This window comes from Micromonospora narathiwatensis, from assembly GCF_900089605.1.
Taxonomy (GTDB): Bacteria; Actinomycetota; Actinomycetes; order Mycobacteriales; family Micromonosporaceae; genus Micromonospora; species Micromonospora narathiwatensis.
Window position 1 is genome coordinate 4,785,593 of the sequence record NZ_LT594324.1, and the last position, 112,155, is coordinate 4,897,747.

Here is a 112,155-nt window from a genome sequence, read left to right on the forward strand (position 1 = left end):
GGTCCGCGAGTTCGTCGAGACCGCGATGATGGACGCGGTCAGCCGGTACGACATCGACGGCGTGCACTTCGACGACTACTTCTACCCGTACCCGAGCGGCACCTACCAGGTGCCGGACGACGCCACGTTCGCCCGGTACAACCGGGGTTTCACCGATCGGGCCGACTGGCGGCGGGACAACATCAACCTGCTGGTCCAGGAGATGAACGCCAAGATCAAGGCGGTCAAGCCGTGGGTGAAGTTCGGGGTCAGCCCGTTCGGCATCTGGCGTAACAAGTCGGCCGACCCGGCCGGCTCGGACACCACCGGCTCGCAGTCGTACGACATCATCTCCGCCGACACCCGCAAGTGGATCAAGGAAGAGTGGATCGACTACGTGGTGCCGCAGCTCTACTGGTACATCGGCCAGTACCCGGCGGCCGACTACGCCCGGCTGGTGCCCTGGTGGGCCGAGCAGGTGCGCGGCACCGACGTCCAGCTCTACATCGGCCAGGCCGACTACAAGAGCGGTGACCCGGCGTACGGGTCGTTCTGGATGAACCCGAACGAGCTGTCGAACCACCTGACCCTCAACCGGTCCTACCCGGAGGTGCTCGGCAACGTGCACTTCTCCGCCGTGCAGGTACGGGAGAACCGGCTCGGCGCCACCGACATCTACGCCGCCGAGCACTACTCCCGCCCGGCGCTGGTGCCGGCCATGTCCCAGCTCCCGGCGCGGCGGCTGCTCGCCCCGGTGGTGACCGGCGTCGAGCGGCGGGCCGACGGGGTACGGCTGACCTGGCGGCAGCCGGCCAACGGCAAGGGCCCGTTCGGCACCGCCACCTCGTACGCGATCTACCGGTTCGACGGTGCCGGCCAGGTCGACGGGTGTGCCCTCGCCGACGCGTCCCATCTGGTCGCCAACGTGCGCGGCACCGACGGCGACGTGCAGTCCTGGGTGGACACCGACGCCCAGGCCGGGAAGGCGTACACCTACCAGGTGACCGCCCTCGACCGGGTCTGGAACGAGAGCCCGGCCAGCCCGGCGCGCTTCGTACGCTGATCCGGGTGCGGGCCGCGACGCCCGGGGCTCACCGCGAGCCCCGGGCGTCGCGGTCGTTCAGGCGGTGGCGGCCTTGCTGAGCCGCACCTCCAGCCCGACCAGGCCCTCCGGCTCGATCTCGGCGCCGCCGAAGGCGCTCTCGGCGGCGAGCCGGGCGAACACGTCGGCGGTGACCGCCCGGCGGCGCAGCCACCCCAGCGCCGACCGGGTCCAGAAGGCGTCCAGGCCGCGGATGCCCATCCGGGCCACCTCCCGCTCGATGTCCGCCCGGGAGGCGTCGGCCCGCAGATCCTGGATCACGGCCCGGCCGCCGGGGCGCAGCACCCGGTGCATCTCGTCCAGCGCCCGGACCGGGCGGGTGAAATTCTTGAACGCCGCCTGGCAAATCACCAGGTCGAACGAGTCCGCCCCGAAGGGCAACTCGTGCACGTCGCCCTGCCGGAAGGCCACCGTCACGCCGGCCCGCCGGGCCGCCTCGCCCGCCAGCTCCACGAAGGTGTGGCTGACGTCGAGCCCGGTGACCTGGTACGCCCCGAGCCGGGCCAGTTCGATGGCCTGGTAGCCCGGGCCGGGCGCCACCTCCAGCACCGCCGCGTCGGCGGTCAGCCCCTCGGCCAGCCGGGCGGCCTGGCGGCGGTACTCGGCCAACTGGTTGGCCGAGGCACGGTTGCGGGCGTACCAGCGAGCGGTCGCCCCCTCCATCTCGGGCACCAGCTTCCGCTTGGGCGCCCGCAGATCCTTGGTGGTCATTTCTCCTCCAGTCTCGGATCGGTCGCACGAACCGGCCCGGGACCGGGAGCCCAGCTATCGTTGCGGTTGCCACCTTGCGGCCGGGTACCCGTTCCCGCGGTCTCGGTTCGAGGTCAGGGCCCCGGCGGCGGTGTTCCCGCACCCCCGCCGGGGTCCGTCGTCACTGCTGCTCGGTCCCCCTCTCCGCCAGCTCCGCCCAGTCGGGCGGCACCGCACCGGTCTCGTGCCAGGCCCGCCACTCGGCCAGGCCGGGCAGCGAGCCGGTGGTCAGCTCGTCGAGCAGGCCACGGACCCAGTCCACCTCGGCCGTCCGGACGGCCAGGTCGTACTCGACCTCGATGAGGAAGATCCGGGGCACCTCGCGGGCGAACCGCGCCAGGTCGGCGCGTTCCTCGGCGAGCTGGGCCTCCAGCCGGTCGAGGCGCTGCCGCAGCAACTCCGTCACCTCGTCGGGCGGGAGCACCCCCAGCACCGACAGACCGGCCCTGAACCGGGGGTGTTCCCGCTCCGGCACCGCGACCAGCTCTCGGGTCCAGTCCGCCAGCTCCTCCCGGCCCGCGTCGGTGATCCGGTAGACGGTCCGTTCCGGCCGTCGCCCCTGCCGGCCGCTCTCCACCGCCGCCAGCAGGCCGTGCCGGGTCAGGTTCGCCACCACCGTGTAGAGCGAACCCCACTTGATCGGCATGTCCTGTTCCTTGCCACGTTCCCGGAGCACGGCGGCCATCTCGTACGGGTGCATGGGCCGCTCCACGAGCGTCGAGAGCACGGCGAGGGCCAGCAGGTTGCCGACCCGGCGTCGCTTGGCCACCGCCATCCTCCTCGCACCCGATTACTCGTAGGCGAGTATATGGCCGGCACGCCACCGCCCACCAGGGGTTGGAACCCGGACAACTCGCTCGGCTCCGCGTGGACCTCTCGGCTCAACTCGCGCCGGAGCGGCGGGAACCGGGGCTGAAGAAGCGCGGCGAGCCGACGGCCAGGTCCGGATGCTCGACACCGAGGGCCAGCGCCGTCGCGTCCTCCAGGGCCAGCTCGCCGCCCTCGCCGTACGCGGCGTCGAACGCCGCGTCGCCGAGCGCCCGGCGCAGCTCCGCCTGCCGCTCCTGCCAGTACGGGCCGTAGATGCCGGGGGTGGCCCGCAGGCTCGCCCGGGTGGCCTGCGCCGCGCCGAACAGCCGGGCCGCGGTCGCCCCGTCCCCGCCGAGCGCGCAGCGGACCGCGATCGCGTTCACCGTGTCGCAGGCCCGGCCCAGGTAGCCGTGGTTCATCCGGGAACGCAGCGCCACCAGCAGGTGCTCGTGCGCGGCCACCAGGTCGCCCCGGGCCAGCGCCACCATGCCGAGCAGCATGTCCACCGAGCGGCGGCCCCGCTCCACCGGCCGGGCCGCCTCGACCGGGCGGGCCGCGCCGAGCAGCTCGGCCGCCTCGTCCAGGGCGCCCCGGCGCCACAGCAGCTCGGCAAGCTTGTAGACGGCCAGCAGCGCGTCAGAGGTCACGTCCTCCGTGTGCGCCCAGTCGATCACCTCGCGGCAGACCCGTTCCGCCTCGGCGAACTGTCCCATGTCGACCAGCGGCGCGGCCCGGCCGGCCAGCACCCGGGCGAGCAGGCCCCGGTCCCCGGCCTGCCGGGCAGCCGCCTCGGCCCGCTGCGAGTACCGCAGCTCCTCACCGAACTCGCCGTCCGCACCGGCGTGCAACGAATGCATGTGGTACGCCGCCGCCAGTTCCGCCTCCGGGATCGTCTCGCCGGTCTCGGCGATCCGGCCGTACAGCCGGAACAGCCAGAGCCGGCCTTCCCGGGCCAGTCCCCGCTCCCGCCACCACTGGTCCAGCCCGCCGGCCAGGCGCAGCCCCGAGCCGGCGCTCCCGCCGGTCGCGCACCAGCGCAGGGCGGCGCGCAGCTCCCCGGCCAGCGGATCGAGCGCGTACAGGGACAGGGTGACCGGGCGGCCGTCCGGGCCCAGATGGGCACGGTCCAGGGCGTGCCGGGACCAGGCGACATGCCGGTCCCGGGCGATCCGCTCCTCGCCGGCATCGTTCAGCCGGCGGGCCGCGTACGCCCGGATCGGGTCGAGCATCCGGTAGGTGCTGCCCGAGGCGTGCGGCTCGGCCAGCACCATGGACTTGTCGACCAGCACGGAGAGCGGGTCGAGCGGGTCGTCGTCGAGCAGCCACTGCACCGTGGGCAGGTCCACCGGGCCGGCGAAGACCGCCAGCCAGCGCAGCAGCCGGGCCGAACGCGGCCCGAGCGTCCGGTACGACCAGGTGACCGTGGCCTGCATGGTCAGGTGCCGCTCGTGGGCCGACCGGTGCACCGCGCGGGCCGCCGCCGGACGCGGGCTGGCCCCGGTCGCGGCGGCCACCAGGTCGACGGTGTCCTGCTGGTTGCCGCTCCACCCGGCGTCCGGCAGCGGTGGCTCGGGCTCCTCCCGCCCGGCGTCCAGCGTGCCCAGCATGTCGTCGAGCCGTTCGGCGAGCTGCCCCGCCGAGAGCACCCGCAGCCGGGCCGCGGCCAGCTCGATGGCCAGCGGCAGGCCGTCCAGCCGGCGGATCACCCGGCGCAGGTCGGCCTGCTCGGCGGGGTCCGGCGCCCGGCCGCCCCGGGCCACCGTGGTCCGCTCCAGCAGCAACGCCACCGCGTCACTCCTCCCGCCGTCCGGCCCTGGGTCGTCCGAGAGCGGCGGGATCCGCCACACCACCTCCCCCGGCAGGCCGAACGACTCGCGGCTGGTGGCGACCACCCGGACGCCCCGGGCGCCGGCCAGCAGCCGGGAGATCACCTCGGCCGAGGCCGCCGGCTGGGCGTCGCAGGTGTCCAGCACGATCAGCATGCGGCGGGCCGCCGCGTACTCGACCAGGGTGTCCGTCATCGGCCGGCCGGGCTCCGGGCGGAGCCCGAGCACCGCGGCGATCTCGAACGCGACCAGGCCCGGGTCGGTCACCGCCGCGATGTCGACGAACCACACCCCGTCCGGGTACGCCTCGACGATCCCGGAGGCCAGCTCCACCGCCAGCCGCGTCTTGCCGGCGCCGCCCGCGCCCAGCACGGTCACCAGGCGGTACGTCTCGATCAGCCGTCTCAGCTCGGCCCGTTCCACCTCCCGCCCGACGAACGAGGTGACCTGGGTGGGCAGGTTGTGCGCCACCGCGTCGGCGGTACGCGGTCGCGGGAAGCGCCGCTCCAGGCCCGGGGCCAGCAGCTGGAACAGCCGTTCCCGGTCGTCGAAGCCGCGCAGCCGGTGCAGCCCGAGGTCCAACAGGGACGCCCCGTCCGGCAGCGAGTCGGCGTGCCGGGCGGTCGCCGCCGAGCAGAGCACCTGTCCACCGTGGGCGGCGGCGGCCACCCGGGCCGCCCGGTGCACCTCGGGGCTGGCGTACTCGCCGTCCCGGGGTTCGGCGTAGCCGGTGTGCAGGCCCATCCGGACCCGGGGCGTGGCCTCGGGCGTGGGCCAGTCGTGGTTGGACAACGCACGCTGAGCGCTCAGGCAGGCGGCGAGCGCCCCGGCCGCGTCGGGGAAGGCGAGGAAGAACGAGTCGCCCTCGGTCAGCAGCTCCGCCCCGTCGGTGCCGGCCAGCGTGTCGCGCAGCAGGCGGCGGTGCTCCCGCAACACCGGGCGGTAACCCGGACCGAGCAGCTGGGCCAGCCGCGTGGAGCCCTCGATGTCGGTGAAGACGAAGGTCACCCATCCGCTCGGGAGGTGGATCCGTGGCGACATGCGTGGAACCTCCGCCCTGACGTCGGCTTCATGCTGCCCTATGGTCACGCCGTCACGCATCGTGAGAACGGCCGGGCGGATCCCGACTCAAGGTGCCAAAGGATCACACCTGCGGCAAGGCCGGACGACCCGGGGACCGGAGGCCGCCGGAGACGTCAGCAGCCGCAGGAGCCACCGCAGCAGCCGCCGGCCGGGCCGGACGCCGCGCCGGTCGGGCCGGCGCCACCCCGACCGGTGACGGCGACGGTGGAGAGCAGCTTCACGGTGTCGACGTGCCCCTGCGGGCAGGACGCGGGCTGGCCGGCCTCGGCCATCGGCCGGTTGACCTCGAAGGTGTCGCCGCAGGCGCGGCAGCGGAACTCGTACCGGGGCATGTCACAAGCGTACGGCCGGGCCGGACGCCACGACAGGCATGGGTGATACTCGACGGGTGGTGGACGGCGAGGAGCGATCGATGATTCGGCCCCTGCGACGGGCTGTGCCACCCGACGGCGTCGCCGGACCGGTGCCGGTGCCCCGGCCCAGGCCGGCCAGCGAGCCCACCCCGGCCGCCACCGCCTCCGAGCCGGCCACGGTCGCCTCCGAGCCGACAGCGACCACTTCGGAACCCACCACGGCCGCCTCCGCCGTGCAGTCGACGAAGGCCACGACCACCCCGGAGCCGACGGAGGCCACCGCCGGGGCGGAGCCGAAGGCGGCCACCGCCACCCCGGAGGCGAAGGACGCCGCCACCACCCCGGAGGCGAAGGACGCCGCCACCACCCCGGAGGCGAAGGCGGCCGGCAACGGGGCGGAACCGAAGGAGAGCGGCTCGCCGGCCGGTCGGCGGCGGCGGGTGCCGTTCGCGCACGCGGTCCGGATGCCGCCCCGGCAGCTCGCCGTCGCCGTGGCCCGGGCCACCCGGGCCTGGTCCCGCCGCCCGGGCGGGCGAACCACCCTCGGCGGGCTCTTCCTGCTCGCCCTGGTCGCGGCCACCGCGGCGACCGGCGCGCTGGTGGTGCCGGCGACCGTCGGCAAACCCCGGCCGGCGGCCGACGACACCACAGCGACCGGGCCGGCCAGCGGCGTACCCGGGAACGGCGCACTGCCCGCGGAGACCGGCAGCCCCAGCGGTCTGCCCGGGCCGACCGGCCTGGAGACCTGGTCGCCGCCGCCGGACGCCGGGCAGCCGACCGGGCCGGTCGTGGGGCCGATCGGCCGGCCGGCCGACGCGCTGGCCGGATGGGCCGCCGGGATCAGCAGCAAGACCGACATCCCGCTGGTCGCCGCCCAGGCGTACGGCTACGCCGAGCTGGTGCTCCGCCAGACCCACCAGAGCTGCCAGCTCAGCTGGACCACGCTGGCCGCGATCGGGTACGTCGAGTCCCGGCACGGCTTCGCCAACGGCGCCACCCTGCGGCCGGACGGCGTCGCCTCGCCGGAGATCCGCGGCGATCCGCTGGACGGGCAGGGCGGCCGCTCCCGGATCCTCGACACCGACAAGGGCCAGCTCGACGGCGACACCGTCTACGACCGGGCGATCGGGCCGATGCAGTTCATCCCGAGCACCTGGCAGGAGATCGGCGCGGACGCCGACAACGACGGGGTCAAGGATCCCCACAACATCAATGACGCGGCCCTGGCCGCCGGCCAGTACCTCTGCAAGAACGGCCGGAACATGACCGTCCCCGGCGACTGGTGGGGCGCCATCCTCTCCTACAACGACGTACGCCGGTACGCCCAGGCGGTCTTCGACAAGGCCGACGAGTACGGGCGGCTCAGCGGTACGTGACGTGACCGGACGCGTACATTCGAGAGCTGAACCCTTCCCCCGGGCAGCCGTTGACGGCAAGCTAGACGGGTGATGGTGCGCGAGTGGGACCCTCGGAACGCGTCGTCCGCCGAGATCGCGTCGCTGCTGGACACGCTGAACGCCGTGTTGGCAGCCGACCTGCCGCAGGATCCGCCCTGGCGGGAGAGGTCGCTGCGGGAATACCTCTCCGAGGTGATGCCCGGTGAGCGACGGATCTCCTGGATCGCCCAGGCCGAGCCGGCCGCGGACGACGACGGCCCTAGGCCGATCCTGGGGCACGTCAACGTGCTGCTCCTCGGCGGGATCGGGGTGCTGGAGGTGCTGGTGCACCCGACGGCCCGGCGCACCGGCCTCGGCCGGGAGCTGATCCGGGTGGCCGCCCGCCGGGTCTGGGACGAGGGCTTCCAGTCGATCGGCGTGGAGGTGGTCGGCGACACCCCGGCCGTGGCGTTCTACGAGTCGCTCGGCTTCACCCGCGAATATGTCGAGACGCGCAGCGTGCTCGACCTCAACGCGGTGGGCTGGCCGGCACTGGCCGAGATGGCCACCGGCGTCAGCGCCGGATACCACCTCGAGTTCTGCCCCGGCGGCCCGCCCGACGACCTGATCGAGGCGTACGCGCGGGCCAAGGCCGAGGTGCGCGACGTCGACGACGGCGAGCTGCGGCCCAGCTCGTACGATCCGGAGCGGCTGCGGGCCAGCCTGGACACGCTGCACCGGCGGGGGATGAAGCCGTACATCGTGCTGGCCCTGCACGAGCAGACTGGTGAGGTGGCCGGGCTGACCGAGGTGGTGGTGCCGGCCCAGCACCCGACCCGCGCCGACCAGTACGACACCATCGTCGTGCGTGACCACCGTGGCTACGGCATCGACCGGGCCATCAAGGCGCGGATGCTGCTGGAGCTGCGCTCGGCCGAGCCGGAGCTGGTCGAGGTGCAGACCTGGAACGCCCAGGCCAACGAGGCGATGCTGAAGGTCAACGCGGAGCTGGGCTACCGCCCCGACCGGGAGTGGTGCGAATACAGCGTCGACGTCGCCGAGCTGGTCCACCGCCTTGACGCGCACCGGTGAGCGGACGCCGCCAGCCGGCCGCCCTGGGGGTGGACGGCGGACCGGGCCGACCCTTAACGTGCGTTAGTTCCCGCCCGCTGATCGTGGAGGCCTGATGCGACCGCGCCGCAGGTTCGCCGTGTTCGCGGCCACCACAGCCGTCTCGGTCGCGACCGTCGGCGTCGCGCCGCCCGCCGCCGACGCCGCGCCCACCAACCTGCTCACCTTCGCGCAGCCCGCCGCGCTGGTCTGTGGCGGCACGCTGACCGTCGAGGCGGGCGGCACCGCGACCCGCCAGGTCACCGTCACCGACGCCGACGTCGCCGACCTCGCGGTGACCGAGGTCAGCCCGGCACCGGAGAGCGGCTCGATCAGCCGTACCTCGGTCGAGCCGGACGCCGGGGAAGGCGGCACGGCCACCGCGACGCTGACCGCGACGGGCCTTCCGGCCGGCTCGTACGCGGTCACCGTGACCGCGACGGACGCCGACGGCGACACCGCGACCTGCACCCTCACCGTGCAGGCCGTCGCCCTGCTCTCGGTGGGCGAGGTGCAGGGCCGCGCCGGCCGGTCGCCGCTCGCCCCGCCCAGCGGCAACGGCGCCAGCATCGCGCTGTACGACGTGCGCGGCGTGATCACCCAGCTGTCGCTCACCCGTGGCTCCGGCGGCGACCAGCAGTACGGCTTCTATCTCCAGAGTCGCAAGGGCACCGAGGACGGCGACGCGCTCACCTCGGACGGCATCTTCGTGTCCATGGGCTCGTCCACCACGCTCACCGACGGCTACACCCCCACCGTCGGCGACGAGGTGGTGCTGCGCGCCCGGGTGCAGGAGCATTTCCACCAGACCCAGCTCTCCGGCGCGTCGCTGGTGCGCGAGCTCGACTCCGGGCTCGACGTGGACACCGTCGTGCAGGTCGACGACGCCGTGCCGCCGGCCGACGCGAGCGCCGCCGAACGGTTCTGGGAGCGGCACGAGGGCGCCCGGATGCGGGTCCGCTCGGGCAGCGGGGTCTCCGCCCCGCGGCGCGTCTACGCCGCCACCGCCGACTCCGAGATCTACCTGGTCGACCGCGAGGACCCGATCATGAAGCGGACCGACCCGTACGCCCGCCGGGTGTACCGGGACGCGCATCCGCTGGACGACGTCCCGGGCACTCTCTTCGACAACGGCAACGGCCAGCGGATCCTGCTCGGCGGGGCCGGGGTGAAGGCGACCGCCGGAGACTCCACCGCGCTGCTGCCGGAGGCCCGCACCTACGACACGCTCACCGAGGACGCCTTCGGCGCCGTCTCGTCCGCGTTCGGCCGGTACAGCGTGCAACCGGAGCAGCTCACCCTCACCGCCGGCGTCGACCCGGCGGCGAACCACCCGCCGCAGCCGGCGGACCGGTCCAACGAGATCGCGGTCGCCACCTACAACCTCGAAAATCTCTACGACTACCGGGACGACCCGTTCGACGGCTGCGACTTCGTCGGCAACCCGGGCTGCCCCGGGGTCGACCCGCCGTTCGACTACCTGCCGGGCAGCGAGGCGGCGTACACCGACCGGCTCGGCGTGGCGGCCCGGCAGATCGTGCACAGCCTGCGCAGCCCGGACCTGCTGCTCGTGCAGGAGGTCGAGGACCAGGACATCTGCTCGGTGGCCGGCGGCCGGCTGATCTGCGGGGACACCGACGACGCCGACGGCGCGCCGGACACCCTCCAGGAGCTGGCGCTGGCCATCGCGGCCAACGGCGGCCCGGAATACGCGGCGGCGTACGACCGGGCCGGCTCGGACGCCCGGGGCGTCTCCTCGGCGTTCCTCTACCGCACCGACCGGCTGACGCTGGCCGAGGCGACCGCCGCCGACCCGCTGCTGGGCGCCGCGCCGACCGTGAAGTACCGCTCGACCGGGCCGCCGTCCAACGCGGACGTACGGAACCCGAAGGCGTTCAACGCGGTGCTGCCCGCCGGCGTGGACCGTTCCACCGGTGTGGACGGCGTCAACGTCTACCCCCGGGCCGCGCAGGTGGCCCGCTTCACCGTGGCGGCGGAACCGGGATCGTCCGAGCACCTCACCCTCTGGGCGGTCGCCAACCACTACTCGTCCGGCCCGGACACCCGGGTCGGGCAGCGGCGGGAGCAGGCGGCGTACGGGGCCGCCCTGGTGCGGGCCGTCCAGGCCGCCGACCCCGACGCCCGGATCGTCTACGGCGGCGACCTGAACGTCTTCCCGCGCCCGGACGATCCGATCGCCACCGCGGCGCACCCGACCCCCTCCGACCAGCTCGGGCCGCTGTACCAGGCCGGGCTGCGCAGCCTCTGGGACGACCTGGTGACGGAGGCGCCGGCCGGGGCCTACTCGTACGCCTTCGACGGGCAGGCGCAGACTCTGGACAACCTCTTCGTCAACGACAAGCTGCACGGCGATCTGGTGCAGGCCCGCGCGGCGCACATCAACGCCGACTACCCGACCGACACCCGGGGGCTCGGCGACCGGGGGGCCAGCGACCACGACCCGCAGGTGGCCCGGTTCCGCTCCCGCGCGTCGCTGAGCGTGGCGGACGCCTCGGTGGTCGAGGGCGACAGTGGCAGCACCACCCTGAGGTTCAAGGCCAGCGTGTCCCGGCCGCTCTCCGAGCCGGCCCTGATCTGCGCCAGCACCTACGGCACCACCGCCCGGGCCGGCCGGGACTACGACCCGTACGTGGGCTGCCGAACGCTGGCCGCCGGCCGAACGTCGCTCGCCTTCCCGGTGACCGTGCACGGTGACCGGACGGTCGAGGCGGACAAGCAGCTCAAGCTGTACGTGTCGGGCGGGCCGGGGCTCCGGGTCGCCGACCCGGTCGCCGTGGGCACCATCCGCAACGACGACTGACGGGCTCGACCGGGATCGTCGCGGCGCTACGTCGGGTCCGGCGGATCGGCCGGCGCGTCCGTACCCGGCCGGCTGCCCATCACCGCGCCCAGTTCGGCCCGGCTGGAGATGCCGAGCTTGCGGTAGGCCCGGGCGAGGTTGGCCTCGACCGTCTTCGGGCTGATGAAGAGCGTGTCGGCGATGACCCGGTTGGTGCTCCCCTGCGCGGCCAGCCGGGCCACCCGTTCCTCGGTCGCGGTGAGCACGGTCGACGCCGTCGACGGTCGGCCGATCCGGGTCAGCTCCGCCCGCGCCTGAACGGCGAACGCGGCCGCCCCGAGCGTGGTGAACTCGGCGTCGGCCGCGTCGAGCGCCGCGCGGGCCTCGCGCCGGCGTCGGGCCCGGCGCAGCGCCCGCCCGGCGACCAGCAGGCACCGGGCGCGGTCCAGCGGCAGCACGTCCGCCGGCACCGCCGCCCGCGCGGCGGACAGCGCGGCGAGCGCCTGCGACGGGTCGGCCCCGGTGGCGCTGTCCAGCAGCACCCGGCTCCGGGCCAGACCGAGGGAGGTCCACGGCCGGGCCAGCCGGGTGTGCCGCTCGGCGAGGCGGGCCAGCGCCTTCTCGGCGGTGGCGAGGTCACCGGCCCCGACGCACGCCTCGATCCAGTCCGGTTCGAAGCGCTGCGCGATCGGTTCGGCGATCCCGGAACCGTCCAGCGCCTGCGCCAGCTCGCCGTACGCGGCGGCGGCCTCGCCCATCCGGCCGGCGGACAACGCGACGAAGCCGGCGAGTTGCAGGTGGATCCGCCGGCACCAGGCGTCGTCGAGGTCACGGGCCCGGCGCAGGCCGGCCTCGACGACCCGGGTCGCCTCGGCGAGTCGCCCCCGGTACGCGTCCAGCGTCCCGGCCAACCAGGTCTCGCCGACCAGGCCGCTGCCGATCTGCTCGCCGAGTTCCCGGGCCGCGGCGATGTGCTCGCCGGCGGCGGCGAACCGGCCGGCGAGCAGCTCCGTCTCGCCGAGGTGGGTGAGCAGCTCGTGCTGCCACGGCTCGTCGCCCTGCGCCACCGCCCGGCCGAGCATGTCGTGCAGCCGCGCTCGTGCCCGGTCGTGGCCGTCGGTCGCCTTCCACCAGATCGCCGGGATCGTGCCGGCCAGCCAGGACGGCTCACCGTCCTCCAGCGCCAGGGCCCGCCCGAGCAGCTCCATCCGGGCCGGCAGCCCGGCGCGTACCTCGTGGAAGAACAGCAGCAACAGCGCGGCGGTCACCAGGGACCGGTCCTCGTCGCTGTCGGGCAGCAGTTCGATCGCGGCCTCGGCGTGCCGCCTGGCGGCCTCCGGCGCGTCCTCGAACAGGGTCAGGTGCGCGTGGATCCGCCCGGCCAGGCGGGTGCCGGCCGGCGCCGCGGCCAGCGCCTGCCCGGCCGCGGACACCGCGGCGGGGAGGTCGTCGGCGCACCAGGCGACCATCGCGCGCAGCAGCAGCGCCTCCGCCCGCGACTCGCCGGCCAGTTGCCCGGCCGCCGCGTCGGCCGCCGCACCGGCCGCCGCGTAGTCGCCGCTGTCGATCCGGCACCGCAGCGCGGTCAGGCGACGCCGGTCCCGGCCGTCCGCCTCCTCGGACGGCGTGAGTTCGGCGGCCCGCTCGTACAGCTCGGCGGCGACCGCGGGGGCACCGCGCGCCCGCTGGCGTTCGGCGGCCTCGGCGAGCAGGGCGGCGACCGCGCTCTCCGGCGCCGTGGTGCACGCGGCGAGCTGCCGGGCTCGTTCGTCGGGATCGGACACCGCGTCGGCCAGCGTCCGGTGCAGGCGACGCCGGACACCCGGCGGGATGCCGCCGCGTACGGCGGCGGCGTAGCGGGGGTGGGCGAAGCTGATCCGGCTCGGCGTGACGGTCAGCAGGCCGGCCTCCTCCGCCGCGTCGAACACCTCCGCCGACACACCGGCCGCCGCCAGATCGGCCACGGCGGGTACGGTCAGCAGCGCGGCCAGGCGTACCGCGTCCCGGCTGCCCGCCGGCAGCGCCCGCAGCGCGTCGGCGAGCAGCTGCCGCATCGACGACGGCACGGGCAGGTCCTCGCCGGGCCACGGCGGGCGGGGCAGCCGCAGCACCGCCCGGGCCATCTCGATGGCCAGCAGCGGGTTGCCGCCGGCGTCCCGGGCGATCCGGGCGAGCAGTGGGCGGCTGAGCGTGCCGCCCAGCCGGGCCCGGACGATGTGGTGCAGGGCTCCCGCGCCCAGCGGTGCCAGGCCGATACGGGTCACCGGCGGGACGTCCGGCCGGCCGTCGTCGAGGCCCAGCGGCGCGGCGGCGGGTTCCGCGCCCTCCGTACGCCGGGTGACCAGGACGGTGGGCCGGGGAGCGAGCCGGCGCAGCGCGAACCGCAACGCCCGCTCGCTCTCCGGGTCGAGCCACGGCGCGTCGTCGACGGCGAGCAGCACCGGCGTGGCGTCGGTCATCGCGGCCTCGATCAGGGACCGGGTCGCCGCGCCGACGGCGCGTTCGTCGATCACCTCGTCACGGTGGGCGGAGAGCAGCACCACCTCGGCCGCGACACGTTGCGGCGGCGGCAGGGTCGGCACCCGGCCGGCCAGCGGCCGGAGCAGGTCGGCGAGCGCGGCGAACGGCAGGGCCGCCTCGGTCTCGGTCGGGGCGCAGGTCAGCGGCAGCCGGCCGGCCCCTTCGGCCGTGGCCACCAGGGCCCGCCAGAGGGCCGTCTTGCCGATCCCGCTCGGGCCCTCCACGAGCACCGTCGCTCCCGTGTCGAGCGCCCGCCAGGCCCGGCCGAGGACCGCGTCCCGGCCGACCAGGGCGACATCCATGGCGGGATGATGGCACGCTCACGCCAGCGGACGCCGTACCCGGGGGCGTGGTGGGTCACCGCGGCGGGTGTCCGCAGACCGCCACGTCCGGGATCACCTCCTCGTTGCGGTAGACGTCGGCGCTCCAGCGGGGTCCGCTCTCCGCCCCGATGGGTTTGATCGCCGGTGCGCTGCTCGGTTTCAGCAGGCTCAGGAACTTGTTGATCACCTCGACAACCGGTTCCAGGATGCGGTAGCCGATGCCGAAGACGGCCTGGACCCCGATCGCCACGCCCCGGCACTCGGCGAGGGCGGCCCCGAGGGCCGAGCCGAGGGTCGACCCGTACGAGGTGGTCAGCTCGAAGTAGATGCCGGCCTTGAACAGGAAGGCGCTGATCCCCACCGTGAACCGGACGCCGTGCCGGATGACCAGGCCCATCACCCCGACGGGCACCCCGGTGAGCGAGTTGATCAGGCTCGACTTCCGCTGGAAGTTCTTGGCGATCCGCGGGCCGACGGTGCCGTTGGCGTACCCGAAGCCGAGCGATCCGGCGAGGGCGAACTCGCCCGCGCCCTTGACGGTGCCCACCTTCGCGCCGAACGCGGTGGCGACCGAGAGCGTCTGGCTGATCGTGAACGAGATCGGGATCCCGACCAGCTGGCCGATCGGGAACGAGATGTCCGCCGCGATGGGGAACGACTTCTTGTGGTTCTGGCCGTCCCTGATGCCGCCCTCGAACTCGACCTTGATCCCGAAGCCGCCGCCGATCTCCAACTCGGCCCGGTTCACCCGGCCGGCGCCGATGGCGAGGTGGAAGGCGGCGTTCGGCCGGTTGAACGTGAGCGTGACGGTACCGACGAGCCGGACGCCCCCGTCGTCGTAGGTGAAGTGCGCGCCGACCCCGTCGGTGCAGCAGGTGGACCAGACCTGGTAGCCGTGCGCCCTGGTGTTGGCCGTGCCGCCCCGCTCGGGTCCCGGCTGCACCGGCTGGTCGGCCGACGCGCGGGCCGGGAGTTGGCGCATCGGCCGGCTCCGGCCGTAGGTGCTCGGCGGCGGGGGCGAGTCCTCGGCCCACGACGGTTCGCCCGCCGGGTAGATGACCGGGTCGTCGAGGGTGAGGCCGCGCTTCTCGAACGTGCCGTCGCGGATGACCTCGGTGATGTCCACCGGGCCGATGGTCACGAGCAGGTCGTCGCCGTCCGCCGCGAGGTCCAGCACCCGGCCCACGCCCCGCCCGGTGACGAACATGACCTTGCCGGGGGCGAGGTCATCGGCGTTCCGGGCGTGCCGGTCGAGGCGCCAGGTCAGGCCGTCGGCGGTGACCGACCGGACCGACCGGCCACCGCCGCCGACGAGCACCACGTCGGGCTGGAGGGTGACCTCGGGACCGGGTACGGGGGCGGCCCCGTACCGGAGGTCCTCCCCGCTCGACGCGGCGTCGCCGGAGCGGGCGGCCGGCCGGAGGCTGCCGCAGCCGGTCAGCACCAGCAGGACCGCGAGGGCGACGGCGGTCAGCGCCCGCCCTCGGTGCCCTCGCATGACCGACTCACATCCGGGTGCCGACGGTACGGGCGAGCGCCTCCAGCGCCTGGCGGTTCTCCGCGGGGTCGTTGAGCCGCACCAGCCGTACGGCCACCCAGACCCCGCCCTTGTTGATGAAGAACCCCTCCAGGGTGGCGTACGCCTCGTCGCCCACCCCGGACAGCGGTCGCACCTCATGCCCGAGGTCACGCTCGATGTCGAGGTACTTCTTCGCGCCGTCGCCGACGTAGACCTCGACCTGCCCGGTGGGCCCGGTGACCGGCGCGGTGTAGGTGCAGGTGTCCTGGACGGCCTGCGCGTCGTCCAACCCGGTGCCGGCCAGTTTCTCGGCCTCGGGCTTGCGCACCAGCGAGCAGGCGTCGGGCAGGGCCGCCGGCCCGCTCGGGGTGGGCTCCTCGGTCACCGCCTCCGCCGACGTCGCCGGGCCCGGAGCCGGCTGGCCGCCGGCCGATGGCTTGTCGTCGGACCCGCCGCACCCGACCGGTACGGTGAGCGCGAGAACAGTCAGGCCGAGCACCGCCAGGCGATTCTTCCGCATTCCGGTCTCCCGTCAGGCCAGGATCGCGTCGAGCAGCGCGCGCAGCTTCTGCTCGTACGTCCCGACGTCCATGCCGAAGCTGCTCATGGTCAACGTGTAGCTGCCCTTGGGCGACACGACGACGGCCTGGCCCTCGATGTCCTTGGCGGCCACGTACGACCGGTCACCGTGGTCGAGGTCGACGACCTTGTCGTAGATCTTCCCGGCCTGGTCGTGCTGGTAGTCGTAGGTCGTCGCGCCGGCGGTCTGGGACGCCATCGTGATGGTGAGACTGGCGACGCCCTTCCCGTCGCCGAACAGGCAGTTGCCCTCGTCGGTCATCGGCTGCCCGAGCAGGTCGGACACCTGCGCCGCGGTGAGCGGGCAGGACGGGACCGAGTCGTTGCCCGTGCCCGAACGGGGGTCCGTTCCCGAGCCGGCGTCGGCGCCGGCCTGGTCGGCCGGTCCGGACGAGCCGTCGCAGGCGGCCGGCGCGAGCAGGGCGAGCATCAGCAGCAGCGGCACCGCCCGCCGGGTCCTCGCCCCGGAACCACGGTGGGGTCCCGGGTCGGGCAACCGGTCGGGACGATCCACGACAGACGGGTGACGAGCCATACGGTCCACGGTAGGGCCGCGCCGGGTGGCGGTAATCGGGTGTTTCCCTATGCCGCGACGTGCCCGGGCATGCCCGCGTACCCGGCCCCGACTACTCGTCGAGCCGGGTACGCGGGAGCATGTCGGGCGACCAGCGCAGGTCGTACCGACGGGCGGCGACCGACTGGGCGAAGGCCGCCGCCACCGCGGGTGAACTCACGATGCGCCAGTCCAGTTCCTTGTTCACCTCGAACCAGATGAGGCCGATGATGTCCTTGTGACCGGGCAGCCCCCGCAGGGTCTGCCGGATCCACTCGGCCTTGCGCCCGTTGCCGTCGGAGGCACCGGTCTCGGTGACGACCAGCGGTCGGTCGGTGAAGGTCCGGATCTCCCTGATGGTGGGGCCGAAGATCTCGTCGAAGGTCCAATACGTCGAGAAGGCGCCGGTGCCGTAGTAGCCGCTGACCCCCACCCAGTCGACGTACTCGTCGCCGGGGTAGAGCTCGGCGAGCCGCGGGGTCGTCTTGCTCCAGCGGGCGTTCGGGCTCCACACCCAGATGGCGTTGGTGACCCCGGCGTTCCGGAACACGTCGTGCACGTGGCGCCACGCCTTGACGTAGTCGCCCGGCCGGTTGTCGTTGGCCTTCTCGCACCACGGGTACCAGTCGCCGTTCATCTCGTGCGCGAACCGGATGGCCACCGGGTAGCCGAGGGACTTGACCCCCTCGGCCCAGGACGTCAGGTAGCTGTCGAAGTCGCCGCGCGCTATGCGGGACAGCCGGTAACGCGGTTGGGTCGACCGGGTCCGGTCGATCTCGCGAGCGGGCAGCTTCTGCTTCCGGGCCGCCTTGTCCACCTCGTAGTCCCATGGTTCCCAGCCCAGCATCGGCATCATCCCGCGCTCGCTGACCCGGTCGAAGAGCGTCCGGTCGAACCGGTCGGACGCCCAGCCCGCGCTGAAGAGCATGACCTGCGGCTGGTACTTCGCGGCCTTCGTGAACGTGTCCAACGCCGTGAAGTCGTGCGGGCCCTTGTCGGTCATGACGCCGATGAACGTTCTGCCGGACGGCGGAAAGACCTCCGGCGCCGGGCGGGGCGAGGCGCTCGACCCGGCCGGCGCCACCGCCTCCGCCGTCACCATCGCGTTCGGTTCGGGCACCATCAGCCGGCCCGGCGGGGGGTCCTGCCGGTTCCCGGACAGGGCGGCCGGCGCCACGGCGAAGGCGTACGCCAGCAGCAGCGCGCCGACCAGCACCATCCCGACGCGCGGCAGAGTCAGCCTCACCATCGCGCACCTCCGTGCGCCGCCACCCGGGCCGTCGGCGCGGGGCGTTCCTCCGTCGCGGCGCGAGCGGGCAGCTCGGCCGGATCGTCGCGCTGCTGCCGGCGGGCCCGGACGTTCGACACGAGCGCGATCAGCGGCGGACCGAGGCCGGTCAGGATCGTCAGGACCGGCCACACCCGCAGCAGGGTGAAGTCGTTGCCCAGCACGACGCTCGCGCCGAGCAGGCCGGCGGCGACGGCCGCCCAGCAGAAGTGCAGCCGGAAGGTGCCGAGCGACTCGATGGTGCGCAGCTTCCCTTTGGCCGTCACCACGAACCCGAGCTTCCGGCGCAGCAGCGCGCCGACCCCGGCGGCCACGTAGACGGGCCCGGCGAAGAGCGCCAGCGCCATCCCGACCATGCCGATCTCCTCCCGCTCGTGGGGCGCGATGTTGAAGCGGCGGAGCCAGAGCCACAGCACGAACCAGGTGCCGAGGGTCGAGCCCCACAGCATCGACCACACGGTGACGTCGAGCTGCGCGGTGCTCACCCCGGTGAGCAGGTACATCGCCGTGGCGACGTTGCCGAGCAGCAGACTGACCGCCACGCTCGGGTAGTAGAACTGCAGCAGGCGGTACTGCCAGCGTCGCCGGGACGGCAGGGTCCGCGGCGCGCGCAGCTCGGGGCGTACGAGGATCTCGCAGATGCCGGCCGCCCACCGCTTCTGCTGGTTGAAGTAGTCGGCCCACGACGTCGGGCCCTCGCCGATGGCGACCACGTCCGGGGTGTAGACGCCCTTCCACCGGTTGCCCGTCTCCGGGTTGGTGGCGGCGTGGACGCGGATGCTGGTCAGGTGGTCCTCGATGATCGAATCCTGGTAGCCGCCGATGCTCCGCCACGCCGCCGGCCGGTAGAGGTGCCCGGTGCCGGTGAGCAGCGGCGCGTCCAGGCCGTTGCCGCCCCGCGCGATCAGTCCGTTGTAGAGGTACTGCTGGACGGACGCGCCGTGCGCGACGAAGTTCTGGTGCATGTTGCCGTAGACCTGCGGCGTCACCACGAAGGCGACGTCCGGGTCGCGGAAGTAGCCGAGCGTCCGTTCGAGGAAGTTGGGCAGCGGCACGTGATCCGGGTCGACGTTGGCGACCACGTCGTACCGGTGCTCGTGCTCGGCCCGCCAGGCGTTGTGGTTGCCCGACTTGGTCCGGGCGCGGAACTCGCCGGTGGGCTGGTTGTACTCCGGCCGGCCCCGGCGGCTGAAGTGGCGTACCCCGAGTCGCGCGGCCATGGCCTTCACCGCCGGGTCGTCCCCCTCGTCGAGGATCCAGACGTCGACCTGGCCGCAGTACACGAGCTGCCGCAGCCGGCGCAGGGTCCGCTCGGCGACGTCGAGCGGCTCCTTGCTGGGCACGATCGTGGTGAGCAGGGCCACCCGCAGACCGACCGGCGGATCGACCGGGACCGGGTCCTTGGCGTTGAACGCGAACACCCAGACGACCACGTTCTGCGCGAGCCGGATCAGCTCGACACCGACGACCACGCAGAAGCCGAGCCGGGCCGCCATCGTCCGCCAGTCCCCGAGCCCGATCACGCCCGATCCGGGTACGTGCTCGGGAAGCAGCAGCCAGCCGATGAACAGCAGCCCGGCCGCGCTGTTGACCAGGACGAGCAGGGTCAGGATCACCCGGGCCGTGGGCGAGGCGACGCGCCGGAACTCGACCGCCGCCCGTGGGTGCCGGGGCGCGACCAGCGGTCCGGCGGTCGCCCCGCACCTCGCGTACGCGAGTCGGGCCCCGATGTTCAGCTGCCGGCGGTCCGGTCGCCGGTCGGGTGCCGGTCGGCTGGAGTGGGTGGTCGGTGGACCGGCGCGGGACGGCCCCTTCTTCCTGGCTGGAGACACTCGTGTTTCGGCGGCGACAGCCACGTTTCCCCCATGAGTCTGGATGTTGCTCGCCACGGACCCGGCGGTGGTGCGGCCCAGTGGGCAGTCGGGATGAGTAGTGCGGATCTCTCGGGCACGGCGACCGTCAGCCGTCCGTACGCGCGCCGAGCCGGATCGCCCGTCCACCGCCGAGCCGGGCCAGGGCGACCGCGCCGAGCGTCGCCCAGGCCGGCAGCGTGAAGAGCAGGTACCGCGGCTCCCAGATCGGCGTTGCCTGGGCGGTGAGCAGCAGCGCGAGCGGCGGCACCGCCGCCCACGCCGAGTAGACGGCGGCGGAGTAGCGCAGCGGGAGGCTGAACAGCGCCAGCCCGAGCAGCACGGCCCCGAGCGCGGTGAGGCCGAACAGTTGCCCGGGCAGCTCGGCCAGCGCCCGGAGGTTCGGGTGTGCGACCGACCCGATCCAGTTCGCGGGTCGCCGGGCGGTCCAGAGCAGCACGGCCGCGGGCAGCACGCCCGCCGCGACGGCCGCCAGCCATCGGGCGGCCACCCCACGCCGGAAGGCGAACACGATCCAGCCGTGGCCGACGAGGAGCAGGAGCGCGACGACGTGGCACAGGCCGAGCGCCACCACCGAGCCGGCGTAGACGGCGAGGCGGCGCGGCGTCGGCCGGTCGAGGGCCGGCAGGAGGAGTGCCGTGGCGAGCACCGCGGCGAGGAGCGCCAGCGCGTACGGCTGGGCCTGCTGCGCGTACCGCGCCGAGGTCGGCAGCAGCGCGAAGATCGCACCGGCCAGCAGGCCGGTGCCCGGCCCGAACATTCTGGTCGCGGTCGCCGCGACGAGCGCGGCGGCGGCGGTCATGGCCAGCACGGACGGTACGCGCAGCGCGGGTTCGGAGGTGCCGAACAGCGCTGCCCACGCCCGGATCAGCAGGTGGTAGGGCGCGACGGCGGCATCGCCCGCGTACAGGATGTCCCGCCAGGACGACGTGGCCGCGCGCCACGCCGCGGCCTCCTCGACCCGCGGGCCGGGTCCGCCGGCCCTGGCCACGCTGATTGCGGCCATCATCAGCGCCGGTACCAGCCACGCCGCCACCCGCCAGGCCGGGGCGACGGCCGGCGGTCGACCGGGTACGGCGCCACGGCCTTCCCCCCAGGGGTCCTCCACGCTGGCCCCCGCCGGCCCGAGCCGGGGCAGGACCATGGTTTCCGCGTCGTTCATCGTGACTCACGCATCTCCGTGGTTCTGGCGGTCCAGGCCCGGAGGCGCCCTGGGGCGACGCCATGGTCGGCGTCCTGGTGGCGTGCCAACCCGAGCGGCACGAACCACGTCAGGAGTCCGGGTCGAGTGACTGACTGTCACCTCGGAGCATAGTGAGCCAAGCTCGACACTGAGCTTGATATGCGGCATAACCGACTAAAAGCCGCAAGACGGTCAGCGAGACGCCGCGGCCCGCCGGCGGGAGCGCAGCAGTTGGACGCCGATCGGCAGCACGGAGACCACCACGATGCCGATGAGGATGACCTCGATGTTGGACCGGACGACGCCGATCTGGCCGAGGAAGTAGCCGAGGACGGTGACCCCGGCGCCCCACAGCACCCCGCCGAGAATGTTGAAGACCAGGAAGGTGCGGTAGTGCATGCGGGACACGCCGGCGATGATCGGGGTGAAGGTCCGCACCACCGGCACGAAACGGGCCAGCACGATCGAACGGGCGCCGTACCGGGCGAAGAACAGGTTGGCCCGCTCGACGTACTCCCGCTTGAACAGGCGCGAGTCGGGGCGGCGGAACAGGCCGGGGCCGACCCGCCGGCCGAAGGCGTACCCCACCTGATCACCGGCGACGGCGGCGACGGCCACCAACAGGCACAGCAGCCAGAGCGGCTGGTGCAGATAACGGCCGTCGGCGACGAGCAGCCCGGCGGTGAACAGCAGCGAGTCACCCGGCAGGAAGAAGCCGATCAGCAGGCCGGACTCCGCGAAGACGACGGCCAGAATGCCGATCAAACCGAACGTGGAGATCAGCCACTCCGGAGCGAGGAAACCGGGACCGGCGGCGAGGAGTGCCTGCGGCGTTGACAACGGGGGACCTCCGGGGAAGCTGGGCGGACGCGGTTCAGTGGCCGGTGGCGGCGCTCGGCGGACGGCGCCGCGCCCACCGGTCGTACGCCCGCCCGCCGGCGTCCACGACGCTGACCGCGCCGGCGGCGACGAGCGCGCCCACGAGCACGTCCGCCGGGTAGTGCACGCCCGTCCAGATCCGGGCGAACCCGATGACGACGGCCAGCACCGACAGCGCCACCCCCCAACGCCAGGACAGGAACGCACCGACCGCGAAGGCCACCGCGAACGCCGCCGTGGCGTGATCGCTGGGCAGTGACGGCCCCGGGTCGTGCGGGATCAACTGGTGTACGGAATGGGTCTGGAACGGCCGCACCTCGGTGCTGACGGCCGCCAGCAACTGCCCGGTCACGAAGGCCACGCCGAGCACCGCCGCGACGCGTACCACCGCCGGCCGTGCTCGCCGCAGGCCACCCAGCAGGGGCACCGCGGCGGCCACCCCGAGCACGTAGATCAACCAGACGGCCGCCCATTCGAAGACGTCGTCGACCTGGTCGTTCTGTCCCGCTGCGGCGTTGATGAGCTCGAACAGGTGATAGTTCATCGCGTCTTCGGCTCCACGGCTGCGCCCCGGCTCCCCCACCCGGCCGGCTGCCTCCAGCCTGCCGCGCGGCGCCTGAGAGGAGGCTGAAACGCCTCGCGTACCCGGGCCGGTCAGTCGGGTCGGGCCCCACCGAGCGGCAGAAGGATCCGGACGGTCATGCCCGGACCGGGCAGCACCCGCACGCTGCCACCATGCGCGGCGACGATCTCCTTGGTGATCGGCAGGCCCAGGCCGCTGCCCCCGTCGGTGCGGGCCCGACTGTCGTCGAGTCGGACAAAACGATCGAATATCCGCTCACGTTGCCCCTCCGGAACCCCTGGGCCGTCGTCGGTGACGTCGACGCAACCCCACCCGTCGTCGGTGGCCACCCGCAGGACCACCTCGGAGCGCGCGTGCCGGGCGGCGTTGTCCACCAGGTTGCGCAGCGCCCGGCCGAGGTCGTGCGCGTCACCGCTGACCCGTACGGGGGCGAGCTGGGCGCGGACGGTCAGGTCCGGGCGACGGGTGGCGATCCGGTCCCGCTCCGTGTAGGCCAGGTCGTCCAGGTCGACGTCGTCGTGGCGGCGGGCGGGGCCGCGCTCGTCGATCCGGGCCAGCAGGAGGAGGTCCGCGACGAGGCGACCGAGGCGCTCGGACTCCTGACGCAGCAGCCCGACCAGTTCGGCGTTGGCGGCGGGCAGCGGCGCGACGGCCAGCCGGTCCAGGCCCGCCTGCACGGTGGCCAACGGGCTGCGCAGTTCGTGGCTGGCGTCGGCGACGAACCGCCGTTGGCTCGCCGCCGCCGTCTCCAGGCGGTCGAGCATGCCGTTCATCGTCTCGGCCAGCGCCCGCACCTCGTCGTACGCCTCGGGCACCGGCACCCGGGCGTGCAGGTCGCGGGCGGTGATGCCGGCGACCCGGCGGCGGATCGCCTCGACCGCGTGCAGCGACCGGCCGACGAACAGGAACACCGCCGCGCCGACCACCAGCAGCATCGGCGGCAGTCCGACGGCCAGGACCGCGGCGACCGCCTCCGTGCTCTCGTTGACGGGCCGCAGGGACTGCGCCACCAGCACCGTCCGGGTGCCGCTGCCGGTGGCGACCCCCTCGGCGATCACCCGGTACGGGTCCTCGTCGGCGAACGGCAGCAACCGCTGCTCCCGCAACTCCTGGCCGGGCGCGGGGCGCAGGGGGGACAGCGGCGCGCTGCCGGCGAGCGCGGCCGAGGCGGCCTCGACCCGTCCGGACGGGTCGAGCACCTGCACCAGGGTCTGCTCCGCGGGGCTGGGTTTCAACGTCTGGGCGAGCGCGCCCTGGTCGTCGGCGGCGACCGCCGAGGCCACCTCCGCGGCCCGCTGCCTCGCCGTCGCGTCCACGTTTCCGACCAGGTCCGCGCGGGCCAGGTAGACGAACGCCGCCGCCCCGACGGCGAAGGCGAACGCCACCGCCAGCGCGGCGGCCAGCGCCGACCGTAGCCGTACCCCCAGCCGCCGGCGCACCCGTCGGACCAGTTCCCGGAGGAACTCGCGCGTGCCCGCCATGACGGCAGCGTAGGCACCCCGCCGCCGGGAGGGTGCTGAGGCGACCGGCGGCGGGCCCTCGCCGGTCGGGCGGTCAGCCACCGTCGGCGGCCAGCCGGTAGCCCATGCCGCGCTCGGTCTGGATCGCGGAGCGGCCGAACGGCTGGTCGATCTTGCGACGCAGGTAGCCGACGTACACCTCGACGATGTTCGGATCGCCGTCGAAGTGGGCGTCCCAGACGTTCTCGATGATCTGGGTCTTGGACAACACGTCGCCACGGTGCCGGATGAGGAACTCCAGGAGCGCGAACTCGCGCGCGGTCACCCGGACCGGCTGCCCGGCCCGGGTGACCAGCCGCCGCGCGGGATCCACCGCCAGGTCGCCCGCGGTCATCACCACCGGTCGGGCGGGAGCGCCCCGGCGGACCAGCGCCCGCAGCCGGGCCACCAGCACCACGAACGAGAAGGGCTTGGTCAGGTAGTCGTCGGCGCCGAGGTCCAGGGCGTCGGCCTGGTCGTACTCGCCCTCCTTCGCGGTGAGCATCAGCACCGGCGTCCAGACCCCCCGCGAGCGCAGCCGCCGGCACACCTCGTAGCCGCTGAGGCCGGGCAGCATGATGTCGAGCACGACCACGTCGTAGGCGTGCTCGCTGGCCGCCCACAGCCCGTCCGGGCCGGTGTGCTGCACGTCGACGGCGAACCCCTCGTCGGTCAGGCCGGCACGGATCACCTCCGCGAGCGCCGTTTCGTCCTCGACAACGAGCACCCGCACCGGTTTCGCCCCTCTCGCGCCGTTCCCGGGGCCCGCACCGTCCGGGGCGGGCCGACTTCGCCTCCGATCATCCCTCGGGACGGCCCCGGCGACACCGGTCCGGGGCGTCGTGGCCGGCGCGGCGCTCACCGCCGTGACACGACGGCGTTCCGGTCCGGCGTGGCCACCGGCACCTGGGCGTCCCGCTTCGTCACGCCCAGGTAGAGGATCAGGACCACGATCGTCGCCAGGAACGCTCCGCTGGTGATCACCGTGCCGAGGCCGAGACCGCCGTCGTCGCGGGCCTGGGAGAGATAGTCGCCCAGCGACGCGCCGAGCGGGCGGGTCAGCACGTACGCGATCCAGAAGGCCAGGATCGCGTTCATCCACGACCAGGCGTACGCGGAGGCCACCACGGCGATCAGCGCGGCGAAGATCAGCCCCGAGCGCCAGTACCCGAGATCGAGACCCTCGGCCAGCAGATCGCCGGCGGCGGTGCCGAGCGCGAAGGTGAACAGGATCGCCGCCCAGTAGAAGCCCTCCCGCCGCGAGGTGACGATCGAGTGGATCGAGAGCGTTCCCTCGCTGCGGTACCAGACGACGAAGGTGGCCACGAGCGCCACGGCGAACACCGCGGTGCTCACCGGCAGCGGCACGCCGAGGCTGTCGGTGAGGTTGTCCGTGATCAGCGTGCCGACGATGCTGATCAACACGACCGCCAGCCAGTAGATCCCCGCCACGTACCGGTCCGTCCGGAACTGCCAGACGAGTACGGCGGCCAGCGCCACCGCCATGATCACCGTGGTGCCGGTCAGGCCGAGGTGGAGGTTGACGTTGAGGAAGTCCGCCGCGGTCTCACCCACGGTCGTCGAGAGGACCTTGATGATCCAGAAGTAGGCGGTCACCTCGGGAACCTTGTTCAGCATCTGCCGCAGCCGCGGCCGTTCGCTTTGCGTGTTCAGCGTCATACGCGGCAAACTTCCACCCGCCTGCTGAGAGCAGGCTGAAGCGCGCCCACCACGTGCGGTCAGGCGATGGGTGCCCGGCGACGGTGGCCTCCCCGCGTCCGGACTCGTTGAGCCCTGTGCCGGCCGGGGCACCGCGTCCCGGCCCGATCCGACGATCACCACCCGTACGCGCCCGAGGAGAGAAGATGTCGCACGGCCTGACCTATCCGGAGGCGCTCGTCATCGGCGCCCTGCAGGGGGTGACCGAGCTGTTCCCGGTGTCCAGCCTCGGGCACAGCGTCATCCTGCCGGCGCTGCTCGGGGGCCGCTGGGCACGCGACCTGGACGTGTCCGCCCCGGAGTCGCCGTACCTGGCGTTCGTCGTCGGGCTGCACGTGGCGACGGCCCTGGCCCTGCTGGTCTTCTTCTGGCGCGACTGGGTACGGATCATCCGCGGTTTCTTCACCTCCGTACGCCGCCGCAGAATCACCGGCCCGGACGAACGGCTGGCCTGGATGATCATCTTGGCGACCATTCCGGTCGGGTTGGCCGGGCTGGCGCTGGAGCACACCTTCCGTACCGTGCTCGGCCGGCCGACGCCGGCCGCGGTCTTCCTGACCCTCAACGGGCTGTTGCTGTTCGGCGCCGAACGGCTGCGCCGGCGGGCCGCCAGCGCGGAGCCGGTGGGCGCCCGGGCCGGTGACCCGGTGCCGGTGCTGGTGGGCCCCGACGGCGACGCCACCACGTACGCCTCGGCGGCGGTCGGCGGACCCGCCGGGTCGCAGGCCGCCGTCGACCTGGCGTCGGACCACCGGCTGGCGGCCGGCAGCATCCGCGGGGCGGTGCTGGTCGGCAGCGCCCAGATCCTCGCCCTGCTGCCCGGGATCAGCCGCTCCGGCGCGACGATGGCCGCCGGCCTGCTGCGCGGGCTGACCCACGAGGACGCGGCCCGGTTCTCCTTCCTGCTGGCCACCCCGGTGATCCTGGCCGCCGGGTTGCTCAAGCTGCCCGACCTGTTCGGGGACCTCGGCGCCGGCATCCACGGGCAGGTGCTGGCCGGCAGCGTCGCGGCCGGGCTCACCGCGTACGCCGCGGTCAGGTTCCTGACCCGCTACTTCGAGACCCGCACCCTCACCCCGTTCGGCGTCTACTGCCTGATCGCCGGGCTGGGCAGCCTCGGCTGGCTGAGCCTGGCCTGAGCCGTACGCCGGCTCAGGTGCCGTCCGGCGCGGCCCGGCCGTCGGCGTAGACGAGATCCATCGTGTCGGTACGCCCGGACCACCGCAGGTCCAGATGCCAGCAGCCGGCCCGCGGCAGGTCGACGATCGACGGGCCCGGCCCGCCGTCGACCTCCCGGGTCACCCGGGTGTCGGTCCCGTCCAGGGTCGCGGTGATCACCAGGTCGGCCGCCGCCGTCGGATCGGACGGCGTCGGGGCGGGGCGGGAGACCCAGAGGATCTTGTTGTTGCCCCCGTCCTGTCGGTCCACCGCCAGCGGGTGAGCGAACAGCACCGCGACGATCTCGCCCTGCGCGCCGAAGACGTGCGGGACGCGAGTGTCCCCGCTGAACCCGGCGGCCGCCCAGCCGGGCAGGGACCCCGTCTCGATCCGCGACCCGCATCCGGTCGCGGCACTCCCCCCGCCCGAGGTGGCCGGCGTCGCGGACGGAACCGTTGCCGTGCACCCCGCCGTCAGGGCCACCACCGCCCCGAGCGTCAGCCTGCGCCATGCACCCATCTCGTACCTCCCTGACCAGCGTGCCGCCGGCCCGCGACCGAAGTCGTGGGTCGTCCACTGTCAGGACACCGGCCAGGCGCTCGGGGATCCGGTGGGCCGCCGGTCAGTAACGCTGGCGGAGCAACTGGGCGGCCTCGACCGCCCAGTAGGTGAGGATGATCTGTGCGCCGGCCCGACGGATCGAGGTGAGCGTCTCCAGCATCACCCGCTCCCGGTCGATCCAGCCGTTCGCGGCGGCCGCCTCGACCATCGCGTACTCGCCGGAGACCTGGTAGGCGGCGACCGGGACGTCCACCGCGGCCCGGACCGCCGACACCACGTCGAGGTACGGCAGGGCCGGCTTCACCATCACCAGGTCGGCGCCCTCGGCGACGTCCAGCTCGACCTCCCGCAGCGACTCCCGCAGGTTCGCCGGGTCCTGCTGGTAGGTGCGCCGGTCGCCCTCCAGCGCCGACTCAATGACGTCCCGGAACGGGCCGTAGAAGGCGGAGGCGTACTTGACCGCGTACGCGAGCACCGCCACCTCCTGGTGACCGGCGGCATCCAGGGCCCGGCGGACCACGCCGACCTGGCCGTCCATCATCCCGGACGGGCCGACCACATGGACCCCGGCGTCGGCCTGGGCGACCGCCATCCGGGCGTACGCCTCCAGCGTGGCGTCGTTGTCCACCGCGCCGTCCGGGGTGAGCAGGCCACAGTGCCCGTGCGAGGTGAACTCGTCCAGGCAGAGGTCGCTCATCACCACGGTGGCGTCGCCCACCTCGGCGACAACGTCCCGGATCGCCACGTTGAGGATGCCGTCCGGGTCGAGGCCCCCCGACCCGGACTCGTCCCGCGTCGCCGGCACCCCGAAGAGCATGATGCCGCCCACCCCGGCCTGGACCGCCTCGACGGCGGCCTTGCGCAACGAGTCCCGGGAGTGCTGGAGCACTCCTGGCAGCGAGGCGACCGCCCGTGGCTCGGTCAGCCCCTCCTTGACGAACATCGGCACGACCAGCTCGGCCGGGTCGAGGCGGGTCTCGGAGACCAGCCGCCGCACGGCCGCGTTTCGGCGCAGCCGGCGGGGCCGGATCTCGGGGTACGACATGGGAATCTCCCTACGACTACCGGAACCTCAGCGCGGTGGGCCCCTGCACCTTCGAGCCACGGCGCTGCTTGGCCGGCATGGCGGCCAGCTTCTCGCGCAGCTCGACGGCGTAGGCGGCGAGCGCCTCCACCAGGTCGGGCACCGAGGCGTGCTGAGGCTGCACGTCGACCCGCAGGCCGAACTCCGTCGCGGTCTCCGCCGTCTTGGGCCCGATGACGGCGACAACGGTACGCGCGTGCGGCTTCCCGGCGATACCGACCAGGTTCCGGACCGTGGAGGACGAGGTGAAGAGCACCGCGTCGAACCCGCCCGACTTGATCGCGTCACGGATCTCGGCCGGCGGCGGGGCGGCCCGCACGGTCCGGTACGCGGTCACGTCGTCGACCTCCCAGCCCCGCTCGGTCAGCCCGGCGGCCAGGGTCTCGGTGGCGATGTCGGCGCGCGGCAGCAGCACCCGGCCGACCGGGTCGAGGATCTCGTCGTGCGGCGAGAACTCGGCCAGCAGGCCCTCCGAGGTCTGCTCGCCCGAGGGCACCAGCTCCGGCTGGATGCCGAACGCCCGGACCGCGTCCGCGGTGGCCTCGCCGATACAGGCGATCTTGACGCCGCCGAAGTGGCGGGCGTCGAGGCCGTGCTCGCCGAACTTCTCCCAGACGGCCCGTACCGCGTTGACCGAGGTGAAGATCACCCAGGCGTACCGGCCGTCGACCAGGCCCTTGATCGCCCGCTCCATCTGGGCCGGGGTACGCGGCGGCTCGACCGCGATGGTCGGCACCTCGCACGGGATCGCCCCGTACGCCCGCAGCCGGGCGCTCATCGCGCCGGCCTGCTCCTTGGTCCGGGGTACGAGCACTTTCCAGCCGTACAGCGGCCGGTTCTCCCACCAGCTCAGCTTGTCGCGTTCGGAGACGCCCGCACCGACGGTGAGCACGACCCGGCCGGTGAAGCCGAGCGCCGCCGCGACGAAGGAGTCCACGGTCGACGTGGTGGTGTACTGCGTCTCGCCGGTGCCGTCGCCGGTCACCCCGACACCCGTGGTGCCGTCCACCCCGGCGGCCAGCAGGCCGTCCCGGATCGCGGCCAGGTCGCCGGCGTCCACGGCCAGCGCCAGCGAGCCCCGGCCGACGGCCGCGGCGAGCGCCTCGAAGTCCAGCGCGGTGACGTCCTCGACGTCGGCGGCGGTCCGCACCCCCGGCAGCGGCACGCCCGCGTAGGTGGCCACCCCCTCGGCCTGGCCGACGCCCGGGACCACCTCGAAGTGCGCGGCGGTACGCGCCACCGCCTGCACCTCCTTGACCACCGAGTCGTGGCCGAACGGGTCACCGGCGACCAGGTGCACCGCGTTCAGCCCGGAGCGGGCCGCGGAGATCAGCACCTTCGCCACGTCCCCCGGTACGCCCTCGGCCGGGCTGAACTGGGTGTCGGGCTTGGCCTGTGCACGGACGTGGTCGAGCAGCGACTCGGGGATTCCCCGGTCGTACACCACCTGGTCGGCGTCGACCAGGGCGTCGTGCGCCCGGCGGGTCAGCAGGCCCGGGTCGCCGGGACCGGCCCCGACGAACGCGATACGGCCTACGGGCTTACGGGTGCGGGTCATTCTGTGCTCCCAAATTGCTGGGTCCCCGGGCCGGCGTGTCCTTCTTGGCCGAGGATCGAGTCGGCGCCGAGTTCGAGGAGTTCGGCGGCGAGTGCCTTACCGATCTCCGCCGCGTCGGCGGGCGTTCCGGTGCGGGACAGTCGGAGGTCGCGGGTACCGTCCGGGCTGATCACCGCCCCGCGCAGGTAGATCTCCTCACCGGTCTCACCCTCTGCGAGTTCGCCGTAGGCGGCGACGGGTGCGCTGCACCCGGCCTCCAGGGTGGCCAGCAGTGCCCGTTCCGCGATCACCGCGGCGCGGGACGGCGCGTGGTCGAGCACCGCGAGCAGCTCGACCAGGTCCTGATCGTCGATCCGGCACTCCACCGCCAGCGCACCCTGGGCGGGCGCGGGCAGCATCAGCATCGGATCGAGCGTCTCGGTGATCACGTCGGTCCGGCCGAGCCGGGCGAGCCCGGCCCGGGCCAGGACGACGGCGTCGAGGTCGGCGTCCGGGCCGAGTACCCGACCGAGCCGGGTGTCCACGTTGCCCCGGATCGGGCTGACCTCCAGCTGCATCCCGAGCGCGTGCAGCTGGGCGATGCGGCGCAGCGCGCCGGTGCCGACCCGGGCGCCGGGCGGCAGCTCGGCGAGCGTACGGCCGTCCCGGGCGACCAGCGCGTCACGCGGGTCCTGCCGGGGCGGCACCGCCGCGATGTGCAGGCCGGGGGCCTCCGCCGTGGGCAGGTCCTTGTACGAGTGCACGGCGAAGTCGATCGTGCCGGCGGTCAGCGCGTCCCGCAGCGCGGAGACGAAGACGCCGACGCCGAGCCGGTGCACCGGGGCCGAGGAGCGGTCCCCGGCGGTCACCACCTCGACCAGCTCGACCTCGCGACCGGTGGCCGCGGTGAGGGCCTCGGCCACGTGGCCCGACTGGGCCATCGCCAGGGCGCTGCCCCGGGTGCCGAGGCGCAGGGGGGCGGTCATCGCACACCTCCGGTGGGCGGGGTGGTGTCAGCCGGCATGATGATCTCTGCTTCCACCACGTCGGGCACGGTGCCGACCGGGGTGGTCTGCGGCACCTCCAGGTCGAACAGCTCGCGCAGCAGGGCCGCGTACTGGTCGCCGCCGGGTTCGGCGGCGAGCTGGCGGACCCGTACGGTCGGCTGGTGCAGCAGCCGCTGCACCACCCGGTGCACGGTGCGGGCCACCTCGGCGCGCTGGTCGTCGGTGAAGTCGGGGCGGCGCTGGGCGAGCCGGCGCAGTTCGGCGGTGACCACGTCGTCGGCCCGCCCGCGCAGGGCGGCCACGGTGGGCGCCACGTCGGCGCCGCGCAGCCAGCTGAGGAACGCCTCCACCTCGCCGGCGACGATCCGGGTCACCTCGGCGGCGTCGGCGGCGGCGGAGCCGTCGGCGAGGGTCGCGGCCATCCGGTCGATGTCGATCACCTCGACGCCGGGCAGCTCGGCGACCCCTTCTTCGACGTCGCGCGGGACGGCCAGGTCGAGCAGGACCAGCGGGCCCCGGTCGGCGTCCCGCCGGGCCAGCGCCCGGGTCACCACGTCGTGGGTGAGGACCGGTTCCGTGGCGGCGGTGGCGGCCACTACGATGTCCACTGTGGAGAGCGCGTCGACCAGTTCGGCCATCGGCACGGCGTTCGCGCCGTACGATTCGGCCAACCGGAGGGCCCGGTCCGCACCACGGTTGGTGACGGTGAGCGGCCCGGCGCCCAGCCGGGAGAGGGTGGCCACGCCGAGCGAGCCCATCGCGCCGGCGCCCACCACCATGGCGGGCCGGCCGGCCAGGTCGCCGTCGAGCAGGTCGGCGGCCAGGTCGAGGGCGGCGGTGACCACGCTCTGACCGGCCCGGTCGATGTTGGTCTCGGCGTGCGCGCGCTTGCCCACCCGCAGCGCCTGCTGCATCAGCTCGTGCAGCAGGCGGCCGGCGGAGTCGGCGCCGCTGGCCGAGTGGTAGGCGTAGCGGAGCTGGCCGAGGATCTGCGCCTCGCCGACCACCATCGAGTCCAGCCCGGCGGCGACCCGGAAGGCGTGGTCGACGGCGGCGGCGTCGTAGTGCACGTAGAGGTGGTTGGCGAGGGCCGCCGGCGGGCAGCCGGCCTGCTCGGCCAGGACCGCGCAGATGTCGCCGAGGCCACCGTGGAAGCCGGAGACGGCCGCGTAAACCTCCACCCGGTTGCAGGTGGAGACGAGCACGGCCTCGGCGACGTACGGCTGGGCGACCAGCCGGTCCAGGGTGCGGGTGAGGTCGGCGGGCGGGACGGCCAGCCGCTCCAGCGTGGCGACCGGGGCGGTGCGGTAGGACGCGCCGACGGCGAGCAGTTTCACGTGCCGATCGCCTCCTGGGTGTCGGTGGCCGCGAGCCCGCCGGGCAGAGCGGTGAGGGCGGACCCGCCGGTGGCGGGGAGCGCGGTCAGCGACGCCTTGCGGTGCTCGTGGAAGGACAGGATCTGCAGCTCGATCGCGAGATCGACCTTGCGCACGTCGACCCCCTCCGGAACCGAGAGTACGCAGGGAGCGAAGTTCAGGATGCTCGTCACGCCGACGGCGACGAGCTGGTCGGCCACCGCCTGGGCGGCCGGCGCCGGGGTGGCGATCACGCCGATCGAGATCGACTCCTCGGCCGCCACCCGGGGCAGCTCGTCGATGTGCCGGACGACCAGCCCGTTGATCTGCTCGCCGATCCGGGCGCGATCGGCATCAAAAAGGGCGGCGATCCGGAAGCCGCGGCTGGCGAAGCCGTCGTAGCCGGCCAGGGCGTGACCGAGGTTACCCACGCCGACCAGGGCGACCGACCGGCACTGGGTGAGCCCGAGCACCGACTCGATCTGGTCGATCAGCAGGGCCACGTCGTAGCCGACGCCCCGGGTCCCGTACGAGCCGAGGTGGGAGAGGTCCTTGCGGAGCTTCGCCGAGTTGACTCCGGCCGCGTTGGCCAGCGCCTCGCTGGAGACCGTCTCGTCGCCGGCGTCGGCGAGGGCGTGCAGGGCACGGAGGTATTCCGGGAGCCGCGCGACGGTCGCCTCGGGCAGGTCCGGGAGCGCCGGTACGGCACCGGCGCGGCCGGGCGCGCCAGGGTGACGGTGCTGACTCATGAGACTCCGTGCGGTGCGATCCTCGACCAGCGTCGGCGGCCGGTCGTTTCGGGACTCCCGCTGGCGACCGAGGTTGCCGGCTGTGCTAGCAGGGCGCGTCGGAACTACAGAGTAGGCGCTTGTGAAGAGGTGCACAAATCGCGATCTTGCTGGCCCGCGACGCGCCTTCACCTGCCCCTCCGTCCCACAAGATCGATAAACCGCGCGCCACCCGCGCCGTTCGGCATTATTGCTCAATCCAGACTTCTCTGACCAATCGCGCGCCGCCCGGTCGCGTCGTGTCACCGCGGACGGCGCGCCGGTCCGACCCGGGGTAGGGAGAACCCCACCCCGGAGAGGCCAGGCCACGGGATGGGCCGGACGCGCCGCGGCCCATAGCCTCGGAGCATGACCGCCACACCGCTGGCCACCGCGCCCGCTCCCACCACACCGGCACCCGGTCTCGGCCGCCAGCTCCTGCGCGACTCCGGCTACGTGCTGGCCGGCATGCCGCTGGCGGTGGTCAGCTTCGTGGTGGCTGTGACGGGAATCGCTCTCAGCGCCGCGCTACTGGTCACCACGCTCGGCCTGCCCGTCCTCGCCGGCACCGTGTACGCGGCCCGCCTGCTGGCCGATCTCGAACGGTTCCGGCTGCCCGGGGTGCTCCGCCAGCCCCGGGTCCGCCCCGCCTACCTGGCGCCCGAGCCCGGGTCGGGCTACTGGCGCCGGATCCTGGTGCCGCTGCGCGACTCGCAGTCCTGGCTCGACCTGCTGCACGCCTTCCTCAAGCTGCTGGTGACGGTGCCCACGTTCGCGGTGCTGCTGGTCTGGTGGGTGCTGGCCATCGGCGGCACCCTCTACTTCACCTACGACTGGGCGATCCCGCGCGGCCCGGGCGACCAGGACCTGAGCCAGCTCCTCGGGATGGGCGACGGCGCCGAGGCACGAATCGTCCTGAACACGGCGATCGGCCTGTTCTGCCTGCTCAGCCTGCCGCTGCTGGCCCGCGGCTGCGCCCGGCTCCAGGCCGGCCTGGCCCGTTCGCTGCTGACCGGGGTGGCCGAGATGCGCCAGCGGATCACCACGCTGGAGGAGCAGAAGCGGGCCGCCGCCTCCGCCGAGGCGTCCGCGCTGCGCCGGCTGGAGCGGGACATCCACGACGGCCCGCAGCAGCGCCTGGTCCGCCTCGCCATGGACCTCAGCCGGGCCCGCCAGCAGCTCGCCGCCGACCCGGAGGCGGCCCGGCGGACCCTGGACGAGGCGGTCACCCAGACCCGGGAGACGCTCGACGAACTGCGCGCCCTGTCCCGGGGGATCGCGCCGCCGATCCTGGTCGACCGGGGACTGCCCAGCGCCCTGGCCGCCCTCGCCGCCCGCGCCCTGGTCCCCACCGAGCTGCTGGTCGACGACGACCTGGGTACGCCCGAGGGACGACTGGACCCGGCGGTGGAGAGCACCGCGTACTTCGTGGTGGCCGAGGCGTTGACCAACGTCGCCAAACACAGCTCGGCCCGCGCCTGCCGGGTGCTGGTGGCCCGCCGGGTCGGCCGGCTGGACATCACCGTGTGGGACGACGGGGTGGGCGGCGCGCACGTCGCCAAGGGGCACGGGCTCAGCGGCATCGCCGACCGGGTACGCGCCGGCGGCGGCTCCCTGGAGGTGACCAGCCCGACCGGCGGTCCCACGGCGGTCCACGCCGAACTGCCCCGGTAAGCCGGCCGGCGCACCGGCTCCGGACGGCCGGCGCACCCGGCCGGGCCGGCCGGAAGGGCCGGGACGTGATAGACACCGGAGCCATGCGGGTGGTGATCGCGGACGACGCCGTACTGCTCCGGGAGGGGCTGGTCCGGCTGCTGACCGAGTCGGGACACGAGGTGGTGGCGGCCGTCGGGGACGGGAACGCCCTGGTCGAGGCGGTGGTGACGCACCGGCCGGACGTGTCGGTGGTGGACGTCCGGATGCCACCGTCGCACACCGACGAGGGGTTGCGCGCCGCCGTGGAGGCACGCCGGCGGGTGCCCCGTACGCCGGTCCTGGTGCTCTCCCAGTACGTCGAGGTGTCGTACGCGGACGACCTGCTCGCCACCACCGGCGGGGCCGGCGGCGGCGGGATCGGCTACCTGCTGAAGGACCGGGTGGCCGCGATCGACGAGTTCCTGGACGCGCTGGACCGGGTGGCCGCCGGCGGAACGGTGCTCGACCCGGAGGTGATCGGCCAGCTGCTGGTCCGGCGCCGGCGCGACGACCCGCTGGCCGGGCTGACCCCGCGCGAGCGGGAGGTACTGGCCCTGATGGCCGAGGGCCGTTCGAACACCGCGATCGCGCGAGCGCTCGTGGTCAGCGACGGCGCGGTCGAGAAGCACGTCCGCAACATCTTCACCAAGCTCGACCTCCCCGCCGACGCCACCACCCACCACCGCCGCGTCCTGGCCGTCCTCGCCCACCTCCGCGCCCCGGCCTAGCGAGTCGATCAAGAAGTTTGCGTCTGGCCCACGCGAATCCCCGACACAAGCTTCTTGATCAGCAAGGGCGACGGGTCAGGGGAGGGCGCGGGCCAGGGTGACCGCGTCGGTGAGGGTGTCGGCGACGGGGTGGCCGCTGGCGCGGAGGCGGGCCGGGTCGGAGAGGCCACCGGTGTAGAGGACGCAGGGGGCGCCGACCGACCCGGCGGCGTCGGCGTCGTCCAGCGAGTCGCCGATCAGCACCACCTCGTGGCCGCCGAGTCCCAGCTCGGCCAGGTGCTTGGCCAGCCATTCGGCCTTGTGCCCGCCGCCCACCACGGCCCGCAGCCCGTCCACCCGGGTGAAGTGCGGGGTCAGCCCGTACGTGCGGACCGTCGGGACCAGCTCGTCGTGGAACCACATGGACAGCAGCGACTGGCTGCCCGGCCAGGCGGCGATCGCGGCGGTCGCGTCGGCCGCGAGGGCGCAGCTGGTCAGCCCGGCCCGGTACGCGTCGTGGAAGATCCGGTCGAGCCGGCCGAACGCCTCCTCGTCGATCGCCCGGCCGAGCATCTCGGCGTAGTAGGCGGCGATCGGCCGACGGAACCGCACCCGGTGCTCGTCGGCGCTGACCACCGGGCCGCCGGCGGTGGCGAAGGCCGCGTTGGTGGCCCGGACCACCAGGTCGAGGTCGTCGAGCAGGGTGCCGTTCCAGTCCCACACCAGGTGGCGCCGCGCAGTGGTCATCGCTGCACTGTAAGGGCCGTTCAGAGCTGCGGGGTGGTCAGGTCCCGCAGCAGCCGCTGCTCCTCCACCCGCCAGTAGCCGTGTTCCTTGCCGTCGAGCAGGACGACCGGCAGCCGGTCGCCGTACTCGCGTTCCAGCCCGATGTCCTCGGTGACGTCCTTCTCGATCCAGCGGTCGCCGGTGACCGCCACCACCCGGTCGAGCGCCGCCTTCGCGTCCTCGCACAGGTGGCAGCCGGGTCGGGTGATCAGGATGAGCCGGGGGTCACTGGACATCGGGTACCTCCGTGCGGATCTGGGTCGGCGGCGCCGGGGACACCGCCGGGCGGAGCTCGGTCTTGCGTACCTTGCCGATCGCCGAGTACGGCAGGCTGTCGACGAACTCGACGGCGGTCGGGCACTTGAACCGGGCCAGGTTACGCGCACAGTGCCCGAGCAGCTCCTCCGCCGTCACCGGCGGGCCGGCCGCCCGCACCACGTACGCCCGCACAGTCTCGCCGGTCCGCGGGTGCGGCACCCCGAGGACGGCGGACTCGGCCACTCCCGGATGCGCCTGGAGCACCAGCTCCACCTCGTGCGGATAGACGTTGAAGCCGTTGACCAGGATCAGCTCGCCGAGCCGGTCGACCAGGAAGAGGTCGCCGTCCTCGTCGGCGTACGCCACGTCGCCGGTGGCCCACCAGCCGTCCGCGTCCGGCCCGCCCCGCCCGTCCGGCCAGTAGCCGGCGAACAGGTTGGCGCCCCGCACCACGATCTGCCCCGGGTCGGTGCCCGACGCCTCGTCGGCGAGATCCAGCTCGTCGGCCTCCTCCTCGGCCACGGGCGCGCCGTCGCGCCACAGCTCCGTGCCGTCCGAGCCGACCAGGCGCAGCTCGACGCCGGGCAGCGGGCGGCCGATCGAGCCCGGCCTGGGCTCGCCGCCGACCAGGGTGGAGGTGAGCACCGGGGCGGTCTCGGTGAGCCCGTACCCGACGTGCACCGGACGCCCGGTGACCTCGGTGAAGCGCGCCGCGACCGCCGGCGGCAGCGGCGCCGCCCCGCACACCGCCACCCGTACCGAGGCCAGCGCCGCCGGGCCGGCACCGCCCGCCTCGGCCCAGCTCAGGAACATCGACGGTACGCCGACCAGCACGCTGACCCGGTGCCGGGCGACCTCGGCGAGCGCCCCGGTCGGACCCGGCTCGTCGACGAGCACCCCGGTCGCGCCGTGGTGCACCACGGCGCCCAGCCCGGCGTTCAGGCCGTACGCGTGGAACAGCGGCAGGGCGAGCAGCACGATGTCGGCGGGGCCGACCACCGGCGGGTCGATCCGGTCGACCTGCTCGTGGTTGGCGGCCAGCGCGCGGTGCGACAGCATGGCGCCCTTGGGCCGCCCCTCGGTGCCGGAGGTGTAGAGCAGAACGGCGAGGTCGTCCCCGCCCCGGGCGGGGAAACCGGCCGGGGCGTCACCATCGGTGACCGGCGGGGCGGTGTGTACGGCGGTCAGCGCGGGCAGCTCGCCGGCCGCGACGCGCTCGACCACCTCCGCCGCGCCGACCAGCACGGCGGCCCCGGAGTCGGCGAGCACGTGCCGCAGCTCACGGGCGGTGAGGCCGGGGTTGACCGGCACCGCCACCAGTCCGGCGCGCAGCGCCGCGAGGTAGGTGACCACGAAGTCCGGGGTGTTGCCGAAGGCGATCGCGACCCGGGGCGGGTGGGCGTCCCCGGCGGACGGTGGTGCCGCGACGGAGAGCGCGCGGGCGGTCGCGGTGACCGCCGAGTCCAGTTCGGACCAGGTCAGGGTCCGATCGCGCCAGTGCAGCGCGGCGCGGTCCCCGTGGGCGGTGGCCGCCCGGCGGAGCCGGTCGGCGAGGTTCGGCGCGGAGCGGTCGGCGGCGTCCTGCACGATGGCTGAGTCTGGCACAACCGGGGTCGACCGGCCACGCCCCGAACCGCACCGGCCGGTCGCCGCGACACGCCGAAGGCGCTGCGAGAATCGCTCCGATCAGGAGTTTCCGCTCGGGATCCCACTCCGACGCGAAAGTCAACCGCACACGACGGACAACCGGTCCGCCATGGGTGCGACGGGACGGGAAATACTTCCGCTCTGTGTAACGGACTTGCCACGCGTGGGTGACGTTGGCCCCTATCATCACTCGGGTCGGCTCACCCCATTTGCCGTGAGTCGACACCCCTCAGCCCGAGGAGGCCCCCGTGCCCGTGAGCGCATTGGACCAGCACCTCAAGGGGATCTGCCGCCCGCCGGCACGTCCCGGAAGTGCCCTGCCCGGCCGGGGCTTACGCGGCCCCGCCGCGACGCCGCGACGGTCGTGCCCCGCGTGGATCGGGGAGGCGCGGTGACCACGTTCGGTTACGCGGAACGGCCGGCCGGGGTGACCGGCCCGACCCAGCGGACGCCGGTCAACGAGCGACTGGAGCCGCGCACCTCCACCGAGGAGATGCGGAGCCTCGCCGTACGGGGTGACGGGACGGCGCGACGGGTCCGCAACCGTACGCACCACAATGAGGCGCCGCCGCGTCCGGTGGTGCCGGGCGGCAACGCGAAGCCCGCCAGCAGCCGGCTCAACGCCCCGACCCGGCCGGCGATGCCGGCGCAGGGCCGGCGGGTGGCCGACGGCCCGACGAACGCCGACCCGTCGGCCGGCGAGACCGCCGTGCTGCCGGCGGTGCCGGCCGCCGACACCGCGATCCTGCCGGTGGTGCCCGCCGCCGCGACGCCGTCCACCGGCTACCCGAGCCGCCCCGATCCGTCCGACCCGGCGACCGAGGTGTGGGCGCTGGTCGAGCGGGCGCAGGCCGGCGAGGCCGAGGCGTTCGGCCTGATCTACGACCGGTACGTCGACACGGTCTTCCGCTTCGTCTACTTCCGGGTCGGCAACCGCCAGCTCGCCGAGGATCTCACCTCGGACACCTTCCTCCGGGCGCTCAAGCGGATCGGCAGCTTCACCTGGCAGGGGCGGGACCTGGGGGCCTGGCTGGTCACCATCGCCCGCAACCTGGTCGCCGACCACTTCAAGTCGGGGCGGTACCGGCTGGAGGTCACCACCGGCGACGTGCTCGACGCCGATCGGGAGGACAGGGGGCCGGAGGGCAGCCCGGAGGCGGCGGTGGTCGAGCACATCACCAACGTCGCGCTGCTCACGGCGGTCAAGCAGCTCAACCCGGAGCAGCAGGAGTGCATCGTGCTCCGCTTCCTCCAGGGCTTCTCGGTCGCCGAGACGGCCCGCGCGATGGGCAAGAACGAGGGCGCCATCAAGGCGTTGCAGTACCGGGCGGTCCGGGCGCTGGCCCGGTTGCTGCCCGACGGTTTCCAGCCCTGATCCCACTCCCCTTCGGCATCCGCCCGTCGACCGCCGGGTGTGGATCTCGCGCGCCCCTCCACACCAGTGACGACGGTCACTCTTTGTGATTCGCGGCCGCCGGCCCCGTAACCGCCGACCGGCGCGGTCCGTTTCTCCGGGTGCGACCAGTGGTTGTCCCGGCGTCCCCCGGGCCACCCGGTCCGGCGGGCACGGTCGATCGTTCCGGTCGGCCGTCGGCGTCACGCTGCCACCGGTCGCTGGTGACGACGACGGCCGAGGAGGCCGTGACCAGCGAGAGGGGGTGCCTGCGGTGGACAGTGACCTCTTCTCCCGTCGGCGTGCCGAGCGCTTCGCACAGCTCCTCGACGAGGCTAACGGCGGCCGGCGGCACCATGTCCGTTCCAAGGCCGACGACGAACTCGCCGCGCTCGTCGCGGTGGGCCAGCGACTCGCCGCCGACCGGCCGACCGTCGAGGTCGACGCGGAATTCCGCACCGGGCTGCGCGCGATGCTGGTCGCCACCGCCGAGCGGGAGGGCGTCGGAGCCCCGGCGCAGGCGGGGGCCGCCTCGACGGGCACCGGCGTACGCGGTTCGTTGCTGCCGGCCGTGACCGGCCGGCGGGTCCGCGCCCGGGGTGCGATCCTGGTCGGGGTGGCCGCCGGCGCGATCGCCCTCTCCGGCATCTCCGCCGCCAGCGAGAACGCGCTGCCCGGCGACGCCCTCTACGGCATGAAGCGCTCCACCGAACGGGCCCAGCTCGCCCTGGCCAGCTCGGACCTGAGTCGCGGTCAGCTCTTCCTGGACTTCGCCCGGACCCGACTCGACGAGGCGGCCACGGTCCGTGGCGACCGGGTCGGGTTCAGCGCCGTGCTGGACGACATGGACGCCGACACCCGGCAGGGCGTACGCCTGCTGACCACGGTGGCCGTGCAGCGCGCCGACGAGACGGGCCTGAACGCGATCGACGCGTTCCTCACCGGCCAGCGGCGCGCGGTCAGCGGGCTGCTCGACCGGGTGGACCACGTCGAGCGGGACCGTACGCACCGGTCGCTGGACCTGCTCGACAGCGTCGGCAGGCGCGCCGACGGGCTCCGGGCCGCGATCGCCTGCGGGCTGCCGGCACCGGTGGCCAGCGACGCGCTCGGCCCGACTCCGGGCACCTGCCCCGCCGACCGCTGACCGTCCGCCGGGTCCGGTCGGCGTGGGAGCCGGCCGTCCACGCCACACTGCCCACTGCGGCCATCCGCCCGCCACACCCGCCCGGATAGGCTCGACAGGCGGGGAGGTCGAGGGGAGGGGGTTGCCATGGCCCGGAGCCGGAAGGTGACGGTCAGCACCGACGCCCACGGCCGCACCGTCGCCTGGTCCGAGAGCCCTGGGGCGGCCCCGGAGGTCCCGACGCCCGCCCCCTCCACCGCCGCTGCCTTCTTCGACGTGGACAACACGATGATGCAGGGCGCCTCGATCTACTGGTTCGCCCGCGGGCTGGCGGCGCGGAAATACTTCACGACCGGTGACCTGGCCCGGTTCGCCTGGCAGCAGGCGAGGTTCCGGCTCTTCGCCACCGAACGCGCCGGGGACATGTCGCAGGCCAAGGAGGCTGCGCTCGCCTTCATCCACGGCTGGCGGGTCGACGACGTGGAACGGCTCGCCGAGGAGATCTTCGACGAGCTGATGGCACCCCGGATCTGGGCGGGCACCCGACGGCTGGCACAGCGGCACCTGGACGCGGGTGAGCGGGTGTGGCTCGTCAGCGCCGCCCCGGTCGAGATCGGCCGGGTCATCGCGGCCCGGCTCGGGCTGACCGGGGCGATCGGCACCGTGGCCGAGGTGGTCGACGGGACGTACACCGGCCGGCTGGTCGGCGACCTCATGCACGGGCCGGCCAAGGCCGAGGCGGTGACCCGGCTCGCCGCGGTCGAGGGGCTGGACCTGGACCGCTGCGCGGCCTACAGCGACTCCGCCAACGACCTGCCGATGCTCTCGGTCGTGGGTCACCCGGTGGCGATCAATCCCGATCCGGAGCTGCTGCGGCAGGCCCGCCGGCGTGGCTGGGACGTCCGCGACTTCCGCACCGGACGCCGGGCGTTCAAGATCGCGGTACCGTCGACGGCCGCCGCCGGGCTGCTCGCCGGCGCGGTCACCGCCGGCCTGGCGCTGCACCGCCGTCGCCACCGCGCCGACTGAACCCGCCCCCGCGCCCGACCGCAGGCCGACAACTTCGGGGAAACTGCCGCTTCCCGCTCCCCGGCAGGCAGCGGCCCCGGCGAAGTTGCGCGGATCTTGAGATGCCCGGCCAGGTCAGGGACCGAACGGGTCGGGGCGGCGTTCGAGCAGCTGGTGAAGGGTCTGCTGGATGGTCTCCCGCACCTGGTCGGCGAGGTTGAACACGACCAGCGGGTCGTCCGCCGAGTCACGCAGGTGCGCGGTGGGGATCGGTGGACAGAACTCGATCAGCCACTTGCTCGGCAGCGGCAGCATGCCCAGCGGCCCCAACCAGGGGAACGTCGGTGTGATCGGGAAGTAGGGCAGCTTGAGCAGCCGGGCGAGCGGCTTGATGTCGGCGAGAATCGGATAGATCTCCTCGCCCCCGACGATCGCCACCGGCACGATCGGCGTGCCCGTACGCAGCGCCGCCGAGACGAATCCACCCCGGCCGAACCGCTGGAGCTTGTAGCGGTCGGCGTAGAGCTTGCCGACCCCCTTGAACCCCTCCGGGAAGACGCCGACCAGCTCGCCGTTGCCGAGCAGCCGCTCCGCGTCCGGGTTGCAGGCCACCGTCCCGCCGGTCTTGCGGGCGATCTCGGAGACCACCGGCATCCGGAAGACCAGGTCGGCGCCGAGCAGCCGCAGGTAGCGGTGTGCCGGGTGCCGGTCGTGCAGCGCGGTGGCCAGCACCAGCGCGTCCAGTGCCACCGTGCCGGCGTGGTTGCCGACCACCAGGCCGGCCCCGGACTCCGGCACGTGCTCCACGCCGCTGACCTCGGTGCGGAACCAGTCCCGGTAGAGCAGCCGGACCAGCGGGTGGAAGACCGCGTCGGTCAGCTCCGGATCGAAGCCGAACTCGTCCACCTCGTAGTCGCCGGAGAGCCGCCGCCGCAGGAAGGCGAGACCCTTGGCGACCTTGTGGTCCCAGTGGTCGCCGGGCTGGTCCGCCACCGCCGGTCCGGGCGGCGCGACCGGGGCGCCGGCCCGCGGCTCGGCCTCCGCCACCGCCGCCGGCTCGTCGGTGGAGGTGTCCGGCTCGTCGGTCGGTGTCGGCTCGGCGGCGGCCGCCGTCGCGCGCCGGTGCCCGTTGCGCCGCGCCGGGTCCGCGTCCGGCCCGCGCACGGTCAGCGGTACGTCGTAGCGGGCCTCGCCCCGCTCCTCGGCCCCGCTCACGGCCGTTCCCGAACGGCGGCCCGGGCCTGCCGGATGCCTTCCAGCACCAACTGCTCGGCCGCGGCGAGCTGGTCCCGGGTGACCACCACACCGCCGTGGTGCGCCCGGATGAAGTCCTCGAAGGCGGCGGCGGTCGAGCGGGGCGTGAAGCCGAACTCGCGTTCCAGTCTCGTGGTGTCCACCACCCGGCCGTGCACGAAAAGGTCGACCTGGTCCAGCCCGTACCGGCCGAAGCCCAGGGTGCGGGCGATCGCGGCGGCCCCGGACATGCCCGGTTCCAGCACCGGCACGGCCACCCGGCCCGCCCGGCGGATCGCCTGCGACAGGGAGAGCACCCCCGGCCCGGCGACGTTGTACGTCCCCGGATGGTCCTCGGCGACCGCGCGGTGCAGCACCTCCAGGGCGTCGTCGAAGTGGACGAACTGGAGCCGGGGATCCCGGCCGAAGACGGTGGGCACCACCGGCTGGGAGAAGTAGCGGGTGAGCGTGGTGTCGGCGGTGGAGCCGATGAACGGCGCGAAGCGCAGCACGGTCCCGGTGACGTCGGGGCGGCGGCGGCGGAACCCGCGGACGTACCCCTCGATGTCGAGGATGTCGCGGCCGAATCCGCCGCGCGGCACCTCGCGCGGTTCGGTCTCCTCGGTGAAGACGGCGGGGTCGCGGAACGACACCCCGTACGCGGCGGTCGAGGAGCGGACCACCAGCTTGCGCAGCCGGGGCGCCCGCTGGCAGGCGGCGAGCAGCTGCATGGTGCCGATGACGTTCTGTTCCTTCATCGCGGCCCGGCCGCCGTGCTGCGGATCGGGCGCGCTGACCAGCGCAAGATGCACCACCGCGTCGACGTCGAGGTCGATGAGCAGGGCACTGAGCGAGTCGAGGTCGAGGCGGATCCGTTCGACGCCGTCGAGCAGGTCGGTGAGCTCGGCGGCGGGGGGCGCCGGGTCGACCCCGATGACGCGCTCGATGCGCGGGTCGGCGGCGAGCCGGGCGGCGACGTGCGCGGCGAGGTAGCGCCCGACCCCGGTCACGACGACGACCCCCGGAGCACCGGGGGTGCCACCGGGGGTCATGTCGCGCGCCTTGCCCGGCAGGCGGGATCGAGCCGGGACGTCCACGGCCTGATCACCTGAGCCTCCGACGGTCGACTGTTGGCAGGTGTTGCCGGGTGCCGGGCCGGAGCCCGGCCCCGGTCACTTGCCGAGACGGCGACGCTGGACGCGGGTCTTGCGCAGCAGCTTGCGGTGCTTCTTCTTAGCCATGCGCTTGCGGCGCTTCTTGACCACCGAGCCCATACGACAGCCTTTCGATGCAACGTGCGGGGCGGACCGGGCGACACCACCGCGGGTGGCATCGGTGACCGCTTGCGGACAACGGATCGGACCAGCGTGGTGGGCAGGGCGCACCGGCGTGCGGTCACGATCGGGGTCCAGGGTAGCCGGAGCGCGTCAGCAGGACCAACGCGCCCCCGTCGATGCCCGTTACGTCGCACTCGACGGCCTGGCCGGCGGTGCGTCAGGCCGTCTCCTGAAACGCACCCCGAAGGTACTCGTGCACGGCGTGCTCGGGCACCCGGAACGATCGGCCGACCCGTACCGCGGTCAGCTCACCGCTGTGCACGAGGCGATAGACCGTCATCTTGGACACCCGCATGACCGTCGCCACCTCGGCGACGGTCAGGAACCTGACATCCGACAGTCGAGCGTCGGACTGCGACCCGGCCATGGCTCACCGACCCATTCCCATGCCCGGCGCGTGCCGCCGGGCGGCTTGCTCCCGCCACGACGAGCGACGCGCGTGTTACCAGTACGGTAGCGGGACGGCTGTGACCGGCGCGATCCCTTCCTGCGATTGATCATGGAACGCTCGCCGCTTCCCCGCTCCTGACCTGGCGTTTTCCACCCGGAAGTACGCCACGTCCGGTCCCGTGAGCGGGTCACGCGGCGTGCTCGGGGCGTCACTCGGCACGCAGCGCCACCACCGGGTCGAGCCGACCTGCCCGCTGGGCCGGGACCACCCCGAAGACGATGCCGACCGCGGCCGAGACGCCGAAGGCGAGCGCCAGCGACCACCAGGTGATCGCGGCGGGGATCGGCGAGACCGCGTCCACCAGCAGCGCGGTGCCCACGCCGAGCGCCATCCCGGTCAACCCGCCGAGCGAGGTGAGCAGCACCGCCTCCAGCAGGAACTGCACCCCGATGTCCCGGGGTCGGGCGCCGACCGCCTTGCGCAGGCCGATCTCGCGGGTCCGCTCGCGTACCGAGACGAGCATGATGTTGGAGACACCCACCCCGCCGACCAGCAGCGAGATGCCGGCGATCGCGGCCAGTACGCCGGTGAGCACCCCGAGGATGTCGCCGAGCACCCCGAGAATCTGCTGCTGGGTCACAGCGCTGAACTCGGTGTCCGGATGCCGGCGGGACAGCTCCGCGACGATCCGGTCGCCGAGTTCGTCGATCTGCTCCCGGTCCGGGGCCTTGACCGCGATGCCGTCGATCCGCTGGGTGCCCCAGAGCCGCTGCGCGGCGGTCACCGGGATGTGCACCTCGTCGTCCCGGTCCACCCCGAGGCTCTGGCCGAGCGGGGCGAACACGCCGATCACCCGGAACCGGACGCCGGCCAGCGCGAGCTGCTGGCCGAGCGGGTCCCGATCGGGGAAGAGCGCCCGGGCCACCGACGCTCCGAGCACCGCGACCCGCCGGCTGGTGTCCACGTCGGCGCCGGTGAGGTAGCGGCCCCGGGCCAGCGAGCGGGTGAAGACCGCCGGGGTGGTCTCCAGAACGCCCTGCACCGTGGTGAAGTCGGAACGGGTGCCGGCCCGGACGGTCGCGCCGGAGGCGATGGTGACGGCCACCCGTCCCGGGTCGCCCACCACCCGGGAGACCGCGTCCACGTCCCTGAGGTCCAGCGGCGAGACCACCGGGGCGGTGCCGACCTCGATCCGGCCGGGGACCACCAGCAACAGGTTGGAGCCGAGCCCCTCGACCTGCTGCTCGACCTTCTGCTTGGTGCCGGTGCCGATGGCCACCAGCAGCACCACCGAGGCGACCCCGATGATCACCCCGAGCATGGTCAGCGCGCTGCGCAGCCGGTTCGCCCGCAGCGCGTCCAGCGCCACCCGCCAGGCTTCGGTGATCCTCACGCGACACCCCCGGGCGCCTGGCGCGGAAGTCGCCCGGTGGCTCCGGCGGCGCCACCGGAGCCACCGGACGGGTGCCCCGGGCCGCTTCCGGACACGGACCGGGGCTCCGCGCTGGGAGCGCCGTCCAGTGTCGCAGGTCCACCGGAACCGTCGGACAGCGGTCGATCATGAGCCGTGTCGGACCGGATCAGGCCGTCGCGTACGGCGATCCGCCGGCGGGCCCGGGCGGCCACCTCCTGGTCGTGGGTCACCATCACCAGGGCCACCCCGGACTCGGCGTTCAGCCGTTCCAGCAGCTCCAGCACGGCCTCGCCGGTGGCGGTGTCCAGGTTGCCGGTGGGCTCGTCGGCGAGCAGCACCGCCGGGTCGGTGACCAGGGCGCGGGCGATGGCCACCCGCTGCTGCTCGCCGCCGGAGAGCTGGTTGGGCCGGTGGTCCAGCCGGTGCCCGAGCCCGACCCGGCCGAGCATCGCCGCCGCGCGTTCCCGCCGCTGCCGCGCCCCGATCCCCCGGTAGACCAGCGGCAGCGCGACGTTGTCCACCGCCGACGTACGGGGCAGCAGGTGGAACGCCTGGAAGACGAAGCCGATGGTCTCGTTGCGCAACGCCGCCAGCTCGGGCGCGCCGAGGGTGGCCACGTCCCGGCCGCCGATCACCAACCGGCCGCCGGTTGGCCGGTCCAGCCCGCCGAGCAGGTGCATCAGGGTGGACTTGCCGGAGCCGGACGGCCCGATCACCGCCGCGTACTCGCCGGGGGCGATGGTGAGCGACACCCCGCGCAGTGCGGAGACGGACACCCCGTCCAGCTCGTACGTCCGGGACACGTCGACCGCCTCGATCGCCGGCACCCCGGCGGGCAGGGCGCGCACCGGCCGGCCCTGGGTCGGGATCGCGGCGCTCACCTCAGTTCCTGGCCGTCGTGGACCCGATCGGTGCCCCGCACCACGATCCGGTCGCCGGCCTGCACCCCGTTGACGATCTGCACCAGGTCCTGCCCCTGCACGCCGACGGTCACCGGCACCCGGTCGGCCTTGCCGTCCCGGAGCACCCAGACCGCGTCCCGCCCGTCGGCGGAGAAGACCGCCGAGGCGGGTACGGCCACCGCGTCGGTCGCCTCGCGTACCCGGAGGTGGACCACGGCGTTCATGCCGGGGCGCGGGGTCGGGGCGGGCTCCCCCTCGCCGAGTCGCCCGGCGCCGAGGCCGAGGCGGACCCGGTAGGTGACGCCGCCCCGCGCGGAACTGGTGGGCAGCACGTCCACCGAGCGGACCGTGGCGTCGTACGTCGCGCCGGTCACCGCGTCCAGCTCCACCGAGGCGGACAGGCCCGCCCGGACCAGCAGCACGTCGGTCTCGTCCACCTCGGCGAGCAGGCCGAGCTGACCGGTGTCCACGATGGTGAGCACGGGAGTGCCGGCGGTGACCCGGCCGCCCGGTGGCACCGCGTCGTCCACCCCGGGCGGGGGGCCGGCCTGAGCGCCGGACCCGAGGGCCGACGGGTCGATTCCCGCCGTGCCGCCGGCCGCGCCGAGCAGGCTGGTGAGGTCGGTCGAGGCGGCCCGGGTGCCGCCCGGCTGCACCACCCCGGCGATCGGGGCGCGCAGGGTCAGCGCGTCGACGGTCGCCTTCGCCAGGTCGTACGCCTGCTGGGCCTGGAGGCGCTGCGCGGCGGAGAGCGCGCCGACGGCGCTGTTCAGCCCGGCCACCCCACGCTGCACGGCGGCGACCGCCTGGTCGGCGGCGCGGGCGGCCGACTCGTACTGCCGCTGCGCGGAATCGACCTGGAGCAGCAGCGCGGACCGCAACTGCGGGTCGCCGATCTTGCCGGCGGCCTGGCGCGCGGCGTCGAACGCCTCGGCGGCGGCCTTGTCCGTGCCGCGCTTGCGCCCGCCCAGGTCGCCGACGCCGACCCCCCGGCCGGCCCGCTTGGCCGCGCGCAGCGCCTCGCGGGCCTGCCCCAGCCGCTCCTGGGCGGACGGCGAGTCGATCACCGCGAGCACCTGGCCACGGGCGACCCGCTGCCCGGGCTGGACCCGCAGGCTGGCCACGGTGCCGTCGGCGGGCGCGGTGAGGGTGGCGGCGGCCCGGGCGGTCACCGTGGCCGGCGCGTCGATCACCTCGGCGACCTCGGAGTGGCCCACCTGGGCCACCGTGACGCCGGACTGGTCGTCGCCGCAGGAGGCGGCCGTGCTGCCGGTCAGCGCGACGACGGCGAGGAGGGCGGTGAGCAGGCGGGGGCGGGTGGCCACGGGCAACCGCGGCGAGTGGGGGCGGCGCACCCGTCGATCGTACGAGGGGCGGGGAAGGCGAGTCAGCCGCCGGCGACCGTACGGAGGTAGTCGACGCAGTCGTCGTGCAGGGCGGACCAGGGGTCGCCGAACACCCGCTCCGCGGCCTCGTCCACGGACCGGTGTTCGTGCACCACCGCCCGGAAGAAGTCGAGCATCCGCTGCTCGCCGTACCGGTCGACCAGGTGCCGTACGGCCAGGTAGCTGACGCCGTAGGCGCCGCCGACCCGGTCGTCGGCCGCGTCGTCGGCGGGTGCGAGCGAGTCGAGCCGGCCGTCCCAGCCGCCCCGGACCAACTTCCGCACCTCGGCGAGGCCGTCGTAGCGGTCCACCGGCTGGCCGTCCGCGCCCGCGTACTCCGCCAGCCCTTCCACGAGCCACCAGGTGGACCGGTCGGAGTAGCCCCGGTCGGGCAACGACGCGGCGTGGGTCAGCTCGTGCCGGAGCAGGTCGTCGATCCCGGCCGGGGTGATGCTCTGCGCGTTCAGCACGACGTCGTGGTGTCCGCCGCCGACGCCGACCGCGTACCCGGCCGTCCACTTCGGCCGGCCGCCGCCGTACCAGCGCTGCCACTCGGTGTGTCCGGCGTAGAAGACCAGGTAGCGGTCCGGCGGGGTGCCGGCGACCACGTAGAGGTCGGCGACCTCGGCGGCGGCCTCGGCCTGGGCGAGCAGCCCGGGAAGCTTGGCCCGCAGCGCGGGCGTGGTGGCCACCATGGTCCGCTTCCCCACCGCCACGGCCAGGTCGCTCACCTCCCAGGGCCGGGCCCCGGCCGGCGCCGCCCGGGACTCCTCGACGGTGACCAGCCGGGGTTCGTCCCCGACGATCCGCCACCGGGTGCCGATCGTCACGGTGCTCGGGGTGCAGTCGACCACCACGAAGCAGTAACCGACCCGCACCGTCAGCCGCCACTCCCCCGCCCGCCCGTCGACCTCCGCCGGCACGCCGTTCGCCTCGGGGCGCCACACCGTGACACGCAGTGCGCGCAGGGCGGCGTACCGGCGGGTGAGGGCGGGACGGGCGGGCGGCTCGGCGACGGCGAGGAAGCCGGGCCGGTCGCCGGCGAGCAGTGCGGCGGCCTGGCGGTCGAGCTGCGCGGTCATCCGCTCCCCGAGGCGGCGTGCCGCCGGGTCGTCGGCCGATCCCGCCGCCGGCCGCCCCGCCACGCCGGGCACCAGGCCGAGCAGGAGTACGCCGGGCGCGCCGCACGCCAGCAGGACGAGCACCAGGGCGAGCGCCGTCCACAGCGGCCACCGCCGGCGGGACGATCGTGCCGGGCCGCTCGCCCCGGCCGGCGCATCCGGCTGCTCGTCACCGTCGGTCACCGGCGAAGGGTACGACCAATCGGGCGATCCGGCCAGCGCCCGGCGCGCGTGGCGGGACGACGACCGTCGGCGGGTGACGGCCCCACGTCGACGGCTCAGACCGGGTCGTGGGCGAGGGTGAGCAGGGCCTTGTTCACCGCCCAGAGCCCCACCAACAGTGCGCCGGGTACGGGTCGCCCGGCCAGCGCGAGCAGCAGCCCGCCGGTGACGAAGCAGGCGGCCTGCACGCTGAGCTTGGCCGGCGCGGGCAGCGGCACGCTGGCCTTCGGCGAGCAGAACAGGCCCCACACGACCGCGATCAGCAGCGGCACGCCGAGGCCGGCGAGCAGGCGTACCGGCCAGCCGACGTCGCGGGTGAACCCCCACCATCCGGCGGCCACGAGCAGCGCCAGCTCCAGCAGGAAGGCGAGCGCAAGCAGTACGGCCTTCATCTGGCGGACCTCCAGTCCCGGTAGGCGGTGTCCAGCGCGGCGACCAGCTGGTCGAAGGAACGGTCGATGTCCCGGGGCAGGCCGAACCCGCCGGCCGCCTCAAGGGTGATGAAGCCGTGGACCGCGGCCCGGAACATCCTGGTCGCGTCGACGGCCGCGTCGCCGGTGAGGTCGTACCCGCGCAGGATCGCGTAGACGGCGCCGACGGCCCGCTCGGCGGCGGCGACGTGCTCGGGGTCGGCGGGATCCGGTGCCCGCTGGGTGGCCGGGTAGCGGCCGGGGTGCCGGCGGGCGTACTCCCGGAACGCGGTGGCCACCGCGCGGAGCGCGTCGCCGCCGGCCCGGCCCGCGGCGGCGGCGGTCAGCTCGGTGGCGACCTCGGCGGTGGCCAGCACGGACAGCTTCTGGTGCAGGTCGTCCACGCCCTTGACGTGCTTGTAGAGGCTGGGCAGCGCCACACCGAGCCGGCTCGCGAGCGCGGCCAGGGTGAGCCGGTCGTAGCCGACCTCGTCGGCGAGCACGGCCGCCTCCCGGACCACGGCCGTCGGGGTGAGGCCGGCCCTAGGCACGGGAGGTCACCGCCAGGAACTCGACCAGGTCGGCGGCGGTGGCGTCGGGCTGGTCGGCGTGCGGGTAGTGGCCCGACTCGGCGATCATGCGCGCCTCGGCGGTGGCGAAGAGCCGCCGGGCGGCCCGCGCCTCGGCGCCCGGGTCCGGAAAGTCCGGGTCCTTCGTACCCATCAGCACCAGCACCGGCTGGCGCACGTCCCCGGCCCGGGCGGCCCAGTGCGGCTCAACCAGCGCGATCACGCCGCGGACCGCGACCATCCGGCCGCGCAGCCTGGCGACCAGTTCCTTCCGGTACGCGGCGTCGTCGTCCGGTCGCCCGCACGGGAACAGCGTGCGGTGGAACATCCCGAAGAGTCGGGGGCTGCGCAGCACGATCACCTGCGCCAGCCGCAGCGCCGGGCTCGGGTTCGGCGGGGTGACGAACGGGCTGACCTGCACGATCCCGTTGACCAGCTCGACACCGTCGGCGGCGGCGAAGACCACGGCCGCCGCGCTGGACGAGCTGCCGACCAGGGTGGCCGGGCCACCGCCGAGCGCCCGGACCACGGCGAGCAGGTCGCCGCCCACCGCCGCCGGGGCGTACGTGGGCCACCGGACGCTGGAGTCGCCGTGCCCCCGGACGTCGACCGAGGCCACCCGGTAGCCGGCCGCCACCAGCCGGGGCACCAGATGCCGGAAGGTCGCCCGGTTCTCGCCCATGCCGTGCGAGAGGACCACCAGCGGGCCCTCTCCGTGCACCTCGTAGGCGATGGTTCCGCCGTCCCGCGACACTCGGCTAATCGTCATAGCTGTAAAGCTAATGCCATTAGCTTTTGCCGTCAAGTCCGTCCCGCGAACACGGAACGGGCCGGCGGGACACCCGTCCCACCGGCCCGTTCGCCGTTCGGCGAGCCAGTCAGGTCACTTCTTGGAGGTCAGTGCGCGCCCGAAGAACATCAGGTTGGCCGGGCGCTCGGCCAGGCGGCGCATCAGGTAGCCGTACCACTGGTCGCCGTAGGGGACGTAGGTGCGCACGGTGTAGCCCTCACCGATCAACCGCTTCTGCTCCTCCGGACGGATGCCGTACAGCATCTGGAACTCGAAGCGGTCCGGGTCGCGGTCGAACCAGCGGGCCCGGTCCTCACCGATGGCGATCAGGCGCGGGTCGTGGGTGGCCAGCATCGGATAGCCGGCGCCGGACATCAGCACGTTCATGCAGCGCACGTACGACTTGTCCACCTCCCGGGCGGACTGGTACGCGACCGACTCCGGCTCCTTGTACGCGCCCTTGCAGAGCCGCACCCGGGACCCGGCGCCGGACAACTCCCGGCAGTCCGACTCGGTACGCCGCAGGTACGCCTGGAGCACCGCACCGGTCGACGGGTAGTCCTTACGCAGCTTGGCGAGGACGTCCAGCGTCGAGTCGGTGGTGGTGTGGTCCTCCATGTCCAGGGTGACCGTGGTGCCCGCCGCGTCCGCCGCCGCGCAGATCGCCCGCGCGTTGTCGTACGCGAGCTGCTCGTCGAACATCTGCCCGAGCGCGGACAGCTTCACGCTGACCTCGGCGGCCGGGGTCAGCTCGGCGGCGGCGAGCAGCCGCAGCAGCTTCAGGTATTCGTCCCGGGTGGCGTTCGCCTGCTCCGGGGTGACGGTGTCCTCACCGAGGTTGTCGAGGGTGACCGCGAGGCCGTCGGCGACGAGCGCGCGGGTCACGCGCAGTGCGTCGTCGGTGCCGGCGCCGGCGACGAACCGGCGGACGACGTCCCGGGTGAACGGGGCCGTCGCGACGAGCCGCTCGACCTGGGATGACCGGGCCGCGGCGAGGATGACGGAACGGAGCATGAGCCGAGGGTAACGCCCGGCCGCCGACCCCCGCCGGGGGGCAGCGGCGCTGGCCCGGGTCGGCTACAAACGATCTCGTGGAACGACGCCCCCGACGCCGGCTCCGGTCGGCCACCGTGCACCTCGGCGCGCTGACCGCGCTGGCGCTCACCCTCTCCGGCTGCAACAACGACGACGACAACTGCGCCCGCAACCCGAGCGGGGGCAGCGGCGGTGGTGGCGGCACGGTCGCGCTGGCCCTGCGGGAGCCGGGTCCGGCCGCCGCCCGGGACACGCCCGCGCCGGTCGCCGCCGCACCGCCCGCCCGGGGCGGCTTCGGCACCCACCTCGCCTCCTGCGGCGGCTGACGTGCGGCGCGAGGCGAGCACCCCGCGCCCCGGCTGGGACGCCACCATCCGCGCCCAGGGCCTGGTGTACGTCGACACCGAACTGCCCGACGGCGGGGTCATGTCGTACTGGGACGAGACGGCCGCGTACGCCTTCGAGCTGGACGAGGTGCTCCGGCTGGAGGAGGCGACCGAGGAGCTGCACCGGATGGCGGTGGCCGCCGCCGAGCACGTGGTGACCCGCGACCGGTACGCGGAGTTCGGCATCCCGGCCTGGGCGGCGGAGGCGGTCGCCCGGTCGCTGCGGGAGTCCCCGCCGACCCTCTACGGCCGCTTCGACCTCTGGTACGACGGCACCTGGCCGCCCAAGCTGCTGGAATACAACGCCGACACCCCGACCGCGCTGGTCGAGGCGAGCATCGTGCAGTGGTACTGGCTGGAACACACCCGCCCCGAGGCGGACCAGTGGAACAGCCTGCACGAGCGGCTGGTCGGAGCCTGGGCCAAGATCGGCACGGGGTTGCACGACCCACGGGTGCACGTGGTCTGGTCCGACGAGGAGGAGTCGGGCGAGGACCAGATCACCGCCGGCTACCTGGCCGAGACGGCCCGCCAGGCCGGGTTGGACGTCACGCTCACGCCGATCCAGCGGATCGGCTGGGACGGGCGGCGCTTCGTCGACGCGGACGACCGGCCGATCACCACCTGCTTCAAGCTCTATCCCTGGGAGTGGATGCTGGCCGAGCCGTACGGGCCGCCGGCGCTGGAACCGGGCACCCCGACCACCTGGATCGAGCCGGCCTGGAAACTGCTGCTGTCGAACAAGGCGCTGCTGGCGGTGCTCTGGGAGCTGTACCCGGGGCACGAGTACCTGCTGCCGGCATACCTCGACTCGCCGCGCGGGATGACCGGGTACGTGGCGAAGCCGCTGCTCGGCCGGGAGGGCGCGTCGGTGCGGATCGTCACCGAAGGGACCGAGATCACCAGTCCGGGGATCTACGGCGACGAGGGATTCTGTTACCAGGAGTTCCGGGCGTTGCCCGAATTCGCCGGGAACCGCATGGTTCTGGGGAGCTGGATCGTCGACGGCGAGTCCGCCGGCGTGGGCGTACGGGAGAGCGAAAGCCTCATCACGGACGGTTACGCGCGGTTTCTGCCCCACTACATCGACGCGCCGCGGGCCCCGTGAGTCGTCTACCGTTGGTGTCGTGAACTTCGACGCGTACGCCCGGACCGGTGTTGATCTCGTCAATGCCCGCCTGGACGACCTCGACGACCTTCGGGCCATCTTCCCCGACGAAAACGCGTGGATGCGCGACGAGGTCGCGGAACGAGACCTGACGATCTTCCGGCGGGCCCAGAAGCGCCTGCGCGACGTCTTCGAGTACGGCACCTCGGGCCGGGACGCCGACGCGGTGACGGAGCTGAACGCGCTGCTGGAGGCGTTCCCGGTGCAGCCGCGCATCTCCGGCCACGACTCCAGCGACTGGCACATGCACGTGACCAGCCGGGGCGCCTCGGTCAGCTCCGAATACCTCGCCGGCGCGGTGTGGGGCCTCTCCGTCTGGCTCTGCGAATACGGCAGCGCCCGGTTCGGCGTCTGCGCGGACGAGCGCTGCGGCAACGTCTACCTGGACACGTCCTCGAACTGCTGCCGGCGGTTCTGCTCGGAGCGCTGCGCCACCCGCTCCCACGTGGCCGCGCACCGGGCCCGCAAGCGCGCCGCCATCGGCGACCAGGTCACTGTCCCCGCCCAGCCCGAACCTCTCACGCCGGTCAGCTGACCCGGGACGCCACCCGGGTCAGGCGTCGACCGGGGAGGGGGCGGTGAGGTTGGCGCGGGCGAACTCCAGCGCCTCGCGGAGGTCGGCCTCGCGGACCGCTCGGCTCTTCGCGCCCCGGGTGGTCACCTCCACCGCGACCGAGCCGGTGAAACCCCGGCCGGCCAGCGAGCGGAGCAGCTCCGCGCAGGGCTGGCCGCCCCGCCCGGGCACCAGATGCTCGTCGCGCCCCTCGCCGGTGCCGTCGCCCAGGTGCACGTGCGCCAGACCGGACCCCATCCGGTCGGCCATCGCCAGCGCGTCGCTGTGCGACGCCGCGCAGTGCGACAGGTCCAGAGTGTACGAGGCGTAGCCGGCGTCGGTCGGATCCCAGCCCGGGACGTACGGGACGAACTGGCGGCCGGCCATCCGCACCGGGTACATGTTCTCCACCGCGAAGCGCAGCCCGCCGAACTGGCCGGCGATCCGGTCGAGCCCGTCGGCGAAGCTGCGGGCGTAGTCCCGCTGCCAGGTGAACGGCGGGTGCACCACCACCGTCGGCGCCTCCAGCGTCTCGGCCAGCTCGGCGGCCCTGCGCAGCCGCTCCCACGGGTCGGGGCTCCACACCCGCTGGGTGACCAGCAGGCAGGGCGCGTGCACCGAGAGGACGGGCACGTCGTAGTGGCTGGCCAGGCCGCGCAGCGCGCCCGGGTCCTGGCTCACCACATCGGTCCAGACCATCACCTCGACGCCGTCGTACCCGAGCGCCGAGGCCAGCTGGAACGCCGCCGCGGTCCGCTCAGGGAAGACCGAGGAACTGGACAGGAGCACCGGGACTCGGGAAGTCACACCTCTCAGGGTAGCCGCCCACGTCGCGCGGCATCGGGACGAGCATCCGCAAAGCGCACAGACCGCCCGGCTCGATCAGCCCGGCGCGAGCTGATCGAGCCGGCAGAGGATGACCCCCTCCCGCAGCGCCCACGGACAGATGTCCACGTGGTCCACGTCGAGCCGGCGCATCACCGCCTCGGCCACCACCGCACCGGCCAGGAGCTGGTGGGCCCGCCCGGCGCTCACCCCCTCCAGCTCGTGCAACTGGCCGGGCGGGATGTGCCGGATGAAGCCGAGCACCTGCCGCAGCCCGGTACGGGTCAGCCTGCGCCGCGCCCACAGCCCCGCACCGGAGGGCGCCGCGCCGGCCAGCCGGGCCAGCATCCGGAACGTCTTCGAGGTGGCCACCGGGCGCTCCCAGCCCACCTCGGTGAGCTGCTTCGCCACCGGGTCGAGCAACGCGTCGACGTACTCCCGCAACTCGTCGACGGCCTCGGCGGAGGGCGGCGCGGTGTCGGCCGGGTCGATCCGCAGCCGCTCGCGGCTCAGCCGCCCGGCACCCAACGGCAGCGAGACCGCCACGGCCGGGTCCTCGTCGATGCCGGCGGCCAGCTCCAGCGAGCCACCGCCGATGTCCATCACCAGCAGCCGGCCGGCGGACCAACCGAACCACCGCCGCACCGCGAGGAAGGTCATCCGCGCCTCGTCCGCGCCGGAGAGCACCGCCAGGCGTACGCCGGTCTCGTCGCGGACCCGGGCCAGCACCTCGCCGGCGTTGGTGGCGTCGCGGACCGCGCTGGTGGCGAACGCGAGCAGGTCGTCGACGTCCAGCCCGTCCGCCGCCGTGCTGGCCATGCTGACCGCCTTGATCAGGCTGTCCGCACCCGCCCCGGTGAGCGCACCGTCGGGACCAATCTGCTCGGCGAGCCGGAGCACCACCTTCTCGGAGTGCGCCGGCCAGGGGTGCGCCCCGTGGTGGCCGTCGACCACCAGCAGGTGCACCGTGTTGGAACCGACGTCGAGGACACCCAGTCGCATGCTGGCGAGCCTAGGGCCAACATGTTTCGCCGGCTCACCGGCCGGCACGGCGCACCGCGCGTACGCTGGTCCGGGTGACAGGCCAGATCGAGCTGCATGTGCTGGTGGACGACCCCGAGGACCCGCGCAGCCGGGAGGTGGAGCTGGACTTCCCTCGGGAGTGGATCGAGTTCGTCGACCCGGCGGACGAGAAGCACGTGATCAGGGCCGACCTGACCTGGCTGCTCTCCCGGTGGACCTGCGTCTTCGGCAAGGGCTGCCACGGCATCATCGCCGGCCGGGCCGCGGACGGCTGCTGCTCGCACGGGGCGTTCTTCACCGACTCGGACGACGAGAAGCGGGTCCGCGCCGCGGTCAAGCGGCTCACGCCGGAGACCTGGCAGCACTTCCGCAAGGGCTTCAAGAACTGGACCGAGAACGACACCATCGACGGCAAGAACCCGGCCCGGCGTACGGCCACCCGGGCCGCCGACTCGCCGTGCGTCTTCCTCAACGACGCCGACTTTCCCGGCGGCGGCGGCTGCGCGCTGCACGCCCAGGCGCTGCGCGACGGGGTGCACCCGCTGGACTACAAGCCGGACGTCTGCTGGCAGCTGCCGATCCGCCGGGACCAGGACTGGCACAAGCGGCCGGACAACACCAAGGTGCTGATCTCCACGCTCGCCGAGTTCGACCGGCGGGGCTGGGGCGCGGGCGGGCACGACCTCGACTGGTGGTGCACCTCCTCGACCGACGCGCACGTCGGCACCGAGCCGATGTACGTCTCGTACGCCCCGGAGCTGACCGCGCTGGTCGGCGCGTCCGCGTACGCGAAGCTGGCGGAGCTGTGCGCCGCCCGCCTCCGCCAGGGCCAGATCGCCCCCCACCCCGCCACCGAGAGCTGACCGGCGCCCTACCGCGCCCGGCCCGGTCGGGTCGTGCCGCCGGTCAGGCCAGTCCGAGCTGCTTGAGCAGGTCCGCCACCGACCTGTCCTGCTCGGTGAGGAAGGCGCCGAACTCGTCACCGGTCACGAACGCGTCGGTCCAGCCCCGCTTGGCCAGTTCGGCCCGCCACTCGGCCGAGTCGTGCATCCTCGTCAGCACGTCGACCCACATCCTCCTGTCCGCGTCGCTGATCCCGGGGGGTGCCACGATGCCACGCCAGTTGGTGAAGACCAGGTCGATGCCGGAGGACTTCAGGGTCGGCACGTCCCGCAGCGCCTCGATCGACGCCTCGCTGGTCACCGCGAGGACCCGGAGCTGACCGGCCTCGACCTGGTCGAGGAACTCGCCGAAACCGCTGGCGCCGAAGGTCACCTTGCCGCCGAGCACGGCCGGCAGCAGTTCGCCGCCGCCGTCGTACGAGACGTAGTCGACCTGGCGTGGGTCGATGCCGACGGTCCTGGCGAGCCGCATGGGCAGCAGGTGGTCCGGGCCTCCGGGCGACGAGCCGCCGCCGACCGCGATGCCCCTCGGGTCGGCCATCCAGGCCGCCACCAGGTCGTCGATCGTCCGGTACGGGGAGTTCTTCGGCACCACGATGGCGCCGGCCTCCTCGATCAGCTTGGCCAGCGGGGTGGTCCGGGCCAGCGTCGCCGCCGACTTCGAGGTGTACGAGGCGCCCACCACGCCCAGCCCCATCTGCATGGCGAGCCTGCCGTTGCCCCTCTCGTCAACGGTCCGCTGGAGGCCGACCGTGCCGGCCGCGCCGGGCAGGTTGAACACCTGAACCCCGGTGGCGATCCTGGCGTCCTCCATCACCTTCACGGCGGTGCGGGCGGTCGTGTCGTACCCGCCGCCGGGGCTGTTCGGCACCATGATCCGTAGTCCGGCGACCGGTTCGCCGTCGCCGGAGCCGGACCCGACCCCGACCCTTCCGGCGACGGCACCGCAGGCCCCCAGGGCGGACGCCGTCGCGGCTGCCATGCCCATGACCAGCAGGTTCCTCCTAGTTGCCATCCTGTTTCTCTTCCGTTTCGAGTGAGTCCGGCGGCAAGATGATGGCCTCCGGGCGGGTCGGTCGTCTGCCTTCTGTCACCAGCGGAAGTTGAGGTCCTTGTGGTCGCGGTCACGTCCCGGCGCCGTACGCTCGCCGGGCAACTGCTGGTCCTCCAGCTCGCGATCATCGTCGTGGTGCTGGTGGCCGTCGCCGCCGTGTCGCTGGCCCAGTCGGCGGCCACCTTCAACCGCGTCGAGGGCCGTCGGGTCGCCGCCCTCGGCGAGGAGCTCGCCGGCAGCCCGCTGCTCCGCGACCAGCTCTCCCGGCCGGCACCCGCCGAGACGATCGCACCGCTGCTGCAGACCACGCTGATCCGGTCCGGGGTGACCACCGTGACCGTGGCGAACGACCGGGGTCGGGTGGTCAGCTCGACGGATCCGACCCTGGTCGGCAGCCCCGTAGTGCTGGGCGACCCACGGGTGGCGCATGGCCGGAGCTGGTTCGGCGAGCTGGAGGTCGACGGTACCCGACAGCTGGTGGCCCAGGTGCCGGTGCTCGGCGACGACCCGGACACCAACCTCGGCCGGCACCTGGGCGTGGTGATGATCGGGGAGTCCTCGCCGACCTGGTCGGAGCGGCTGGTGGGGGCCTCGTCGTACCTCTTCACCTACCTGGGCATCGCCAGCGCGCTCGGGGTGCTCGGATCGTGGCTGCTGGCCCGACGGATCAAGCGGCAGACCCTCGGCCTGGAGCCGCGGGAGATCGCCGGGCTGGCCGAGCACCGGGAGGCGCTGCTGCACGGCATCGCCGAGGGGGTGATCGCGCTGGACCCGCTACACCGGGTCACCCTGGTCAACGCGGTCGGCCGTCGCCTGCTCGACCTGCCCGAGAACTGCCTCGGCCGCAGCCTCCGCGAGCTGCGGATCAACGGGCGGCTGCGGGACGTACTGGCCGGCAGCGGCCCGGAGGCCCGGGATCAGGTGGTGGTCCGGGGCGGTCGGGTGCTGGTGATGAACCGGATGACGGTCAGCAAGGACGGCCGGCGGCTCGGCTCGGTCACCACGTTGCGGGACCGCACCGAGCTGGCCCGGCTGGAGCAGGAACTCGGCTCGTTCCGCAGCACCACGGAGCTGCTCCGGGCGCAGACCCACGAGTTCGCCAACCAGCTGCACACCATCTCCGGGCTGATCCAGATCGGCGAGCACGACGAGGTGGTCCGCTACGTCGACGCGCTGAGCCGGCACCGCGCCTCGCTCGACCTCACGGTCACCAGCCGCATCCACGACACCGCGCTGGCCGCGCTGCTCATGGCGAAGTCGGCGCTGGCCGCGGAACGCCGGGTGGAACTGCGGCTCTCCGAACGGACCGGGCTGGACCGATTGCCGCCGGAGCTGTCGGCGGACGTGGCCACCGTGCTCGGCAACCTGGTGGACAACGCGGTCGAGGCGGTTGCCGGTGGCCGGGACGCGGTGGACGACGGCCCCGCCTGGGTGGAGGTCGAACTGCGCCGGGACGCCACGTCGGTGGAGATCGTCGTCCGCGACTCCGGGCCGGGCGTCGCGCCGGAGCTGGCGCAGGAGGTCTTCACCCACGGCTTCACCACCAAGGCGGCCCAGGGCGGCGAACGAGGCATCGGCCTGGCGCTCACCCGGCTGGTCTGCCACCGCCGCGGCGGTGAGATCGCGGTGACGAACACCGACGAGGGCGCGATGTTCACCGCCCGGATGTCCGTGCTGCCCGTGTTCGAGGAGGCGCGATGATCGACGTACTGGTGGTCGACGACGACTTCATGGTGGCCCGGATCCACCGGGGCTTCGTCGAGCGGATCGACGGCTTCCGGGTGATCGGCACCGCCAGCACCGGCGAGCAGGCGATCGCCGCCGTCGACGAGCACCGTCCCGACCTCGTTCTCCTCGACCTCTACCTGCCCGACATGTTCGGCCTGGACGTGGTGGCCCGGATCCGGGCCGCCCAGCACGACTGCGACGTCCTGGTGATCAGCGCCGCCCGCGAGGCCGAGGCGGTACGCCGGGCGGTCCGCTACGGCGCGGTCAACTACCTGCTCAAGCCGTTCGGCTTCGACGAGCTGCGCAACCGGCTGAAGCAGTACGCCGCCCGCCGTACCGCGCCCCGTACGGAGGTGGTCTCCGACCAGGCCGACGTCGACCGGGTGCTCTCCCGCAGCGGCTCGCCGGCCACCGCCCCGGCCCTGCCGCGTGGGCTCAGCTCCGAGACGGCGGAGTTGGTGGAGCGCGCCCTGCGTACGCACGACGGCACCCTGTCGGCCAGCGAATGCGCCGACCGGGTGGGCATCTCCCGGGTCAGCGCCCGCCGCTACCTGGAGCACTTCTCCGGTACGGGCCGGGTCGAGGTGAGCCTCCGCTACGGCGCGGCAGGCCGACCCGAGCGCCGCTACTCCTGGCTGACCTGAACAACACCGCTGGCCGGCACCCCGTGCTCGGGTGCCGGCCAGCGGTGTTGTTCATGTTCGGTTGTGTCAGCTGTTCCAGTTCTGGGCGACCAGGTCAGCGGCCTGCTGCTCCCACTGGGCGTAGGCGTCCGGGTACGCCGACACCTGCACCGTCTGCGCGGCCTTGGTCAACGGCATGTCCTGCCACCCGTCGACCTGCTTCAGACCCTTCAGGAACGCGGTCGTCGCGTACTCGGGGTCGGTGATCTGCTCCGGGCTACCCCAACCAGAGGACGGGCGCTGCTGGAACAGACCCAGCGAGTCGTGGTCGTTCTGGTCACCGAGGTGGCCCAGGTTCTCCAGCTTCGACTCCTGAAGCGACGTGGCGATCGAGATGACCGCGGCCCGTTCGGGCATGCCGGCCTTCTTCGTCGCCGCGATGATCGCCTTCGCGTTCGCGGTCTGCTCACCGTTCAGGTCGATCTTCGACTGGGCGCCCTGGACAGCAGCAACCGGAGTGGCGTGTACGGGGGCGGCGGCGTGCGCGGCGATCGGACCGGCGAACACACCACCGGCGAAAGCCAGACCAGCAACACCCAGAACGCTCTTACGCAGCATCGTATTCATGACCAAAGCTCCATTCGGGGGTTTGGCACACACGCCGACAGGGGGGTCGGGGCATGCGCAAGCACCGTCAGGCGCCCAAACAAGGGGAAAGTCTTCGACCGGCTGGCTCGCGGGGCGGGGGATCGCCTCTTCGTGGCGCCGGGACCATGTACAACGACCGACGACCCACCAACATTCCGGGCCCGGGCCACCCCGATCGCAGCGGGCGGCCATCAGCCCCCAGGTTCGGGGCCTTCCTCGGCCGTGCAGCCCGGTACAACGCCCGCCGACCGCCGACCATTCCACCCCCGGGACGCCCCCGGCCACCCCCCGAAACCAGACACTTCGCCGCACACCACCCACGCGGTCCAGGCAAGCACCCGCCAAGATCCGCACAACATCCCCGCAATGGGCCCATCCCCGCACGGCGAAACCGCAACTTGACCGAAAGCACCGCCTCGGGAACGCGATGCCGCAACATCTCCGAAAGTGGCCCATCCAGGCACGACCAAGCCGCAGCATCCCGAAAGTGACCCTCAGGGAGCAACGCCGCACCGTCTCCGAAGATGGGGCATCCAAGCACGACGAAACCGCAACTGCCCCGAAATCGGCCCCTCAGGGGCGCACTTCCCAAAGAGCGGCCCCTCCGGCACATGACGAGGCCGCAACTTCCGCGAATCCGGCCCCTCGCCCGAACGCGAAAGCCGACGCGACGGCGTACCCCGGACGCGGGGACGCGGGGGCGGCGAATGCGGACGGCGCGGGCGCGCGACGTGGGATGCGGCCCGGGCGAGGGCCGACGTGGGTCAGGCCGGACCGACCCCGGCCGGGCACGGACGTGGCAAGGTCGCGTGCCCGCCCCGGGGGCCGGTCACGGCTCGAACTTGTAGCCCAGGCCGCGGACGGTGACGATGTAGCGCGGCGCCGACGGCTCCGGCTCGATCTTGGAGCGCAGCCGCTTGACGTGCACGTCCAGCGTCTTGGTGTCGCCCACGTAGTCGGCGCCCCAGACCCGGTCGATGAGCTGCCCCCGGGTGAGTACCCGTCCCGCGTTGCGCAGCAGCAGTTCCAGCAGCTCGAACTCCTTGAGCGGCAGCTGTACGACGCCGCCGTCGACGGTCACCACGTGCCGCTCGATGTCCATCCGGACCGGGCCGGCGGCCAGCGTCGGCGCACCCGACTCGGTCGCCTCCGCGCTCTGCCGGCGCAGCACCGCCCGGATGCGGGCGACCAGCTCACGCGGCGAGTACGGCTTGGTCACGTAGTCGTCGGCCCCGATCTCCAGGCCGACCACCTTGTCGATCTCACTGTCCCGGGCGGTGACCATGATGATCGGCACGTGTGACCGCTGACGGAGCTGGCGACACACCTCGGTACCCGACATTTCCGGCAACATCAGGTCGAGCAGCACGATGTCGGCGCCGGTCCGGTCGAACTCGGTGAGGGCGGACGTGCCCGTCGCGGCGACGGACACCTCGAAGCCCTCCTTGCGGAGCATGTAGGACAGGGCGTCGGAGAACGATTCCTCGTCCTCGACCACCAGTACGCGGCTCAACGGGTGTTTCCTTTCCTGTCGGTCAGACCTACCGAGGCTCGGCCGGGCCGGCCTCGATCCCAGCGGAGGAGAGTGTCGCCTCCAGGTCGTCCGGGGGGCGGGCGGGCAGCCGGAGGGTGAACGTCGACCCCCCACCAAGAGTGCTCGACACATCCACCCGGCCGCCATGGTTGCTGGCGATGTGTTTGACGATGGCCAGCCCGAGGCCGGTGCCCCCGGTGGCCCGGGAGCGGGCCTGGTCGGCCCGGTAGAAGCGTTCGAAGATCCGATCGACCTCGTTCGGGGCGATGCCGATGCCCTGGTCGGTCACGGCGACCTCGACGTGCTCGTCGGTGGCTCGCGCGGTCACCCGTACCGTGGTGTCCTCGCCCGAGTAGTTGATCGCGTTCTCCACCAGGTTCGCCACGGCGGTGGCGAGCTGGCTGTCGCTGCCGTACGCGGTCAGGCCACGCTGCCCGTCGACGGCGATCTCCACCCGGCGGGCGGTGGCCGTGGTCCGGGTCCGGTCGACCACCTCGGCGATCACCCAGTCCAGGGAGACCGGCTCCGGGGCGGGCTGCGGCTCGGCGCCCTGGAGCCGGGTCAGCTCCAACAGCTCCTGCACCAGCCGGCCCAGCCGGGTGGACTCATGCTGGATCCGCTCGGCGAACCGTCGGGCGGCGATCATGTCCTCGGACAGGTCCGACGCGCCCTCGCCGGTCGGCTCGGTGGCGTCCACCAGCGCCTCGGCGAGGAGCTGGAGCGCGCCGATCGGGGTCTTCAGCTCGTGGCTCACGTTGGCCACGAAGTCCCGCCGGACCCGGGCCAGCCGGTGCGACTCGGTGACGTCGGCCGCCTCGACCGAGATGTAACCGGCGCCGAGGCCCATCGCGCGCAGGTGCACGCCGAGCGGGTTGTCCCCCGCGCTGTCGCGACCACGCGGCAGGTCCAGCTCGATCTCGCGCCGCACGCCCGTGCGCCGGACCTGCCCGGCGAGGGTACGGATCAGCGGGTGCGCCGCGATGGACCCGGGCGTCGTCCCGGTACGGAGCAGGCCCAACGCCCGTGCGGCCGGGTTCACCAGCACCGGCACGTCGTTCGGGTCGAGCACCACCACGCCGGCGCGGAGCGAGTCGATCGTCTTGCGGCCGAGCCCGGAGAGCCCGCCCTGCTGCTCGTCGGGAATCGCCGGCCTCCCTGCGCTACGACGGGAGCGGTCGCTCCCCGACGACGCCGACCGGCGCCATTCTCTGACGGGTCGGGACAGCAGCAGCCCGGCGACCAGTCCGGCCACCAGAGCCACGGCCACCGCGACCGTCACCGCCCATTCCACCCGGCGATCGTAGGGTCATTGTTCACCTGACGATCGGTTGAAATGGGATGAAACACTCTCACTTTCGGGAAAGTTCACTCACGGGTCCCGCGTCGTTCACCGGGGTTCACCGCGGATCCGGTCACCCCCACCTACGGTGGGTCGCGCACCTGCTCACGACGTACGCGGCCCGCCGGGCCACCGGCGGCCACCGAACCCAGGAAGTGACGATGCGCGAAGAGTTCCGGGCCGACCTGCAGATTGTCAGCCAGCTGCTGGTGGACATGGCGGAGGGGGTGCGCGTCGCCATGCGACAGGCCACCTCGGCCCTGCTCACCGCCGACCGCGCGGCGGCCGAGGGGGTGGTCGCGGGCGACGCCGAGATCGACGGCCGCTACCGGGACGTGGAGGAGCGGGTCTGCGACCTGCTGGCCCGGCAGGCGCCGGTCGCCTCCGACCTCCGTGCCATGATCACCGCGCTGCACGTGGCCGCCGACCTGGAGCGGATGGGCGACCTGGCCCAGCACGTCGCCAAGACCGCGCTGCGCCGGCACCCCTCGCCTGCGGTGCCGGCCGAACTGCGGCCGGTCTTCACCGACATGGCCGCCGTGGCCGACCGGATGGCCGAGAAGATCGGCATCGTGCTGGCCCGGCCCGACGCGACCATCGCCGCCGAGCTGGACAGCGACGACGACCCCATGGACGACCTGCACAAGAGCCTCTTCACCGTGCTGCTCGGCGACGACTGGCCGTACGGGGTGGAGACGGCGATCGACGCGACCCTGCTGGGCCGTTTCTACGAGCGTTTCGCCGACCACGCGGTGAACGTGGGCGAGCACGTCGTCTACCTGATCACGGGCGAGTCCACGACCTCGGCCAACTGAGCCGGCAACGCCGAAGGCCCCCGGGTGACCGGGGGCCTTCGGCGTCGTGGGATCAGCGGCCCTGGTTGGCGACCGCGGCGGCGGCATCCCTGGCGGCGTCCGGGTCGAGGTACGTCCCACCGAGGGTCTGCGGGCGCAGGTTCAGGTCGAGGTCGTAGCGCAGCGGGATGCCGGTCGGGATGTTCAGCTTGGCGATCGCCTCGTCGGAGATCTGGTCGAGGTGCTTGACCAGGGCACGCAGCGAGTTGCCGTGCGCGGCCACCAGCACCGTCCGGCCGGCCAGGATGTCCGGCACGATCGAGTCGTACCAGTACGGCAGCATCCGCTCGACGACGTCCTTGAGGCACTCGGTCCGCGGCATCAGCTCGGTCGGCAGCAGCGCGTACCGGGGGTCGCCGACCTGGGACCACTCGTCGTTGTCGGCAATGGGCGGCGGCGGCGTGTCGTACGACCGGCGCCAGAGCATGAACTGGTCCTCGCCGTACTCGTCCAGGGTCTGCTTCTTGTTCTTGCCCTGGAGCGCGCCGTAGTGCCGCTCGTTGAGCCGCCACGACCGGCGCACCGCGATCCAGTGCCGGTCGGCGGCGCTGAGCGCCAGCTCGGCGGTCCGGATCGCGCGGCGCAGCACGCTCGTGTGCACCACGTCCGGCATCAGGTTGTGCTCGCGGAGCAGCTCACCGCCGCGCCGCGCCTCGCTCTCCCCCTTGGCGGTCAGGTCGACGTCGACCCAGCCGGTGAAGAGGTTCTTGGCGTTCCAGTCGCTCTCGCCGTGCCGCAGCAGGACCAGCGTCCCGATGGTGGGCCCCTCGCTCGCAGTCATGCGGATCATCCTGCCGTACCCGACGGGCGGACACGCGGGGACCGGTGGTGACGACCACCACGTGGAAAACCTGATGACCGGCATTCCGGGGCGGGACTAGGTTGTAAGGCGCTAGAAAGATATTGGTCGTTACCAAAACGGGGGCATCGGAATGCGGACGGTACGCGGCTGGTTCCGGGACACCACGGGCGGGCTGCCGAGGTCCTTCTGGTACCTCTGGACCGGCACCCTGATCAACCGGCTCGGCTCGTTCGTCCTGGTCTTCCTGGCCATCTACCTCACCCAGGCCCGGCACTTCTCGGCCTCGCAGGCCGGGCTGGTGATCGGTCTGTGGGGTGTCGGCGGCGCGGTCGGCACCACCGTCGGCGGCACCCTGACCGACCGGTGGGGACGGCGGCCCACCCTGCTCACCGCACACCTCGGGGCGGCCATCATGATGGTCGCGCTCGGCCTGGCCCGGCCGCTGTGGTCGGTCGCGCTGGGCGCCCTGCTGCTGGGCGCGTTCGCCGAGATGGCCCGTCCGGCGTTCGGGGCGATGATGGTCGACGTGGTGCCGGAGAAAGACCGGCTCCGCGCCTTCTCGCTGAACTACTGGGCGATCAACCTCGGCTTCGCCTGCGCCGCGGTGCTCGCCGGCGTCGCCGCCCAGGCCGGATACCTGCTGCTCTTCCTGGTCGACGCGGCGACCACCCTGGTCACCGCGCTGATCATCTTCGCCCGGGTCGGGGAGACCCGGTCGGTCCCGACCGGCCCGGTGGTCAAGGGCGCGACCGCTCCCGCCGGTGCCCTGCGGACCATCCTCACCGACCGGGTCTACCTGGGCTTCGTGGCGCTCAACCTGTTCGCCGCGCTGGTCTTCCTCCAGCACATCTCGATGCTGCCGATCGCGATGGGCGACTCCGGCCTGAGCCCCGCCACGTACGGCTCGGTGATCGCGCTCAACGGCGTGCTGATCGTGGTCGGTCAGCTCTTCGTACCCAAGCTGATCAAGGGCCGGAGCCGGTCGCACGTGCTGGCGCTCGCCGCGCTGGTGATGGGCGTCGGTTTCGGGCTCACCGCGTTCGCCGAGGCGGCCTGGCTCTACGGCCTGACCGTGCTGATCTGGACCGTCGGCGAGATGCTCAACTCGCCGTCCAACGCCACCCTCATCGCCGAGCTCTCCCCGGGCGCGCTCCGTGGTCGCTACCAGGGTGTCTTCTCCCTCTCCTGGCAGATCGCCGGGGCGGCGGCCCCGATCCTCGGCGGCCTGGTCCGGGAGCACGCCGGCAACACCACGCTCTGGCTCGGCTGCGCCGCGATCGGCGCCGCGACCGCGGTGGCCCATCTGGTCTCCGGCCCGGCCCGCGAACGGCGCGCCGCGCAGCTCCGAACCGCCGCGGCACCGGTCCAGCCGGTCACGGTGGCCCGCACGCCGGCCACCGAGGTGGCCGAGGCCGCTGCGACCGCACCCGCCGAGCCGGCCCGCGCCACCACCTGAGGTACGCGCCGGACCGGCTCGGCCAGCCAAAAGGGCGTCCCGACCGGGTGACGAGGGCCACGCTGGTGCGGGCCGGGCGGGCTCCCTAGGGTCGTCCGGTGGACAGCGGTTAACAAACCTTCCTGGAGGACGGGTGCGCGGCCTGCGGCGCTGGTGGGACGACACGGCCGGCGGCCTGCCCGCCACCTTCTGGTATCTCTGGTCCGGCCTGCTGATCAATCGGGCCGGCGCCTTCGCGATGCTGTTCCTCTCGCTCTACCTGACCGCCGCGCGCGGCGCCTCCGCGTCCCTCGCCGGGTTGGTGGTCGGGGCGTACGGGGCGGGCGGGGCGGTCGGGACGCTGATCGGCGGGGTGCTGGCCGACCGGTGGGGCCGGCGGTCGACCCTGCTCGCCGCGCACCTCGGCGCGGCCGGGCTGATGGCGGGACTGGCGTTCAGCCGGCACCTGGCGGTGATCGCCGTGCTCGCCGCGCTGGTCGGGGTGGTGCACTCGATGCCCAGCCCCGCGTTCGTCGCGGCGATCGTGGACGTGGTGCCCGAGGAACGCCGTTCCCGCGCCTTCAACCTCCAGTTCTGGGCGTTCAACCTCGGCATGGCCGTGGCGTCACTGCTGGCCGGTGTGCTCGCCGAGGCCAGCTTCGTCGCGCTCTTCCTGGTCGACGCGGCGGCGACCCTGGCCGCCGCGGCCGTCATCGCGCTGAAGGTCCCGGAGACGCTCGCCCGCACGGCCCGCGGTACCCCGTCCGGCCCGGGTCGGCCCGGCCGGGTCCGGCGTCCCGGTCTGCACACCGCGTTGACCGACCGCACGTTCCTGGTCTTCGTCGGGCTGACCTTCCTGCTGGCGGTGCTGACCATGCAGACCTCGACGATCATGCCGCTGGCGATGCGCGCAGACGGCCTGCGCCCGTCGGCGTACGGGCTGGTGGTGGCGCTCGGCGGCGCGCTGATCGTGGCCGGGCAGCTCTTCGTGCCGCGGCTGATCGAGCCGTACCGGAAGTCGAGCGTGCTCGCGGTCTCCACCGGGCTGATGGCGCTCGGCTTCGGCGCCCTGGCCGTCGCCGACCACCTGCCGGTCTACCTGGGCGCCGCGGTGGTCTGGACGATCGGCCAGATGCTCGCCGCACCGCCGAACGCGCAGATCAACGCGGACCTGGCGCCGCCGCGGCTGCGGGCGCGCTACCAGTCGGTCTTCTATCTGACCTTCCCGGCCGCGTCCTTCGTGGCCCCGGCGCTGGGCGGGCTGAGCCTGCAACACCTGGGCGACCGGCACTGGCTCGTGGTCGGCGGGCTCGGCGTCGTCGCGGCGGTCGGTCACCTGCTCGCCGGGCCGCCCCGGGAACGCCGGGTCGCCGCCCTGCGGGAGTCGCAGCGGGAGGCGGAACTGGTCCGCGGCTGAGCGGGATACGCCGAGCGCCCACCCCGACCTGCGTCGTGATGGGCGCTCGCACCGTACACCCGGCGGCGGCGGGCGACACTCACCCCCGTAAGCGTCGCCCGCTCGCGCCGCCGGTTCCTCGGATGGCACCGTCCCCCAACGGCGTACTCCACCCGATCCATCGCGCCTCGCCTGCGCGGATCTGATCGATCCACCGCTCCCCCGAACGATTACAAGCGCGGCACGGTGCAATAAAGTTAGTTCGCCCGGATTCTGGATTCAACTCGGATTGCTGTCTCGCCCGTCACAGCGGGTCGGTGATCCGGCGGCTCCACTCCGGGTCTCTCCGATGACCAACCGCGATTTCCCGCCGGCCATTCCCCTAAACCCTCAGGCGTCTTCCCGTTCGGGTGACTCGGTGCGGAAGAAGTTGCTCTGCCGGCCGTCCCGGAGCTGTTCCTGGTAGATCAGGTTCAGCCGGCGCAGGTCGAACGTCCGGAACCAGTCCTCCCAGGTGATCTCCCGGATCCGGCTGCTCTCCCGCCACCCCGGGATGTTGAACGTCAGCACCCCGGGCCGGCCGTCACGCTCGGTACCGGCGATGGTGGCCGGCTTGGCGCCCCGGGCCCGCGCCCAGCGCTGGATGACGTCGTGGTTACGGGTCACCAGGCTACGACCCGGACGCTCGGGACGATCGGCCAGCGAGGTGATCTGCTGGGACGACCGGACCGACCGACCCGCCCGCGCCGGAGCCGCCCTGGCCGCCGTACCCCGGGCGGCGGTGGCCTTGCGCGCCGGCGCGGCCTTGCGCGCCGGCGCGGCCTTGCGGGCCGGGGCCGCCTTGGCCGCCGTACCCCGGGCGGCGGCCCCCTGGGCGGTCGCCTTTCGGGCGGGCGCGGCCTTGCGGGCGGGCGCGGCCTTGCGGGCGGGCGCGGCCTTGCGGGCGGGCGCGGCCTTGCGGGCCTGAGTGGCCTTGCGGGCCGGTGCGGCCTTCCGCGCCGGAGCCGCCTTCGCCCGGGCACCGGTGGCCTTCGCGGCCGGCGCCGCCTTGGCGCGCGGGGTCGCCTTCGCCCGTTGGGTCGTCTTCTTCGCCGCGGCGGCCTTCTTCGTGGCGGCGGCCCGCCCCGCCGGTCCGGTGCTCCGTCGGCCCGCACCCCCACCACGGGTTTCCGCCCGCAGGGTGCGGACCAGTGTCTTCACCAGGTCCAGCTTGCGTAGGGCGGAGATTCCGGCGATCCCGCGCCGGCGGAGCTGGCTGCGGATGTCGTCGACCCGCATCCGGGAGATCGCGGATTCGGAGACGCCCGGGGTGCCCGGGGTCTGGTTGCCGGCTTGCCGCCTGGTCCTCGTCGCAGTCGTGCCGCGACCTGAGCTGTTGCGCTGAGCCATGGGACACGCTCCTCGACAGTCCGTCCTCGGCCCGCGGTGGGTCCCAAGTGCCGCACCGCGCGGTGCGGGCATACCCGTCAGGACGGGTCCGAACCACCGGAGGCGGAGATGGTGCCGGTCGACGGCGCGAAGAGGTGGGCGAAGGCGGCCAGGTTGGCCGTCGACTCCCCCCGCTTGACCCGCCACTCCCACTCCCGCCGGATGGCGGTGCCGAAGCCGATCTCCAGCATGTTGTCGAAGGACTCGTCGGCGTACGTCAGCACGGCGCCGAGGAGCCGGTCCAGCTCGTCCTCGTCCACCCCGGCCAGGTTGACCCGTCCGGTCAGATAGACGTCGCCGACCGCGTCGATGGAGAAGGACACCCCGTACATCCGGGCGTTGCGCTGGAGCAGCCAGGCCCAGAGTTCCTCACGGCGCTCGTCCGGCTGGCGCATCACGAACGCCTCGATCCGCAGCGCGTGCTCGCCGACGATCAGGTTGCAGATCGTCCTGAGCTTGTGCGTCCCCGGCAGGGTGACCGCGTACGACGCCTCGCCGGTGGATTCCCACTCCAGCTCGCGCTCGGCGCAGACCGACTCGATCAGCGCGGCGATCTCACTCCGACGGCTCATCGCACCCACTCTACGGCCGGCGGCCCGGCCACGCCGTGGGCGACGGGTCACCAGGAGCAGGACAGGGCGGGGTCGCAGAGCCGGCCGGTGAGCCGGGCCCGCTGCTCGGCGATCGCCTCCCCGTACACGGCGAGCAGTCCGGAGACCGTGCGGTGCCAGGAGAAGTCGCGGGCGTGCCGCTGCGCGCCCCGGGCCAGGGCGGCCCGGCGCAGCCGGTCCGGCAGCAGCCGAGCCAGCGTACGGGCCCAGTCGACCGGGTCGTGGCCGTCGATCAGCACGCCGCTGACCTCGTCGCGTACGGCGGTGACCAGGCCGCCCACGGCGGCGGCGAGGACAGGCGTGCCGCACGCCTGCGCCTCCAGCGCGACCAGGCCGAACGACTCGTTGTACGACGGCACCGCGACCAGGTCGGCGGCCCGGTAGAGGGCGGGCAGGTCCTCGCCGGTCTGCGGCGGCAGGAAACGCACCCGGTCGGCGACGCCGAGCGAACCGGCCAGCTCGATCAGGGCGGTGGGGCGGTCCAGGCCGCTGCCACTGGGACCGCCGCAGATCACCACGGTCAACTCGTCGGCGAGCGCTGGCTCCCGCTCGCGCAGCGCGGCGACCGCCCGGATCAGCACGTCCGGGGCCTTGAGCGGCTGGATCCGGCCGACGAAGGCCACCACGTACCCGGTGGGGGGGAGGCCGAGCCGGCGGCGGGCGGCGAGCATCGCGTCGTCCCGGTCCCCCGGGGCGGGGCGGAACCGGTCCAGGTCGACGCCGGGCTCCACCACGGTCACCCGGGCCGGGTCGGCGTCGTACCGTCCGACCAGGTCACGGGCCTCGACCCTGGTGTTGGCGACCAGCCGGTCGGCCTCGGCGACCACCTGCTCCTCGCCGATGACCCGGGCCTTCGGCTCGGGCCGGTCACCGGCGGCGAGCTGGGCGTTCTTGACCTTGGCGAGGGTGTGCGCGGTGTGCACCAGCGGCACGCCCCAGCGCTCCTTGGCCAGCCAGCCGACCTGGCCGGAGAGCCAGTAGTGGGAGTGGATCAGATCGTAGTGGCCCGGCGGGCGGGCCGCCTCGGCGCGCAGCACGCCGGCGGTGAAGGCGCAGAGCTGCCCCGGCAGCTCCTCCTTGGTCAGTCCCTCCAGCGGGCCGGCGGTGACGTGCCGGACGTGTACGCCCGGCGCCATCTCGACCACCGGCGGCAGGTCGCCGGAGGTGGCCCGGGTGAAGATCTCCACCTCGACGTCGGCCTCGGCCAGCCGTCGGGCGACCTCCAGGATGTAGACGTTCATGCCGCCCGCGTCGCCCGTGCCGGGCTGGTGCAGCGGCGAGGTGTGTACCGAGAGGGTGGCGATCCGGCGCGGCTGCGGCCACGGCAGGGCGCCTCGCTGACGACCGACACCGGTGTGCAAATCCGCCACGTCCGCTCCCTCTGTCACGGTTGATGCCGTCCCGCACGTCCGGCGCTTCTCGGTCAACCTCCGCGCCGGATGTCATCTTCCCGATCGGGCTTCGGAAATGCGTGCCGGCCGGGTCCGGGCGTGACGGACCTCATCGCGGTGGGGCGGCGAGAGCGGGAGAGAATGACCGGATGACCTCCGTCGCCATCGTCACCGGGTCGTCCAGCGGGATCGGCGCGGCCACCGCCCGCCGGCTGGCCGCCGAGGGTTTCCACGTGCTCGCCGCCGCGCGGCGTACCGACCGGCTGGCCGGCCTGGTCGCCGAGATCGAGGCGGCCGGCGGCGCGGCCACCGCGGTGGCGTGCGACGTCACCTCCGACGAGTCGGTCGCCGGCCTGGCCGCGGCGGCCGCCGCCGCGCCCGGCCCGGTCACCCTGCTGGTCAACAACGCTGGCGGGGCGCGCGGCCTGGACCCGGTCGAGTCCGGCTCCGTCGGTGACTGGCAGTGGATGTACGACGTGAACGTGCTCGGCACGCTCCGGGTCACCCAGGCGCTGCTGCCCGCGCTGGAGGCGTCCGGCGCCGGCACCGTCGTGATCGTCGGCTCCACCGCCGGGCACGTCGTCTACGAGGGCGGGGGCGGCTACACCGCCGCCAAGCACGCGCAGACCGCGATCGCCGGGACGCTCCGGCTGGAGCTGTGCGGCCGTCCGGTCCGGGTGATCGAGATCGACCCCGGGATGGTGAAGACGGAGGAGTTCGGCCTGGTCCGCTTCGACGGCGACGCCGACCGGGCCGAGGCGGTCTACGCCGGCGTGGCCGAGCCGTTGGTCGCCGACGACATCGCCGACTGCATCGCCTGGTGCGCCACCCGCCCGCACCACGTCAACGTCGACCAGTTGGTGGTCCGCCCGCTGGCCCAGGCCGCCCAGCACAAGGTGCACCGGGTGACACTGAAGCGCGAGGAGTGAGCCGGGGTTGCGAACGGAGGCGGCCCTGACCTCGAAGCCCGTGGGCGTGGTGACCCGGGGGACGACGAATCCGAACCGGCTCCGGCGGGTGGACAACTGGATCGTCGAGACCTGCGGCGACCCCCTGCGCGCCGCCGCCGACCCGCTGGTCGTCGACCTGGGCTACGGCGCCACGCCGGTGACCGCCGTCGAGCTGCGGGCCCGCCTCGCGGCCGGGGTCCGCCCGGACGTCCGGGTGGTCGGGCTGGAGATCGATCCGGTACGCGTGGCCGCCGCCCAGCCCGCCGCCGATCCGCCCTGGTTGGCCTTCGCCCGGGGCGGCTTCGAGCTGGCCGGCCTCCGGCCCGCCCTGGTCCGGGCGTTCAACGTCCTGCGGCAGTACGACGAGAGCGAGGTGGCCGACGCCTGGCGTACGGTCACCGAGCGGCTGGCCCCGGGCGGGCTGCTGGTCGAGGGGACCTGTGACGAACTGGGCCGGCTCGGCAGCTGGGTGCTCCTCGACGCGGGCGGCCCGCGCACGCTGACCCTGGCCGCGAAGCTGACCACCCTGGAGCGGCCGGCCCAGTTCGCCGAGCGGCTGCCGAAGGCGCTGATCCACCGCAACGTCCCCGGTGAGCGGATCCACGACCTGATCCGCACCCTGGACGACGCCTGGCAGGCCGCCGCCGGCTACGCCCCCTTCGGCCCCCGGCACCGCTGGGTCGAGACGGTCCGCGCCGTCCGCGCGACAGGCTGGCCCATCCTGAACCGCCCCCGCCGCTGGCGCCACGGCGAACTCACCCTCCCCTGGCCCACCATCACCCCCTAACCCTCCCTCCCCTCCCTCCCCTCCCTCCCCTCCCTCCCCTCCCTCCCCTCCCTCCCCCCAACCTCCCCGGCGATCTTGCACTTTCGGTCGGGACAAAAACGTCTATATGAACACAAAGAGGCCGCCCCAAGTGCAAGATCGCCGGGGTGGAGAGGCGAGGGGGAGAGGGAGGGGGTGGGCGGGGGTTAGATGGTGCAGTTGATTAGGACGGGTTCGGGGTGGAGGGGGACGCCGAAGCGGTCGTGGACGCCGTCGCGGATCTCGCGGGCCAGGGCGACCAGCGCTCCGGTGCTGGCGGTGCCGGCGCGGTTGGTGAGGGCCAGGGTGTGCTTGCTGGAGATGGCCACACCCTCCGGACCCAGGTACCCCTTGCCGAAACCGGCCTTGTCGATCAACCAGGCGGCGCTGACCTTGACCACGTCCCCGGCACCCGGCCAGGACGGCGGCTCGCCGAGGTCGGCGGCGCGCTCGCGGAGCAGCTCGTACGCCTCGCGCTCCAGCACCGGGTTGGTGAAGAAGGAACCCACCGACCAGGTGTCCGGGTCGTCCGCGTCGAGCACCATGCCCTTGCCGGCGCGCAGCCGCAGCACGGTGGCCCGGGCGTCGACCAACGGCACCCGGTCACCCACCTCGACGCCGAGCGCCCGGGCCAGCTCGGCGTAGCGCACCGGGCCGGACAGCGGGGAGCGGGCCAGCCGGAAGTCGACCGAGAGCACCACCCAGCGGTCGCTGTACTTGAAGACGCTGCCCCGGTACGCGAACCCACAGTCGGCTGCCGCGATTTGTACGACCTCGCCGTGGGTTCGGTCGTACGCCTGGACGGCGGTGATCGTCTCGGCCACCTCCTGCCCGTACGCGCCGACGTTCTGGATCGGCGTGGCGCCGGCCGAGCCGGGGACGCCGGAGAGGCACTCCAGCCCCGACCAGCCCTGCTCGATCGTGGCGGCGACCAGATCGTCCCAGGTCTCGCCGGCCTCGACGCGTATGGTGACCGTGTCGGCGTCCTCGGCGACGGCCCGGAACCCCCGGGAGCGGAGCAGGACGACGGTGCCGGGGAAGCCCTGGTCGCCGATCACCACGTTGCTGCCGCCGGCCAGCACCAGGACCGGCTCGTCCCGCGCCTCCGCCTCCCGCACCTTTTGTACGATTTCCTCGGCGGTGGTGGCGGTCTCCAACCGGCCGGCGGGGCCACCGAGGCGGAGCGTGGTGTAGCGGGCCAGGGTGGCCGGACCGGTCGGGGCGGCTCCGGTCGTCGGTTCGGCGTAGACGTCTGACACGCCTTTCACCCTAGGCTGAGGGATAGCCGCGGCACCCACTGGTGGCCCGGTCACCCCCGGGAGGATTGCGATGAGCAGACTGCACGGCACGAAGGACTTCTGGATCGGTGCGCTGCGGACGGAGGGTCCCGCCTTCGCCGCCGCGGTCGCCGAGGCGCCGCCGCAGACCCCGGTGCTCTCCTGTCCCGGCTGGACGGTCACCGATCTCGCCCACCACCTGACCAGGGCCTGCGTCTGGGCCCGTACGGTGGTGACCGCCGGCGCCACCACCAGGCCGGAGCGGCACGACCCCGAGCCGCCCGCTGGGCTGACCCCGGCCCAGTGGTACCGCCAGGAGTACGACCAGCTCATGGCGCTGTTCGAGGGGCTGGATCCGGAGGCTCCGGCGTGGAACTTCGCGCCCCAGCCGAAGAAGGCGGGCTTCTGGCCACGCCGGGTGGCGCACGAGACGGCGGTGCACCGGTGGGACGCCCAACTCGCCATCGGCGCGGGTGAGCCGATCGAGGCCAAGCTCGCGGTCGACGGGGTGAGCGAGGTGCTGGACACCTGGCTGCCGGCGGGGCGGCGGATCCGGCCCGGCCAGTGGCACGGGGTGGTGCAGCTGACCGCGACCGACGCCGCGCAGGACTGGTACCTGCGGCTGCGCGGCGAGGGGGTGGCCCTGTTGGACACCGCGACCATCCTCGACCACGACGACCACCACGCCCGGGCCCAGGTCACCGGCACGGCCAGCGACCTGCTGCTGGCGCTGATGGGCCGGATCAGCTTCGACACGCTCGGGGTGGCCGGCGATCGTCAACTGCTCGACGGGCTGCGGGTGGGCTGACCGCACCGGGGCCGGCGGGAGACACCCGTCGACAGCGGGAGATGATCTCCCAGGGGCGGGCCCGTGACGAGGTGGTGGTGACCGGGATGGCGACGGCGCAGCGACCGACCCTGGAGGCGGTGGCCCGACGGGCCGGCGTGTCCCGGGCGACGGTCTCCCGGGTGGTCAACGGCTCCACGACGGTCGCCGAATCGATCCAGCGGGCGGTCCGGCAGGCGGTCGAGGAACTCGGGTACGTGCCGAACCTCGCCGCCCGCAGCCTGGTCACCCAGCGCACCGACTCGGTCGCGCTGGTGCTGCCCGAGGCGGCGACCCGGGTCTTCTCCGACGACCAGGTGTTCCCGGGGATCATCCGCGGGGCGGCCCTGGAGCTGGAGGCCGCGGACAAGCAGCTCGTGCTGATGCTGGCCGGTTCGCCGGCCGGGCACGAACGGGTCGAGCGGTACACCACCGGCCGGCACGTGGACGGGGTGCTGTTCGCGTCGCTGCACGGCGAGGACCCGCTGCCCGGCCGGCTGGCCCGGCTCGGCATCCCGGTGGTGTGCAGCGGCCGGCCGCTGGACGGCGCCGAGGTGCCCTACGTCGACGTCGACCACGTCGGCGGGGTCACCCGCGCGATGCGGCACCTGATCGAGAGCGGCCGGCGGCGGATCGCCACCATCGCCGGCCCGCAGGACATGGTCGCCGGCATCGAGCGGCTCATCGGCTACCGGGACACGGTCGCCGCGGCCGGCCTGCCGGAGCTGGTGGCGTACGGCGACTTCACCCGGGAGTCGGGCGGGGCGGCGACGCGGCAACTGCTCGCGGCGCACCCGGACCTGGACGCGGTGTTCGCCGCGTCCGACCTGATGGCGCACGCCGCCCTGCGTACGCTGCGGGAGTCGGGGCGGCGGGTGCCGGACGACGTCGCGGTGATCGGGTTCGACGACATCGAGACGGCGGCGTACACCGAACCGCCGTTGACCACGATCCGGCAGCCGATCGTGGAGCTGGGCCGGGCGATGACCCGCCAACTGCTCCGGATCGCGGCGGGCGAGACGGTCGAGCAGGCGCTGATGCTGCCGACCGAGCTGGTCGTCCGCGAGTCGGCGTAGGCGGCGAGCAGCGGACCGGGCCGGGGCCAGGAGTGGTACACCCCCGGCCCCGGCCCGCTCAGGGCCGTCACGCGCCGGACAACCGCCCGATCATCACGTCCGCGTCGCGGACCAGGACAGCGCGCACCTCGGCGTTCGGCACGACCTTCGGGTCACCCGCCAGGTCCCGGAACGACCGGAGTTCCCGCACCGCCTGCTTGTCGAGCCCCTTGGCCGCGAACTTGGCGGCCTGGTCCAACGGCTTGTGCAGCTGACTGGCACTCGCGGCAGAGAGCCAGCCGGTGGCCCGGAACCGGTCCACCAGGTTGCCGATGTCCTCGACCGAGGTGGTCACGGTGAACGTGATCGACCGCGTCGACCGGTTGCCGGCCGCGTCGGTCGCCACCACGGCCAGCGTGTGCTCGCCGAGCGACAGCCCGTAGAGCGGCAGCAGGGTGTCGTCGAGGATCGGCTTCCCGTCGAGCGTGCCGACCAGCGAGGTCACCCCCGACGTGCCGTCGGTCGCCGAGTAGGTGATCCGCACGTCCTGGCTGTCACCGTACGTGGTGCCGGCCGCCACGCCCGAGAGCAGGACCGCCGGGGCCGTACCGTCGATCTTGAGTACGGCGGACTTCACGTCCTCGACGTTGCCCGCCCGGTCCGTCGCGCGGTACCGGAGGGTGTGGTTGCCGTCGCCGCGCACCTCCACCGCGCCGGCGTACGGCGTCCAGGCGCCGCCGTCGAGCGAGTACTCGATCTTCGCCACCCCGGACGTCTGGTCGGCCGCCGTGATGGTGACCGGCACCGCACCGTGGTGCCACCCCGCGTCGCCCGGCGGGGCGAACGTCGCGGCGGAGACCGGCGCGGTCCCGTCGAGCCTGAGCACCAGGTTTCGCGGTTCCTCGGCGTTGCCCGCGAGGTCCACCGAGCGGTACTCGACGGTGTGCTCGCCGTCGCCGCTCACCGGGATCGGCCCGGTGTACGGCGTCCACCCGCCGCCGGTCCGGTACTCGGTCCGCGCCACCCCGCTGTCATCGTCGGTGGCCTTCAGGGTCACCGTGACGTCGGAGCGGAACCAGCCGGCGGCGCCGTCCGGCTCGTCCGGCGAGGTGGTCGCCCGGGTGGTGGGCGCGACAGTGTCGGCGGGCAGTTCCTTGAGCCGAATGCTGCGGAAGTAGACGCTGTCACCGTCGCCGTGGTTCTGGATGCCGACGTAGCTGGGCTGCCGCATCCGGGCCGGGTCCGGGTTCACGAACTGGTTGATCTTCACGCCGTTCAGCAGGACCACGATGCTCTGACCCCGGACGACGATCTCGTACGAGTTCCACTGCCCCGGCGGCTTGAGCGCGGCGTCCCGGGCGGCCAGGTCGGCCGACTGGAAGTTGTAGATCGCCCCGGTCGTCTTCTCCGGCACGTCCGTGGCGTCGATCTGGATCTCGTGTCCCTGGTTGACGGCCGACCACGGGTCGGTGCCCGGGTCCGGGAACCCGACGAAGACCCCGGAGTTGTCGTCACCGGCCATCTTCCAGTCCAGCTTCAGGCTGTAGTCGCGGAAGCTCTGGGCGTACCAGTGCAGTCCCAGCCCGCCGTACGACAGCAGGGTGCAGTCGGCGGCGTGCAGGAACCCGCCCGGCCCGGCCTGCCTCCACTTCGCCAGGCTCGCCGACGTGCCGTCGAAGAGGCTGGTGTAGCCGGCCTCCGGGGCGGTCGGCGTGCAGGCGCTCTGCGGTGCGTCGTCGAGCCGGAAGAAGTCGAACGACGCAGGGTTGCCGGTGCCGTTGAAGGCGGCGAGGCCCACCTTCGGGTTCGGCACCGCGGACAGGTCCCGCGGCCGGCCGACGGTCGTCCACTGCTCACCGTCGGTCGAGTACGCCGCCGTCAGGGTCCGCCCGTCGCTGGTCACCCTCATCCACACGGTGTGCGGGAAGTCCACGGCCAGGTTGGGCGAACGGTCGACGGCACCGCCGTCGACCGGCGACCCGCCCTGCTGCTGGATGAACTCGAAGTTGCGTACCCCGGTGTCGGTCCGGATGAACGAGAACTTGACGAAGTTCGGGTCGTCGCCGTGGACGATGAGGCCCGCCTGCTCCCACGCGTCGGTGTGGTCGATGGTCACCTTCGTCACGGCCTGCCACGCCCCGGCCGGGGCGTCCTGGAGCAGGATGTTCTTCGCGTCGGTAGCGCCGCCGTACATGTCGCCCGGGAGGGCGTCGATCTGCAGCGACCCGCCGACGAGCCGGTAGCGCGCGGCGTCCTCGCGCAGCACCGTCCACCGGCACCGGTCGATGACCTCGCCGGTGAACTCGTCATCCGGGTTCACCTGGCCGGACGGGTCTGCGCAGGGCGGCGCCACCCGGTAAGTGTTCACCGTGAGGGTGGCCGACGCGGCCAGCCCGGACGGATCCCGCACGGTCACCTTCGCCGTGTGGATGCCGGCCCTGGTGTAGGTGTGCGTCGGGTTCTGCTCGGTCGACGTCGCTCCGTCACCGAACTCCCAGGCGTAGCTCAGCGGGTCGCCGTCCCGGTCGGTGCCGGCGGCGGTGAACCGCACGGTCGCCGGGATCTCCGCCTGGGTGACGTCGGCCGACGCGGTCACCTCCGGGCGGGTGCTCGACGCGACGCCCTTGCCGTGGAAGGTGAACTCGTCGACGTCGAAGAGCCCGCCGCCGGAGCCCTTGAACACCAGGTAGAGCCGGTGGGTGCCGCCGGGGTCGGTGATCGGGACGACCGGGCTGTCGACGTAGTTGTCCCAGCCGCCGGTGTTCGCCACGGCCAGGCTGGCGACCAGGGGCCCGTCCGGACGGTCCGTACGGAACTCGACGGTGCCGCCGCCTCCCCCGGAGGAGAGCCGGGCCTGGACGCCGGTGATCCCCGTCAGGTTGTACGTGTCGAACGCGATCCAGTCTCCGTCGTCGATGTATCCGACGCGTTTCCCGCCGTGCGCGCCACCCGCGTCGACCACCTGGATCCCGTTGGCCTCGGTGAAGTGCTCACCCTGCCGAACGCGTGGCTGGAGGACCAGCCGGGTCTGCCCGGTGAGCGGCGGCACCCCGGCCGCACCGTGGTCGGTGTAGGTCGCGGCGAGTACGCCGTAGAGGTTGGCGTCGGCGCTGTGGCCGTCCTCGGCGACGGTGTCGAGCACCCCCTCGCAGGCGTGCGTCTGGACCAGCCCGTGGCTGTGCGTGTCGTGGCCGAGGGCGTAGTCGATCTGCACGGCCGCGCAGTCGATCTCGCCGTCCTCGGGGTCGGTGACCCGCGCGGTGAACGGCACCCGGTCACCGAACTGGAACACGCCACCGGCGGGTGGGGCGGTGAACTCGACGTGCGGCGCGGTGTTGCCGACCGTGATCTGCACGGTCGCTGTTCCGGTCGTACCGGCCTGGTCGGTCAGGGTGAGCCGGGCGGTGAACTGTCCCTTGGTGGTGTAGGTGAAGGTGGGGTCCGGCTCGGTCGAGTCGACCGTGCCGTCGTCGTCGAAGTCCCAGGCGTAGGTGAACGTGTCACCCGGGTCCGGGTCCCGGGATCCGGCGGAGGAGAAGGCCACGGTGAGCGGGGCCGGGCCGGAGGTCGGGTTGGCGCTCACCGCCGGGATCGGGGCGCGCTTGCCCTTGACGTAGTCGATCCGGTAGACGGCCGAGTCCGGCGCGCCGCCGAAGTAGCCGCTGCCGTAGTCGAGGACGTAGAGGGAGCCGTCCGGGCCGAACTCGATGTCCATCGGCCGCACCACCTGCTCGGGGAACGGGTTGATGCTCAGCGGCTGGCCGGCGTCGTCCATGACGATGTTCTTGATCCAGCCGCGTCCCCAGTCGGCCGCGAAGAACGTGCCGTCGAAGTACGCGGGGAACTTGGTGTCCGACTTCAGGTCGGGGTCGTACCGGTAGACCGGACCGCCCATCGGGGACTCGCTGCCGTCGCCGAACTCCGGCACCGAGGGGCCGTCGTACGTGATCCACGCCGGCTGCGCGGCGGGCAGGTCCTGCTTGCCCGTGTTGCGGGGCGAGGTGTTCCGTGGGGCGGCGCAGTCGAACTTCGGCCCGGAGGTCCCGGTGGCGAAGTCGTAGTCGTTGTACGCGATGTTCGGACCCACGCAGTACGGCCACCCGAAGTTGCCGGGGCCGCGGATCTGGTTGAACTCCACCATCCCGGCCGGGCCGCGGTTCGGATCGGCGGCACCGGCGTCCGGGCCGTACTCGCCGAGGTAGAGCCAGCCGGTCTTCGGGTCGACGGTGAACCGGAACGGGTTGCGGAAGCCCATCGCGTAGACCTCGGGACGGGTGCCGGCGGTGCCGGCCGGGAAGAGGTTGCCCGCCGGCGACTGGTAGCTGCCGTCGGCGGCCACCTTGATCCGCAGCACCTTGCCCCGCAGGTCGTTCGGGTTGGCCGACGAGCGCTGCGCGTCGTACGCCGGGTTGCGGCTGGCCCGCTCGTCGATCGGGGTGTAGCCGTTGGAGGCGAAGGGGTTCGAGTCGTCGCCCGTGGAGAGGTAGAGGTTGCCCGCCGCGTCGAAGGCGATGTCGCCGCCCGCGTGGCAGCAGATGCCCCGGTTCGCGGGCACCTCAAGGATTTTCTGCTCGCTGGCCAGGTCGAGGTTGCCGCCGGTGAGCTTGAACCGGGACAGCCGGTTCACCCCGTCGAAGCGGGCGAAGTCCGCGCTGGTGCCGTCGTTCGGCGCGTCCCCCTCCGGGGTGTCCAGCGGCGGCGCGTAGTAGAGGTAGATCCAGCCGTTGCCGGCGAAGCCGGGGTCGACCCCGATGCCCTGCAACCCGTCCTCGTCGTGGTTGTAGACCGGGAGCCGGCCGGCGAGGCTGGTCACGCCCTGCGGCGTGGTGAGGAAGACGCGGCCGTCGCGGGAGGTGTGCAGCACCCGCCGGTCGGGCAGCACCGCGAGGTTCATCGGCTCGCCGGTGGTGTCCGCGCCCTTGGCGAGGGTCACCTGGGCGAAGTTGTCGTCGACGGTCGCCCCGCAGTCCGCCGGCACGGCCCCGGCGGCCGTCTTGATCCCGCCGAGCAGGTGCTTGAGGAACTCCGGCTCCCGGTACGAGGCGTCGGTGTGGCCGCCGCCGGTGTACCAGGACCGCCCACCGTCGTACTGCTGGCACCAGGCGATCGGGTGGCTCGTGCCCATCGCGCCCGACCCCGGGCCGTACGACCGCTCGTCGAGGGCCGCGAGCACGTGCACGTCGCCGCGCGGGTCGGCGCGGTAGTTGTACCACTCGTCGGTGCGGACCCACCGATCCGGCAGCGACTCGGTGGACGGGTGCACGTGGTCGTCCACCTTGACCGTGGCCTGCTGGATGGCCGGGTGGCTGTTGAAGTACGCGCCGACGAGCTTGCCGTACCACGGCCACTCGTACTCGGTGTCCGAGGCGGCGTGCACGCCGGCGTACCCGCCGCCGTGGCGGATGTACCGCTCGAAGGCCGCCTGCTGGTCGGCGTTGAGCACGTCGCCGGTGGTCGAGAGCCAGACCACCACGTCGTACTGGTCCAGGTTGGTGTCGGTGAACGCCCCGGCGTCCTCGGTCGCGTCGACGGCGAAGTTGTTCTCCTGCCCGAGCTGCTGGATCGCCGCGATCCCGGCGGGAATCGAGTCGTGCCGGAATCCCGCGGTCTTCGAGAAGACCAGGGCCCGGAAGCCCGGTTCGGCCGCCGAGGCCGGCGTCGAGAGGCTCCCGGCTGTCGGTAGTGCCAGCAGCGCACCGAGCGCTGCGGACAGCAGACGGCGTAACGGCTTACGGGACACGGCGCCTCCTCAACCGATCGACCAGCTTCTACGCGGACCTTAACGTCCGAGAAACACAAAGGACAGATGCAGGAGACAAAAGTTCTGATGATGAGCCCTCGACTTTTTTCATCTGCCACCGAAAGCGCGGCGGTGGACCGCGGGTTAACCCGTCGCGTGTTCCGGGGTCCACCGCTACCGTCGGCGGATGTCCGTAATCCGTTCCGCCCGCCCCGACGACGCTCCGGGCGTCGTGGCCCTCCGGGCCGTCGTGCACCCCTACCTGGTACGCGGGGTCGAATCGACCCGGCGCATGATCGCCCATCCGCCGCCCGAGGAGGACTGGACCGCCTGGGTGGCCGAGGCGGACGGGCAGGTCGTCGGCTGGGCGTCGGCGTACCGGAACAGCCAGACCTCGGAGCCGGACGTCGGGGAGGTCTCCACCCTGCACGTACACCCGGCGCACCGGAGCCAGGGTGTCGGCACCGCACTCCTGGAGGCCGCGCTCGGTCACCTGCGCGCCATCGGCGCGCGGCGGGTGCTCACCTGGTCGCAGCCCGGATCCCTGCCGTTCGCCCGCCGGCACGGCTTCACGCCCAGCCGGGAGCTGCGCTACTCCGCGCTCGATCTACAGCCCGCCCCGCCGATGCCCGAGCCGCCGCCGGGCGTACGGCTGATCCCGGCCGCCGAGTTGGATCCGCGCCGGATCCACCGGGTGGACGCCGAGGCGTCGCTCGACGAACCGGGCGACGTCCCGACGGACGCCATGGGCTACGACATCTGGCACAACGAGGTCTGGGACAACCCAGGACTGGACCGGAACGCCAGCACGGTGGCCGAGGTGGACGGCACGCTGGCCGCGGTCAGCCTGGTCAAGCGGGACGGCGACCGGATGTGGTCGGCGTTCACCGGCACGGTGCCCGGGTACCGGGGGCGCGGCCTGGCCACGCTGGCCAAGCGGGCGGCGCTGCACCGGGCCGCGCTCGGGGGCGTCCGGATCGCGTACACGTCGAACGACGAGGCGAACGTGCCGATGCTGGCGGTCAACGCCCGGCTCGGCTACCGGCCGGTGGCCACCGGGTGGTCCTGCCTGCGCGACCTGACCTGATCTACCGGCGGGGTGGCCGCAAAGGGAGACGGGCTATCCGCGCGGGCTCGCCCAGCCGAGGAAGCGGTCACGCAATCGAGCCGGCGACACGTCGCTTTTCAGCTCGGCGAACTGTTCGGCGGCCTCGGCCTGCAGGACCGCCAGGTAGATCGTCAGGGCCGCCCGGTCGTTGCGGTACTCGCCGAGGAGCCGCAGCTTCGCGGGCGAGCAGGGCCAGGCGATCCCGCAATCCTGACAGCGCCAGGTCGGGCGCGAGGGCAGGTGCTCCTGACGGCGGCGGCTCATCGCAGCCTCAGCGCCACGGCGCGGGCCTCCTCGTCCGTCAGGGGCAGGAACCACAGGAAGCGCCGGACAATCTCCGGTGGCTCCGGGCCCTCCGGTCGGCCGCGAAGGTCCCGGATCGCCCGGCGGGCCAGCCGTACGAACCCCGGCAGGAGGTCTGCGCGGCGGGCCGCGTCCGTCGGCAGCTTCGTCCACGTCGGGCAGGGCCAGTCCCGGCCGCAGGTGTCGCACACCCAGGCCGGACCGCAGGCGGTGTGTCCGGCGTGGGTCAGTTGGAGGACGTTCCCGGGCTTGATCTCGCGGGCGGTCACCAGCAGCCCCCGTTCGCCCGCCAACACTGCGCTGGGGTGAGGTTGCCGGCACGCCCGGGGTCGCACGTCGGGAAGACGTCCGTCGGCTGCGTCGCCCAGGTCGGGCGCAGGTTCGGCGGCGTACGGCGTGGCAGTGGCGGCGGGGTCGGTGGGGTCGGCTTGCAGCGCCAGAAACGCAGACGCACGGCGGGGCCTCCTTCAACTCACTGGGAGGGGGGCCGCCTGTCGCTCGCCCACGGCGGCCCCCACGGGACGCGACCGCCGGGCTTCGCCTCCACCGGCCACGCCGTCCACAAAGCACCCTGCCAAGGGTTGCGAGACAATCACACAGCGTTGTCTAATTTCCTATGGGCAGACGGTTTGTTCCTGGGAGGGATAGGCATGAACCATGCTTTCGTCGCGGCGCTCGCCGAGACCAGCCAGACCGCTGAAAGCCTCGCAGGTCAGCTCGGGGTGCATCCCAAGACCGTCGCCAGGTGGGCAAACCCGGGCCACATTCCACAGAGCCGGCACCGCGCAGCCGTCGCAGAACTACTCGGCAAAGATGTGACCGACCTTTGGCCGGACATCGTCAAGCGCCGGGAGCCGGTGTGGTTCCGCCCCTGGGTCGACATCGAACGCGAGGCAGTCACCCTGCGGGCGTTCCAACTCGCCTGGGTGCCCGGCCTCCTTCAGACCGAGGCGTACGCGCGGGCGACGCTCGCGGGCGAGGCCCTGGCACCGGACGAGGTTGACGAGTTGGTTGCGGCTCGGATCGGGAGGCAGGCAGTCCTAACCCGCGACCGAGGCCCCCTGTTCGTCGTCGTACTGGACGAGGGAGTCCTTCGCCGCGCAGCGACGGGGGACGGCGCACTCATGGCCGCCCAGGTGGCGCACCTTGTCGCGTGCGCCGAGCTACCCAACGTGCAACTCCACGTTGTACCGGCGGACGTCGCGATCTACCCAGGGCTCAACGGGCCATTCACGATCGCAGAAATATCCGACGGGACAAGGGTCGCTCACGTTGACAGCCAGGCAAAGGCACAGATCATAGAGCAGCCATCGGAGATTGCTACCCTGGAGCGACGGTGGGAACGCATTCGGGGCGAGGCCCTTCCCCGGGGACGTTCCCTGGACCTCCTCAGAGATGCGGCAAGATCATGGACCTGACCGGCGCGAAGTGGCACAAGAGCACGAAGAGCGGTAGCAATGGGGGTGACTGCGTCGAGGTCGCCGACAATCTGCCCGGCGTCGTCGGCGTACGCGACTCGAAGGACCCGACAGGCCCGGTCCTGACCTTCGGCCCGGCCGCCTGGCGGGCCTTCCTCGCCCGGGTCGCCGAGCGAGCCTGACCGACCTCAGCAAGCGCGAGAGCGCCCGTCCCCACGCCTCGGGGCGGGCGCTTCGCCGTTCTGCTCAGCAGGATGACGCCGTGACAGCGCTCGGCACGCAGGGCGGACCGGGCTCAGCCCGCCTCGGCGACCCGTTCGGCGACCGCGTACGTCTCCGCGCCGAAGAGCACCAGCCGCGCCTCGGTGACGTACGCCGGGGTGGCCGCGTTCAGCACGGTCAGCGCCTGGCGTACGGCGTCCTCGACCGGCCAGCCGTAGACGCCGGCCGAGACCAGCGGGAACGCGACCGTCCCCGCGCCCAGCTCGTCGGCGATCCGCAGGCTGTTGGCGTAGCAGTCGCGCAGCAGCGTCGACCGGTCCTCGCGCGGGGAGAAGACGGGCCCGACGGTGTGGATCACCCAGCGGGCCGGCAGGTTGCCGGCGGTGGTGGCGACCGCCTGCCCGGTGGACAGCCCGCGGCCGTACCGGGAGGCGCGCAGTGCCTGACACTCCGCGAGGATGGCCGGTCCGCCCCGGCGGTGGATGGCCCCGTCCACTCCCCCGCCGCCGAGCAGCGAGGAGTTGGCGGCGTTGACGATCGCGTCGACGCGCTGGGCGGTGATGTCCCCCTCTACCAGGACGATCTCCACGTCAGCTCTCCTCGATGGGCTGTCCGAGCGACCGGCGGGCGAGCAGGGTGGCGCCGGCCACGGCGGCCGGCATGACGAGCACCGCGCCGAGCGGGATCAGGAAGCAGACGAAGACCGCCACCCCGAAGCCGAGCGCGGTCGGCCGGTCGGCCCGCAGCAGCGAACGACGCTCCGGCAGCCCCATGCCGCGCCGGTAGAAGGGCGCGCCGACCAGCTCCAGGGCCAGGAACCAGCCGCCCACCGCCGCCCCGATCACAGGCACCACGGTCTGCCCGACCACCGGGATGAAGCCGGCCGCGAAGAGGGGTACGCCGACCAGCACGGAGATGGCCACCAGCCGCAGCGAGTCGACGAGGCTGCGGCGCAGCGAGGCCCAGAACGGCACCTCCACCGCGCCCGGGGCGCCGCCGAGCCGGTCCTCGACCCGCTCGGAGATCTTCTCGTAGAACGGGTCGCCGATGGTCAGGGTGACCGCGGTGAAGGTGAGCACCGCGAGCAGCCCGGCGAGCCCGACGATCGCCAGCCCGGCGATCACCCGGAGCAGGCTCCGCCCGCCCGTCGACCAGTCGTCGGCGAACGGGGTGATCAGCGCGGCCAGCTCGTCCACGAAGTACAGCAGGGTGGCGAACGCGGCGACGAAGAGCACGCCCGAGATGAGCGCGGGCACGATCCCCAGCAGCATCAGGCCGGGGCTGCGGACATAGAGGCCGAGTCCGCGTACCAGCAGGCCGGCGCCGGCGAGAAAGCGGCCGGCCGGGCCGGTCACGGGGGCGGCGAGGCGGGGTACGTCCACGAACGGACAGCCTAGTTGCCGTCCGCATCCCGGCGGGGTGTCGAGCCGGGTCGGCCGCCTCGGCGGAGGCTGCCCTACACAATGGGCGGGTGCGGGCGGCGCGGTTGATCTCGTTGGTGCTGTTGCTCCAGTCGCGGGGGACGATGACCGCGGCCGAGCTGGCCCACGAGCTGGAGGTCTCGGAGCGGACCGTCTACCGGGACGTGCTGGCGCTCTCCGCCGCCGGCGTGCCGGTGTACGCCGACCGGGGCCGGGCCGGCGGATACCGGCTGCTCGGCGGCTACCGGACCCGGCTGACCGGGCTGACCCGGGACGAGGCGGAGGCGCTCTTCCTGACCGGACTGCCCGGACCGGCCGGCGACATGGGACTCGCCGACGCGGTGGCCGCCGCCGAGCTGAAGGTGCTCGCCGCGCTCCCGCCGAGCCTGCGGGACGCGCCCGTCCGGACCGGGCAGCGGTTCCACCTCGACGTGCCGGGCTGGTTCCGCGAGTCCGCGCCACCCCGGTGGCTGACCGAGCTGGCCCGGGCGGTCTGGCGGGACCGGGTGGTCGAGTTGCGCTACCGCCGGGGCGAGCGGGAGGTGACCCGCACGGTCCAGCCGTACGGGCTGGTGCTGAAGAGCGGTGTCTGGTATCTGATCGGCCGGGTCGGCGACGGGTACCGCACGTACCGGGTGGACCGGGTGGTCGGCGTCGAGGTGGGTGAGGAGGGCTTCGACCGGGACGACGGCTTCGACCTCGGGGCGTACTGGCGCGGGCAGGCCGAGGCGTTCCTGCGGGAGATACTGCGGGCCGAGGTCACCGTCCGGCTCAGCCCCGCCGGCCTGCGCGCCCTCCGGCACCTCGTCGACGCCCCGTTCGTGTACGACGAGGCGGTCGACGCGGCCGGCGCACCCGACGGGCAGGGCCGGCGGGTGCTCCGGCTGCCCGTCGAGTCCGTCACCGTGGCGTACGCCCAACTGCTGGCGCTCGGTCCGGAGGTGGAGGTGCTCGACCCGCCGGAGCTGCGCGCCCGCTTCGTCGAGGCGGCCCGCCGGTCGGCCGCGCTCTACGCCGAGGCGCCCACGACGCCGGACGGGCCAGGCCCCGCGGCAGGGCCGGGCCCCGGCGCGGAGCCGGGCCCCGCCTCGGCCGAGCCGCCGGAAGGTCAGCGGTAACCGGTGTCGTCCGCCCGCCCACCGGTCGCCACGACCTCGTCGTGGTACCGCGACCAGTGCGGGCGGGTGCCATCGAGATCGGTGAAGCCGTACACCTGGGCCAGCCCGCCGCTGTCCACGGACTGGCCGTTCCAGCGGGCCCGGTCCGGGTCGGCGGCCAGGGCGGCCACCGCGCGTCCGACGAAGGCCGGCGTCTCCGACATGACGAAGTGCGGATCCTTCGCCGCGCCGTCGCGCCAGTTGGCCTCGGTGACGCCGAAGTGCTCCAGCATCGCCTCGGAGCGGAGCCAGCCGGGGGTGAGCGCCACCGCCGTGCACCGGTGCGGCGCCAACTCGTGCGCCTGGGTGAAGGCGAGCCGGTTCACCGACATCTTGGCGAGGTCGTAGAAGACCGAGAGCCGGTACGTGCGGTCGTTGTACTCCCTGGTGCCGTCGCCGATCTCGACGACCAGGCCGCCCGGGTCGCGGATCATCAGCGGCAGGGCGAAATGGCTGGTGATGATGTGGGTGTCCACGGCCAGCCGGAGCATACGGAAGCCGGCGTCGAGGGGTTGCTCCCAGACCGGCCTCTCCCAGGTGATCAGCGGGTCGGCCCCCCAGATGTCGTTGACCAGCACGTCCAGCCGGCCCTGCTCGGCGTCGATCCGCTCGATCAGGCGGCGTACCTGGTCGGGGTCGAGGTGGTCGACCGGTACGGCGATGCCGGTGCCACCGGCTGCGGTGACCAGCTCGGCGGTCTCCTCGATGGTCTCCGGCCGGTCCATCTCGGACCGGCGTTCCCGGGTGCTGCGGCCGGTGGCGTAGACCGTGGCCCCGGCGGCACCGAGCTGGACGGCGATCTGCCGGCCGGCGCCCCGGGTCGCCCCGGCGACGAGCGCGATCTTCCCTGTCAGCGGTTGCGTCATGCGGACGACGATGGCAGCGATACCTGACAGCGGAAGTCCGGTTTTCCGGCCGATCGGGATCCGCCATCATGGCCGTTATGCGCCTGCTGCTCTCCGGGATCGTCGGCTCGGTCGCGTACGGGCTGGCCGGCCCCGACTCGGACGTGGACCGGATCGGTGTCTTCGCCGCGCCGACGGTCGCCTTCCACGGCCTGCGTCCGCCCCAGGAGTCGGTGGTCACCACCAACCCGGACGTGACCATGCACGAGGCCGGGAAATACTGCCGCCTCGCGCTGAGCGGCAACCCCACCGCGACCGAGCTGATGTGGCTGCCGGACGACTGCTACGAGACCCGTACCGAGTTCGGCGAGCGGCTCGTCGCCATCCGCTCGGCGTTCCTCAGTGCGCCCCGGGTCCGGGACGCCTACCTCGGGTACGCCACCCAGCAGTTCCGCAAGCTGACCAGCCGGGACTCCAGCGTCGGTGGGCGGCGCCGCTCGGCGAAGCACGCCCGGCACCTGGCCCGGCTGTTGCACCAGGGTCGGGTGCTCTACGCGACCGGGGTCCTGGAGATCCGGCTGGCCGACCCGGAGTGGTTCCGGGCCTTCGGCGAGCGGGTCGCGGGCGGCGCGCTGGCCGAGGCGGAGGCGCTGGTCGCGGCGGCCGAGCAGGACTTCGACCGGATCCGCACCCCGCTGCCGGACCGCCCGGACGAGGAGACCGTGGAACGCTGGCTGCTCGACGTCCGGGCCGCCCATCTGCCGCCGGCGCAGTACCTGGACTGAACCCGGGCCAGTTGGCGCGGCGGGGGCTAGTCCGCGAGGCGGACGCGGACCCGGCGGTTGGCCCGGCCCTTGCTCTCCACCTTGACCACCTGGACCTTGCCGATCTGCGCGGTCGAGGCGACGTGGGTGCCCCCGTCGGCCTGCACGTCCAGCCCGACGATGTCGACGATCCGGACCTCCTGCTCGTCGGGCGGGATCAGGTTGGACTGGGTACGGATGATGTCCGGCAGGGCCAGCGCCTCCGCCCTGGGCAGCACCCGTACGGCGACCGACCGGTCGGCGGCCACCTCGGCGTTGACCAGCTCCTCGATCCGGGACTTGAAGTCCGGCGGCACCTCGGGGAGGTTGAAGTCCATCCGGGCCTCGCCGGGTTCCATGTTGCCGCCGGTGACCAGCGCGCCGAAGTCCCGGAACACCACCCCGCAGAGCACGTGCAGGCCGGAGTGGGTCCGCATCAGCATGGTCCGGCGGGCGTCCTCGACCGCGCCGGTGACGGCGGTGCCGACCGGCGGCACCGGGTCACCCTCGGCGGGAATCAGCCAGAGGTCGTCGCCCTTGCGGGTGCCCGCGATCCGGGTCTGCACCCCCTGCCAGAGCAGCACTCCGTGGTCCGGCGGCTGGCCGCCACCGCCCGGGTAGAAGGCCGACCGGTCCAGCACGATGCCCTGCTCGGGATCGGCCGCCAGCACCGTGCACGACCACTCCCGCAGGGTCGGGTCGGCGAGGTCGAGGCGGTGCGTACGGCCGTGATGTGTGACACCCATGGCAGGGGACGTTACCCGTTGAGGAAGGTCGAGATCCGCTCCCGCAGGTCGGCGCGCTCCGTCCAGAGCACGCCCGGCCGGTCGTACACGTGCAGGGTGGCCTGCGGGAGCGCGGCGGCGAGCTGCTCGGCGACCGCCACCGGGTGCAGGTCGTCGCCGGCACAGCCGATCACCAGCGCCGGCGCGGTGACCCCGGCGAGCGCCGCGGCGTCCCGCAGCGGGGCCTGCTCCGGCAGGCCGGCCAGGCCCGGCGCGAGCCCGTCCCGCAGCAGCTGGTCGAGCCGCTGCCGCAGGTACGCCCACCCGGCCGGGGTGTTGCGCACGGCCGGCGGCAGTTCCAGCGACACCACGTCGGCCAGCGCGGAGGCGTCCCCGTCGGCCACGGCGTCGAGCAGGTCGGACAGCCGGGCCCGGGCCACCTCGCCGCGCGGGGTGTCCAGCACGGCGGGAAGGAAGAAGACGAGGCGCTCGAAGCGTTCCGGGCTCTCGACGAGCAGCCGGCACAGCGCACCCGCGCCGAGGCTCGCCCCGAACGCCCGGGTGGCACCGCCGAGATCGGCGATCGCCCGCAGGTCGCGGGCCAGGTCCAGATAGCTCCACGGCCCGGGGGGCGAGTCGGAGCGGCCGTGCCCACGGAACTGGAAGAAGATCTTGCGGCCGGTGACCGCGCTGCCGAAGGGGCGCGTGGTGGCGATGCCGTTGCCGAGCCCGTGCGCGAACACCGTCACCGGGTCACCGGTGCCGGTGACCAATCGCTCCAGCCGTACGCCGTGCGGGGTGGTGACCAGATCGGTCTCCGGATCGGGCAGGGCCGGCCGGCCGGTGCGGGGCGCGCCGGGACCGGGGCCCCAGGTACGCGGGCCGCCGTCCGGCGGCGGGGGCCAGCGGAAGCCCCTCACCAGAAGCCTCGGCCGTCCTGTAGGTCACGCAGCCCGACCCGGACGTCCAGCAGGTAGATCAGGGCTGCCGCGATGCCGATCAGGCCGAAGATGCTCAGCACGCCGCCGAAGCCGAACGCCGGCAACGTCAGGATCAGGCAGAGCGCCAGGATCGCGATCCAGCCGCCCTTGGGCAGGGTGCCGATCGCGGCGAACGCGTCGGAGCGCTGGGTGATCGCGTGCACCAGCGCCACTCCCTCGATCACCAGGGCGAAGACGAGCAGGATCAGCTCGATCACGTAGCGGACTTCGTACACGAAGATCGGCGCGGCGTAGGCCATGTCGGCAAGCTTATGCCGAGACCCCGGAAACGTCCGAGAGGACGCCGTCCGGGGTCCCGACCCGGGATCGACCTATTCGGCGGTCGGACGGGTCCGCCGGGTGGTCTTCGGCAGTTTCGCCGACGGGGTGGCCGGCTTGGCCGCGGCGGCCTTGGCGGCGGTGGACCGGGTGGCCCGGGTCCGCTTCACCGCGGCCGGCTTGGCCGCAGCCGCCTCGGCCACCTCGGCCGGGCTGGGCACCTCGGCCGGCCGCTCGGCCACCTCGGCCGGCTGGGCGGCCTCGGCGGCGACCGGCTGCGCGGCCTCGGCGGCCGGCGTGCGGTCGGTCTCGGTCGCCTCGATGTCGGCGTTCACCGTGTCGGCGGCCTCCAGTACGCCGGCACCGACGACCCGCTCACCCCGGGCGACCAGTTCGGCGTACGCCGACACGGCGCGCTCCTGGGCGTCGGCCATGGCGCGCTCGGCCCGGGCCTGGGCGGACTGCGCGCCGGCCAGCACGGCGGCGGCGTTACGGGTGGCCGCCTCGCGGAGCCTGGGCAGGTCGAACTCGGCGGCGGCGGCGCGCTCCCGCAGGCCGGCCGCGCTCAGGTTGGCCGCCCGCTCCCGCAGACCGGCCGCGCTCAGGTTGGCGGCGCGCTCCCGCAGGCCGCTCGCGGTGAGGTTGGCGTTCTTCAGCGTCTCGGTGGCCTTCTCGCGCAGCTCGACGCCGGTGACGACGGCCTTGCCGCCGAGGTCGGCGACGACCCGGGTGCCCAGTTCGCCCACCACGGTGGGGAGCTTGCGCAGCTGTTCGAGGGCCAGTTCGCCGGCACCGGCGGCGGCGTAGAGCGGGGCCGGGATGCGGTTGGTCTTCGGCTGGGTCATGACTTCTCCTCCTCGGCCGCACCGGCGGCCTTCCGGACCGCCCCGCGGGCGGTCTCCTCCTCGGTGACGGCGGTGGTCGGGGCGGGGGTCGCCCCCGCCTCGGTGACGGCGACCGACTCGAGGACCGCCTCGGTCGGGCTGCCGCCCGGCGTCGTGGGGCCGGTCGCGGCCGGCGTGACGGTGGCCGGAGCCTGCGGCGCCTCGCCCGGCGTGCCGGCCGTCGGGATCGGCCCGGTGGCGGCCTGTCCGGCGGGACTCGGGGCCGGCTCGGTGGCGGCCTGCCCGGCCGGGGTCTCGGCCGGCCCGGTGGTCGCCTGGGCGGCGGCGGTCGCCTCGGCGAGCCGCGCGTTCTCCCGGCGGAACGTCTCGTAGATCTGGGTGAGCGACTGCTTCTGCGCCATGGTCAACTCGGGGTCGACGGCGATCGCGGCGAGCACGCCCTGCCCCTCCTTGGCGTCCAGCAGCCCGGCCCGCAGGTACATGGCCGGGGTGGAGACGCGCAGCGCGCTGGCGAGTTGCTGGAGCACCTCCGCGCTCGGCTTGCGCAGGCCGCGCTCGATCTGGCTGAGGTACGGATTGCTGACGCCGGCCTGCTCGGCGAGCTGGCGCAGCGAGATCTTCGCGTTCCGGCGCAGGTCGCGAATGAATCCGCCGACGTCGGGAAGGTCCTTGCTGGTGGCCATGACTCCACGCTAACTCGCCCTGCTAGCTCCTGCAAGCAAAATGCTTGCCAAAGTTAGCAGCGCCTCCGGCCACCGGTTGCGCACCCGGTGTCCGGTCCGTACCGTGCCCCCGTGGCCAAGATCGAAATCAATGGCGCCCTGCTCGCGTACGACGAGGCCGGGAGCGGCAGCCCGGTGGTGCTGGTGCACGCCGGGATCGCCGACCGGCGGATGTGGCGGGGTCAACTGCCCGCGCTCGCCGCCCGACACCGGGTGATCACCGTCGACCTGCGCGGATACGGCGACTCCGAACTGCCGCCCGCACCGTTCGCGCACCACGACGACGTGGTCGGGCTGCTGGACGCCCTCGGCATCGCACAGGCCGCCCTGGTGGGCTGCTCGTTCGGCGGCAAGGTGGCGGTGGACACCGCGCTGGCGTACCCGGAGCGGGTCTCCGCGCTGGCCCTGTTCGGCGCCCCGGTCTCCGGCAACGAGTGGTCCGAGGAGACCGAACAGCTCTGGGACGAGCTGGTCGGCGAGCTGGACCCGGAGGACTTCGCGGCGACCGCGACCGGCGAGGTGCGGTTCTGGGTGGTCGGCCCGACCCGCCGGCCGGAGGACGTCGACCCGGAGCTGATCCGGTTCGCCGAGGAGCTGGACCGGCGGGCGCTCGCCGCCGAACTGGCGCTCAGCGCGGTCGAGGTGGGCGAACTCGACCCGCCGGCGATCGACCGGCTGGCCGAGCTGCGGATGCCGGTGCTGGTCGGCACCGGCGCGGACGACCTGGCGGACCTCCGCCGCCTCGCCGACCGGATCGCCGCCGAGGCCCCGCAGGGCGTGCGCCTGCCGGACGTTCCGGACGCTGCCCACCTGCTGCCGCTGGAACGCCCCGAACCGGTCAACGCCGCCCTGCTCGACTTCCTCCCCTGAGCCGGATCCAGATCTTGGTGGGATCGGACCCGATCCTGCCAAGATCCGCCCCAGCGGCGAGGGCTACCAGACCGGGCGGACCGCGCCGACCGGCAGGCCGCCGCCGAGCAGCGGCGCCTCGGCGTACTCGGCCAGCACCGGGGCCTCGACGCCGAGCCGGCGCAGCGCCGACACCAGCACGGGCATCCGGGCCCGTCCCGCGCCGTCGTCGATCTTGAGGGCGACCGCGCCGACCTCCGGGACCGCCGCCGCGATCACACCCTCCGCGCCGACCTTCGCCAACAGCCCGGGTACGCCCCGCATCAGCCGGGTGTCGTCCGCCTGGGTACCGCCCACCAGCTCCGGGTACGCCCGCATCGCGTCGGCCACGGTCCGCTCGACGGTGCCGGTTTCGGCGGAGACCAATCGCAGGTACGCCCGCGCCAGCCCGGTCAACGAGACGGCGAGCACCGGCGCGCCGCAGCCGTCCACCCCGACCGCCGCCACCGACTCCCCGGTGAACTCCTCGACCGTGGCGGTCAACCGCTGCTGGAGCGGGTGCTCGGGCCGCCAGTAGCCGTTCACCGGCCAGCCGGCGGCCAGGCAGGTCAGCAGCATCCCGGTGTGCTTGCCGGAGCAGTTCATCTGGATCCGTCGCGGGCCGCCACCGGCCCGCAGCACCGCCTCCCGGGCCGCGTCACCGGCCGGCAGGTCCGGCGGGCAGTGCAGCGCCTCCTCGGTCAGGCCGGCGCGGCGCAGCAGGGCGGTGACCCGCTCCACGTGGAACTCCTCGCCGGCGTGGCTGGCCGAGACCAGCGCCACGTCGGTTTGGTCGGTCAGCGGCAACCCGGCCCGCAGCATCCCGACCGCCTGCATCGGCTTGTTGGACGACCGGGGGAAGATCGGCGAGGTGGAGTCCCCCGCCTCGGCGACGGGTGCCCCGGTGGCGTCGAGCACCACCACGGAACCGCGGTGGACGCCCTCCACGAACCCGGACCGGACCACCTCGGCGAGCGGCACGCCGCCCTCGTACGTCTTTCCCACGAAGTGGACGGTACCGACGGGCCGAGCGCGCCCGACACCGGGGTGACCTGCGACGTCGGCCAGACGGGTACAGGGGTGTCGGGCAGGTCGTGACTTACCGGAGGAGCAGCGCGCGGGCCTCGGCGGTGGTCAGCGGCGGACGCTGCGCGAGCTGGGCGAAGCCGACCGCGCGGGCGACGAGCTGCATGTTGGACTCGACCGGTTGCCCCTTGGCGTAGGTGACGGTGTCCTCCATGCCGACCCGGAGGTGACCGCCCGTCGAGAGGGACGCCAGCATCACCGGGATGGTGCTGCGGCCGATCCCGGTGGCCGAGAAGGTGGTGCCCTCCGGCAGGTCGCGCAGCATCTGTTGGGCGGCGACCAGGGTCGCGGCGGTGCCCGGCATGCCGCCCGGCACGCCCATCACGAAGTCGACGTGCACGTGCCCGCCGTGCGGCAGGCCGTACTTGCCGAGCAGGCGCTGGAGGGCGGTGAGGTGGCCGAGTTCGAAGATCTCGTACTCGGGGACGACGCCCTTCTCCTGCATCCGGGTGTGCAGGTCGACGATGAACTCCCAGCGGTTCATGAACACGTCGTCGCCGAAGTTGACCGTGCCCATGGTGCAGGAGGCCATGTCCGGGCCGGCGTCCAGCACGGCCAGCCGGTCGGCCTCCGGGTCGGTCACCGCGCCGCCGGAGGAGAGCTGCACGATCAGGTCGGTGCTCTCCCGCAGCGCCGCCACCGTCTCCCGCAGCCGACCCTGGTCGAGGGTGGGCTTCGCCTCGTCGTCCCGGATGTGGACGTGGATCACGGCGGCACCGAGCGCCTCGCACTCCTTGGCGGTCAGCAGCAACTCGTCGAGGGTCACCGGCAGCGCCGGCACCTCCGCCTTCGCCGACTCCGCGCCGGTGGGGGCAATCGTGATCAACGTCCCTGTCGTCATGCCGGCGATCCTAGACCGCCGGCTCCCCTCCGGTCGACCGGCGGAACGCAGCAGAATTCCGCAAATCCGCCTCGGTTGCCGAAAGATTTTCCGCCCAACGGCGACCGGGGCGAGATCCCTTACGCCGGCTCGATGGCGGCGGCCGTCTCCCCGACCATCAGCCGGGCGTCGTCGGCGACGTTGCGCTTGACCACGGCGAGGGCGATCTGACCCAACTCGTAATGGTGCACCGCGGTGCCCACGAAGCCGACCGCCCGGCCGTCCAGGGTCACCGGCGTGCCGGCGGCCGGCGGCCGGTCGGTGGTCACCCCGTCCAGGTGCAGGAGTACGAGGCGACGCGGCGGCTTCCCGAGGTTGTGCACCCGGGCCACCGTCTCCTGCCCCCGGTAGCAGCCCTTGTCCAGGTGCACGGCCGGCGCGATCAGGCCCACCTCGGCGGGAATGGTGCGGTGGTCGGTGTCCGCTCCGACCCGGGCCCGCCGGGCGGCCACCCGGACCGCCTCGTACGCCCACAGCCCGGCCACCGGCACGCCGGCCCCGCGCAGCTCGTCCACCAGCCCAGCCATGGCCGGGCGAGGCACCAGCAGGTCCACGCCGAGCGCCACCCGCCGAGCCCACCCGCCGATCGGCAGCGGCTTCACGTCGTACACCACGGTGGGCCGGGACGGCAGCTCGCCGGAGCGGAACTTCGGACCGGGCAGCGCGACCTGGTCCGGCGCGGCCAGCCCGGTGACCCCGAGGGTGTCGAGCGCGCCGGTGGCCTCCGGCCCGACCAGCGAGAGCAGCGCGTGGTCGGCGGTGGCGTCGCGCGGCTCGACCTTGCTGAAGAACCGCATCTTCTCCAGGTACGCCAGCAGCCCGTCGGTCATCCCCGGCTCCGTGTCCAGCCAGGTGGTCTCGCCGTCGTCGACGACCATGGCGTGCTGCTCGACGTGCCCGTGCGGGGAGAGCACGAGCAGCTCCGTGCCCTGCCACGGGCGCAGCGCGGCGAGATGCTGGCTGGTCAGCGTGTGCAGCCAGCCGAACCGGTCGTCGCCGGGCACCGCCACGACGCCCCGGTGCGACCGGTCGACCAGGCCGACGCCGGTGGTGAGGATGCGCTGCTCGCGCATCGGGTCGCCGTAGTGGGCGGCCACCGGGTCGACCCCGGCCGCCCGATGGGCCGACTCGGGCTGGTCCCGGGTCTCCTCGTCGATAGCCTCGGCGGCCACCGCTCCCGCGATGTCGATCATTTGCCTTCCCCGTTCTCGCACTGGCCGCAGACGCCGAAGAGCGCCACGTGCCCGATGTCGACCTGGAATCCCCGCTGCGCGGCCAGCCGGTCGGCGAGCGGGCGGAGCAGCTCGGGGTCGATCTCGTCGATCGCGCCGCACTCCCGGCAGACCAGGTGGACGTGCTGGTTCTCGCCGGCCGCGTGGTAGGTCGGCGAGCCGTGCGACAGGTGGGTGTGGGTCACCAGGCCGAGCCGTTCCAGCAGCTCCAACGTCCGGTAGATGGTGGTGATGTTGACCCCGGCGGCCACTTCCCGGACCGCCGTGTGCACCTGCTCCGGCGTCGCGTGCCCCAGTTCCATGACCGCTTGCAGGACCAACTGCCGCTGCGCCGTCAGCCGCAGCCCACGGGAGCGGAGGAGTTCCGCGAGGGAGGATTCGGACACCGTCCGATCATAGTTCGGCCGCCGCGCCGCTCCGCCGCCGTACGCGACTACCCTCGGCGCTCGTGGAGGTGTCGCGGGTGGCCGTGCTGGGCCGGGGCGTGGTGCCGGCCGGGGAGGCGGTGCTGCGCGGCGACGACCGGGGCGTGCTGCACGGAGACGGCCTCTTCGAAACCATGCACCTGCGCGGCGGGGAGCCCTGGCTGCGCGACGCCCACCTGGCCCGGCTGCGGGCCGGCGCGGCGGCGATCGCGCTGGACCTGCCGCCGACCGAAGCGCTGGTCCACCTGCTCGACACGATCCGGGCCGGGTGGCCGCCGGAGGTGGAGGGAGCCCTGCGGCTGGTCTGCACCCGGGGACCGGAGGGCGGTGGGCCGCCGACCGTCTACGCCACGCTGGGCGAGCTGCCGGCGGCCTTGCGGCGGGCCCGGCGGGACGGGCTGACCGTAGCCACCCTGCCGCTCGGGGTGGCCGCCCGGTCGCGCCCGGAACTGGGCTGGCTGCCGGTCGGCATCAAGTCCACCTCGTACGCGGTGAGCACCGCCGCGCGTCGCTGGGCGGCCCGCGCCGGATTCGACGACGTGCTCTGGGTCTCCACCGACGGGTACGTGCTGGAGGGGCCGAGCGCGAACGTGGTCTGGCTGGCCGGGACGACGCTGTGCACGGTCCCGGCGGCGGCCACCGGCGTACTGCCCGGGGTGACCGCCCGCTGGCTGCTCGACCACGCCGCCGACCTGGGCCTGACCGCCGAGGAACGTCTGGTCACCCCGGCCGAACTGGCCGGTGCCGACGGTGTCTGGCTCACCTCGTCGCTCCGCGGCCTGGCCGAGGTCAAGTCCCTCGACGAAACCCGCCGGCCCCCCTCCATCCACACCCCCGCCCTGGCGTCCCTCCTCGCCTTCCCGACCGGTTGATCATGAAGTTGTCGCGCCGACACGCCGCTGCGGCGGGCGACAACTTCATGACCAACGGTGCGGGGCTGGGGGAGATGGGAACGGGTGGGACGGAGAGTCAGCCGGCGACTCGGGTCAGGCGGGCGGAGAGGTGAGGGCTCAGCGCGTGGCCCACGGCGGCCATCTCCTGGGCGTAGAGCAGGGCACCCTCGACGATGCCGAAGAGGCGGGCGCCGGCGGTGACCTCCTTGGCGGTGGCCGTACGGACCACCGCGTCGGTGGCGAACTCGATCTGGGTGCCCCTGCGCTTGCCGATGTGCAGCTCCATCACACCGGTGGGCGTGCTCATCAGGGCTTCCAGCTCGTCGGTGACCCGGTCGCCGGCCATCACCGGGCGCCACCAGCCGACCTCACGACCGGCCGGGCGGACCGGACGGCTCTGCTCGTCGAGAATCCAGGCGCGGGACTCGTAGAACAGGAAGGGCCGGCCGTCGTGGCTGATCCGGATCTCCTGCGCGTAGTCGAAGTCCTCGATGGTCGGGAACCCACCCCGCCCGCGCCCGCGCCACACCCCGATGTACGGCAGCAGGCCGTCCAGGCTCGGGTGCAGCTTCGGGCCGACACGCAGGTCGTGGCTCTCCTCGTACGGATACGGGTCGACCGGCGGCGCATTCAGCCACGGCGGCTGCAACGGATTCTCGCTCACCGGGCCATCTCCGTTCGCGACTGCGGGGCACGCAAACCCGGCTCACTCCTCGCGCTCACCGGGCCATCTCCGTTCGCGACTGCGGGGCTCGCAAACCCGGCTCACTCCTCGCGCTCACCGGGCCATCTCCGTTCGCGACTGCGGGGCTCGCAAACCCGGCTCACTCCTCGCGCTCACCATTTTCCTCTCGAAATCTTCGCAGCCAGGTAGACCAGGCCACCGGCGAGCGCGCCCAAGCCGGCGACCAGCAGGCTGACGAACCCGATCTCGGTAACCATCCCGGCCATCCTATGCTGGCGCCATGGCCCGCTCTCTCGTCGTCAAGGCCACCGCCGGCGCAGACGCCCCCGAGCGCTGCGCGCAGGCCTTCACCGTCGCCGCCACGGCGGCAGCCGCCGGGGTCGACGTCTCACTCTGGCTGACCGGGGAGTCGACCTGGTTCGCGCTGCCCGGGCGCGCGCAGGAGTTCGAACTGCCGCACTCCGCGCCGCTGCCCGAGCTGCTGCACGTGATCCTGGCCACCGGCAAGGTCACCGCCTGCACGCAGTGCGCGGCCCGTCGGGACATCGGCCAGGACGACGTCATTCCCGGCGTACGCATCGCCGGCGCGGCGGTCTTCGTCGAGGAGGCGATGGCCGAGGGCGCCCAGGCCCTGGTCTACTGACCCGTCTGCCGGCGCGGAGCGGGCGGGGTCAGGCCGGGCAGCCGGTGGTGACGGCGACGCGGACGCGATCGTCGACGCGATCGGCCAGCACCGCGACGTCGGACCGCGCGGCGTAGAGGTCGGCGGTGTCGCGTACCGCGGGAGCGCCGACGGTGTCCCGGAACGCGCCGGCCAGGGGCGTGTCGGATGCCCCGCCGGCGCTCTCGGCGCGGGCGGTCCGGGCCGTCCCGCCCGACGGGCAGGGCGCGGCGAGCACCTCGACCGGCCCGGCGGCGTCGCCCCAGGCCGCGAGCGCGCGGCTGGCCTCGGCCGACTCCCGCTCGGCCCCGGTCGGGCCCGGCGCGCGGTAGCCCGTACCGATCGGCCGGCAGCCGGTGGTGGCGGTGACCAGCGCCCGGCCTGGTCCGGTGGACCGGCCCTCGACCGCGACGAACTCACCCGCGTCCGCGCGGAGTATCGGACCGCCGGCGGACGTCCGGACGCCCGCCCGCCACTGCGACGGCAGCCGGTCGGCCATCCGCTGGAGCAGGCCGCCCACGTCGTCGCCGGCGACCACGACCTCCACGCCGCGGGTCAGCTCGGCGCCGTCCTCCAGCGGGGTGATGCGGCAGCCCCGGTCGAGCTGGTCCGGCGCGATCGCCGGGACCCCGTCCCGCCCGACGGCGGCCAGCAACTCGCCGACCGCCCGGTCGACCACGGGCCCGGCCTGGTCCAGCGAGCGTTGCTCCCGCACCGTCGGCGGGTCGTGCCGCACCGACCACCAGGTCAGCCCGGCGAGCAGCACCCCCCACGCCACCGTCGCGGCCACCAGCCGGCGCAGTCGGCGCCGCCCGGGCGCCGGCTGGTCGGGACGGGTCGGCGGGGCGTACCCCGCCTGGACAGCACCACTCACCGGGCCATCGTGTCACGCGACGGCGAGCGGCCTCGGCCCGGCGGTGTCAGGTCGCCGATCTCGCGGTATCGCACGGCCGCGAACCCCGCCACCTCGCCGACCCCGGGTCGATCAAGCCCGACCGGGCCGGGTGGGGCGGGCCGGAACGGCCGTGGCCCGCCGCCCCGGGTGGGACGACGGGCCACGATCAGAGCGTGGGTCAGGCGGCGACCGTGACGGTCACCTCGTTGATCCCGCGAGCGGCGGTCACGGCGGTGTCGCCGTTGCCGTGCCGGGAGAGCGCCCGCAGGGTCCAGTCGCCCGGCGCGGCGAAGAACCGGAACTGCCCGGCCGGGGAGGTCACCACCTCGGCGGTGAACTCACCGGTCGAGTCGAGCAGCCGGACGTAGGCGCCCGGCACGACCTCGCCGGACTCGGCCCGGACCAGGCCGGTGATGACGGTTTCCTTCTCCAGATCCAGGCTGGCCGGCAGCGGGGCGGCCTGGTCCGGGGCGGCGCAACCGGCGGCGGTGGGAGCGGTCATCGGGATCACGCCTCCCCGGGCTCGTCGCCGAGCGCGACCGGCACGCCGACCAGCGAGCCGTACTCGGTCCAGGAGCCGTCGTAGTTCTTCACGTTGGCGTGGCCGAGCAGCTCCTGGAGCACGAACCAGGTGTGCGAGGAGCGCTCGCCGATCCGGCAGTACGCGATGGTCTCCTTGCTGTCGTCCAGCCCGGCGTCGCCGTAGATCCTGCGCAGCTCGTCGTCGGACTTGAAGGTGCCGTCCTCGTTGGCCGCCTTCGACCACGGGACGCTGATCGCGGTCGGCACGTGGCCGGCCCGCTGGGCCTGCTCCTGCGGCAGGTGGGCGGGGGCGAGGAGGCGGCCCGCGTACTCGTCGGGGCTGCGCACGTCGACCAGGTTCTTGGTGCCGATCGCGGCGACCACCTCGTCGCGGAAGGCCCGGATCGAGGTGTCCGGCTCCTGCGCGACGTACTGGGTCGACGGGCGGGTCACCGCGTCGGTGACCAGCGGGCGGGCGTCCAGCTCCCACTTCTTGCGGCCGCCGTCGAGCAGCTTGACGTCGCCGTGACCGTAGAGCTTGAAGTACCAGTACGCGTACGCGGCGAACCAGTTGTTGTTGCCGCCGTAGAGGATCACGGTGTCCTCGTTGGCGATGCCGCGCTCGGAGAGCAGCGCCTCGAACTGGGCCTTGTTGACGAAGTCCCGGCGCACCGGGTCCTGCAGGTCGGTCTTCCAGTCGAGCTTGATCGCACCGGCGAGGTGGCCGGTGTCGTAGGCCGAGGTGTCCTCGTCGACCTCGACGAAGACGACGCCCGGGGCGTCGATGTTCTTCTCGGCCCACTCGGCCGAGACGAGTGCGGTGTCGCGACTCATCAGATCACTCCCTGGTGAGGATTGGATGGTGAGCCAGCGCGTGGAGATCGAAGTCGGTAGTTCGTCGCACCACGCGCGGGACCCAGAGCTAGGACGGATCACGGGTACGTGCGACGGCGCCGCTGCCGGGCGATCAGGAGAACACCGGAGGGTACGCGAACCCTGCGTGCCGGTGGCCGCTAGGCGGCCGAGGACAGCCCCGCCGTCAGATGACGGGGCGACACAGGCAGGTGGCCACGCGGCACAGGTCGACCGCGCGCCGTTTGGTGAGGAGCGTCCCCATGGGCACGGACACTACCAGTCGGTCCGGCCGATATCACCGGCCCGACCAGCATCCGAGACGCGGCATGGGACCACGGCAGGCCGTCGGCCGGGCCGTGCACCGGGTCACCGCCGGCGGACGGGCCGCTTCCCGGCCGGTCAGCCGGCGGCGGTGATCGGCACGTTCCGCGCGTCGGCGGTGACCAGCAGGCCGTCCGGCTTCGGTTCCACCTTGCGGACGTTGAGCTGGAACGGCAGCTCGGGCAGGGGCACGTTGATCGAGATGCTGTTGGCGTAGTTGGTCAGCACCCGCCGGGCCAGTGGCAGGTTCGGCAGGCCCTCGGCGGTGAGGTCGTTGAACCGCAGCGCCACCTTGCCGTCGGCGACGGTCAGGTCGGCGGTCCCGTTGACGGTGAGCCGGGTGCCCAGGACGTCCACCGGCGCGGTTACGGCGAGCTTGCCGTCCCGCTCACCGAGGGTGAGCCCCGGCCGGTCGAGGAGCTTGGCCAGGCTGTCGTAGGAGACGGTGGCGCGGCCGTCGACGCGCTCGGCGACCACGTCGCCCCGGCGGGTACGGAGGGTGTCCAGCGACGCCCGTACGTTGTGGGCGTCCACGTCGAGCCGCGGCACGCTGACCGCGTCGCCCTGCACGTTGCCCCGCACGTCGGTCAGCACGATCGAGATGCGCTCGTACTTCCCGGCGAGCACCTGGGTGAGGAACGGGAAGCCCGCCACGTCGACCCTGGGCGACGCGGAGCTCACGTCCTGCCGGGCGACCTCCTGCCGCACCTGGTCGGCGATGGCCCGCTCGGCCACCCCGGCCGCCACCCGGTCCGCGGCCACCAGCAGCCCGCCGAGCACCAGCAGCAGGACGACGAAACCGATCAGGACCTTCCGGCCACGTCGCCGCGGCCGGTCCTCGTACGCCCCGTGCGCCTCCGTCACGCCGCCTCCTCGTCACCGTCCGCCGCCGTCCGTCTCGCGGCGCAACGGTACTTACCCGAGGCGCGAAATCCCCAACCGTCCGCTCAGAGGAAGAGCACGCACATGGCGTACGCGGCCGGCGCGGCGAGCGCGAAGCCGCCCAGCGGTCCCTGCATGTGCCGGGCGATCCACAGGGTCGGCGGCTCGCCGGCCATCAGCCGACCGGCCTCGGCGTATCCGACGGCGAGATCGGCCAGCACCGCGGTGGCCGCGGTGACCAGCCCGACCAGGGCGGCGCTGGTCGGGGTGAAGCCGACCAGGTAGCTGCCGAGCACCGCGCTGGTCAGGGTGCCGAGCATGGCACCCGCCACCACGCCGGCGGCGCCCCGGGGCACCTGCGGGGCGAGCCTGGGCCAGGGTGCCACCGCGTCGGTGAGCCGGGCCACGAGCAGCGCGACGGCGGTGGCGGTGAGGCAGACGGTGATCGCCTGGGTGCCCTTCGGGATCCGGCCGAGCACGATCAGGCTGGCGAACGCGACCACCCCCACCACGATCAGCAGGGTGCTGCCGAGCGAATCGGTCACCCGGACGCGGTCCACCCGGCGGACGAGTTGGCCGAGCACGCCGAGCACGAAGCCGGCGGCCGCGGCGTACCCGAGCGGGGCCAGGCCCGCGATCTCGGACTGCACCGCCGCGGCGTCGGCGATGGCGGCCGCCCCGGCGCTGACCAGCGCGACCACCAGCAGCGCCGGCGGGCGCATGGCCATCGTCCAGGCGAGCACGAAGAGCAGTTGCACGCCGAAGACGATGAACGCGAAGGGCAGCCGGTGCCCCGGGCCGGCGGTCTGCGCGCCGAGCACCAGGCCGACGCCGAGCAGCGCGGCGAAGCCCGCGACGGTCAGCGCCAGCGGCCGGCGTACCGGGACCGGGGGTTCCTCCTCCTCGGGCTCGTCGTCGGGCTCGTCGTCCGGGCGGCGCCCCGGGCCGCCCTTACGGAGCCGGCGGGGTCCCTTCCGCTCCGGCCGGTCCCCGCCGTCGTCGGCCGGGCCGGTACGCGGGCCCGGCGGGTAGCCACGGGAGGGGCCGGCCGGCCCCGGACGCGCGTCGTCGGGCCACGGGTCACGGCCGGTGTCGGGCGAGGTCGAGGGAAACACGCCCTGATCGTGCCAGACCGGGCCGGGTCGGCGGAGGTCACGGTTTCGGCAACGTTAAAACCTGAGCCGCGATCAGGGGCAGAACGGGCAAACAGGAAAGGACGCAAAGGTGAAGGGCGGGCGATCCGTTACGCTCAACCCGTTACCCGCCCCCGTCAGCGACGCCGGGACCACGCAAGTTCTCAGCGCCACCCCACCCAGGAGTGCCGCTGGTCACGCGCGGCCGGAAGGGCCGCCGGGACGGAGGTGATCGTGTGGAGATCCTGCTGCTGGTGACCGCGCGCGCAGGTGAACCATCGGCGGTGCTGCCGGCGCTCGACCTGCTGCCGCACTCGGTCCGCACCGCGCCCCGTGACGTCCGCACGCTGGTGTCCGGCCCGACCCCGGACGCCGTCCTGGTGGATGCCCGCTCCGAGCTGAGCGAGGCCCGGGCGACCTGCCGGATGCTGCACGCCACCGGGCTGGGTGTGCCACTGGTCGCGGTGGTCACCGAGGCCGGTCTGATCGCGTTGAACGCCGACTGGGGCGTGGACGACGTCATCCTGGCGTCGGCGGGTCCGGCCGAGGTGGAGGCCCGGCTGCGACTCTCGGCCGGCCGGCGGAGCAACGCGACGGCCGGGGCCGGTGGCTCGATCCGGGCCGGCGAGCTGACCATCGACCCCGACACGTACGCGGCCAAGCTCAAGGGCCGCCCGCTCGATCTCACCTACAAGGAGTTCGAGCTGTTGAAGTTCCTGGCCCAGCACCCGGGCCGGGTGTTCACCCGGGACCAGTTGCTCCGCGAGGTCTGGGGATACGACTACTTCGGCGGGACCCGCACGGTCGACGTACACGTCCGGCGACTGCGCGCCAAGCTCGGTTCGGAGTACGAGTCGATGATCGGCACCGTGCGCCAGGTCGGCTACAAGTTCGTCGTGCCGCCGTCGCGTTCACTGCCGGAGTCGGAGCCCGCCCCGCTGCCCGTCTGACCGCAACTCCCCGCCGTTCCCTCCTTTGGAGGACCATGCCCCGATAAGCCCCTTTTGCGCCGGTTAGTGAGATCTATTCTGACTACCGGACTTATCGGACAAAGGGGGCGGCAGTGCGCGCGGTGACCACGGGGGCGATGAGGGGTCCGTACCGGGATCCGAACGGGCGGGGATTCTGATGTCGGCCACGACGCTGCGCGCGGTCGGGATCGTGACCCTGGTGGCCGCCGCGCTACTTGGCTCGGCGTACGCGCTCGGCCGCAGCCTGATGCCCGAGACGCCACCGCGGAACGCCTCGGTCACGGCCGACGGCCCGCACTACGCCGACCAGCCCCCGGGCAGCCAATCAGCAACACCGCCACCGTCACCGTCACCGACGGCCGACAGCAGCCCGAGCGCGCGGAGCCGTGACCAGCAGCAGCCGTTCCCGTTCGGCGAGGGCGACGGACCGTTCGGCAGCCTGACCTCCACCGGATCCTCCCGGATCGCGCTGACCTTCGACGACGGGCCGGACCCGCAGTACACGCCACAGGTGCTCGCCCTGCTCAAGCAGTACGGCGTCAAGGCCACCTTCTGCCTGGTGGGCGAGAACGCGCAGAGCTACCCGGAGCTGGTCCGGGACATCGTGGCGGACGGACACAGCCTCTGCAACCACTCGTGGAACCACGACCTGGACCTGGGCCAGCGGTCGCCGGACGTCATCCGGAACGACCTGGGGCGCACCAACGAGGCGATCCGGGCGGCGGCGCCGAACGCACGGATCGCGTACTTCCGGCAGCCCGGCGGCAACTGGACCACCCCGGTGGTGTCGGTCTGCGAGGACATGGGCATGGCCCCGCTGCACTGGGCGGTCGACCCGTCGGACTGGCAGGTGCCCGGCGCCTCGCAGATCACCACGACGGTGATGACCGAGACCGGACCCGGCTCGATCGTGCTGATGCACGACGCCGGTGGCGACCGGGCGGGCACGGTCGAGGCGTTGCAGCGCCTGCTGCCCGAGCTGATGAGCCGGTACCAGTTGGAGGCCCTGCCGACCGGCACCACGTGACGGTCGCTCCGGGCCGGCCCCGGGTCCGGTCGCCCCGGCCGGCGCAGGTGACGACCGTCCCTCGGCCGGCGCAGGTGACGACCGTCCCCCGGCCGGCGCGGGTGACGACCGTCCCCGGCCGGGTCCCGGGTCCGGCACGACCGGGGGCGAGCCGGCCGCTACGGTGACGGCATGAGCAGCACCGAGCCGACCGCCGATCGAGTCGTCCGCGCCGACCGGCTGGCGCCGGTCGAGGTGGCCGAGGTGCTGGCGCTGGCCCGCGTCGCCGGCGACGCGGACGGGGCCGACCCGCTCGACGAGCACGTGCTGCTGCGGCTGCGGGACCCGGAGGCAGCGGCGGTGCACCTCACCGCCCGGGCCACCGACAACACCCTCACCGGCTACGCCCACCTCGACACCACCGATCCGGCGAACGGCATCGGGGTGGAGCTGGTCGTGCATCCGGCGTACCGGCGGCGCGGCACCGGGCGGGCCCTGGCCCGGGGAGTGCTGGCCGCGGCGTCCGGACCGCTGCGCGCCTGGGCGCACGGCGACCACCCGTCCGCCGCCGCGCTCGCCGTTGACCTGGGCTTCGCCCGTGCCCGGGTGCTCTGGCAGCTACGCCGTCCGCTGACCGTGGCGCTGCCCGAGCCGGTTCTGCCCGACGGCGTACGACTGCGCGCGTTCCGTCCGGGCGAAGACGACGACGCCTGGCTGGCGCTCAACAACGCCGCCTTCGCCGAGCACCCGGAGCAGGGCCGGTGGACCCCCGCCGACCTGCGGGTACGCCTGACCGAGCCGTGGTTCGATCCGGCCGGTTTCCTGCTCGCGGTGGACTCGGGCACCGGCCGGCTGCTCGGCTTCCACTGGACCAAGGTGCACGAGCGACCGGGCTCGGCCCGGATCGGCGAGGTCTACGTAATCGGGGTGGACCCGTCGGCGCACCGGGGCGGGCTCGGCCGGGCGCTGACCGCCGCCGGGCTGGCCCACCTGCGCGACCGGCGAGGGCTGGACCGGGTGATGCTCTATGTCGACGAGTCCAACGCCCGCGCGGTCGCCCTCTACGAGGGACTCGGCTTCGCTCGCTGGTCCGCCCACGTCAACTACCAGCTCGGCTGACCGCCGAGCGGCGCGTCCGGCGCCGCACCGGTCAGTGCCGGCGCCGGTTGATGGGCCGGCGGCGCGCATCACGGGGGCATCACGGGAAGGTTCCAGAGCGGTCACGCCTGGCCCGACATGAGTGGATAAAGGGGACACCTCCCCGCCAGTTCACTTAATGGACAATCCGCCCTCAGCAGACCGTCGCCTGGCGGAGCGGGCCTGTTCACCCCCTGTTCACTTCCCACGGGCGAGCCGGCTACCTGGCACTTCTAACTTTCGTACCAGCCGGTCAGCGCCGGCACCCGGGCAACCCGGGCGACCTGACCAAAGATGTGAAGGGAAACCCCTCAGGTGAAGCTCCAGCGGCACGGTGCCATTGCCTGCCTCGCTCTTACCGCGGTGCTCGGTCTCAGCGCCTGCGGCTCGGACAACAACGAGCCTTCCACGGATGCCTCGGCCTCCGGGTCGGCCGCCGCGGCCGACTGCGGCAAGGGCACGCTGAACGCGCAGGGCTCCTCCGCCCAGAAGAACGCGATGGCCGAGTGGATCAAGGCGTACCAGCAGAAGTGCGCCGACGCCAAGATCAACTACGAGCCCACGGGTTCGGGCGCCGGCATCGAGGCTTTCAAGGCCGGCACCGCGGACTTCGCCGGGTCGGACTCCGCCCTCAAGCCGGAGGAGCAGCCGGCCGCCGACGCGAAGTGCACCGGCGGGCAGGCCCTCAACCTGCCGATGGTCATCGGCCCGGTGGCGGTCGTCTACAACGTCAGCGGCGTGGACAACCTCCAGCTCACCCCGGCCACCCTGGCGAAGATCTTCGCCGGCAAGGTGACCAAGTGGGACGACGCGGCGATCAAGGCCGACAACCCCGGCGCGACGCTGCCGGCCACCGCGATCCAGGCGGTGCACCGTTCCGACGAGTCGGGCACCACCGACAACTTCACCAAGTACCTCTCCAAGACCGCTGAGGCGGACTGGACCTTCGGCAACGCCAAGGCGTGGAAGGCTCCGGGCGGCGTCGGCGCGGCCAAGTCCGACGGTGTGGCCAGCAAGGTCAAGAGCACCGACGGCACCATCAGCTACGTCGAGTGGTCGTACGCCGAGAACTCCGGCCTGAAGAAGGCCAAGGTCCAGAACGGTGCCGGTGAGTTCACCGAGCTGACCGCCGAGTCGGCCGGCAAGACCATCGCCGGGGCCAAGTTCGAGGGTCAGGGCAACGACCTGAAGATGTCGATCGACTACAACACCAAGGAGGCCGGGGCGTACCCGATCGTCCTGGCGACCTACGAGATCGTCTGCAGCAAGGGCCTCGCCGCCGACAAGCTGCCGCTGGTCAAGGGCCTGCTGACCCACGCGGCCAGCGCCGAGGGCCAGGGCGCGCTGACCGAGCTGGGCTACGCCCCGCTGCCGGAGTCGGTCCGCACCAAGGTCGAGGCTGCGGTCAAGAGCCTCGCCTGACGCGCTGACCGACACCACCTCCTCAATACGAAGCGAGCGAGCAGATGGGTGATAACCCTCACCGCTCGGCGCACGCCGGCACCGGCGGGACCCATGTGGCCACGAGCCACGAGGGACCTGCCGGTGCCTCGGCGCGTGTGGCCGAGAGTTCCGGTAACCCTCGTATGACCGACAACGGCCTGGGCGGCGGCGGGGCCCTGCCCCGGGCCCGGGCCTTCGGCGCGGAACGGGCGTTCCGTGGCCTGACCCTGGCCGCCGGCACCGCCGTGCTGGTCATCATCGCGGCGATCGCGATCTTCCTGATCGCCAAGGCGGTTCCGGCACTGCGGACGAACACCGAGTCGTTCTGGACCTACGAGGGCTGGTTCCCGAACGAGAACCCGCCGAAGTTCGGCATCGGCGCGCTCGCCTTCGGCACCGTGCTCAGTTCGGCGCTGGCCCTGCTCATGGCAGTGCCGGTCGCGCTGGGCATCGCCCTCTACCTCTCGCACTACGCCCCGCGCCGGCTCGGCAACAGCCTCGGCTTCCTGATCGACCTGCTGGCCGCCGTGCCCAGCGTGGTCTTCGGGCTCTGGGGCCGGGACTACCTCGTCAAGCCGGTCGCCGACCTGTCGGCCTGGCTGCACGAGTACTTCGGCTGGATCCCGATCTTCGGCGAGGGCCCGTACGGAAGCTCGATCCTGCTCGGTTCACTGGTACTGGCGATCATGGTGCTGCCGATCGTCACCTCGCTGTCCCGCGAGGTGTTCCGGCAGACCCCGACCGCCAACGAGGAGGCCGCCCTCGCCCTGGGCGCCACCCGCTGGGAGATGATCCGCACCGCCGTCCTCCCGTACGGCCGGCCGGGCGTGATCGCCGCGGTGATGCTGGGCCTGGGCCGCGCGCTCGGCGAGACCATCGCCCTGGCGCTGACCCTCGGCTCGACCTACGCCATCTCGTTCAACATCCTGGAGAGCGGCGGCAACTCGATCGCGGCGAACATCGCGCTCCGGTTCGCCGAGGCCAACGCCACCGGGCGGGGCGCGCTGATCGCCTCCGGCCTGGTGCTCTTCGCGATCACGCTGATCGTCAACATCACCGCCCGGGCGATCATCTACCGCCGCCGCGAGTTCACGGAGTCGGCCGCATGAGCGAGCAGAGCGAGCGAATCAGTCAGTGCAGGCGTCTTGCCGACGCCGAGCGAAGCGAGGTGGCGGCATGAGCACGACAGTCACCTCCCACCGCCCGCAGCCCCCGGCACAGCCGGTCACGCTGCGGGCCAAGCGACTTCCGGCGTACGCCGCGCCCGCCGTCGCCGTCGTGGCCCTGCTGCTCTCCGCCGGCATCGTGTACGGCGCCGGCATCGGTGGCCCGGTCCTGGTCGTGGTCGTCGGCGCGCTGCTCTACCTGGCTGGCCTCTTCTTCGCCGCGAACGCGGTGGAGGGCCGCCGGTCCGCCCGCAACCGGACCTGGAGCGCGCTGATCCACTCCGCCTTCGTGCTGGCGGTGCTGCCGCTGGCCTCGGTGGTCTGGACCCTGGTCAGCAAGGGCGCCGAGCGCCTGGACGCCGCCTTCTTCCTCACCTCGATGAACAACATCGGGGCCCGGGACGCGAACGGCGGCGCCTACCACGCCATCATCGGCACGTTGGAGCAGGTCGGCATCGCCACCCTGATCACCGTCCCGCTCGGCGTGCTCTGCGCGATCTACGTGGTCGAGTACGGCCGGGGCCGGTTCGCCTTCACCATCCGCTTCTTCGTGGACGTGATGACCGGCATCCCGTCGATCGTCACCGGCCTCTTCGTGCTGGCCTTCTGGGTGCTGATCGTCTCGCCGTGGTTCAGCCCGGACGGCCAGCCGGGTTTCTCCGGCTTCGCCGCCGCGCTGGCGCTGAGCGTGCTCATGCTGCCGACCGTGGTCCGTTCCACGGAGGAGATGCTCCGCCTCGTCCCGGCCCCGCTGCGCGAGGGCGCGTACGCCCTCGGCGTGCCGAAGTGGAAGACCATCCTGCGGGTCGTGCTGCCGACCGCGCTGCCCGGCATCGTCACCGGCATCATGCTCTCCGTCGCGCGGGCCGCCGGCGAGACCGCCCCGGTGCTGCTCGTCGCCGGCGGTGCCGCCGCGATCAACTTCAACCCGTTCGAGAACAACCAGTCGTCGCTGGCCCTCTTCGTCTACCAGCAGGCCGGCGAGGCGTCGAAGTACTCGCCGGCTCGGGCGTGGACCGCGGCGCTGACCCTGGTCGCCCTCGTCCTCATCCTGACCGTCGCGGCGAAGTTGCTGGCCCGCCGCAACCGGCTCGGCCGATGAACCCCGGAGGTACCACCACCATGGCCAAGCGCATCGAAGCCACCGACGTCACCGCGTACTACGGCACGTTCAAGGCGATCGAGAACATCAACCTGACCGTCGAGCCGAAGACGGTCACCGCCCTGATCGGCCCCTCGGGCTGCGGCAAGTCCACGTTCCTGCGCTCCATCAACCGGATGCACGAGGTGCTG

General features: G+C 73.4%; 108 protein-coding genes and 1 pseudogene (2 of these 109 only partly in view). 38 read left to right on the forward strand and 71 right to left on the reverse strand.

Features of this window, described 5'->3' with window-relative positions; all coding sequences use genetic code 11:
• Positions 1 to 1,042, forward strand: partial view of a glycoside hydrolase family 10 protein gene (locus GA0070621_RS20840; RefSeq protein WP_091198516.1) — the 3' portion only. The gene continues 614 nt to the left of window position 1, outside the view; the window shows 1,042 of its 1,656 coding nt (coding positions 615-1,656); its start codon lies off the left edge, out of view; the stop codon is at positions 1,040 to 1,042.
• A gap of 57 nt (positions 1,043 to 1,099) precedes the next feature.
• Here the strand turns inward: GA0070621_RS20840 and GA0070621_RS20845 are convergent, their stop codons facing one another.
• The 4 genes from GA0070621_RS20845 to GA0070621_RS20860 all read right to left on the reverse strand — a co-directional run bounded on the left by GA0070621_RS20845 (position 1,100) and on the right by GA0070621_RS20860 (position 5,882).
• Positions 1,100 to 1,792 carry a class I SAM-dependent methyltransferase gene (locus GA0070621_RS20845; RefSeq protein ID WP_167667106.1) on the reverse strand — a complete coding sequence of 231 codons (693 nt, stop codon included), beginning with the start codon at positions 1,790 to 1,792 and terminating at the stop codon, positions 1,100 to 1,102.
• A gap of 160 nt (positions 1,793 to 1,952) precedes the next feature.
• Positions 1,953 to 2,606 carry a PadR family transcriptional regulator gene (locus GA0070621_RS20850; RefSeq protein WP_167667107.1) on the reverse strand — a complete coding sequence of 218 codons (654 nt, stop codon included), beginning with the start codon at positions 2,604 to 2,606 and terminating at the stop codon, positions 1,953 to 1,955.
• Positions 2,607 to 2,712: 106 nt separating this feature from the next.
• The gene (locus GA0070621_RS20855) at positions 2,713 to 5,508 is read right to left on the reverse strand and encodes an ATP-binding protein (RefSeq protein ID WP_091198518.1); all 2,796 of its coding nucleotides are present in this window, start codon (positions 5,506 to 5,508) and stop codon (positions 2,713 to 2,715) included.
• A gap of 155 nt (positions 5,509 to 5,663) precedes the next feature.
• Positions 5,664 to 5,882 (reverse strand): FmdB family zinc ribbon protein, encoded by a 219-nt coding sequence (locus GA0070621_RS20860; RefSeq protein ID WP_091198520.1) that lies wholly within the window; start codon positions 5,880 to 5,882, stop codon positions 5,664 to 5,666.
• Positions 5,883 to 5,920: 38 nt separating this feature from the next.
• On the opposite strand from GA0070621_RS20860, the gene GA0070621_RS20865 reads away from it, so the two are divergent.
• The 3 genes and pseudogenes from GA0070621_RS20865 to GA0070621_RS20875 all read left to right on the forward strand — a co-directional run.
• Entirely contained in the window at positions 5,921 to 7,279 is a 1,359-nt protein-coding gene (locus GA0070621_RS20865; RefSeq protein WP_407940304.1) for a lytic transglycosylase domain-containing protein, read from the forward strand.
• Positions 7,280 to 7,351: 72 nt separating this feature from the next.
• Positions 7,352 to 8,371: a GNAT family N-acetyltransferase gene (locus GA0070621_RS20870; protein ID WP_091198525.1), complete on the forward strand. Its 1,020-nt coding sequence runs from the start codon at positions 7,352 to 7,354 to the stop codon at positions 8,369 to 8,371.
• Positions 8,372 to 8,585: 214 nt separating this feature from the next.
• A pseudogene (locus GA0070621_RS20875) lies at positions 8,586 to 11,210 on the forward strand (lamin tail domain-containing protein); the annotation flags it as partial.
• Between the two features lie 26 nt (positions 11,211 to 11,236).
• Here the strand turns inward: GA0070621_RS20875 and GA0070621_RS20880 are convergent.
• The 12 genes from GA0070621_RS20880 to GA0070621_RS20935 form a co-directional block, all read right to left on the reverse strand.
• Positions 11,237 to 14,011, reverse strand: coding sequence for a helix-turn-helix transcriptional regulator (locus GA0070621_RS20880; RefSeq protein WP_091198527.1), 2,775 nt, complete (start codon positions 14,009 to 14,011; stop codon positions 11,237 to 11,239).
• Positions 14,012 to 14,066: 55 nt separating this feature from the next.
• On the reverse strand, positions 14,067 to 15,530 hold the full coding sequence (locus GA0070621_RS20885) for a hypothetical protein (RefSeq protein WP_091198530.1): 1,464 nt from the start codon (positions 15,528 to 15,530) through the stop codon (positions 14,067 to 14,069).
• Between the two features lie 7 nt (positions 15,531 to 15,537).
• On the reverse strand, positions 15,538 to 16,071 hold the full coding sequence (locus tag GA0070621_RS20890) for a hypothetical protein (RefSeq protein ID WP_091198532.1): 534 nt from the start codon (positions 16,069 to 16,071) through the stop codon (positions 15,538 to 15,540).
• A 12-nt stretch (positions 16,072 to 16,083) separates the two neighbouring features.
• A complete protein-coding gene (locus GA0070621_RS20895; protein ID WP_167667111.1) occupies positions 16,084 to 16,575 on the reverse strand; it encodes a hypothetical protein in 492 nt (163 codons plus the stop codon).
• Between the two features lie 181 nt (positions 16,576 to 16,756).
• The gene (locus GA0070621_RS20900; protein ID WP_091198533.1) at positions 16,757 to 17,932 is read right to left on the reverse strand and encodes a glycoside hydrolase family 26 protein; all 1,176 of its coding nucleotides are present in this window, start codon (positions 17,930 to 17,932) and stop codon (positions 16,757 to 16,759) included.
• Positions 17,926 to 19,803: a glycosyltransferase family 2 protein gene (locus GA0070621_RS20905; protein WP_091198535.1), complete on the reverse strand. Its 1,878-nt coding sequence runs from the start codon at positions 19,801 to 19,803 to the stop codon at positions 17,926 to 17,928. Before GA0070621_RS20905 ends, GA0070621_RS20900 begins: the two co-directional genes overlap by 7 nt.
• A 127-nt stretch (positions 19,804 to 19,930) precedes the next feature.
• The gene (locus GA0070621_RS20910; RefSeq protein ID WP_091198537.1) at positions 19,931 to 21,004 is read right to left on the reverse strand and encodes a glycosyltransferase family 39 protein; all 1,074 of its coding nucleotides are present in this window, start codon (positions 21,002 to 21,004) and stop codon (positions 19,931 to 19,933) included.
• A 213-nt stretch (positions 21,005 to 21,217) separates the two neighbouring features.
• Entirely contained in the window at positions 21,218 to 21,865 is a 648-nt protein-coding gene (locus tag GA0070621_RS20915; RefSeq protein ID WP_091198539.1) for a DedA family protein, read from the reverse strand.
• A 34-nt stretch (positions 21,866 to 21,899) separates the two neighbouring features.
• The gene (locus tag GA0070621_RS20920; protein WP_091198541.1) at positions 21,900 to 22,448 is read right to left on the reverse strand and encodes a phosphatase PAP2 family protein; all 549 of its coding nucleotides are present in this window, start codon (positions 22,446 to 22,448) and stop codon (positions 21,900 to 21,902) included.
• A gap of 110 nt (positions 22,449 to 22,558) precedes the next feature.
• Positions 22,559 to 23,968 (reverse strand): sensor histidine kinase, encoded by a 1,410-nt coding sequence (locus tag GA0070621_RS20925; RefSeq protein ID WP_091198543.1) that lies wholly within the window; start codon positions 23,966 to 23,968, stop codon positions 22,559 to 22,561.
• 73 nt (positions 23,969 to 24,041) lie between these two features.
• Complete coding sequence (locus tag GA0070621_RS20930; protein ID WP_091198545.1) at positions 24,042 to 24,719, reverse strand: response regulator transcription factor; 678 nt, start codon at positions 24,717 to 24,719, stop codon at positions 24,042 to 24,044.
• A gap of 125 nt (positions 24,720 to 24,844) precedes the next feature.
• A complete protein-coding gene (locus tag GA0070621_RS20935) occupies positions 24,845 to 25,666 on the reverse strand; it encodes a COG4705 family protein (RefSeq protein ID WP_167667112.1) in 822 nt (273 codons plus the stop codon).
• A gap of 185 nt (positions 25,667 to 25,851) precedes the next feature.
• Here GA0070621_RS20935 and GA0070621_RS20940 point away from each other — a divergent pair, with 185 nt between their 5' ends.
• Positions 25,852 to 26,844 carry an undecaprenyl-diphosphate phosphatase gene (locus tag GA0070621_RS20940; protein ID WP_091198547.1) on the forward strand — a complete coding sequence of 331 codons (993 nt, stop codon included), beginning with the start codon at positions 25,852 to 25,854 and terminating at the stop codon, positions 26,842 to 26,844.
• 13 nt (positions 26,845 to 26,857) lie between these two features.
• Here GA0070621_RS20940 and GA0070621_RS20945 read toward each other — a convergent pair whose 3' ends face one another.
• From GA0070621_RS20945 to GA0070621_RS20970, 6 genes are all read right to left on the reverse strand, one after another.
• On the reverse strand, positions 26,858 to 27,382 hold the full coding sequence (locus GA0070621_RS20945; RefSeq protein ID WP_091198550.1) for a hypothetical protein: 525 nt from the start codon (positions 27,380 to 27,382) through the stop codon (positions 26,858 to 26,860).
• Positions 27,383 to 27,485: 103 nt separating this feature from the next.
• Positions 27,486 to 28,469 carry a porphobilinogen synthase gene (gene hemB, locus GA0070621_RS20950; RefSeq protein WP_091198551.1) on the reverse strand — a complete coding sequence of 328 codons (984 nt, stop codon included), beginning with the start codon at positions 28,467 to 28,469 and terminating at the stop codon, positions 27,486 to 27,488.
• Positions 28,470 to 28,485: 16 nt separating this feature from the next.
• The gene (locus GA0070621_RS20955; RefSeq protein WP_091198553.1) at positions 28,486 to 30,066 is read right to left on the reverse strand and encodes a bifunctional uroporphyrinogen-III C-methyltransferase/uroporphyrinogen-III synthase; all 1,581 of its coding nucleotides are present in this window, start codon (positions 30,064 to 30,066) and stop codon (positions 28,486 to 28,488) included.
• Positions 30,063 to 31,031 carry a hydroxymethylbilane synthase gene (hemC, locus tag GA0070621_RS20960; protein WP_091198555.1) on the reverse strand — a complete coding sequence of 323 codons (969 nt, stop codon included), beginning with the start codon at positions 31,029 to 31,031 and terminating at the stop codon, positions 30,063 to 30,065. The genes GA0070621_RS20955 and hemC overlap by 4 nt, the downstream gene beginning before the upstream one ends.
• Complete coding sequence (locus GA0070621_RS20965) at positions 31,028 to 32,389, reverse strand: glutamyl-tRNA reductase (protein ID WP_091198557.1); 1,362 nt, start codon at positions 32,387 to 32,389, stop codon at positions 31,028 to 31,030. The genes hemC and GA0070621_RS20965 overlap by 4 nt, the downstream gene beginning before the upstream one ends.
• Positions 32,386 to 33,156, reverse strand: coding sequence for a redox-sensing transcriptional repressor Rex (locus GA0070621_RS20970; protein WP_091198559.1), 771 nt, complete (start codon positions 33,154 to 33,156; stop codon positions 32,386 to 32,388). The genes GA0070621_RS20965 and GA0070621_RS20970 overlap by 4 nt, the downstream gene beginning before the upstream one ends.
• Before the next feature lie 387 nt (positions 33,157 to 33,543).
• Here GA0070621_RS20970 and GA0070621_RS20975 point away from each other — a divergent pair, with 387 nt between their 5' ends.
• Together GA0070621_RS20975 and GA0070621_RS20980 are read left to right on the forward strand one after the other, a co-directional pair.
• Positions 33,544 to 34,848 (forward strand): sensor histidine kinase, encoded by a 1,305-nt coding sequence (locus GA0070621_RS20975; RefSeq protein WP_091198561.1) that lies wholly within the window; start codon positions 33,544 to 33,546, stop codon positions 34,846 to 34,848.
• An 83-nt stretch (positions 34,849 to 34,931) separates the two neighbouring features.
• Positions 34,932 to 35,597 carry a response regulator transcription factor gene (locus tag GA0070621_RS20980; RefSeq protein ID WP_091198563.1) on the forward strand — a complete coding sequence of 222 codons (666 nt, stop codon included), beginning with the start codon at positions 34,932 to 34,934 and terminating at the stop codon, positions 35,595 to 35,597.
• 75 nt (positions 35,598 to 35,672) lie between these two features.
• Here the strand turns inward: GA0070621_RS20980 and GA0070621_RS20985 are convergent, their stop codons facing one another.
• Genes GA0070621_RS20985 through GA0070621_RS20995 form a run of 3 tightly spaced genes read right to left on the reverse strand, consistent with a single transcriptional unit; the run spans position 35,673 to position 38,207 of the window.
• A complete protein-coding gene (locus GA0070621_RS20985) occupies positions 35,673 to 36,323 on the reverse strand; it encodes an HAD family hydrolase (RefSeq protein ID WP_091198565.1) in 651 nt (216 codons plus the stop codon).
• Positions 36,324 to 36,343: 20 nt separating this feature from the next.
• Positions 36,344 to 36,598, reverse strand: coding sequence for a glutaredoxin family protein (locus GA0070621_RS20990; RefSeq protein ID WP_091198568.1), 255 nt, complete (start codon positions 36,596 to 36,598; stop codon positions 36,344 to 36,346).
• The gene (locus GA0070621_RS20995) at positions 36,588 to 38,207 is read right to left on the reverse strand and encodes an AMP-binding protein (protein WP_167667113.1); all 1,620 of its coding nucleotides are present in this window, start codon (positions 38,205 to 38,207) and stop codon (positions 36,588 to 36,590) included. The genes GA0070621_RS20990 and GA0070621_RS20995 overlap by 11 nt, the downstream gene beginning before the upstream one ends.
• A 451-nt stretch (positions 38,208 to 38,658) precedes the next feature.
• On the opposite strand from GA0070621_RS20995, the gene GA0070621_RS21000 reads away from it, so the two are divergent.
• The 3 genes from GA0070621_RS21000 (at position 38,659) to GA0070621_RS21010 (ending at position 41,812) form a co-directional block, all read left to right on the forward strand.
• Positions 38,659 to 39,642 carry an ECF subfamily RNA polymerase sigma factor, BldN family gene (locus GA0070621_RS21000; RefSeq protein WP_091198572.1) on the forward strand — a complete coding sequence of 328 codons (984 nt, stop codon included), beginning with the start codon at positions 38,659 to 38,661 and terminating at the stop codon, positions 39,640 to 39,642.
• Positions 39,643 to 39,934: 292 nt separating this feature from the next.
• Positions 39,935 to 40,804 carry a DUF5667 domain-containing protein gene (locus tag GA0070621_RS21005; RefSeq protein ID WP_091198574.1) on the forward strand — a complete coding sequence of 290 codons (870 nt, stop codon included), beginning with the start codon at positions 39,935 to 39,937 and terminating at the stop codon, positions 40,802 to 40,804.
• A 126-nt stretch (positions 40,805 to 40,930) separates the two neighbouring features.
• Positions 40,931 to 41,812 (forward strand): HAD family hydrolase, encoded by an 882-nt coding sequence (locus GA0070621_RS21010; protein ID WP_091198576.1) that lies wholly within the window; start codon positions 40,931 to 40,933, stop codon positions 41,810 to 41,812.
• A 114-nt stretch (positions 41,813 to 41,926) separates the two neighbouring features.
• On the opposite strand, the gene GA0070621_RS21015 is transcribed toward GA0070621_RS21010, so the two are convergent.
• The 12 genes from GA0070621_RS21015 to GA0070621_RS21070 all read right to left on the reverse strand — a co-directional run bounded on the left by GA0070621_RS21015 (position 41,927) and on the right by GA0070621_RS21070 (position 52,579).
• Positions 41,927 to 42,838 carry a lysophospholipid acyltransferase family protein gene (locus GA0070621_RS21015; protein ID WP_091202679.1) on the reverse strand — a complete coding sequence of 304 codons (912 nt, stop codon included), beginning with the start codon at positions 42,836 to 42,838 and terminating at the stop codon, positions 41,927 to 41,929.
• Between the two features lie 164 nt (positions 42,839 to 43,002).
• Positions 43,003 to 44,076, reverse strand: a complete 1,074-nt coding sequence (locus tag GA0070621_RS21020; protein ID WP_091198578.1) for an NAD-dependent epimerase/dehydratase family protein — start codon at positions 44,074 to 44,076, stop codon at positions 43,003 to 43,005.
• Positions 44,077 to 44,196: 120 nt separating this feature from the next.
• Positions 44,197 to 44,298, reverse strand: a complete 102-nt coding sequence (locus GA0070621_RS21025; RefSeq protein ID WP_007465623.1) for a 30S ribosomal protein bS22 — start codon at positions 44,296 to 44,298, stop codon at positions 44,197 to 44,199.
• Between the two features lie 220 nt (positions 44,299 to 44,518).
• Positions 44,519 to 44,728, reverse strand: a complete 210-nt coding sequence (locus GA0070621_RS21030) for a helix-turn-helix domain-containing protein (RefSeq protein WP_046564428.1) — start codon at positions 44,726 to 44,728, stop codon at positions 44,519 to 44,521.
• 232 nt (positions 44,729 to 44,960) lie between these two features.
• A complete protein-coding gene (locus tag GA0070621_RS21035; protein ID WP_091198580.1) occupies positions 44,961 to 46,145 on the reverse strand; it encodes an ABC transporter permease in 1,185 nt (394 codons plus the stop codon).
• Complete coding sequence (locus GA0070621_RS21040; RefSeq protein WP_091202681.1) at positions 46,142 to 46,993, reverse strand: ABC transporter ATP-binding protein; 852 nt, start codon at positions 46,991 to 46,993, stop codon at positions 46,142 to 46,144. The genes GA0070621_RS21035 and GA0070621_RS21040 overlap by 4 nt, the downstream gene beginning before the upstream one ends.
• A 50-nt stretch (positions 46,994 to 47,043) precedes the next feature.
• The gene (locus GA0070621_RS21045; protein WP_167667117.1) at positions 47,044 to 48,423 is read right to left on the reverse strand and encodes an efflux RND transporter periplasmic adaptor subunit; all 1,380 of its coding nucleotides are present in this window, start codon (positions 48,421 to 48,423) and stop codon (positions 47,044 to 47,046) included.
• A gap of 32 nt (positions 48,424 to 48,455) precedes the next feature.
• Positions 48,456 to 49,757 (reverse strand): gluzincin family metallopeptidase, encoded by a 1,302-nt coding sequence (locus tag GA0070621_RS21050; RefSeq protein WP_167667118.1) that lies wholly within the window; start codon positions 49,755 to 49,757, stop codon positions 48,456 to 48,458.
• 95 nt (positions 49,758 to 49,852) lie between these two features.
• Complete coding sequence (locus tag GA0070621_RS21055) at positions 49,853 to 50,188, reverse strand: YrdB family protein (protein ID WP_091198582.1); 336 nt, start codon at positions 50,186 to 50,188, stop codon at positions 49,853 to 49,855.
• Positions 50,185 to 50,757: a TetR/AcrR family transcriptional regulator gene (locus tag GA0070621_RS21060; RefSeq protein WP_091198584.1), complete on the reverse strand. Its 573-nt coding sequence runs from the start codon at positions 50,755 to 50,757 to the stop codon at positions 50,185 to 50,187. Before GA0070621_RS21060 ends, GA0070621_RS21055 begins: the two co-directional genes overlap by 4 nt.
• Positions 50,750 to 51,544 carry an alpha/beta fold hydrolase gene (locus GA0070621_RS21065; protein ID WP_091198585.1) on the reverse strand — a complete coding sequence of 265 codons (795 nt, stop codon included), beginning with the start codon at positions 51,542 to 51,544 and terminating at the stop codon, positions 50,750 to 50,752. Before GA0070621_RS21065 ends, GA0070621_RS21060 begins: the two co-directional genes overlap by 8 nt.
• Before the next feature lie 114 nt (positions 51,545 to 51,658).
• A complete protein-coding gene (locus GA0070621_RS21070) occupies positions 51,659 to 52,579 on the reverse strand; it encodes a proline dehydrogenase family protein (protein ID WP_091198587.1) in 921 nt (306 codons plus the stop codon).
• A gap of 77 nt (positions 52,580 to 52,656) precedes the next feature.
• Between GA0070621_RS21070 and GA0070621_RS21075 the strand changes: the two genes are divergently transcribed.
• From GA0070621_RS21075 to GA0070621_RS21085, 3 genes are read left to right on the forward strand one after another with little or no spacing between them, the layout of a single operon-like run.
• Entirely contained in the window at positions 52,657 to 52,926 is a 270-nt protein-coding gene (locus GA0070621_RS21075) for a hypothetical protein (RefSeq protein WP_167667119.1), read from the forward strand.
• Between the two features lies 1 nt (position 52,927).
• Positions 52,928 to 54,094: a glutathionylspermidine synthase family protein gene (locus GA0070621_RS21080; protein ID WP_091198589.1), complete on the forward strand. Its 1,167-nt coding sequence runs from the start codon at positions 52,928 to 52,930 to the stop codon at positions 54,092 to 54,094.
• 19 nt (positions 54,095 to 54,113) lie between these two features.
• Positions 54,114 to 54,689, forward strand: a complete 576-nt coding sequence (locus GA0070621_RS21085) for a CGNR zinc finger domain-containing protein (RefSeq protein ID WP_091198591.1) — start codon at positions 54,114 to 54,116, stop codon at positions 54,687 to 54,689.
• A gap of 18 nt (positions 54,690 to 54,707) precedes the next feature.
• On the opposite strand, the gene GA0070621_RS21090 is transcribed toward GA0070621_RS21085, so the two are convergent.
• Positions 54,708 to 55,514, reverse strand: coding sequence for a sugar phosphate isomerase/epimerase family protein (locus GA0070621_RS21090; RefSeq protein ID WP_167667120.1), 807 nt, complete (start codon positions 55,512 to 55,514; stop codon positions 54,708 to 54,710).
• Between the two features lie 75 nt (positions 55,515 to 55,589).
• The gene (locus GA0070621_RS21095; RefSeq protein ID WP_091198596.1) at positions 55,590 to 56,534 is read right to left on the reverse strand and encodes a Ppx/GppA phosphatase family protein; all 945 of its coding nucleotides are present in this window, start codon (positions 56,532 to 56,534) and stop codon (positions 55,590 to 55,592) included.
• A gap of 74 nt (positions 56,535 to 56,608) precedes the next feature.
• Here GA0070621_RS21095 and GA0070621_RS21100 point away from each other — a divergent pair, with 74 nt between their 5' ends.
• Positions 56,609 to 57,418, forward strand: coding sequence for a hypothetical protein (locus GA0070621_RS21100; protein WP_091198599.1), 810 nt, complete (start codon positions 56,609 to 56,611; stop codon positions 57,416 to 57,418).
• A gap of 43 nt (positions 57,419 to 57,461) precedes the next feature.
• Here the strand turns inward: GA0070621_RS21100 and GA0070621_RS21105 are convergent, their stop codons facing one another.
• Positions 57,462 to 58,472, reverse strand: a complete 1,011-nt coding sequence (locus GA0070621_RS21105; RefSeq protein WP_091198600.1) for a Bug family tripartite tricarboxylate transporter substrate binding protein — start codon at positions 58,470 to 58,472, stop codon at positions 57,462 to 57,464.
• Between the two features lie 99 nt (positions 58,473 to 58,571).
• Here GA0070621_RS21105 and GA0070621_RS21110 point away from each other — a divergent pair, with 99 nt between their 5' ends.
• Both GA0070621_RS21110 and GA0070621_RS21115 read left to right on the forward strand, forming a co-directional pair.
• Positions 58,572 to 60,212: a sensor histidine kinase gene (locus GA0070621_RS21110; RefSeq protein WP_091198602.1), complete on the forward strand. Its 1,641-nt coding sequence runs from the start codon at positions 58,572 to 58,574 to the stop codon at positions 60,210 to 60,212.
• Positions 60,209 to 60,883 (forward strand): response regulator, encoded by a 675-nt coding sequence (locus GA0070621_RS21115; protein WP_091198604.1) that lies wholly within the window; start codon positions 60,209 to 60,211, stop codon positions 60,881 to 60,883. Before GA0070621_RS21110 ends, GA0070621_RS21115 begins: the two co-directional genes overlap by 4 nt.
• 66 nt (positions 60,884 to 60,949) lie before the next feature.
• On the opposite strand, the gene GA0070621_RS21120 is transcribed toward GA0070621_RS21115, so the two are convergent.
• The 3 genes from GA0070621_RS21120 to GA0070621_RS21130 form a co-directional block, all read right to left on the reverse strand.
• The gene (locus GA0070621_RS21120; protein WP_091198606.1) at positions 60,950 to 61,489 is read right to left on the reverse strand and encodes a hypothetical protein; all 540 of its coding nucleotides are present in this window, start codon (positions 61,487 to 61,489) and stop codon (positions 60,950 to 60,952) included.
• Positions 61,490 to 62,339: 850 nt separating this feature from the next.
• The gene (locus GA0070621_RS21125) at positions 62,340 to 63,023 is read right to left on the reverse strand and encodes a response regulator transcription factor (RefSeq protein ID WP_091198607.1); all 684 of its coding nucleotides are present in this window, start codon (positions 63,021 to 63,023) and stop codon (positions 62,340 to 62,342) included.
• Positions 63,024 to 63,051: 28 nt separating this feature from the next.
• Complete coding sequence (locus GA0070621_RS21130) at positions 63,052 to 64,335, reverse strand: sensor histidine kinase (RefSeq protein ID WP_167667121.1); 1,284 nt, start codon at positions 64,333 to 64,335, stop codon at positions 63,052 to 63,054.
• A gap of 209 nt (positions 64,336 to 64,544) precedes the next feature.
• On the opposite strand from GA0070621_RS21130, the gene phoU reads away from it, so the two are divergent.
• Positions 64,545 to 65,198: a phosphate signaling complex protein PhoU gene (gene phoU, locus GA0070621_RS21135; RefSeq protein WP_091198609.1), complete on the forward strand. Its 654-nt coding sequence runs from the start codon at positions 64,545 to 64,547 to the stop codon at positions 65,196 to 65,198.
• Positions 65,199 to 65,250: 52 nt separating this feature from the next.
• Here phoU and GA0070621_RS21140 read toward each other — a convergent pair whose 3' ends face one another.
• The gene (locus GA0070621_RS21140; RefSeq protein ID WP_091198611.1) at positions 65,251 to 66,018 is read right to left on the reverse strand and encodes a phosphoglyceromutase; all 768 of its coding nucleotides are present in this window, start codon (positions 66,016 to 66,018) and stop codon (positions 65,251 to 65,253) included.
• A gap of 151 nt (positions 66,019 to 66,169) precedes the next feature.
• Between GA0070621_RS21140 and GA0070621_RS21145 the strand changes: the two genes are divergently transcribed.
• Positions 66,170 to 67,495, forward strand: a complete 1,326-nt coding sequence (locus GA0070621_RS21145) for an MDR family MFS transporter (protein ID WP_091198613.1) — start codon at positions 66,170 to 66,172, stop codon at positions 67,493 to 67,495.
• 133 nt (positions 67,496 to 67,628) lie between these two features.
• Positions 67,629 to 68,891 (forward strand): MDR family MFS transporter, encoded by a 1,263-nt coding sequence (locus tag GA0070621_RS21150; RefSeq protein ID WP_091198615.1) that lies wholly within the window; start codon positions 67,629 to 67,631, stop codon positions 68,889 to 68,891.
• 369 nt (positions 68,892 to 69,260) lie between these two features.
• On the opposite strand, the gene GA0070621_RS21155 is transcribed toward GA0070621_RS21150, so the two are convergent.
• From GA0070621_RS21155 to mshA, 3 genes are all read right to left on the reverse strand, one after another.
• A complete protein-coding gene (locus tag GA0070621_RS21155; protein ID WP_231921087.1) occupies positions 69,261 to 70,148 on the reverse strand; it encodes a hypothetical protein in 888 nt (295 codons plus the stop codon).
• A 188-nt stretch (positions 70,149 to 70,336) separates the two neighbouring features.
• Positions 70,337 to 70,870: a type III secretion system chaperone family protein gene (locus GA0070621_RS21160; protein WP_091198619.1), complete on the reverse strand. Its 534-nt coding sequence runs from the start codon at positions 70,868 to 70,870 to the stop codon at positions 70,337 to 70,339.
• 47 nt (positions 70,871 to 70,917) lie between these two features.
• Entirely contained in the window at positions 70,918 to 72,279 is a 1,362-nt protein-coding gene (gene mshA, locus GA0070621_RS21165) for a D-inositol-3-phosphate glycosyltransferase (RefSeq protein WP_091198621.1), read from the reverse strand.
• A 170-nt stretch (positions 72,280 to 72,449) separates the two neighbouring features.
• Between mshA and GA0070621_RS21170 the strand changes: the two genes are divergently transcribed.
• On the forward strand, positions 72,450 to 73,229 hold the full coding sequence (locus GA0070621_RS21170) for an SDR family NAD(P)-dependent oxidoreductase (RefSeq protein ID WP_091198623.1): 780 nt from the start codon (positions 72,450 to 72,452) through the stop codon (positions 73,227 to 73,229).
• 7 nt (positions 73,230 to 73,236) lie between these two features.
• Entirely contained in the window at positions 73,237 to 74,037 is an 801-nt protein-coding gene (locus GA0070621_RS21175) for an O-methyltransferase (protein ID WP_167667123.1), read from the forward strand.
• 185 nt (positions 74,038 to 74,222) lie between these two features.
• Here GA0070621_RS21175 and GA0070621_RS21180 read toward each other — a convergent pair whose 3' ends face one another.
• Entirely contained in the window at positions 74,223 to 75,314 is a 1,092-nt protein-coding gene (locus GA0070621_RS21180; RefSeq protein ID WP_091198625.1) for a UDP-N-acetylmuramate dehydrogenase, read from the reverse strand.
• Between the two features lie 70 nt (positions 75,315 to 75,384).
• On the opposite strand from GA0070621_RS21180, the gene GA0070621_RS21185 reads away from it, so the two are divergent.
• Together GA0070621_RS21185 and GA0070621_RS21190 are read left to right on the forward strand one after the other, a co-directional pair.
• Positions 75,385 to 76,140: a maleylpyruvate isomerase family mycothiol-dependent enzyme gene (locus tag GA0070621_RS21185; protein WP_091198628.1), complete on the forward strand. Its 756-nt coding sequence runs from the start codon at positions 75,385 to 75,387 to the stop codon at positions 76,138 to 76,140.
• An 86-nt stretch (positions 76,141 to 76,226) separates the two neighbouring features.
• The gene (locus tag GA0070621_RS21190; protein WP_091202691.1) at positions 76,227 to 77,234 is read left to right on the forward strand and encodes a LacI family DNA-binding transcriptional regulator; all 1,008 of its coding nucleotides are present in this window, start codon (positions 76,227 to 76,229) and stop codon (positions 77,232 to 77,234) included.
• Positions 77,235 to 77,301: 67 nt separating this feature from the next.
• On the opposite strand, the gene GA0070621_RS30970 is transcribed toward GA0070621_RS21190, so the two are convergent.
• Complete coding sequence (locus GA0070621_RS30970; RefSeq protein ID WP_091198630.1) at positions 77,302 to 82,953, reverse strand: ThuA domain-containing protein; 5,652 nt, start codon at positions 82,951 to 82,953, stop codon at positions 77,302 to 77,304.
• Between the two features lie 187 nt (positions 82,954 to 83,140).
• On the opposite strand from GA0070621_RS30970, the gene GA0070621_RS21200 reads away from it, so the two are divergent.
• Positions 83,141 to 84,040, forward strand: coding sequence for a GNAT family N-acetyltransferase (locus tag GA0070621_RS21200; RefSeq protein WP_091198633.1), 900 nt, complete (start codon positions 83,141 to 83,143; stop codon positions 84,038 to 84,040).
• 33 nt (positions 84,041 to 84,073) lie between these two features.
• Here GA0070621_RS21200 and GA0070621_RS21205 read toward each other — a convergent pair whose 3' ends face one another.
• Positions 84,074 to 84,325 carry a flavin reductase gene (locus GA0070621_RS21205; protein ID WP_091198635.1) on the reverse strand — a complete coding sequence of 84 codons (252 nt, stop codon included), beginning with the start codon at positions 84,323 to 84,325 and terminating at the stop codon, positions 84,074 to 84,076.
• Positions 84,322 to 84,660, reverse strand: coding sequence for a hypothetical protein (locus GA0070621_RS21210; protein ID WP_167667125.1), 339 nt, complete (start codon positions 84,658 to 84,660; stop codon positions 84,322 to 84,324). The genes GA0070621_RS21205 and GA0070621_RS21210 overlap by 4 nt, the downstream gene beginning before the upstream one ends.
• Positions 84,661 to 85,014: 354 nt before the next feature.
• Between GA0070621_RS21210 and GA0070621_RS21220 the strand changes: the two genes are divergently transcribed.
• Both GA0070621_RS21220 and GA0070621_RS21225 read left to right on the forward strand, forming a co-directional pair.
• A complete protein-coding gene (locus GA0070621_RS21220) occupies positions 85,015 to 85,782 on the forward strand; it encodes a DUF5753 domain-containing protein (RefSeq protein ID WP_091198640.1) in 768 nt (255 codons plus the stop codon).
• Positions 85,773 to 85,964 (forward strand): DUF397 domain-containing protein, encoded by a 192-nt coding sequence (locus GA0070621_RS21225; protein WP_091198641.1) that lies wholly within the window; start codon positions 85,773 to 85,775, stop codon positions 85,962 to 85,964. The genes GA0070621_RS21220 and GA0070621_RS21225 overlap by 10 nt, the downstream gene beginning before the upstream one ends.
• A gap of 113 nt (positions 85,965 to 86,077) precedes the next feature.
• Here GA0070621_RS21225 and GA0070621_RS21230 read toward each other — a convergent pair whose 3' ends face one another.
• Positions 86,078 to 86,593, reverse strand: coding sequence for an O-acetyl-ADP-ribose deacetylase (locus tag GA0070621_RS21230; RefSeq protein ID WP_091198643.1), 516 nt, complete (start codon positions 86,591 to 86,593; stop codon positions 86,078 to 86,080).
• 1 nt (position 86,594) lies between these two features.
• A complete protein-coding gene (locus GA0070621_RS21235) occupies positions 86,595 to 87,386 on the reverse strand; it encodes an EI24 domain-containing protein (RefSeq protein ID WP_091198644.1) in 792 nt (263 codons plus the stop codon).
• A gap of 89 nt (positions 87,387 to 87,475) precedes the next feature.
• Between GA0070621_RS21235 and GA0070621_RS21240 the strand changes: the two genes are divergently transcribed.
• Complete coding sequence (locus GA0070621_RS21240; RefSeq protein ID WP_091198646.1) at positions 87,476 to 88,543, forward strand: helix-turn-helix transcriptional regulator; 1,068 nt, start codon at positions 87,476 to 87,478, stop codon at positions 88,541 to 88,543.
• Here GA0070621_RS21240 and GA0070621_RS21245 read toward each other — a convergent pair.
• On the reverse strand, positions 88,534 to 89,448 hold the full coding sequence (locus GA0070621_RS21245; protein WP_091198648.1) for an SDR family oxidoreductase: 915 nt from the start codon (positions 89,446 to 89,448) through the stop codon (positions 88,534 to 88,536). The two genes, GA0070621_RS21240 and GA0070621_RS21245, sit on opposite strands and share 10 nt — an antisense overlap.
• Before the next feature lie 77 nt (positions 89,449 to 89,525).
• Here GA0070621_RS21245 and GA0070621_RS21250 point away from each other — a divergent pair, with 77 nt between their 5' ends.
• Entirely contained in the window at positions 89,526 to 90,212 is a 687-nt protein-coding gene (locus GA0070621_RS21250; protein WP_091198650.1) for a nucleotidyltransferase domain-containing protein, read from the forward strand.
• 26 nt (positions 90,213 to 90,238) lie between these two features.
• Here the strand turns inward: GA0070621_RS21250 and GA0070621_RS21255 are convergent, their stop codons facing one another.
• From GA0070621_RS21255 to GA0070621_RS21275, 5 genes are all read right to left on the reverse strand, one after another.
• Positions 90,239 to 90,976 carry an alanyl-tRNA editing protein gene (locus GA0070621_RS21255; RefSeq protein WP_091198652.1) on the reverse strand — a complete coding sequence of 246 codons (738 nt, stop codon included), beginning with the start codon at positions 90,974 to 90,976 and terminating at the stop codon, positions 90,239 to 90,241.
• A gap of 11 nt (positions 90,977 to 90,987) precedes the next feature.
• Positions 90,988 to 91,875, reverse strand: coding sequence for an alpha/beta fold hydrolase (locus GA0070621_RS21260; RefSeq protein WP_091198653.1), 888 nt, complete (start codon positions 91,873 to 91,875; stop codon positions 90,988 to 90,990).
• On the reverse strand, positions 91,872 to 92,195 hold the full coding sequence (locus GA0070621_RS21265) for a DUF2516 family protein (protein WP_091198655.1): 324 nt from the start codon (positions 92,193 to 92,195) through the stop codon (positions 91,872 to 91,874). Before GA0070621_RS21265 ends, GA0070621_RS21260 begins: the two co-directional genes overlap by 4 nt.
• 72 nt (positions 92,196 to 92,267) lie before the next feature.
• The gene (locus GA0070621_RS21270) at positions 92,268 to 93,059 is read right to left on the reverse strand and encodes a hypothetical protein (RefSeq protein WP_091198657.1); all 792 of its coding nucleotides are present in this window, start codon (positions 93,057 to 93,059) and stop codon (positions 92,268 to 92,270) included.
• The gene (locus tag GA0070621_RS21275; protein ID WP_091198659.1) at positions 93,056 to 93,742 is read right to left on the reverse strand and encodes a helix-turn-helix domain-containing protein; all 687 of its coding nucleotides are present in this window, start codon (positions 93,740 to 93,742) and stop codon (positions 93,056 to 93,058) included. Before GA0070621_RS21275 ends, GA0070621_RS21270 begins: the two co-directional genes overlap by 4 nt.
• Positions 93,743 to 93,853: 111 nt before the next feature.
• Here GA0070621_RS21275 and GA0070621_RS21280 point away from each other — a divergent pair, with 111 nt between their 5' ends.
• Entirely contained in the window at positions 93,854 to 94,651 is a 798-nt protein-coding gene (locus GA0070621_RS21280) for an alpha/beta fold hydrolase (protein WP_091202695.1), read from the forward strand.
• Between the two features lie 63 nt (positions 94,652 to 94,714).
• Here GA0070621_RS21280 and GA0070621_RS21285 read toward each other — a convergent pair whose 3' ends face one another.
• From GA0070621_RS21285 to GA0070621_RS21300, 4 genes are all read right to left on the reverse strand, one after another.
• The gene (locus GA0070621_RS21285; RefSeq protein WP_167667127.1) at positions 94,715 to 95,674 is read right to left on the reverse strand and encodes an asparaginase; all 960 of its coding nucleotides are present in this window, start codon (positions 95,672 to 95,674) and stop codon (positions 94,715 to 94,717) included.
• 94 nt (positions 95,675 to 95,768) lie between these two features.
• Complete coding sequence (locus tag GA0070621_RS21290; RefSeq protein ID WP_091198663.1) at positions 95,769 to 96,596, reverse strand: BKACE family enzyme; 828 nt, start codon at positions 96,594 to 96,596, stop codon at positions 95,769 to 95,771.
• 119 nt (positions 96,597 to 96,715) lie between these two features.
• A complete protein-coding gene (gene ygfZ, locus GA0070621_RS21295; protein ID WP_091198665.1) occupies positions 96,716 to 97,828 on the reverse strand; it encodes a CAF17-like 4Fe-4S cluster assembly/insertion protein YgfZ in 1,113 nt (370 codons plus the stop codon).
• Positions 97,825 to 98,253, reverse strand: coding sequence for a Fur family transcriptional regulator (locus GA0070621_RS21300; RefSeq protein ID WP_091198668.1), 429 nt, complete (start codon positions 98,251 to 98,253; stop codon positions 97,825 to 97,827). Before GA0070621_RS21300 ends, ygfZ begins: the two co-directional genes overlap by 4 nt.
• Positions 98,254 to 98,315: 62 nt before the next feature.
• Between GA0070621_RS21300 and GA0070621_RS21305 the strand changes: the two genes are divergently transcribed.
• Positions 98,316 to 99,164 carry an aminotransferase class IV gene (locus GA0070621_RS21305; protein ID WP_091198670.1) on the forward strand — a complete coding sequence of 283 codons (849 nt, stop codon included), beginning with the start codon at positions 98,316 to 98,318 and terminating at the stop codon, positions 99,162 to 99,164.
• A gap of 97 nt (positions 99,165 to 99,261) precedes the next feature.
• Here the strand turns inward: GA0070621_RS21305 and GA0070621_RS21310 are convergent, their stop codons facing one another.
• Entirely contained in the window at positions 99,262 to 99,849 is a 588-nt protein-coding gene (locus GA0070621_RS21310) for an FABP family protein (RefSeq protein ID WP_091198672.1), read from the reverse strand.
• Between the two features lie 173 nt (positions 99,850 to 100,022).
• A complete protein-coding gene (gene mtfM, locus GA0070621_RS31130; RefSeq protein WP_269455358.1) occupies positions 100,023 to 100,127 on the reverse strand; it encodes a small membrane protein MtfM in 105 nt (34 codons plus the stop codon).
• Between the two features lie 23 nt (positions 100,128 to 100,150).
• Between mtfM and GA0070621_RS21315 the strand changes: the two genes are divergently transcribed.
• Complete coding sequence (locus tag GA0070621_RS21315) at positions 100,151 to 100,513, forward strand: DsrE family protein (RefSeq protein WP_091198675.1); 363 nt, start codon at positions 100,151 to 100,153, stop codon at positions 100,511 to 100,513.
• Positions 100,514 to 100,541: 28 nt separating this feature from the next.
• On the opposite strand, the gene GA0070621_RS21320 is transcribed toward GA0070621_RS21315, so the two are convergent.
• From GA0070621_RS21320 to GA0070621_RS21340, 6 genes are all read right to left on the reverse strand, one after another.
• Complete coding sequence (locus GA0070621_RS21320) at positions 100,542 to 101,405, reverse strand: hypothetical protein (protein ID WP_091198677.1); 864 nt, start codon at positions 101,403 to 101,405, stop codon at positions 100,542 to 100,544.
• Positions 101,406 to 101,604: 199 nt separating this feature from the next.
• Positions 101,605 to 101,928 (reverse strand): DUF1416 domain-containing protein, encoded by a 324-nt coding sequence (locus GA0070621_RS21325; protein ID WP_091202697.1) that lies wholly within the window; start codon positions 101,926 to 101,928, stop codon positions 101,605 to 101,607.
• 5 nt (positions 101,929 to 101,933) lie between these two features.
• The gene (locus tag GA0070621_RS21330; RefSeq protein ID WP_091198679.1) at positions 101,934 to 102,782 is read right to left on the reverse strand and encodes a sulfurtransferase; all 849 of its coding nucleotides are present in this window, start codon (positions 102,780 to 102,782) and stop codon (positions 101,934 to 101,936) included.
• Positions 102,783 to 102,987: 205 nt separating this feature from the next.
• Positions 102,988 to 103,065: an Ms5788A family Cys-rich leader peptide gene (locus GA0070621_RS31305; RefSeq protein WP_311202345.1), complete on the reverse strand. Its 78-nt coding sequence runs from the start codon at positions 103,063 to 103,065 to the stop codon at positions 102,988 to 102,990.
• A gap of 137 nt (positions 103,066 to 103,202) precedes the next feature.
• Complete coding sequence (locus tag GA0070621_RS21335) at positions 103,203 to 103,988, reverse strand: LmeA family phospholipid-binding protein (RefSeq protein WP_091198681.1); 786 nt, start codon at positions 103,986 to 103,988, stop codon at positions 103,203 to 103,205.
• A gap of 83 nt (positions 103,989 to 104,071) precedes the next feature.
• A complete protein-coding gene (locus GA0070621_RS21340) occupies positions 104,072 to 105,121 on the reverse strand; it encodes a hypothetical protein (RefSeq protein WP_091198683.1) in 1,050 nt (349 codons plus the stop codon).
• 254 nt (positions 105,122 to 105,375) lie between these two features.
• Here GA0070621_RS21340 and GA0070621_RS21345 point away from each other — a divergent pair, with 254 nt between their 5' ends.
• From GA0070621_RS21345 to pstB, 7 genes are all read left to right on the forward strand, one after another.
• A complete protein-coding gene (locus GA0070621_RS21345) occupies positions 105,376 to 106,089 on the forward strand; it encodes a winged helix-turn-helix transcriptional regulator (RefSeq protein WP_091198685.1) in 714 nt (237 codons plus the stop codon).
• A 178-nt stretch (positions 106,090 to 106,267) separates the two neighbouring features.
• Positions 106,268 to 107,137 (forward strand): polysaccharide deacetylase family protein, encoded by an 870-nt coding sequence (locus GA0070621_RS21350; protein WP_091198687.1) that lies wholly within the window; start codon positions 106,268 to 106,270, stop codon positions 107,135 to 107,137.
• 171 nt (positions 107,138 to 107,308) lie between these two features.
• Positions 107,309 to 108,235: a mycothiol synthase gene (gene mshD, locus GA0070621_RS21355; RefSeq protein ID WP_091198688.1), complete on the forward strand. Its 927-nt coding sequence runs from the start codon at positions 107,309 to 107,311 to the stop codon at positions 108,233 to 108,235.
• A gap of 333 nt (positions 108,236 to 108,568) precedes the next feature.
• The gene (pstS, locus tag GA0070621_RS21360; protein WP_091198691.1) at positions 108,569 to 109,675 is read left to right on the forward strand and encodes a phosphate ABC transporter substrate-binding protein PstS; all 1,107 of its coding nucleotides are present in this window, start codon (positions 108,569 to 108,571) and stop codon (positions 109,673 to 109,675) included.
• Positions 109,676 to 109,719: 44 nt separating this feature from the next.
• Entirely contained in the window at positions 109,720 to 110,805 is a 1,086-nt protein-coding gene (pstC, locus tag GA0070621_RS21365) for a phosphate ABC transporter permease subunit PstC (RefSeq protein ID WP_091198694.1), read from the forward strand.
• 67 nt (positions 110,806 to 110,872) lie between these two features.
• Positions 110,873 to 111,964 (forward strand): phosphate ABC transporter permease PstA, encoded by a 1,092-nt coding sequence (gene pstA, locus GA0070621_RS21370; RefSeq protein WP_091198696.1) that lies wholly within the window; start codon positions 110,873 to 110,875, stop codon positions 111,962 to 111,964.
• Positions 111,965 to 111,984: 20 nt separating this feature from the next.
• On the forward strand, positions 111,985 to 112,155 hold the 5' end (the start) of the coding sequence (gene pstB / locus GA0070621_RS21375) for a phosphate ABC transporter ATP-binding protein PstB (protein WP_091198697.1). Its footprint extends 606 nt past the window's final position; the window shows 171 of its 777 coding nt (coding positions 1-171); its start codon is at positions 111,985 to 111,987; the stop codon falls past the right edge of the window.

Coding starts and splice junctions, on each gene's coding strand:
- GA0070621_RS20845 (WP_167667106.1), bottom strand. CDS start 1,792: ATGACCACCAAGGATCTGCGGGCGCCCAAGCGGAAGCTGGTGCCCGAG.
- GA0070621_RS20850 (WP_167667107.1), bottom strand. CDS start 2,606: ATGGCGGTGGCCAAGCGACGCCGGGTCGGCAACCTGCTGGCCCTCGCC.
- GA0070621_RS20855 (WP_091198518.1), bottom strand. CDS start 5,508: ATGTCGCCACGGATCCACCTCCCGAGCGGATGGGTGACCTTCGTCTTC.
- GA0070621_RS20860 (WP_091198520.1), bottom strand. CDS start 5,882: ATGCCCCGGTACGAGTTCCGCTGCCGCGCCTGCGGCGACACCTTCGAG.
- GA0070621_RS20865 (WP_407940304.1), top strand. CDS start 5,921: ATGGGTGATACTCGACGGGTGGTGGACGGCGAGGAGCGATCGATGATT.
- GA0070621_RS20870 (WP_091198525.1), top strand. CDS start 7,352: ATGGTGCGCGAGTGGGACCCTCGGAACGCGTCGTCCGCCGAGATCGCG.
- GA0070621_RS20880 (WP_091198527.1), bottom strand. CDS start 14,011: ATGGATGTCGCCCTGGTCGGCCGGGACGCGGTCCTCGGCCGGGCCTGG.
- GA0070621_RS20885 (WP_091198530.1), bottom strand. CDS start 15,530: ATGCGAGGGCACCGAGGGCGGGCGCTGACCGCCGTCGCCCTCGCGGTC.
- GA0070621_RS20890 (WP_091198532.1), bottom strand. CDS start 16,071: ATGCGGAAGAATCGCCTGGCGGTGCTCGGCCTGACTGTTCTCGCGCTC.
- GA0070621_RS20900 (WP_091198533.1), bottom strand. CDS start 17,932: ATGGTGAGGCTGACTCTGCCGCGCGTCGGGATGGTGCTGGTCGGCGCG.
- GA0070621_RS20910 (WP_091198537.1), bottom strand. CDS start 21,004: ATGAACGACGCGGAAACCATGGTCCTGCCCCGGCTCGGGCCGGCGGGG.
- GA0070621_RS20920 (WP_091198541.1), bottom strand. CDS start 22,448: ATGAACTATCACCTGTTCGAGCTCATCAACGCCGCAGCGGGACAGAAC.
- GA0070621_RS20925 (WP_091198543.1), bottom strand. CDS start 23,968: ATGGCGGGCACGCGCGAGTTCCTCCGGGAACTGGTCCGACGGGTGCGC.
- GA0070621_RS20935 (WP_167667112.1), bottom strand. CDS start 25,666: ATGACGCTGAACACGCAAAGCGAACGGCCGCGGCTGCGGCAGATGCTG.
- GA0070621_RS20940 (WP_091198547.1), top strand. CDS start 25,852: ATGTCGCACGGCCTGACCTATCCGGAGGCGCTCGTCATCGGCGCCCTG.
- GA0070621_RS20945 (WP_091198550.1), bottom strand. CDS start 27,382: ATGGGTGCATGGCGCAGGCTGACGCTCGGGGCGGTGGTGGCCCTGACG.
- hemB (WP_091198551.1), bottom strand. CDS start 28,469: ATGTCGTACCCCGAGATCCGGCCCCGCCGGCTGCGCCGAAACGCGGCC.
- GA0070621_RS20955 (WP_091198553.1), bottom strand. CDS start 30,066: ATGACCCGCACCCGTAAGCCCGTAGGCCGTATCGCGTTCGTCGGGGCC.
- hemC (WP_091198555.1), bottom strand. CDS start 31,031: ATGACCGCCCCCCTGCGCCTCGGCACCCGGGGCAGCGCCCTGGCGATG.
- GA0070621_RS20970 (WP_091198559.1), bottom strand. CDS start 33,156: ATGAGTCAGCACCGTCACCCTGGCGCGCCCGGCCGCGCCGGTGCCGTA.
- GA0070621_RS20975 (WP_091198561.1), top strand. CDS start 33,544: ATGACCGCCACACCGCTGGCCACCGCGCCCGCTCCCACCACACCGGCA.
- GA0070621_RS20980 (WP_091198563.1), top strand. CDS start 34,932: ATGCGGGTGGTGATCGCGGACGACGCCGTACTGCTCCGGGAGGGGCTG.
- GA0070621_RS20985 (WP_091198565.1), bottom strand. CDS start 36,323: ATGACCACTGCGCGGCGCCACCTGGTGTGGGACTGGAACGGCACCCTG.
- GA0070621_RS20990 (WP_091198568.1), bottom strand. CDS start 36,598: ATGTCCAGTGACCCCCGGCTCATCCTGATCACCCGACCCGGCTGCCAC.
- GA0070621_RS21010 (WP_091198576.1), top strand. CDS start 40,931: ATGGCCCGGAGCCGGAAGGTGACGGTCAGCACCGACGCCCACGGCCGC.
- GA0070621_RS21020 (WP_091198578.1), bottom strand. CDS start 44,076: ATGACCCCCGGTGGCACCCCCGGTGCTCCGGGGGTCGTCGTCGTGACC.
- GA0070621_RS21025 (WP_007465623.1), bottom strand. CDS start 44,298: ATGGGCTCGGTGGTCAAGAAGCGCCGCAAGCGCATGGCTAAGAAGAAG.
- GA0070621_RS21030 (WP_046564428.1), bottom strand. CDS start 44,728: ATGGCCGGGTCGCAGTCCGACGCTCGACTGTCGGATGTCAGGTTCCTG.
- GA0070621_RS21055 (WP_091198582.1), bottom strand. CDS start 50,188: ATGAAGGCCGTACTGCTTGCGCTCGCCTTCCTGCTGGAGCTGGCGCTG.
- GA0070621_RS21065 (WP_091198585.1), bottom strand. CDS start 51,544: ATGACGATTAGCCGAGTGTCGCGGGACGGCGGAACCATCGCCTACGAG.
- GA0070621_RS21070 (WP_091198587.1), bottom strand. CDS start 52,579: ATGCTCCGTTCCGTCATCCTCGCCGCGGCCCGGTCATCCCAGGTCGAG.
- GA0070621_RS21095 (WP_091198596.1), bottom strand. CDS start 56,534: ATGCGACTGGGTGTCCTCGACGTCGGTTCCAACACGGTGCACCTGCTG.
- GA0070621_RS21105 (WP_091198600.1), bottom strand. CDS start 58,472: ATGGCAACTAGGAGGAACCTGCTGGTCATGGGCATGGCAGCCGCGACG.
- GA0070621_RS21115 (WP_091198604.1), top strand. CDS start 60,209: ATGATCGACGTACTGGTGGTCGACGACGACTTCATGGTGGCCCGGATC.
- GA0070621_RS21120 (WP_091198606.1), bottom strand. CDS start 61,489: ATGAATACGATGCTGCGTAAGAGCGTTCTGGGTGTTGCTGGTCTGGCT.
- phoU (WP_091198609.1), top strand. CDS start 64,545: ATGCGCGAAGAGTTCCGGGCCGACCTGCAGATTGTCAGCCAGCTGCTG.
- GA0070621_RS21140 (WP_091198611.1), bottom strand. CDS start 66,018: ATGACTGCGAGCGAGGGGCCCACCATCGGGACGCTGGTCCTGCTGCGG.
- GA0070621_RS21145 (WP_091198613.1), top strand. CDS start 66,170: ATGCGGACGGTACGCGGCTGGTTCCGGGACACCACGGGCGGGCTGCCG.
- GA0070621_RS21155 (WP_231921087.1), bottom strand. CDS start 70,148: ATGCGGGTCGACGACATCCGCAGCCAGCTCCGCCGGCGCGGGATCGCC.
- GA0070621_RS21160 (WP_091198619.1), bottom strand. CDS start 70,870: ATGAGCCGTCGGAGTGAGATCGCCGCGCTGATCGAGTCGGTCTGCGCC.
- GA0070621_RS21170 (WP_091198623.1), top strand. CDS start 72,450: ATGACCTCCGTCGCCATCGTCACCGGGTCGTCCAGCGGGATCGGCGCG.
- GA0070621_RS21185 (WP_091198628.1), top strand. CDS start 75,385: ATGAGCAGACTGCACGGCACGAAGGACTTCTGGATCGGTGCGCTGCGG.
- GA0070621_RS21190 (WP_091202691.1), top strand. CDS start 76,227: ATGGCGACGGCGCAGCGACCGACCCTGGAGGCGGTGGCCCGACGGGCC.
- GA0070621_RS21200 (WP_091198633.1), top strand. CDS start 83,141: ATGTCCGTAATCCGTTCCGCCCGCCCCGACGACGCTCCGGGCGTCGTG.
- GA0070621_RS21205 (WP_091198635.1), bottom strand. CDS start 84,325: ATGAGCCGCCGCCGTCAGGAGCACCTGCCCTCGCGCCCGACCTGGCGC.
- GA0070621_RS21220 (WP_091198640.1), top strand. CDS start 85,015: ATGAACCATGCTTTCGTCGCGGCGCTCGCCGAGACCAGCCAGACCGCT.
- GA0070621_RS21225 (WP_091198641.1), top strand. CDS start 85,773: ATGGACCTGACCGGCGCGAAGTGGCACAAGAGCACGAAGAGCGGTAGC.
- GA0070621_RS21245 (WP_091198648.1), bottom strand. CDS start 89,448: ATGACGCAACCGCTGACAGGGAAGATCGCGCTCGTCGCCGGGGCGACC.
- GA0070621_RS21250 (WP_091198650.1), top strand. CDS start 89,526: ATGCGCCTGCTGCTCTCCGGGATCGTCGGCTCGGTCGCGTACGGGCTG.
- GA0070621_RS21255 (WP_091198652.1), bottom strand. CDS start 90,976: ATGGGTGTCACACATCACGGCCGTACGCACCGCCTCGACCTCGCCGAC.
- GA0070621_RS21265 (WP_091198655.1), bottom strand. CDS start 92,195: ATGGCCTACGCCGCGCCGATCTTCGTGTACGAAGTCCGCTACGTGATC.
- GA0070621_RS21270 (WP_091198657.1), bottom strand. CDS start 93,059: ATGACCCAGCCGAAGACCAACCGCATCCCGGCCCCGCTCTACGCCGCC.
- GA0070621_RS21275 (WP_091198659.1), bottom strand. CDS start 93,742: ATGGCCACCAGCAAGGACCTTCCCGACGTCGGCGGATTCATTCGCGAC.
- GA0070621_RS21290 (WP_091198663.1), bottom strand. CDS start 96,596: ATGACGACAGGGACGTTGATCACGATTGCCCCCACCGGCGCGGAGTCG.
- ygfZ (WP_091198665.1), bottom strand. CDS start 97,828: ATGATCGACATCGCGGGAGCGGTGGCCGCCGAGGCTATCGACGAGGAG.
- mtfM (WP_269455358.1), bottom strand. CDS start 100,127: ATGGTTACCGAGATCGGGTTCGTCAGCCTGCTGGTCGCCGGCTTGGGC.
- GA0070621_RS21315 (WP_091198675.1), top strand. CDS start 100,151: ATGGCCCGCTCTCTCGTCGTCAAGGCCACCGCCGGCGCAGACGCCCCC.
- GA0070621_RS21325 (WP_091202697.1), bottom strand. CDS start 101,928: ATGACCGCTCCCACCGCCGCCGGTTGCGCCGCCCCGGACCAGGCCGCC.
- GA0070621_RS21330 (WP_091198679.1), bottom strand. CDS start 102,782: ATGAGTCGCGACACCGCACTCGTCTCGGCCGAGTGGGCCGAGAAGAAC.
- GA0070621_RS31305 (WP_311202345.1), bottom strand. CDS start 103,065: ATGGGGACGCTCCTCACCAAACGGCGCGCGGTCGACCTGTGCCGCGTG.
- GA0070621_RS21350 (WP_091198687.1), top strand. CDS start 106,268: ATGTCGGCCACGACGCTGCGCGCGGTCGGGATCGTGACCCTGGTGGCC.
- mshD (WP_091198688.1), top strand. CDS start 107,309: ATGAGCAGCACCGAGCCGACCGCCGATCGAGTCGTCCGCGCCGACCGG.
- pstC (WP_091198694.1), top strand. CDS start 109,720: ATGGGTGATAACCCTCACCGCTCGGCGCACGCCGGCACCGGCGGGACC.
- pstA (WP_091198696.1), top strand. CDS start 110,873: ATGAGCACGACAGTCACCTCCCACCGCCCGCAGCCCCCGGCACAGCCG.